The organism is Streptomyces sp. NBC_01261, from assembly GCF_036226385.1.
GTDB lineage: Bacteria > Actinomycetota > Actinomycetes > Streptomycetales > Streptomycetaceae > Streptomyces.
The window spans coordinates 10,272,269-10,385,519 of sequence record NZ_CP108463.1; the positions used below are offsets into that span (position 1 = coordinate 10,272,269).

General features: G+C 70.9%; 107 protein-coding genes and 3 pseudogenes (2 of these 110 cut by a window edge). 58 read left to right on the forward strand and 52 right to left on the reverse strand.

Features of this window, described 5'->3' with window-relative positions:
* Window positions 1-725, reverse strand: the 5' portion of a protein-coding gene (locus tag OG226_RS45550; protein ID WP_328685381.1) for an ROK family transcriptional regulator. 460 nt of this gene lie to the left of the window's left edge; only the first 725 of its 1,185 coding nucleotides appear in the window; the start codon lies at window positions 723-725; its stop codon lies beyond the left edge, outside the window.
* 141 nt (window positions 726-866) lie between these two features.
* Between OG226_RS45550 and OG226_RS45555 the strand changes: the two genes are divergently transcribed.
* Window positions 867-2,336 carry an APC family permease gene (locus tag OG226_RS45555; protein ID WP_328685382.1) on the forward strand — a complete coding sequence of 490 codons (1,470 nt, stop codon included), beginning with the start codon at window positions 867-869 and terminating at the stop codon, window positions 2,334-2,336.
* On the opposite strand, the pseudogene OG226_RS45560 reads toward OG226_RS45555, so the two are convergent.
* A pseudogene (locus tag OG226_RS45560) lies at window positions 2,333-2,872 on the reverse strand (hypothetical protein). The gene OG226_RS45555 and the pseudogene OG226_RS45560 overlap by 4 nt on opposite strands.
* Window positions 2,873-2,881: 9 nt before the next feature.
* Here OG226_RS45560 and OG226_RS45565 point away from each other — a divergent pair.
* Window positions 2,882-3,673, forward strand: a complete 792-nt coding sequence (locus OG226_RS45565; protein ID WP_328685383.1) for a phosphotransferase — start codon at window positions 2,882-2,884, stop codon at window positions 3,671-3,673.
* Between the two features lie 101 nt (window positions 3,674-3,774).
* Window positions 3,775-4,545: an ArsR/SmtB family transcription factor gene (locus tag OG226_RS45570; RefSeq protein ID WP_328685384.1), complete on the forward strand. Its 771-nt coding sequence runs from the start codon at window positions 3,775-3,777 to the stop codon at window positions 4,543-4,545.
* 64 nt (window positions 4,546-4,609) lie between these two features.
* Here OG226_RS45570 and OG226_RS45575 read toward each other — a convergent pair whose 3' ends face one another.
* Both OG226_RS45575 and OG226_RS45580 read right to left on the reverse strand, forming a co-directional pair.
* Window positions 4,610-5,050, reverse strand: a complete 441-nt coding sequence (locus OG226_RS45575) for an SPW repeat protein (protein WP_328685385.1) — start codon at window positions 5,048-5,050, stop codon at window positions 4,610-4,612.
* A 90-nt stretch (window positions 5,051-5,140) separates the two neighbouring features.
* A complete protein-coding gene (locus OG226_RS45580; RefSeq protein WP_328685386.1) occupies window positions 5,141-5,743 on the reverse strand; it encodes an RNA polymerase sigma factor in 603 nt (200 codons plus the stop codon).
* A 111-nt stretch (window positions 5,744-5,854) separates the two neighbouring features.
* Between OG226_RS45580 and OG226_RS45585 the strand changes: the two genes are divergently transcribed.
* Window positions 5,855-6,826, forward strand: a complete 972-nt coding sequence (locus OG226_RS45585) for a MerR family transcriptional regulator (RefSeq protein ID WP_329353708.1) — start codon at window positions 5,855-5,857, stop codon at window positions 6,824-6,826.
* 9 nt (window positions 6,827-6,835) lie between these two features.
* Here the strand turns inward: OG226_RS45585 and OG226_RS45590 are convergent, their stop codons facing one another.
* The gene (locus OG226_RS45590; protein WP_328685387.1) at window positions 6,836-8,209 is read right to left on the reverse strand and encodes a cryptochrome/photolyase family protein; all 1,374 of its coding nucleotides are present in this window, start codon (window positions 8,207-8,209) and stop codon (window positions 6,836-6,838) included.
* Between the two features lie 190 nt (window positions 8,210-8,399).
* On the opposite strand from OG226_RS45590, the gene OG226_RS45595 reads away from it, so the two are divergent.
* Complete coding sequence (locus OG226_RS45595) at window positions 8,400-8,588, forward strand: hypothetical protein (RefSeq protein WP_328685388.1); 189 nt, start codon at window positions 8,400-8,402, stop codon at window positions 8,586-8,588.
* Window positions 8,589-8,620: 32 nt separating this feature from the next.
* Here OG226_RS45595 and OG226_RS45600 read toward each other — a convergent pair whose 3' ends face one another.
* Window positions 8,621-9,532 (reverse strand): LysR family transcriptional regulator, encoded by a 912-nt coding sequence (locus tag OG226_RS45600; protein ID WP_329352430.1) that lies wholly within the window; start codon window positions 9,530-9,532, stop codon window positions 8,621-8,623.
* A 143-nt stretch (window positions 9,533-9,675) separates the two neighbouring features.
* Between OG226_RS45600 and OG226_RS51755 the strand changes: the two genes are divergently transcribed.
* The 6 genes from OG226_RS51755 (at window position 9,676) to OG226_RS45625 (ending at window position 15,253) form a co-directional block, all read left to right on the forward strand.
* Window positions 9,676-9,753, forward strand: coding sequence for a putative leader peptide (locus OG226_RS51755; protein ID WP_351520955.1), 78 nt, complete (start codon window positions 9,676-9,678; stop codon window positions 9,751-9,753).
* Between the two features lie 130 nt (window positions 9,754-9,883).
* A complete protein-coding gene (sfnG, locus tag OG226_RS45605) occupies window positions 9,884-11,005 on the forward strand; it encodes a dimethylsulfone monooxygenase SfnG (protein WP_327406322.1) in 1,122 nt (373 codons plus the stop codon).
* A 30-nt stretch (window positions 11,006-11,035) separates the two neighbouring features.
* Entirely contained in the window at window positions 11,036-12,259 is a 1,224-nt protein-coding gene (locus tag OG226_RS45610; protein WP_329352432.1) for an acyl-CoA dehydrogenase family protein, read from the forward strand.
* A 59-nt stretch (window positions 12,260-12,318) separates the two neighbouring features.
* The gene (ssuE, locus tag OG226_RS45615) at window positions 12,319-12,873 is read left to right on the forward strand and encodes an NADPH-dependent FMN reductase (RefSeq protein ID WP_201048719.1); all 555 of its coding nucleotides are present in this window, start codon (window positions 12,319-12,321) and stop codon (window positions 12,871-12,873) included.
* A gap of 5 nt (window positions 12,874-12,878) precedes the next feature.
* Entirely contained in the window at window positions 12,879-14,075 is a 1,197-nt protein-coding gene (locus OG226_RS45620; protein WP_328685392.1) for an SfnB family sulfur acquisition oxidoreductase, read from the forward strand.
* Window positions 14,076-14,110: 35 nt separating this feature from the next.
* Window positions 14,111-15,253 carry an LLM class flavin-dependent oxidoreductase gene (locus OG226_RS45625; RefSeq protein ID WP_328685393.1) on the forward strand — a complete coding sequence of 381 codons (1,143 nt, stop codon included), beginning with the start codon at window positions 14,111-14,113 and terminating at the stop codon, window positions 15,251-15,253.
* Between the two features lie 33 nt (window positions 15,254-15,286).
* On the opposite strand, the gene OG226_RS45630 is transcribed toward OG226_RS45625, so the two are convergent.
* From OG226_RS45630 to OG226_RS45645, 4 genes are all read right to left on the reverse strand, one after another.
* The gene (locus OG226_RS45630) at window positions 15,287-16,519 is read right to left on the reverse strand and encodes a GNAT family N-acetyltransferase (protein ID WP_328685394.1); all 1,233 of its coding nucleotides are present in this window, start codon (window positions 16,517-16,519) and stop codon (window positions 15,287-15,289) included.
* Window positions 16,520-16,649: 130 nt separating this feature from the next.
* The gene (locus tag OG226_RS45635; RefSeq protein WP_328685395.1) at window positions 16,650-17,684 is read right to left on the reverse strand and encodes an acyl-CoA dehydrogenase family protein; all 1,035 of its coding nucleotides are present in this window, start codon (window positions 17,682-17,684) and stop codon (window positions 16,650-16,652) included.
* 93 nt (window positions 17,685-17,777) lie between these two features.
* Entirely contained in the window at window positions 17,778-19,475 is a 1,698-nt protein-coding gene (locus OG226_RS45640) for a purine-cytosine permease family protein (protein ID WP_328685396.1), read from the reverse strand.
* Between the two features lie 212 nt (window positions 19,476-19,687).
* On the reverse strand, window positions 19,688-20,770 hold the full coding sequence (locus tag OG226_RS45645) for a substrate-binding domain-containing protein (RefSeq protein ID WP_328685397.1): 1,083 nt from the start codon (window positions 20,768-20,770) through the stop codon (window positions 19,688-19,690).
* A 111-nt stretch (window positions 20,771-20,881) separates the two neighbouring features.
* Between OG226_RS45645 and OG226_RS45650 the strand changes: the two genes are divergently transcribed.
* The 9 genes from OG226_RS45650 (at window position 20,882) to OG226_RS45690 (ending at window position 29,060) form a co-directional block, all read left to right on the forward strand.
* On the forward strand, window positions 20,882-21,334 hold the full coding sequence (locus OG226_RS45650) for a MarR family winged helix-turn-helix transcriptional regulator (protein WP_328685398.1): 453 nt from the start codon (window positions 20,882-20,884) through the stop codon (window positions 21,332-21,334).
* Window positions 21,335-21,424: 90 nt separating this feature from the next.
* Window positions 21,425-21,781, forward strand: a complete 357-nt coding sequence (locus OG226_RS45655; protein WP_328685399.1) for a YciI family protein — start codon at window positions 21,425-21,427, stop codon at window positions 21,779-21,781.
* Window positions 21,781-22,977 (forward strand): RNA polymerase sigma factor, encoded by a 1,197-nt coding sequence (locus OG226_RS45660; protein WP_328685400.1) that lies wholly within the window; start codon window positions 21,781-21,783, stop codon window positions 22,975-22,977. Before OG226_RS45655 ends, OG226_RS45660 begins: the two co-directional genes overlap by 1 nt.
* Window positions 22,978-23,089: 112 nt before the next feature.
* Complete coding sequence (locus tag OG226_RS45665; protein ID WP_329352435.1) at window positions 23,090-24,412, forward strand: aldehyde dehydrogenase family protein; 1,323 nt, start codon at window positions 23,090-23,092, stop codon at window positions 24,410-24,412.
* A gap of 58 nt (window positions 24,413-24,470) precedes the next feature.
* Window positions 24,471-24,845, forward strand: a complete 375-nt coding sequence (locus OG226_RS45670; RefSeq protein WP_019057149.1) for an ArsR/SmtB family transcription factor — start codon at window positions 24,471-24,473, stop codon at window positions 24,843-24,845.
* Window positions 24,842-25,474 carry an SRPBCC family protein gene (locus OG226_RS45675; RefSeq protein ID WP_328685402.1) on the forward strand — a complete coding sequence of 211 codons (633 nt, stop codon included), beginning with the start codon at window positions 24,842-24,844 and terminating at the stop codon, window positions 25,472-25,474. Before OG226_RS45670 ends, OG226_RS45675 begins: the two co-directional genes overlap by 4 nt.
* A gap of 83 nt (window positions 25,475-25,557) precedes the next feature.
* On the forward strand, window positions 25,558-26,613 hold the full coding sequence (locus OG226_RS45680; protein WP_328685403.1) for an NAD-dependent epimerase/dehydratase family protein: 1,056 nt from the start codon (window positions 25,558-25,560) through the stop codon (window positions 26,611-26,613).
* A gap of 134 nt (window positions 26,614-26,747) precedes the next feature.
* Window positions 26,748-28,112 carry an RICIN domain-containing protein gene (locus tag OG226_RS45685; RefSeq protein WP_328685404.1) on the forward strand — a complete coding sequence of 455 codons (1,365 nt, stop codon included), beginning with the start codon at window positions 26,748-26,750 and terminating at the stop codon, window positions 28,110-28,112.
* Window positions 28,113-28,154: 42 nt separating this feature from the next.
* Complete coding sequence (locus OG226_RS45690) at window positions 28,155-29,060, forward strand: aldo/keto reductase (protein WP_328685405.1); 906 nt, start codon at window positions 28,155-28,157, stop codon at window positions 29,058-29,060.
* A 13-nt stretch (window positions 29,061-29,073) separates the two neighbouring features.
* On the opposite strand, the gene OG226_RS45695 is transcribed toward OG226_RS45690, so the two are convergent.
* The 3 genes from OG226_RS45695 to OG226_RS45705 all read right to left on the reverse strand — a co-directional run bounded on the left by OG226_RS45695 (window position 29,074) and on the right by OG226_RS45705 (window position 31,546).
* A complete protein-coding gene (locus OG226_RS45695; protein ID WP_328685406.1) occupies window positions 29,074-29,532 on the reverse strand; it encodes a pyridoxamine 5'-phosphate oxidase family protein in 459 nt (152 codons plus the stop codon).
* A gap of 87 nt (window positions 29,533-29,619) precedes the next feature.
* Window positions 29,620-30,330, reverse strand: coding sequence for a dienelactone hydrolase family protein (locus OG226_RS45700; RefSeq protein WP_328685407.1), 711 nt, complete (start codon window positions 30,328-30,330; stop codon window positions 29,620-29,622).
* 118 nt (window positions 30,331-30,448) lie between these two features.
* Window positions 30,449-31,546 (reverse strand): bile acid:sodium symporter, encoded by a 1,098-nt coding sequence (locus tag OG226_RS45705; RefSeq protein WP_329352438.1) that lies wholly within the window; start codon window positions 31,544-31,546, stop codon window positions 30,449-30,451.
* 238 nt (window positions 31,547-31,784) lie between these two features.
* Between OG226_RS45705 and OG226_RS45710 the strand changes: the two genes are divergently transcribed.
* Window positions 31,785-32,156: a BlaI/MecI/CopY family transcriptional regulator gene (locus OG226_RS45710; RefSeq protein ID WP_329352440.1), complete on the forward strand. Its 372-nt coding sequence runs from the start codon at window positions 31,785-31,787 to the stop codon at window positions 32,154-32,156.
* A gap of 159 nt (window positions 32,157-32,315) precedes the next feature.
* Here OG226_RS45710 and OG226_RS45715 read toward each other — a convergent pair whose 3' ends face one another.
* Window positions 32,316-33,185: a putative RNA methyltransferase gene (locus OG226_RS45715; RefSeq protein WP_329352442.1), complete on the reverse strand. Its 870-nt coding sequence runs from the start codon at window positions 33,183-33,185 to the stop codon at window positions 32,316-32,318.
* 1,133 nt (window positions 33,186-34,318) lie between these two features.
* On the opposite strand from OG226_RS45715, the gene OG226_RS45720 reads away from it, so the two are divergent.
* Together OG226_RS45720 and OG226_RS45725 are read left to right on the forward strand one after the other, a co-directional pair.
* Window positions 34,319-34,714 carry a VOC family protein gene (locus tag OG226_RS45720; RefSeq protein WP_328685411.1) on the forward strand — a complete coding sequence of 132 codons (396 nt, stop codon included), beginning with the start codon at window positions 34,319-34,321 and terminating at the stop codon, window positions 34,712-34,714.
* 78 nt (window positions 34,715-34,792) lie between these two features.
* Entirely contained in the window at window positions 34,793-35,863 is a 1,071-nt protein-coding gene (locus tag OG226_RS45725; RefSeq protein WP_329352445.1) for an adenosine deaminase, read from the forward strand.
* On the opposite strand, the gene OG226_RS45730 is transcribed toward OG226_RS45725, so the two are convergent.
* Both OG226_RS45730 and OG226_RS45735 read right to left on the reverse strand, forming a co-directional pair.
* Window positions 35,845-36,360, reverse strand: coding sequence for a mycothiol transferase (locus tag OG226_RS45730; RefSeq protein ID WP_328685413.1), 516 nt, complete (start codon window positions 36,358-36,360; stop codon window positions 35,845-35,847). The two genes, OG226_RS45725 and OG226_RS45730, sit on opposite strands and share 19 nt — an antisense overlap.
* A gap of 27 nt (window positions 36,361-36,387) precedes the next feature.
* Window positions 36,388-37,278, reverse strand: coding sequence for a LysR substrate-binding domain-containing protein (locus OG226_RS45735; protein WP_328685414.1), 891 nt, complete (start codon window positions 37,276-37,278; stop codon window positions 36,388-36,390).
* Between the two features lie 126 nt (window positions 37,279-37,404).
* Between OG226_RS45735 and mgrA the strand changes: the two genes are divergently transcribed.
* Window positions 37,405-38,397, forward strand: a complete 993-nt coding sequence (mgrA, locus tag OG226_RS45740; RefSeq protein ID WP_328685415.1) for an L-glyceraldehyde 3-phosphate reductase — start codon at window positions 37,405-37,407, stop codon at window positions 38,395-38,397.
* A 15-nt stretch (window positions 38,398-38,412) separates the two neighbouring features.
* Here the strand turns inward: mgrA and OG226_RS45745 are convergent, their stop codons facing one another.
* Window positions 38,413-39,399 carry an oxidoreductase gene (locus tag OG226_RS45745; RefSeq protein WP_329352447.1) on the reverse strand — a complete coding sequence of 329 codons (987 nt, stop codon included), beginning with the start codon at window positions 39,397-39,399 and terminating at the stop codon, window positions 38,413-38,415.
* Between the two features lie 103 nt (window positions 39,400-39,502).
* Between OG226_RS45745 and OG226_RS45750 the strand changes: the two genes are divergently transcribed.
* The gene (locus OG226_RS45750) at window positions 39,503-40,429 is read left to right on the forward strand and encodes an AraC family transcriptional regulator (protein WP_329352448.1); all 927 of its coding nucleotides are present in this window, start codon (window positions 39,503-39,505) and stop codon (window positions 40,427-40,429) included.
* Here the strand turns inward: OG226_RS45750 and OG226_RS45755 are convergent.
* On the reverse strand, window positions 40,368-40,706 hold the full coding sequence (locus tag OG226_RS45755) for a DUF1905 domain-containing protein (RefSeq protein WP_328685418.1): 339 nt from the start codon (window positions 40,704-40,706) through the stop codon (window positions 40,368-40,370). The two genes, OG226_RS45750 and OG226_RS45755, sit on opposite strands and share 62 nt — an antisense overlap.
* 77 nt (window positions 40,707-40,783) lie before the next feature.
* Window positions 40,784-41,167: a nuclear transport factor 2 family protein gene (locus OG226_RS45760; RefSeq protein ID WP_329352450.1), complete on the reverse strand. Its 384-nt coding sequence runs from the start codon at window positions 41,165-41,167 to the stop codon at window positions 40,784-40,786.
* Window positions 41,168-41,555: 388 nt separating this feature from the next.
* Here OG226_RS45760 and OG226_RS45765 point away from each other — a divergent pair, with 388 nt between their 5' ends.
* The 5 genes from OG226_RS45765 to OG226_RS45785 all read left to right on the forward strand — a co-directional run bounded on the left by OG226_RS45765 (window position 41,556) and on the right by OG226_RS45785 (window position 47,155).
* A complete protein-coding gene (locus OG226_RS45765; protein WP_328685420.1) occupies window positions 41,556-41,966 on the forward strand; it encodes a hypothetical protein in 411 nt (136 codons plus the stop codon).
* 72 nt (window positions 41,967-42,038) lie between these two features.
* Entirely contained in the window at window positions 42,039-44,414 is a 2,376-nt protein-coding gene (locus OG226_RS45770; RefSeq protein ID WP_329352452.1) for an ABC transporter ATP-binding protein/permease, read from the forward strand.
* Window positions 44,415-44,431: 17 nt separating this feature from the next.
* The gene (locus tag OG226_RS45775; RefSeq protein WP_328686617.1) at window positions 44,432-44,977 is read left to right on the forward strand and encodes a hypothetical protein; all 546 of its coding nucleotides are present in this window, start codon (window positions 44,432-44,434) and stop codon (window positions 44,975-44,977) included.
* Window positions 44,967-45,950, forward strand: coding sequence for a serine/threonine-protein kinase (locus tag OG226_RS45780; RefSeq protein WP_329352453.1), 984 nt, complete (start codon window positions 44,967-44,969; stop codon window positions 45,948-45,950). The genes OG226_RS45775 and OG226_RS45780 overlap by 11 nt, the downstream gene beginning before the upstream one ends.
* Window positions 45,951-46,204: 254 nt before the next feature.
* Entirely contained in the window at window positions 46,205-47,155 is a 951-nt protein-coding gene (locus OG226_RS45785; protein ID WP_329352454.1) for a hypothetical protein, read from the forward strand.
* A 133-nt stretch (window positions 47,156-47,288) separates the two neighbouring features.
* Here the strand turns inward: OG226_RS45785 and OG226_RS45790 are convergent, their stop codons facing one another.
* Window positions 47,289-47,678, reverse strand: coding sequence for a hypothetical protein (locus OG226_RS45790; protein WP_328685424.1), 390 nt, complete (start codon window positions 47,676-47,678; stop codon window positions 47,289-47,291).
* Window positions 47,679-47,788: 110 nt separating this feature from the next.
* On the opposite strand from OG226_RS45790, the pseudogene OG226_RS51760 reads away from it, so the two are divergent.
* A pseudogene (locus tag OG226_RS51760) lies at window positions 47,789-47,939 on the forward strand (IS982 family transposase); the annotation flags it as partial.
* 18 nt (window positions 47,940-47,957) lie between these two features.
* Here OG226_RS51760 and OG226_RS45795 read toward each other — a convergent pair.
* Together OG226_RS45795 and OG226_RS45800 are read right to left on the reverse strand one after the other, a co-directional pair.
* A complete protein-coding gene (locus OG226_RS45795) occupies window positions 47,958-48,386 on the reverse strand; it encodes a nuclear transport factor 2 family protein (protein WP_329352456.1) in 429 nt (142 codons plus the stop codon).
* 31 nt (window positions 48,387-48,417) lie between these two features.
* On the reverse strand, window positions 48,418-49,707 hold the full coding sequence (locus OG226_RS45800) for a streptophobe family protein (protein ID WP_329352458.1): 1,290 nt from the start codon (window positions 49,705-49,707) through the stop codon (window positions 48,418-48,420).
* Window positions 49,708-49,867: 160 nt separating this feature from the next.
* Here OG226_RS45800 and OG226_RS45805 point away from each other — a divergent pair, with 160 nt between their 5' ends.
* Together OG226_RS45805 and OG226_RS45810 are read left to right on the forward strand one after the other, a co-directional pair.
* Complete coding sequence (locus tag OG226_RS45805) at window positions 49,868-51,124, forward strand: DUF6777 domain-containing protein (protein ID WP_329352459.1); 1,257 nt, start codon at window positions 49,868-49,870, stop codon at window positions 51,122-51,124.
* A gap of 83 nt (window positions 51,125-51,207) precedes the next feature.
* Window positions 51,208-51,669: an ATP-binding protein gene (locus OG226_RS45810; RefSeq protein WP_329352460.1), complete on the forward strand. Its 462-nt coding sequence runs from the start codon at window positions 51,208-51,210 to the stop codon at window positions 51,667-51,669.
* Between the two features lie 4 nt (window positions 51,670-51,673).
* On the opposite strand, the gene OG226_RS45815 is transcribed toward OG226_RS45810, so the two are convergent.
* Window positions 51,674-52,468, reverse strand: coding sequence for a class I SAM-dependent methyltransferase (locus OG226_RS45815; protein ID WP_329352461.1), 795 nt, complete (start codon window positions 52,466-52,468; stop codon window positions 51,674-51,676).
* Window positions 52,469-52,556: 88 nt separating this feature from the next.
* Between OG226_RS45815 and OG226_RS45820 the strand changes: the two genes are divergently transcribed.
* Window positions 52,557-52,949, forward strand: a complete 393-nt coding sequence (locus tag OG226_RS45820) for a helix-turn-helix domain-containing protein (RefSeq protein WP_328685430.1) — start codon at window positions 52,557-52,559, stop codon at window positions 52,947-52,949.
* 9 nt (window positions 52,950-52,958) lie between these two features.
* On the opposite strand, the gene OG226_RS45825 is transcribed toward OG226_RS45820, so the two are convergent.
* The 3 genes from OG226_RS45825 to OG226_RS45835 form a co-directional block, all read right to left on the reverse strand.
* Window positions 52,959-53,561: a ClpP family protease gene (locus OG226_RS45825; RefSeq protein WP_328685431.1), complete on the reverse strand. Its 603-nt coding sequence runs from the start codon at window positions 53,559-53,561 to the stop codon at window positions 52,959-52,961.
* Between the two features lies 1 nt (window position 53,562).
* Window positions 53,563-54,216 (reverse strand): ClpP family protease, encoded by a 654-nt coding sequence (locus OG226_RS45830; protein ID WP_328685432.1) that lies wholly within the window; start codon window positions 54,214-54,216, stop codon window positions 53,563-53,565.
* A gap of 114 nt (window positions 54,217-54,330) precedes the next feature.
* The gene (locus OG226_RS45835; RefSeq protein ID WP_329352463.1) at window positions 54,331-55,569 is read right to left on the reverse strand and encodes an epoxide hydrolase family protein; all 1,239 of its coding nucleotides are present in this window, start codon (window positions 55,567-55,569) and stop codon (window positions 54,331-54,333) included.
* Window positions 55,570-55,689: 120 nt separating this feature from the next.
* Here OG226_RS45835 and OG226_RS45840 point away from each other — a divergent pair, with 120 nt between their 5' ends.
* The 9 genes from OG226_RS45840 (at window position 55,690) to OG226_RS45880 (ending at window position 64,897) form a co-directional block, all read left to right on the forward strand.
* Window positions 55,690-56,193, forward strand: a complete 504-nt coding sequence (locus OG226_RS45840; protein ID WP_329352465.1) for a VOC family protein — start codon at window positions 55,690-55,692, stop codon at window positions 56,191-56,193.
* Window positions 56,194-56,437: 244 nt separating this feature from the next.
* Complete coding sequence (locus tag OG226_RS45845; protein ID WP_329352467.1) at window positions 56,438-56,662, forward strand: hypothetical protein; 225 nt, start codon at window positions 56,438-56,440, stop codon at window positions 56,660-56,662.
* Between the two features lie 40 nt (window positions 56,663-56,702).
* On the forward strand, window positions 56,703-56,879 hold the full coding sequence (locus OG226_RS45850) for a hypothetical protein (RefSeq protein ID WP_329352468.1): 177 nt from the start codon (window positions 56,703-56,705) through the stop codon (window positions 56,877-56,879).
* A gap of 187 nt (window positions 56,880-57,066) precedes the next feature.
* The gene (locus OG226_RS45855; RefSeq protein ID WP_328685437.1) at window positions 57,067-58,650 is read left to right on the forward strand and encodes an ABC transporter substrate-binding protein; all 1,584 of its coding nucleotides are present in this window, start codon (window positions 57,067-57,069) and stop codon (window positions 58,648-58,650) included.
* Between the two features lie 2 nt (window positions 58,651-58,652).
* Window positions 58,653-59,609, forward strand: coding sequence for an ABC transporter permease (locus tag OG226_RS45860; RefSeq protein WP_329352469.1), 957 nt, complete (start codon window positions 58,653-58,655; stop codon window positions 59,607-59,609).
* Window positions 59,606-60,493 (forward strand): ABC transporter permease, encoded by an 888-nt coding sequence (locus OG226_RS45865; RefSeq protein ID WP_328685439.1) that lies wholly within the window; start codon window positions 59,606-59,608, stop codon window positions 60,491-60,493. The genes OG226_RS45860 and OG226_RS45865 overlap by 4 nt, the downstream gene beginning before the upstream one ends.
* Window positions 60,493-62,223, forward strand: coding sequence for an ABC transporter ATP-binding protein (locus OG226_RS45870; RefSeq protein WP_328685440.1), 1,731 nt, complete (start codon window positions 60,493-60,495; stop codon window positions 62,221-62,223). The genes OG226_RS45865 and OG226_RS45870 overlap by 1 nt, the downstream gene beginning before the upstream one ends.
* A complete protein-coding gene (locus OG226_RS45875) occupies window positions 62,220-64,226 on the forward strand; it encodes a CocE/NonD family hydrolase (RefSeq protein ID WP_329352471.1) in 2,007 nt (668 codons plus the stop codon). Before OG226_RS45870 ends, OG226_RS45875 begins: the two co-directional genes overlap by 4 nt.
* Window positions 64,193-64,897, forward strand: coding sequence for a TetR/AcrR family transcriptional regulator (locus tag OG226_RS45880; RefSeq protein ID WP_328685442.1), 705 nt, complete (start codon window positions 64,193-64,195; stop codon window positions 64,895-64,897). Before OG226_RS45875 ends, OG226_RS45880 begins: the two co-directional genes overlap by 34 nt.
* Window positions 64,898-64,944: 47 nt before the next feature.
* On the opposite strand, the gene OG226_RS45885 is transcribed toward OG226_RS45880, so the two are convergent.
* The gene (locus tag OG226_RS45885; RefSeq protein WP_329353709.1) at window positions 64,945-65,265 is read right to left on the reverse strand and encodes a response regulator; all 321 of its coding nucleotides are present in this window, start codon (window positions 65,263-65,265) and stop codon (window positions 64,945-64,947) included.
* A gap of 240 nt (window positions 65,266-65,505) precedes the next feature.
* Here OG226_RS45885 and OG226_RS45890 point away from each other — a divergent pair, with 240 nt between their 5' ends.
* Window positions 65,506-65,931: an STAS domain-containing protein gene (locus OG226_RS45890; RefSeq protein WP_328685443.1), complete on the forward strand. Its 426-nt coding sequence runs from the start codon at window positions 65,506-65,508 to the stop codon at window positions 65,929-65,931.
* On the opposite strand, the gene OG226_RS45895 is transcribed toward OG226_RS45890, so the two are convergent.
* The 4 genes and pseudogenes from OG226_RS45895 to OG226_RS45910 form a co-directional block, all read right to left on the reverse strand.
* Window positions 65,880-66,755, reverse strand: coding sequence for a geranyl diphosphate 2-C-methyltransferase (locus OG226_RS45895; RefSeq protein ID WP_328685444.1), 876 nt, complete (start codon window positions 66,753-66,755; stop codon window positions 65,880-65,882). The genes OG226_RS45890 and OG226_RS45895 overlap by 52 nt on opposite strands.
* Window positions 66,756-66,804: 49 nt before the next feature.
* Window positions 66,805-67,842, reverse strand: coding sequence for a family 2 encapsulin nanocompartment cargo protein terpene cyclase (locus OG226_RS45900; protein WP_328685445.1), 1,038 nt, complete (start codon window positions 67,840-67,842; stop codon window positions 66,805-66,807).
* Window positions 67,843-67,858: 16 nt separating this feature from the next.
* Window positions 67,859-69,304: a family 2B encapsulin nanocompartment shell protein gene (locus tag OG226_RS45905; RefSeq protein WP_329352473.1), complete on the reverse strand. Its 1,446-nt coding sequence runs from the start codon at window positions 69,302-69,304 to the stop codon at window positions 67,859-67,861.
* 209 nt (window positions 69,305-69,513) lie between these two features.
* Window positions 69,514-70,523, reverse strand: a pseudogene (locus OG226_RS45910) (zinc-binding alcohol dehydrogenase family protein).
* 121 nt (window positions 70,524-70,644) lie between these two features.
* On the opposite strand from OG226_RS45910, the gene OG226_RS45915 reads away from it, so the two are divergent.
* Complete coding sequence (locus OG226_RS45915; protein WP_328685447.1) at window positions 70,645-71,439, forward strand: VOC family protein; 795 nt, start codon at window positions 70,645-70,647, stop codon at window positions 71,437-71,439.
* 92 nt (window positions 71,440-71,531) lie between these two features.
* Here the strand turns inward: OG226_RS45915 and OG226_RS45920 are convergent, their stop codons facing one another.
* Window positions 71,532-72,743, reverse strand: a complete 1,212-nt coding sequence (locus OG226_RS45920) for a low temperature requirement protein A (protein ID WP_328685448.1) — start codon at window positions 72,741-72,743, stop codon at window positions 71,532-71,534.
* A 307-nt stretch (window positions 72,744-73,050) separates the two neighbouring features.
* Between OG226_RS45920 and OG226_RS45925 the strand changes: the two genes are divergently transcribed.
* The 4 genes from OG226_RS45925 (at window position 73,051) to OG226_RS45940 (ending at window position 77,282) form a co-directional block, all read left to right on the forward strand.
* On the forward strand, window positions 73,051-73,746 hold the full coding sequence (locus OG226_RS45925; protein ID WP_329352475.1) for a ribonuclease H family protein: 696 nt from the start codon (window positions 73,051-73,053) through the stop codon (window positions 73,744-73,746).
* A gap of 121 nt (window positions 73,747-73,867) precedes the next feature.
* Window positions 73,868-75,085: an FAD-dependent monooxygenase gene (locus OG226_RS45930; RefSeq protein ID WP_329352477.1), complete on the forward strand. Its 1,218-nt coding sequence runs from the start codon at window positions 73,868-73,870 to the stop codon at window positions 75,083-75,085.
* Between the two features lie 119 nt (window positions 75,086-75,204).
* Entirely contained in the window at window positions 75,205-76,698 is a 1,494-nt protein-coding gene (locus tag OG226_RS45935; protein WP_329352478.1) for an MFS transporter, read from the forward strand.
* Window positions 76,695-77,282, forward strand: a complete 588-nt coding sequence (locus tag OG226_RS45940) for a TetR/AcrR family transcriptional regulator (RefSeq protein ID WP_329352480.1) — start codon at window positions 76,695-76,697, stop codon at window positions 77,280-77,282. Before OG226_RS45935 ends, OG226_RS45940 begins: the two co-directional genes overlap by 4 nt.
* On the opposite strand, the gene OG226_RS45945 is transcribed toward OG226_RS45940, so the two are convergent.
* A complete protein-coding gene (locus tag OG226_RS45945) occupies window positions 77,279-78,202 on the reverse strand; it encodes a squalene/phytoene synthase family protein (RefSeq protein ID WP_329352482.1) in 924 nt (307 codons plus the stop codon). The two genes, OG226_RS45940 and OG226_RS45945, sit on opposite strands and share 4 nt — an antisense overlap.
* A gap of 42 nt (window positions 78,203-78,244) precedes the next feature.
* The gene (locus OG226_RS45950; RefSeq protein WP_443066961.1) at window positions 78,245-79,978 is read right to left on the reverse strand and encodes a cholesterol oxidase substrate-binding domain-containing protein; all 1,734 of its coding nucleotides are present in this window, start codon (window positions 79,976-79,978) and stop codon (window positions 78,245-78,247) included.
* Window positions 79,979-80,114: 136 nt separating this feature from the next.
* On the opposite strand from OG226_RS45950, the gene OG226_RS45955 reads away from it, so the two are divergent.
* Complete coding sequence (locus tag OG226_RS45955; protein ID WP_329352484.1) at window positions 80,115-81,098, forward strand: aldo/keto reductase; 984 nt, start codon at window positions 80,115-80,117, stop codon at window positions 81,096-81,098.
* A gap of 59 nt (window positions 81,099-81,157) precedes the next feature.
* Window positions 81,158-81,646, forward strand: coding sequence for a DUF6328 family protein (locus OG226_RS45960; RefSeq protein WP_329352486.1), 489 nt, complete (start codon window positions 81,158-81,160; stop codon window positions 81,644-81,646).
* Here the strand turns inward: OG226_RS45960 and OG226_RS45965 are convergent.
* The 7 genes from OG226_RS45965 to OG226_RS45995 all read right to left on the reverse strand — a co-directional run bounded on the left by OG226_RS45965 (window position 81,579) and on the right by OG226_RS45995 (window position 90,100).
* Window positions 81,579-82,226 (reverse strand): DUF2238 domain-containing protein, encoded by a 648-nt coding sequence (locus OG226_RS45965; protein WP_329353711.1) that lies wholly within the window; start codon window positions 82,224-82,226, stop codon window positions 81,579-81,581. The two genes, OG226_RS45960 and OG226_RS45965, sit on opposite strands and share 68 nt — an antisense overlap.
* 111 nt (window positions 82,227-82,337) lie before the next feature.
* Window positions 82,338-83,360, reverse strand: a complete 1,023-nt coding sequence (locus OG226_RS45970) for a hypothetical protein (protein WP_328686621.1) — start codon at window positions 83,358-83,360, stop codon at window positions 82,338-82,340.
* A 115-nt stretch (window positions 83,361-83,475) separates the two neighbouring features.
* A complete protein-coding gene (locus OG226_RS45975; RefSeq protein WP_329352487.1) occupies window positions 83,476-85,122 on the reverse strand; it encodes a serine/threonine protein kinase in 1,647 nt (548 codons plus the stop codon).
* Window positions 85,123-85,473: 351 nt separating this feature from the next.
* On the reverse strand, window positions 85,474-86,433 hold the full coding sequence (locus tag OG226_RS45980; protein ID WP_329352488.1) for a pyridoxal-phosphate dependent enzyme: 960 nt from the start codon (window positions 86,431-86,433) through the stop codon (window positions 85,474-85,476).
* Window positions 86,434-86,545: 112 nt separating this feature from the next.
* Window positions 86,546-87,223: an AIM24 family protein gene (locus OG226_RS45985; protein ID WP_329352489.1), complete on the reverse strand. Its 678-nt coding sequence runs from the start codon at window positions 87,221-87,223 to the stop codon at window positions 86,546-86,548.
* 66 nt (window positions 87,224-87,289) lie between these two features.
* On the reverse strand, window positions 87,290-88,651 hold the full coding sequence (locus tag OG226_RS45990) for a CAP domain-containing protein (RefSeq protein ID WP_329352491.1): 1,362 nt from the start codon (window positions 88,649-88,651) through the stop codon (window positions 87,290-87,292).
* A 165-nt stretch (window positions 88,652-88,816) separates the two neighbouring features.
* A complete protein-coding gene (locus tag OG226_RS45995) occupies window positions 88,817-90,100 on the reverse strand; it encodes a serine hydrolase domain-containing protein (protein ID WP_329352493.1) in 1,284 nt (427 codons plus the stop codon).
* 305 nt (window positions 90,101-90,405) lie between these two features.
* Between OG226_RS45995 and OG226_RS46000 the strand changes: the two genes are divergently transcribed.
* On the forward strand, window positions 90,406-92,211 hold the full coding sequence (locus OG226_RS46000) for a M4 family metallopeptidase (RefSeq protein ID WP_329352495.1): 1,806 nt from the start codon (window positions 90,406-90,408) through the stop codon (window positions 92,209-92,211).
* A 73-nt stretch (window positions 92,212-92,284) separates the two neighbouring features.
* On the opposite strand, the gene OG226_RS46005 is transcribed toward OG226_RS46000, so the two are convergent.
* Window positions 92,285-93,028 (reverse strand): hypothetical protein, encoded by a 744-nt coding sequence (locus OG226_RS46005; protein WP_329352497.1) that lies wholly within the window; start codon window positions 93,026-93,028, stop codon window positions 92,285-92,287.
* 135 nt (window positions 93,029-93,163) lie between these two features.
* On the opposite strand from OG226_RS46005, the gene OG226_RS46010 reads away from it, so the two are divergent.
* The 4 genes from OG226_RS46010 to OG226_RS46025 all read left to right on the forward strand — a co-directional run bounded on the left by OG226_RS46010 (window position 93,164) and on the right by OG226_RS46025 (window position 99,824).
* The gene (locus OG226_RS46010) at window positions 93,164-94,336 is read left to right on the forward strand and encodes an ROK family transcriptional regulator (RefSeq protein ID WP_329352499.1); all 1,173 of its coding nucleotides are present in this window, start codon (window positions 93,164-93,166) and stop codon (window positions 94,334-94,336) included.
* Window positions 94,337-94,412: 76 nt separating this feature from the next.
* Complete coding sequence (locus OG226_RS46015) at window positions 94,413-96,212, forward strand: alpha-galactosidase D (protein ID WP_329352500.1); 1,800 nt, start codon at window positions 94,413-94,415, stop codon at window positions 96,210-96,212.
* 22 nt (window positions 96,213-96,234) lie between these two features.
* On the forward strand, window positions 96,235-98,601 hold the full coding sequence (locus OG226_RS46020) for a glycosyl hydrolase family 95 catalytic domain-containing protein (protein ID WP_329352502.1): 2,367 nt from the start codon (window positions 96,235-96,237) through the stop codon (window positions 98,599-98,601).
* Window positions 98,598-99,824 carry an SGNH/GDSL hydrolase family protein gene (locus OG226_RS46025; RefSeq protein ID WP_329352503.1) on the forward strand — a complete coding sequence of 409 codons (1,227 nt, stop codon included), beginning with the start codon at window positions 98,598-98,600 and terminating at the stop codon, window positions 99,822-99,824. The genes OG226_RS46020 and OG226_RS46025 overlap by 4 nt, the downstream gene beginning before the upstream one ends.
* 9 nt (window positions 99,825-99,833) lie before the next feature.
* On the opposite strand, the gene OG226_RS46030 is transcribed toward OG226_RS46025, so the two are convergent.
* The 5 genes from OG226_RS46030 to OG226_RS46050 form a co-directional block, all read right to left on the reverse strand.
* Window positions 99,834-102,797, reverse strand: a complete 2,964-nt coding sequence (locus OG226_RS46030) for a helix-turn-helix transcriptional regulator (protein ID WP_328685467.1) — start codon at window positions 102,795-102,797, stop codon at window positions 99,834-99,836.
* Between the two features lie 78 nt (window positions 102,798-102,875).
* A complete protein-coding gene (locus OG226_RS46035) occupies window positions 102,876-103,226 on the reverse strand; it encodes a UBP-type zinc finger domain-containing protein (protein WP_328685468.1) in 351 nt (116 codons plus the stop codon).
* A complete protein-coding gene (locus OG226_RS46040) occupies window positions 103,223-104,680 on the reverse strand; it encodes an ATP-binding protein (RefSeq protein ID WP_328685469.1) in 1,458 nt (485 codons plus the stop codon). Before OG226_RS46040 ends, OG226_RS46035 begins: the two co-directional genes overlap by 4 nt.
* Window positions 104,677-106,353, reverse strand: coding sequence for an FAD-dependent oxidoreductase (locus tag OG226_RS46045; protein ID WP_329352506.1), 1,677 nt, complete (start codon window positions 106,351-106,353; stop codon window positions 104,677-104,679). The genes OG226_RS46040 and OG226_RS46045 overlap by 4 nt, the downstream gene beginning before the upstream one ends.
* A 120-nt stretch (window positions 106,354-106,473) precedes the next feature.
* Entirely contained in the window at window positions 106,474-106,827 is a 354-nt protein-coding gene (locus tag OG226_RS46050; protein ID WP_329352507.1) for a VOC family protein, read from the reverse strand.
* A gap of 61 nt (window positions 106,828-106,888) precedes the next feature.
* Here OG226_RS46050 and OG226_RS46055 point away from each other — a divergent pair, with 61 nt between their 5' ends.
* Window positions 106,889-107,770: a universal stress protein gene (locus OG226_RS46055; protein WP_329352508.1), complete on the forward strand. Its 882-nt coding sequence runs from the start codon at window positions 106,889-106,891 to the stop codon at window positions 107,768-107,770.
* A gap of 12 nt (window positions 107,771-107,782) precedes the next feature.
* Here OG226_RS46055 and OG226_RS46060 read toward each other — a convergent pair whose 3' ends face one another.
* Window positions 107,783-108,805: a Gfo/Idh/MocA family oxidoreductase gene (locus OG226_RS46060; RefSeq protein WP_329352509.1), complete on the reverse strand. Its 1,023-nt coding sequence runs from the start codon at window positions 108,803-108,805 to the stop codon at window positions 107,783-107,785.
* A gap of 49 nt (window positions 108,806-108,854) precedes the next feature.
* On the reverse strand, window positions 108,855-109,640 hold the full coding sequence (locus OG226_RS46065; protein ID WP_328685474.1) for a TIM barrel protein: 786 nt from the start codon (window positions 109,638-109,640) through the stop codon (window positions 108,855-108,857).
* A gap of 183 nt (window positions 109,641-109,823) precedes the next feature.
* On the opposite strand from OG226_RS46065, the gene OG226_RS46070 reads away from it, so the two are divergent.
* Window positions 109,824-110,861, forward strand: coding sequence for a LacI family DNA-binding transcriptional regulator (locus tag OG226_RS46070; protein WP_329352510.1), 1,038 nt, complete (start codon window positions 109,824-109,826; stop codon window positions 110,859-110,861).
* A gap of 6 nt (window positions 110,862-110,867) precedes the next feature.
* On the opposite strand, the gene OG226_RS46075 is transcribed toward OG226_RS46070, so the two are convergent.
* The 3 genes from OG226_RS46075 to OG226_RS46085 form a co-directional block, all read right to left on the reverse strand.
* Window positions 110,868-112,103, reverse strand: a complete 1,236-nt coding sequence (locus OG226_RS46075) for a DUF4032 domain-containing protein (RefSeq protein ID WP_328685476.1) — start codon at window positions 112,101-112,103, stop codon at window positions 110,868-110,870.
* Window positions 112,104-112,112: 9 nt separating this feature from the next.
* Entirely contained in the window at window positions 112,113-112,862 is a 750-nt protein-coding gene (locus OG226_RS46080) for an MBL fold metallo-hydrolase (RefSeq protein WP_328685477.1), read from the reverse strand.
* A gap of 141 nt (window positions 112,863-113,003) precedes the next feature.
* A protein-coding gene (locus tag OG226_RS46085) for an alpha-ketoglutarate-dependent dioxygenase AlkB (protein WP_328685478.1) crosses the window boundary here: on the reverse strand, window positions 113,004-113,251 show its end. 382 nt of this gene lie beyond the right edge of the window; only the last 248 of its 630 coding nucleotides appear in the window; its start codon lies off the right edge, out of view; the stop codon is at window positions 113,004-113,006.

The following is a 113,251-nucleotide window of genomic DNA, read 5'->3' on the forward strand; positions in this document are numbered from 1 at the left end:
CCCGTGAACAGCCGCCCCTCGCTGACCACACCCATGCCGAGACCGGTGCCGATCAGGATGTACGCGAACAGCCGGCTGCCCGCGCCGACGCCGTACGTGTACTCGCCCAGCGCCGCGAGATTGGCGTCGTTGTGCACCTCCAGCGGGACGCCCAACTCCTCCCGCATCCGGTCGAACAGCCCGGCCCGGCCCCAGCCCGGCAGATGCATCGCGTACCGCACCCGGCGCCGCTGCTCGTCGTAGATTCCGGGCGTGCCCACCACGGCGTGGACGACCGCGGCCGGTTCGACCTCCGAGTTCGCGACGACCTGGTGCGCGGTGGCGACCACCAGCTCGGCCATCGCGCCGGAGCTGCGGGCCCGGTTGCGCACGTCCGCCCGGGCCACCACCTCACCGTCCAGGTTGGCGACCGCGACCCGCAGCCAGCTGCGCCCGACGTCGATCCCGAGCGCGTAGCCGGCGGACGGGTCGGGGGCGTACAGCACGGCGGTCCGGCCGCGCTCCGGGGCCTGTGTGCCGACCTCGTGGACCAGTCCCGCCTCCTCCAGGGCGGCCAGCGCACTGGAGACCGTCGGCTTCGACAGGCCTGTCTCGCGGGCGAGTTGGGCGCGGGAGGCGGCACCGGCGGTGCGCAGCCGGTCGAGCAGCAGGCGCGCGTTGGTACTGCGCAGCCGCTGACGGCTCCAAGGCTGGTCCGGTCGCTCCACGGCGTCACTGACGGGCATCGCATCATTCTCCGGTATCCGGGACAGCCTCTTGACGAGTCTAGTAAGGCTCCTTAACTTTATCGCCCAGTCACCCGCGCCGGACCACCCCGCATCCCTCTCGCCGTATTCCTCTCCCCGTGACCAGCCCCAGGAGTCCCCATGTCCGGTAGTCCGTCTCCCGGTAGCCAGCCCCCCGACAGCGGGTTCGTCCGCCGCGTCGGCCTCTTCCAGGCCACCGCCATCAACATGAGCCAGATGTGCGGCATCGGTCCGTTCGTGACGATCCCGCTGATGGTCGCCGCGTTCGGCGGTCCGCAGGCGGTGATCGGCTTCGTCGCGGGCGCGATCCTCGCGCTGGCCGACGGGCTCGTGTGGGCCGAGATGGGCGCCGCGATGCCCGGCTCCGGCGGCAGTTACGTCTATCTGCGCCAGGCCTTCCAGTACCGCACGGGCCGGCTGATGCCGTTCCTGTTCGTGTGGACGGCGATGCTCTTCATCCCGCTGATCATGTCCACCGGCGTGGTCGGCTTCGTGCAGTATCTCGGCTATCTGGCACCGGACCTGGGCAAGACGTCCGGCGACCTGATCGGCCTCGGCGTCATCGCCCTGGTGATCCTGCTCCTCTGGCGCGGCATCGAGAACATCGCCCGCATCACCGCCGTGATGTGGACGGTGATGATCGCCTCGGTGTTCCTGGTCATCGTGGCCGCCGCGAGCGACTTCAGCGCGCACCTCGCCTTCACCTACCCGGCGCACGCCTTCGACCTGGGCAGTGACCACTTCTGGCTCGGCTTCGCCGGCGGCCTCACCATCGGCATCTACGACTACCTCGGCTACAACACCACCGCCTACATGGGCGCCGAGATCAAGGACCCCGGCCGTACGCTGCCGCGCTCCATCCTCTTCTCCATCGTCGGCATCATGGCGATCTACCTGATGCTGCAGATCGGTACGCTGGGCGTCATCGACTGGCACCGGATGACGAACGTGAACGACATCGCCTCCACCTCGGTGGCCTCGGCGGTCCTGGAGGAGACCTGGGGCAAGGGTGCCGCCGACACGGTCACCGTCCTGATCCTCATCACGGCCTTCGCCTCCGTCTTCACCGGCCTCCTCGGCGGCTCCCGGGTCCCCTACGACGCGGCCCGCGAACGCGTCTTCTTCCGCCCCTACGCCAAGCTCCACCCCAAGCACCGCTTCCCGATGCTGGGACTCGCCACCATGGGCGTGATCACGGCGATCGGCTTCCTCATCGGCCGCCACACCGACCTGGCGACCCTGATCCAGTTGCTCACCACGGTGATGGTCATCGTCCAGGCGCTGGCCCAGATCCTCGCCCTCACGGTCCTGCGCAAACGCCAGCCGACCCTGCGCCGCCCGTACCGCATGTGGCTCTACCCCGTGCCGAGCATCATCGCCTTCGTCGGCTGGTGCGTGATCTACGGCTACGCGGACCGGAACTCCCCGGGCCGCCACCCCATCGAGTGGTCCCTCGCCTGGCTGGCCCTGGGCTGCGTGGCCTTCCTGATCTGGTCCCGCTTCGAGAAGGTGTGGCCCTTCGGCCCGAAGGAGATCACGGAGGAGTACCTCGTGGAAACGACCCCGGACCCGGAACCGGCAGGCGCCTAGCGGCAGTTGACCCACCCGGTCGCGGCCGGCACGTCCTCCGCGATCTCGACGACAGGGCGCCCGTCGGTCACCACCCGCACGGTGTCGACGGGCGCGCGCTGGTCCAACAACCTTGCTCTACGGCGTTGTTGGCCAGCTCCCGCTCCAACTCGCCGCAGATCTCCCGCCCGTTGAGCCGCGCGGTCGCGGTCGCGGCAGAGGCGGTCAGCAGCACCCGTACGATCCGCACGTCAGCCCCCATCGCGCGGCGGAACTGCCCGGCCAACTCGTCGAGCACACTCACCGTGTTCGTGTACACGAGCCGCCGATAGCCCAGCGCCGCGTAATTCCCCCACACGCCGGTCAAGTCGGCCTCACTGATCGCCGCCCGATGCGGATCGCCGTCCGGCGCCCGATGCACCTGCCCCATGAAGTCCCCGTCGATCACGGCATGGGCGCCCCCCGCCCGCCCGCAGCCGCGCCGACACCTCCCAGCCGACGGTCGTCTTCCCGACCCCGGCCCGTCCTCCGATGAGCGGTGCCTCCGCGTGATCCATACGCGCAGCGTGCCAAGCGATACTCGTGCGGTCGAACGACACGAGGAGGCGGGCCAGTTGGCGGAATCGGCGCTCGGCGGAGGCGCGATCAACGCCGTCGTCCGGGTCGGGGAGACCGTACGACGCACTCCGACCGCGCCGGAACGGTCGGCCTTCGTCACCGGACTGCTCGCGTTGTTCGAGCGGCGGGGGTGGACGGGGGCGCCATGCTTCCTGGGCACGGACGAGCGGGGGCGGGAGGTGTTCCGGTACATCGAGGGCCGGGCGGCCGTCAGCCCCGACGAGCGCTCCGCCGCCCGCACCGACGACAGCCTGGTGCGCGTCGCGCAGCTCGTCCGCGCCTTCCACGACCTGACGCACGGCACACCGGAGGCCGGTGACCAGGACGTCGTCTGCCACAACGACCTCGCCCCCAAGAACACCGTCTACGACAGCGCGTGGCACCCGCGGGCCTTCGTCGACTGGGACCTCGCGGCTCCCGGCGAGCGCGTCCACGACGTCGCCCACGTCTGCTGGCAGTACCTGGACCTCGGCCCGGGCATCACCGACGTGCCCGAGGCCGCCCGCCGGATCGCGCTGATCCGCGAGGCGTACGGACTCGACGAACTCGGCTGCACCGACCGGCTCCTCGACACGGTCCTGTGGTGGCAGGACCGGTGTTGGCGGGGCATCGAGGCCGGTGCCGAGCGCGGTGAGCGGGGCATGGCCGGCTTGCGGGCGGGCGGTGTCGTGGAGCAAATCCGGGGCGCGCACGACTGGGTGGCCGCGCACCGGCGCGAGCTGGGCGCGTTCCTGCGCTGAGGCGCCGTAGAGGATCGGAATGCATCGGACGAAGGTCCCACCTTGACATGCAGGTAACTGCCTGCATAACGTTGAGTGTGCGATCCGAACATGACTCAAAGATGGACGCGGTCTTCAAGGCGCTGGCCGACGAGACCCGCAGACGTCTGCTGGACCGGCTGCACGAGGACAACGGGCAGACGCTCGGTGAGTTGTGCGGGCGCATCGACATGACCCGTCAGTCGGTGACCCAGCATCTCGCCGTTCTGGAGGCCGCCAACCTGGTCAGCACGGTGCGGCGCGGGCGGGAGAAGCTGCACTACCTCAATCCGGTCCCGCTGCACGAGATCCAGGAGCGCTGGATCGACAAGTTCGAGCGCCCGCGCCTGCGCGCACTCGGGACCCTGAAGCGACGAGCCGAGGAAGCCATGACCGACAAGCCGACATTCGTCTACGTCACCTACATCGCGAGCACCCCCGAGAAGGTCTGGGACGCGCTCACCGACGCCGACCTGACGGCCGCATACTGGGGCCACAGCAACGTCTCGGACTGGCAGCCGGGCTCCCGTTGGGAACACGTGCGCACGGACGGTTCCGGCATCGCCGACGTCGTCGGCACGGTGGTGGAGAGCGAGCGCCCGACCCGGCTCGTGACCACCTGGACCTCACCGGAGAACGAGGGGCAGGAGGACACTCACTCCCGCGTCACCTACGACATCCGGCGCCACGAGGACATCGTGCGCCTGACCGTCACCCACGAGGACCTCGCCGACCAGGGCGAGCTGTCCGACGTGTCCGGCGGCTGGCCGGCCGTGCTGTCCAACCTGAAGTCGGTCCTCGAAACCGGCAGCCCCCTCCCGCAGGCGCCCTGGCTGGTACCGGGCGGCCACTGAAGGGGGCGGAGGAGCCGGTGTGCCTTCCTTCCGGGTTTCTGCGGCCGGTTTCCGGGGTCGGTCGCTACGGCTTGGGAGTGCTCCGCGCCGCCGTACCGGCGCACACCAGGCCCATCAGCACGGCCAGTCCACCGATGATGACGTTGTTGAGGATGACGCCCTTGTCGGGGTTGGTGCCGACGATCCACGGCGAGACGATCATCCAGACACCCAGGGCGCTCATCGCCCAGCTGAGGCCGTACATGCGTTCCGGCGCTCTGGTGAACCCGAGGGCCAGCAGGCCGATCGCGATGCCGACGATCAGGTTGTGCGGCACGAGCGCGGGCTGGCTCGTCGTGTAGTGGAGTATCCACGGGGACACGGCGCAGTACAGACCGAGCAGGAACACCGGTCCGTCCACGAGCGCCACATCGCGTCCACCGAGCATGCGGGCGTAGCGCGCCTGCATTTCGGAGACATCAGGGTGGCTCGCCATGTCACCTCTGGTGTGCGAGACGTTGGCCATGACTCGTCTCCTTTGACTTCGCTGGCCTGACCGCGTCTGGTGCGGTATGCGACAAAAGCCGCTTATCCCCATAGTGCTCTTATTTCGCCTTTATGTGTAGTGGTCAGCCTGTTCCTCCTCCTGGAGGCGGCGGCGCAACTGGTGGAGCCCACGTCGTGCGTGGCTCTTCACCGTGCCGAGCGGCCAGCCGGTGCGTCGGGCGATCTGGGTCTGGGTGAGGTCCTCGTAGTACGTCAGCCGCAGCACCCGCTGTTGGGGCGCGGGCAGCCGGGCCAGTTCGTGCAGGACCAGGACGCGGTCGAGAGCCGTCTCCGGCTTCCGCGTGACCGGATCGGCGAGGGCGAGCGACGAGCCCGCGGCGGCCAGGAGGTGCAGGCGGCGGGTGCGGGCGGACAGCGCGTCGGCGATCCCGCGCCTGGTGATGCCCACGATCCAGCCGCCGATCGTCCCGCGCTCGGGACGGAAACCCCGCCGCCCGCGCCACACCCCGAGGAACACCTCCTGTGTCACGTCCTCGGCTTCCTTGGCGTCGCCCAGTGAGCGCCGCGCCAGGCTGTGCACCAGTGGCGACCAGCGGTGATACGCGGCGGCGAGGCAGTCCTCGTCGCCCGCCACCAGCCCCCTGGCCAGCTCCTCGTCGGTGAGCGACTCGGCAGCCGGGCTCGGGCGGACGGTGCCGGTCTGCGGGCTCATGGCTACGACTCCTCGCGCGTCGGACGGCGACTGTCCGGTCATCGTGGGAGCAGGGGATCAGGGTCATCAACTCGCGTCGATTCTGCGTCGTATAGTCGCTGTATGAGCGAAATGCCCGCAGGCGGAGACGCCGCGTATCCGTCAGTGGCCGAAGTGCCCCTGACGACCGGCGCGTTGGCCCGTCGACTGGGTGTGGCCCCGACCACACTGCGGTCCTGGGAGCGTCGCTACGACATCGGTCCCGCGGTCCGCGCCGAGGGACGGCACCGGCGCTGGACCCCGCGGGACGTGGCACTGCTGGAGGCGATGTGCCGGCTGACCTCGTCGGGCGTACCGCCGGCCGAGGCGGCGCAGGCGGCGAAGAGGGCCGCCGGTCCGCAGGCGGAGCACATGCCCGTACGGAACCGGAGGTCACAGGCCCCCGGCGCCCTGCCCCTCGGGGACGTGCGCCAGGAATGCCGCGGCCTGGCACGCGCCGCCGTCCGGCTCGACGCACCGGCCGTCGAGCGTCAACTGGCCGATGCCGTAGGCCAGTACGGCACCGTCGTCGCCTGGCAGGAGGTGATGGCGCCGACGCTGCACGCGGTGGGGCGCAAGTGGGCGTCGTCGGGGGACCGTTACGTCGAGGTGGAGCACCTGCTGTCCTGGCACGTCTCCACCGCCTTGCGTCGACACACCCCGCTTCCCGGGCCACAGGTCGACATCTCGCCGATCGTCCTGGCCTGCGTACCCGGCGACCAGCACACCCTCCCCATCGAGGCACTCAACGCCGCACTGGGTGAACTCGGCCTCCCCACACGGATGTTCGGCGCCGCCGTACCCGCCGAGGCGCTCACCACGGCGGTACGGCGGCTGGGCCCGGCGGCCATCGTGCTGTGGGCGCAGGCGCGCTCCACCGCGAGCCCGCCGCTGGCCCGGCACCTCGCCGACATCCGGTGGGGAGTGAAGGGCGCCCGGCGGCAGCCCTCGGTGGTACTGGCCGGTCCCGGCTGGTCCGGCACTCCGGCGCGGGGCGCGCTGCGGCCGGCGACGCTCGCGGATGCCGTGGACGCCCTGGCCGGGTTGTACGAGGCACGGCCCTGACCAGGGGCCTCAGCCACCTTCCCGACCTCGCCTGAACCGCGCCAGCCCGTCCGCGAGTTCGACGATCGGATCCGGATAGTCGCCGAGCGCCGCCCGGTCAAGTGCCCTGAGTTTCCACGGCTCGTGCACCAACGGGCCGTCCAGCCCGGCGAGTTCGGGCACCCAGCGGCGGACGTACGCGCCGTCCGGGTCGTACCGCTTGGCCTGCGTGACGGGGTTGAGGACCCGGTTGGGGCGCGAGTCGGTGCCGGTGCCCGCCATCCACTGCCAGTTGAGCTGGTTGTTCGCCACATCGCCGTCGACCAGCAGGTCGAGGAAGTGCCGGGCGCCGATGCGCCAGTCGACGTAGAGCGTCTTGGTGAGGAAGCTGCCCGTCAGCAGGCGTCCCCGGTTGTGCATCCAGCCCTCGTGCCGCAGTTGGCGCATCGCCGCGTCGATCAGCGGATAGCCGGTACGGCCCTCCTGCCAGGCCGCGATGTCCTCGCGGGCCGTGCGGTCGGACCGCCAACGGTCGTGTTTCGTACGGTAGTCGGCGCCCGCGGCCGAGGGCCTGGCCGCCAGCACCTGGCGATGGAAGTCCCGCCACGCGAGCTGCCGCACGAAGGCCTCGGCGCCCGGCCCGCCCGACTGCCTTGCCCGATGGGCCAGTTCGACGGGGGAGAGGGTGCCGAAGTGGAGATGGGGCGAGAGGCGGGAGGTGGCGTCCGCGGCCAGGGCGTCGTGCAGGTTCTCGTACTCGGCGATGCCGTTGCGCAGCCACCGGCTCAGCAGCTTGCGGCCCTCGGTCTCCCCGCCGGTCGCCAGGCCCGGCGACAGCCCGACGACGCCGGTACGGGAGGGGAGTTCCTCGGAACCGACACCGTCCGGGACCCGCACGGTGCGCGGTGCGGCGAGCGGGGCGCGCAGGTGCTGTCCGGACCAGTGGCGGAAGTACGGGGTGAAGACCGCGAAGTGGTCCGAGGAGGCCGGGGTCACGGCACCCGGGGCGACGGCCGTGGTCACGGTGTCGTGGACGTGCAGCCGCCGCCCCTCCGCCTCCAGCGCCCGCCGTAGCCGCTGCTCGCGCCGCCGCGCGTAGTCGCTGACGTCGGCCGCCATGTGGACCTCGTCGGCGTCCGTCTCGGCGGCCACCTTGCACACCTCGTCGACGACGTCACCGGACCGGATCACCAGGTGGCCGCCCCGTTCCCGCAGGCCGGCGTCGAGGTCACGCAGGCAGTCGGTGAGGAACGCCAGCCGGTTGGGCGCCGCGAACCCGGCGTCCGTCACGCCCCGGTCACGGACGAACAGCGGAACCGTCCGGCGGGCCTCGGCGGCGGCGCGCAGCGCGGGATGGTCGTGCAGGCGCAGGTCGGCGGTGAACAGGGCGACCGAGACGTTCATGGTGCGTACTCCGGGAGACGGGAAAGGGGGTCGTGAGGTGCTTCCGGTCCGGCGCGCCCGGCGGATGCGGCTGTCACCCGACGGGCGTACGCGCTCCCGGCGCCGTCCCGCCGCCGAGCGAACTTGGCATGTCGGCGTCGATCGGGGGCAGGTGAACAGGCACGACGGTCCCATGGGGAACCGAGGAACGATGCTGGAGGTGTCTGGGGACATGGGCGCGAAGGTGTTGAAGCGGTTTTCGGCGGGGGCTCCGCGCGGATCATGGCCCGCCGAGGAGTTCGCGGCCCGGCGCCGCGCCGAGGGCGAGCCCGCCAGCGTCGTCATGGACCTGAAGTCCGACGCGTTCCTCGTGGTCGTTCCGATGGGCGACGAGGACTGACCGTACGACCCTGGTCCCGGGGGACCACAGCCTCAGGCGGGTGTTCCGCTCAGCTCCCGTGCCCGTCGTACGAATGCCTCGTGCAGGTCCCCGGCCGCCTGCGGTACGGAGTCCGCGCGGCGGCGGCGCAGCATCAGCAGGACGCGGGCCGTGTCGCCGGCGATCGGCCGGTAGGTGATCGCGCCGAGCCGCTCCAGCGGATCCCCGACCACGCTGAAGTCGGGCAGGACCGTCGCCCCGAGCCCCTCCGCGACCATGAGCTTGCCCATCTCGGCACCGTCGGTCGAGTACGCGAAGGCGGGACCCCGCCCACCGAGAAGCCGGTGGACATAGCGGTGCATCACATAGCCGGAACGCATACCGATCAGCGTCTCGGTGAGGAGGTCGTCCACACTGACCGTCGGCCCGGACGCCAACGGGCTGTCGGGGCGCATACACACCACCGGCAGCCCGGACAGCAGCTCGGTGGACTCGAAGTCGGCCGGCATGTCGTCGCCGTCCAGGTGATTGACCAGCCCGAGATCGAACCCGCCCTCCGACAGCGCCCGGTGGATGTCCGTCTGCTGCGCGCCGACCACCTCGACCTGCGTGAGCGGATGCGAGGCGCGGAACTCCCGTACGACGGGAAGCAGCAACGGCACGGTCGCCGCGTTGACCGTGCCCACCCGCACCATGCGGCTGATCCGGTGCTGCTCACCCGCCGCCGCCCGCAGCCGGTCCACCGCGTCCAGCACGTCGACGATCTTCGGCAGCAGTTCGCGGCCCTCCGCGCTCATCGTCGCGCCCGTGCGTTTGCGCTCCAGGAGATCGACGCCGAGTTCGCGTTCGAGATTGCGTACGGTCTCGCTCAACGCGGGCTGTGACAGGCGGAGTTCCTCGGCGGCCCGGCGCAGGGAGCCCAGCCGGGTGACGGCCGCTATGTATTCCAGCTGTTCGGTGCGCATGCCCGCAGAATGCGGCCGATTTCCCGGGCTGTTCAAGGGTTTCCCTGTCACACGTTCGTGAAATTCAATGGTCCGCGATACGAGACCGGTCGGGTTTTCCTTGACGGTCCCAGCCGACGGCTGCCACGATCGACGGCATGATGATGCGACTGGACCTCACGCGGCGACGCCATGTCGACCTCGCGCGCGTCTCCAGCGCCTCCTGTTGCACCGCGGCCTGATCCCCGTCACCTCCGTCCCGTGATCCGCCGCCCTCTCTCCATCCCCGCCTGAATTCCGTCCTTTCACACGTCGTGTCGCGTGCCCGGAATTCGGCGTGCCCGGAATCGCATTCCGCAACAGGAGTTCCGCATGCCCGCAGAGCCCGTGAAATTCGCCTACTGGGTCCCCAACGTCAGTGGGGGACTCGTCACCAGCAAGATCGAGCAACGCACCGACTGGGGCTACGAGTACAACCGCGAACTCGCCGTCCTCGCCGAGAACAACGGCTTCGAGTACGCACTCAGCCAGGTCCGCTACATGGCCAGCTACGGCGCCGAGTTCCAGCACGAGTCGACCAGCTTCAGCCTCGCCCTCCTCCTCGCCACCCAGCGTCTGAAGGTCATCGCCGCCGTCCACCCCGGCCTCTGGCACCCGGGCGTCCTCGCCAAACTCGGCGCCACCGCCGACCACTTGTCGAACGGCCGTTTCGCCGTCAACGTCGTGTCCGGCTGGTTCAAGGGCGAGTTCACCGCCCTCGGCGAGCCCTGGCTCGAGCACGATGAGCGCTACCGCCGCTCCGAGGAGTTCATCCAGGCCCTGCGCCAGATCTGGACCGAGGACCACACCGAACTCGCCGGTGACTTCTACCGGTTGCGCGACTTCTCCCTCAAGCCCAAGCCCCTCAACACCCCCGAACGACCGCACCCCGAGATCTTCCAGGGCGGCAACTCCACCGCCGCCCGCGCGATGGCCGGCCGCGTCTCCGACTGGTACTTCTCCAACGGCAAGGACTTCGACGGCGTCACCGAGCAGCTCGCCGACGTACGCCACTCGGCGGCCCAAGTCGGCCGCACCGCACCGAAGTTCGGCCTCAACGGCTTCCTCATCGCCCGGGACACCGAGGCCGAGGCCCGCGACACGCTCCGCGAGATCGTCGCCAAGGCCGACCGCGAGGCCGTCGAGGGATTCGGGGCCGCGGTGAAGCAGGCCGGGCAGTCCTCGGCCGACGGCAAGGGCATGTGGCAGGACTCCACGTTCGAGGACCTCGTGCAGTACAACGACGGCTTCCGTACGGGACTCATCGGCACCCCGGAGCAGATCGCCGAACGGATCGTCGCCTATAAGAAGTTGGGCGTCGACCTTCTCCTGCTGGGCTTCCTGCACTACCACGAGGAGGTGGAGTACTTCGGCAAGCGGGTGCTGCCGCTGGTGCGTGAACTGGAGGCCCAACTCCCCGACGGCGAGACCGAGTCCGTCTCCGTGCACGCCTGATCGCACCCCACTGCGAAAGAGGACACCCGCATGAGCACCGTCACGCCCACCGACTGGCAGACCCGCCCGGCCCCGCGGTCCGCCCAGGACTGGATCGCCCGCGCCGCCGAGGTCGCCGCCCTCCTCGACACCGACACCGACGCCGCCGCCCGCGACCGGGCCGGCGCCACCCCCTACGCCGAGGTCCAGCTCCTCAAGGACTCCGGCCTCGTCACCCTGCTCGGCCCCACGGAGCACGGCGGCGGAGGCCAGGACTGGCCCACCGCCTACCGCGTCGTCCGCGAGATCGCCCAGGCCGACGGTTCCATCGGCCAACTCCTCGGCTACCACTACCTCTGGAACTGGGCCGCCCGCCTGGTCGGCACCCGCGAACAGTGGGAGCACGTCGAGGCCGAGGCCGCCCGCAACCAGTGGTTCTTCGGCGGCGCCGTCAACCCGCGCGACAAGGACGTCACCGTCACCGAGGACGGCGACGACCTCGTCTTCACCGGCCGCAAGTCCTTCTCCACCGGCAGCAGGATCTCCGACGTCACCGTCCTCGAAGGCGTCCTGGACGGCACCGACCAGCACGTCTTCGCGATCGTGCCCTCCGACAGCGAGGGCCTGACCTTCCTCGACGACTGGGACAACATCGGCCAGCGGCTCACCGAGAGCGGCGGCGTCATCCTCGACGGCGTCCGCACCCCGTGGTCCTCGGCGGCCGGCTACGTCGACAAGGAATTCCGGCCGCGCACGTACAACACGCTCAACGTCCCGACCATCCAACTCGTCTTCGTCAACTTCTACTTGGGCATCGCCGCCGGCGCCCTGGAGACGGCCGCCACCTACACCCGCACCAAGGCCCGCTCCTGGCTGCACGGCGGCTACGAGCGCGCGGTCGACGAGCCCCACGTCATCGACACCTACGGCGACCTCACCGCGAAACTCTGGGCGGTCGAGGCCCTCGCCGACACCGTCGCCGCCGAGGGGCAGAAACTGCACGACGACCCCGACGCCGTCACCGAGAAGACACGCGGCGACTTCGAAGTACGGGTCGCGGCGGTCAAGGCACGCGCCACCGATGTCGCCCTGGAGATCGGCAACCGCGTCTTCGAGGTCACCGGCGCCCGCTCCACCGCCACCTCCGAGGGCCTCGACCGGTTCTGGCGCAACGTCCGCACGCACACCCTGCACGACCCCGTCGCCTACAAGCGGCGCGAGGTCGGCCGCTGGGTCCTTGAGGGCGAACTGCCCGAACCCACCTGGTACTCCTGACCCGCCAGCCCAGGGGCGCCCGCCGCACGCGGGCGCCCCGCCTCCCCGAAAGAGGACCCATGGCCACCGTCCTGTCCGTCTCCGGCAGCCCCTCCGTCTCCTCCCGCACGAATCGCCTGCTACGGCATCTGGACAAGCGGCTGATCGCCCAGGGCCACGAGGTGATCCCGCTCGACGTGCGCACCATCCCCGCCGAGGCCCTGCTCGGCGCGGACTTCCGCCACCCGGCGATCGTCGAGGCCACCGAACTGTTCGCCCGCGCCGACGGAGTGGTCGTAGGCACCCCCGTCTACAAGGCCTCCTACTCCGGAGTACTCAAGGCGCTGCTCGACCTGCTCCCGCAGTACGCCCTCACCGGCAAGACCGTGCTGCCGCTCGCCACGGGTGGGTCCACCGCACATGTGCTCGCCATCGACTACGCCCTGCGTCCGGTGCTGAACTCCATGGGCGCGGCCCACATAGTCCAGGGCTGGTTCACCCTCGACAAGGACATCACCGCCCACGAGGACGGCTCGCTGACCGTCGCCCCGGGCACCACCGAGGCGCTCACCCAGGTGGTGGACCAGTTCTCGGCGGCCCTCGGCCGTACCCCGCTGCTGGCCGCGGCGAGCTGACCACCATGACCGACCGTGCGACCGCCCACGTGATCGCGGACGACGCCGAGGCCCTCGCCCTCGCCGCCGCGCTCGCCGACGAGTTCCGGGCCGGGGCCTCGGCACGCGACACCGAACGCAGGCTCCCGCGCGCCGAGTTGGACCGCCTGTCCGACTCCGGACTGCTCGCGGTCACCGTGCCCGCCGACCACGGCGGCGCCGACGTCAGCGCGCAGACCCTCGCCGAGATCTTCCGCCTGCTCGGCTCGGCCGACGGCAGCCTCGCCCAGATCCCGCAGAGCCACTTCGCCTACGTCAATGTGATCCGCCGTCAGGGCACCCCGGACCAGCGGAAGTTCTTCTTCGCCGAGCTGCTGGCGGGCCGCCGCTTCGGCAACGCCCAGTCCGAGGCCGGCACCAAACACGTTCAGGACATCCGCACCCGCCTGACACGACAGTTTGACGGCTCGTACCAACTGACCGGCGTCAAGCACTACTCCACCGGGGCCCTCTTCGCCGACTGGATCCCCGTCCTCGCCCGCACCAAGGACGACAACCTCCATGTCGCGTACGTCCCGAGCGACGCCGAGGGCGTCACGGTCGTCGACGACTGGGACGGAATGGGCCAGCGTACGACGGCCAGCGGTACGGTCCGCCTGGAGGCGGTCGCCGTCCCCGCCGACCGCGTCCTGCCGCACCACCTCACCTTCGAGGGACCCCAACTCCACGGCGCCGTCGCCCAGTTGCTGCACGCGGCCATCGACGCCGGGATCGCCGGGGGAGCGCTGGCCGAGGCCGCCGAGTTCGTCCGGACGAAGAGCCGACCCTGGTTCGAGAGCGGGGTCGAGACCGCCGCCGAGGACCCGCTGCTGATCCAGCGGTTCGGTGAACTCGCCATCCAGGCAAGGGCGTCCGAGGCCCTGCTGATCCAGGCGGGCAAGGCCGTGGACGCGGCGCACGCCAACCTCGACGACGACTCGGCGGCGGAGGCCTCCATCGCGGTCGCGGCGGCCAAGGTGCACGCGGCGCAGACCGCCGTCGAGGTGGCGGGCGCCCTGTTCGAGGTGGCGGGAACCCGCTCCGCCCTCAACTCGCTCAATCTGCACCGGCATTGGCGCGACGCCCGCACCCACACCCTGCACGACCCGGCCCGCTGGAAGATCCAGCACATCGGCCGCTACGTGCTGAACGGCACCAGGCCACCCCGCCACGGCCTTCTCTGACCCACCCGCAGGACAGCCCAGACAGGAGCCCCCACGTGTCCCTCACCTTCCACTGGTTCCTCCCCACCAACGGGGACAGCCGCCATGTCGTGGGCGGCGGTCACGGCACCCCCGCCACCGCCTCCGGACGGGACCGGCCGCCGACGGTCGCCTACCTGAGCCAGATCGCCCGCGCGGCGGAGGACCTCGGCTTCGTGGGCGCCCTCACGCCCACCGGCGCCTGGTGCGAGGACGCGTGGCTCACCACCGCGATGGTCAGCCAGAACACCGAGCGCCTGAAGTTCCTGGTCGCCTTCCGCCCCGGCTTCGTCTCACCGACGCTGGCCGCGCAGATGGCGTCCACGTTCCAGCGGCAGACCGGCGGACGCCTGCTCCTCAACGTCGTCACCGGCGGCGAGAGCCACGAGCAGCGGGCCTACGGGGACTTCCTCGACAAGGACGCCCGCTACCGCCGTACCGGCGAATTCCTGGAGATCGTACGGCAGTTGTGGGACGGCAAGACCGTCGATGCGGCCGGTGAGCAGCTGCGCGTCGAGGACGCGAAGCTGGCGAGGCTGCCCGATCCGGTGCCCGAGGTGTACTTCGGGGGATCGTCGCCGATCGCGGGGGAGATCGCCGCCAAGTACGTGGACGTGTACCTCACTTGGGGCGAGCCGCCGGCCCAGGTCGCGGAGAAGATCGCCTGGATCAGGGGACTGGCGGCCAAGGAGGGGCGGACGCTCCGTTTCGGCATCCGGCTGCACGTCATCACGCGTGACACGTCCGCGGAGGCGTGGGCCGAGGCGAACCGGCTGCTCGAAGGGTTCGACTCCGAGACCGTCAAGTCCGTACAGGCCGGGCTCGCGCGGAGCGAGTCCGAGGGACAGCGGCGGATGCTCGCGCTGCACGGCGGAAGCCGGGACGGGCTGGAGATCCATCCCAACCTGTGGGCCGGGATCGGGCTCGTGCGAGGTGGCGCCGGGACGGCTCTGGTCGGCAGCCACGAGGAGGTCGCCGAGCGGATCAAGGAGTACGCGGCGCTGGGGATCGAGGAGTTCGTGCTGTCCGGGTATCCGCACCTTGAGGAGGCGTACTGGTTCGGGGAAGGGGTGCTGCCGAGGCTGGCGGCGGAGGGCGTGTGGCAGCACCCGGTCGGTGAGCAGCGGGCTTCCGCGGCACAGGTGCCGTTCGCCAGTTGATTCGGGTGGGCCGCACTGTTCGCGGGCGCGTGGTCAGAACCAGTGCAGGCAGTGCGGGGAGCGGTCGGCGCGGAAGAGGGCGTCGGCGCGGGTGGCCGCGTCCGGGCGGTGGGCCCGGATGTGTCCGGCCCGCACGAGGGTGCTCGGGGCGGTGCCGCCGAGGTAGACCGAGCCCAGGTCGCGTACGTCCAGGGACAGGTCGGGCTCCCGGCCCGTCGGCACACACTCGGCCTTGCCGTCCCGGACGGTCAGCAGATAGCGGCCGTGCTCGTCCAGGAACGGGTCGTCGACGGCGAGGACGAGTTCGCCGTCCGTGAACCAGCCGCGCGCGGTCAGCGCACGCGGTACGTCCAGCAGCCGCACCCAGAGCCAGTCCGTGTCGCCGCCCACCTCGCCGGCGCGGAAGTCCACGAGCTGCCGGCGCAGCGGGTGCTGGGGCGGGACGTGCTTGAACACGACCTGAGAGACCAGGTCGTGTTCGAGTACGAACCGGGCCAGGGCCGTGAAGACGGCGTCGTCGGTGGCGATGGTCTCGTCGACCGTCAGGGTCTTGCCCTCCCCGATCGAGTAGCTGGCGTACCCGTCCGGGACGCCGTCGGCGTTCCGGTGGACGGCCACGTAACGCGGCGCCGGCGAGATCGGGGGCTGCCCCGCGCGCAGGGCCCACCAGCGGTGCGGCCGGGACAGCGCGCCGGGCTGGGCGCGGCGGTACCGGTCGTAGACCTCTTCCAGGATCTCGCCGCACTCGGCACGACGCAGCACCTCGACGGAGCCGGTGTCCGGACCGGTCGCCGGTGCGTCGGCCGATCCGCGCGCCCGGGGAACGGCGAGGGCGCCCTTGTGGTGCGGCACCGTCAGCCGGGCCGTGTAGGTCGCCGGTCCATAGCCGAACCTGCCGTAGATCGTGGCCTCGGAGGCCAGCAGCACGGAGAGGACCTCCCCGCGGGCCCGCAGCTCGGTGAGCTGATGCCGCATCATCGCGCTGAGCACGCCCCGGCGCCGGTGCGAGGGGAGGACGCCGACGGCGGTCACCCCGGGAGCCGGGACGAGGGTCTCACCGGGCAGCGTCAGCTCGAAGGGGTACGTGGCCGCCGTACCGACGGGCCGCCCGTCCGCCGTCAGGGCGAGCAGGCAGCGGTCCATTTCGAGCGCCGACCACCAGAGCCCGCCGCCCTCGACGGGGGTTTCCGGGAAGAGCCCGAACGCCGCGTGGACCGTGTCGACGAAGACGTCATGGTCCTCGTCGGTCGTGGGACGGATCTCCATCGCTGCCGCAGCCTCCCCGATACCGGCACCACCTCCCGTGGTGTCCCGCCACAGTGCAGCGTCGCTCCGTGTCCAGGTCAACCGAATTACGGCCCGACACGACACAACTCCTGAGGACAGGCCGGCCGACCTACGTGGCGGAGTCGGCCAGTGTCTTCAGGTGGGCCCTTCTCGACTCCGCCGTCTGGCCCTGCACCAGCAGGAACAGGGCCTCCCTCGCGAGGCGTTGGGCCCTGCTCGACAACGACAGCGCTCTGCCGCCGCCGGCCACCACCGCTGCCGTGGTCGCCGTCATCAGCACCTCGTACGCCTGCGTCCTGAGCGCCAGCCGTTCCGCCACGTGCTCGTGCGCCACCGGGTGGTCGGCCAAGTCGTAGGCCTGCGTGCGCACCTTGTCGAGACGCGTGCGCAGCGGGCCGGACGTGTCGTCGTCCAGCAGGGCGAGGGCCGCCTCCGCGACGCCGAAGACCGCAGGTGACGCGTTCGTCGGTTTCGGGCGGTCGGTCCTCGCCCACTCCGCGTACGGCACGCGCAGGGCTACGGCGTCCTCCGGCAGCCACAGGCCGTCCAGTTCCAGCGACACCGTCCTGGAGGCGGTGAGCGCCGCCAGCCGCATCGGGTCGGACGGACGCAGTCCCTCCTGTTCCCGGGCCTCCGTGAACGCGAACAGTGCCTCGTCCGCGTCCGTCACCCCCGCGAGCAGCATGACGTCGTTGAGGCCCCAGCCCGTGTACCAGGGCACCGTCCCGTCGAAGCGCCAGCCGGCCCGCTCCCGCGTGACCCGTACCGGGATCCGGGGGTGGGCCCGCAGGTGCGCGTACGCCACCCCGGACATCAGCTCACCTCGCGCGAGCGGGCCCAACAGGCGCTCCCGTACGGGGAGTTCACCCTTGGCCAGGGTCATGACCGGCGTGTGGTGCTGTGTCTGCACGAACCACGTCGAGCAGCACGCCCCGGCCAGGATCTCCGCCGTCTCCCGCGCCACCGCGGCCGGCGCCGCCGAGCCGCCGTAGGCCACGGGGGCGCTCACGCCCAGCAGACCGGACCGTTTGACCGCCTCGATGTGGCTCGCCGGGACCTGATCCTGGTCGACCTGTTCGGCGTGCGGGGCGAGGAGGCCGTCCGCGAGTCGGCGGGCGCGGGTGACGAGGGAGTGCGAGGTCATGCGGGAGATTCTGCCGATCGGGCGGGGCGGCCACGCGCGACGCTCCGGCCCGTGTCGCGTGGGACACGGGCCGCAGCGCCGGGAACGCGGGGGTCAGTCCGCCGAGCGGACCGCGGGCATTACCAGGTCGACCGGGCCCGTGGCGCCGGGGGCACTCTTGCAGGAGTCGTGGCAGTCCTTCTCCAGGCTGCAGCACAGGGAGCAGATCGGGCCGGAGTGGAAGGGGCAGTTCGCCACGTCGGGGCGCTCGAAGTCCGTGGTGCAGACAGTGCAGTTGAGGATGACGGCCGAGGGGAGTCCGTCCGCGTCGAGCAGCGGCTCCGCCAGGTCGTCGAGACGGGCGATGTAGTACTTGCCCTTGGTGAGGTACGCGAACAGCGGCGAGAGGACCATTGCCAGGAACAGGGCGATGAAGGGCGAGTAGGCCTTGGCGTAGTCACCGAACGCGTCGAAGTACGCGGCGATGGAGACCGCCGACGCGATGAGCATCGAGCCGAAGCCGACCGGGTTGAAGTTGTACAGGTGGGCGCGCTTGAACTCGATGTAGGACGGGCTGAGTTTGAGCGGCTTGTTGATGACGAGGTCGGCGACGACCGCGCCGATCCAGGCGATCGCCACGTTGGAGTAGAAGCCGAGCACTGTGTTGAGGAAGCCGAAGACTCCGCCCTCCATCAGCGCCAGCGCGATGCCGACGTTGAGGAAGATGTAGACCACACGGCCCGGGTGACGGTGTGTCAGGCGGGAGAAGAAGTTCGACCAGGACAGCGAACCGGAGTACGCGTTCGTCGAGTTGATCTTCACCTGGGAGAGGATCACGAAGAACGTGGCGAGGCCCAGGGCGACCGGGGCGGCGAAGGTCTTGAAGCCGTGCACGTACTGCTGGATGGGCTCGTTGGCCTTGGCCAGGCCCACGCTGCCCGCGATGTAGAAGGCGAGGAACGCGCCGCCCATCTGCTTCGCCGCGCCGAGGACGACCCAGCCCGGGCCCGCCGAGAGCACCGCGCCCCACCACTTCTTGGCGTTCTCGGGGGTCTTGTCGGGCATGAAGCGCAGGTAGTCGACCTGCTCACCGATCTGCGCGATGAGGGACAGTGCCACACCGGCGCCCGCGCCGACGCCGAGCATGCTGATGCTGGAACCGGTGGGGGAGTTGCCCGCGAAGTGCGTGAACTGCGAGAACTTGCCGGGCTCTTGGATCGCGATGGACACGAACGGCGCGACCATCAGCACCAGCCACACCGGCTGCGTCCACACCTGCATCTTGGAGAGCGCGGTCATGCCGTAGATCACCAGCGGCAGGATGATCAGCGAGCAGATCAAGTAGCCGACGGCCAGCGGGATGTGGAGGCCCAGGTCCAGCGCCTGCGCCATGATCGAGCCCTCTAGGGCGAAGAAGATGAAGGTGAAGCTGGCGTAGATGACCGACGTGAGGGTCGAGCCGAGGTAGCCGAAGCCGGCGCCCCGGGTCAACAGGTCCATGTCGATGGAGTACTTGGCGGAGTAGTACGAGATCGGGATACCGGTGAGGAAGATCGTCACCGCCGCCGCCAGGATCGCCACCATGGCGCTGGAGAAGCCGTTCGAGATCGCGATGGAACCGCCGATGGCGAAGTCGGCGAGGTACGCGATACCGCCGAGAGCGGTGGTGGCCACCACGTACGGCGTCCAGCGGCGGAAGGACTTCGGCGCGTAGCGCAGCGAGTAGTCCTCCAGCGTGTCGTTCTTCGCCCAGTCGTTGTAGGTCCGTCCGGCAGCCGTTGCCGGCGCCTCTTTGTCGACGATCTCCGTCACGACACTTCCCTCTTCCACGGGTGTGGGTCATCTCCCGGACGGCCCGGGGGAGTTGGACGGAAGAGTCACGCCGAATTGTTTCCCGACCGTTTCACCTGCTTTAAATGGAAGGGATTTCAAAATTCTTTTGGCGACGCGCGTAGATTTAATCGATACTTCCTGTGGGAACTATTTCTGGGGCAAGGTACTCTCGGTCGGAGCAGGTGGGAAGGTCAGAGCTGGGCGACGATGTCGAAGTCGAAGACGTCCGCCCGCGCCAGGTACAGCCGTTGGCGGAGGTGATTGCCGTGCAGACGCAGTACGCCTCGCGGGCCCTCGTACGAGACGGTGCCGCCCACCGCGCACATGGCGCCCACATCGAGCGACCGCGCCTGCTCGGCCAGTGCGGAGAGCAGACGTACGCCTTCGAAACACGACTCGCCGAGGCTGCCCACGACGGGTGCGTCCATGCCGAACCGGGCCGCGTAACGCCCGCTGAAATCAAGGCTTTCGGCGGTCGCCAGGGTCTCGAAGTAACCGGCCGCCGCCCACAGCCCCTCGGTCGCCTCCGCGCCGGTGGACAGCAGGATGTTCTCGTCCATGTGCGTGCTCAGCCGCAGACACCGCTGATGCAACCCGCCTGCGGCGAACGCCCGGTTGAAGCGCGCCGCGTCGTCGCCGACCAGCAGCATCAGGACGGCGTCCGCCTCGCACCGCTCGATCCGCCGCAGCACCGGCCCGAACTCGTACGTCCCCAGCGGCACGAACACCTCGTCGCGCACCCGGCCGCCGCACTCCCGGGCGTAGCGGCGCGCGGCCCGGGCGGTCACCCTCGGCCACACGTAGTCGTTGCCCACCGTGCACCAGCGTCGTACGCCGGTCTCCTCCGCCAACAACCGCATGGCGGGCCGGAGTTGGGCCGCGTCGGTCTCACCGGTCAGGAAGACGCCCGGCGTGCGCTCGCCGCCCTCGTACTGCGCGGTGTAGACGTACGGCACCCGGCCCGCGATGCGCGGCACCAGCGCCTTGCGGACCGCCGAGGTGTGCCAGCCGACCACCGCGTCGACCGCGCGTATCGACACCAACATCTCGACCTCGGCGGCGACTTGCTCCGCCGGCGCGCCGCCGTCCACCACGATCAGCCGGACCTCGCGGCCCAACACCCCATCGGTGGCGTTGAGTTCCTCCACGGCGAGCTGTGCGGCGAGTTCGCAGGACGGGCCGAAGACGCCCGCCGGGCCTTGCAGGGGTACGACCAGTGCCACGACCAGAGTCCTGACCGGGCCGCTGATCCGCCCGGGTGGCAGGGGATGCACCAGACCACCTCCGTGAGGGCGTGCGGGCACGGAAACCGGTCCCGGCCCCGGCGCCCTCGCAGAGGCTCGTAATCTGAACCGCACAGTAGACCTACCGGAAGGACAGCGGCAATGTCGTCCGTACCGTCGCCGGGCCTCGCCCACCTGCTGAGTCACGCCGAGCGGCGACTGGGCCTGCGCATGACCGCCGTCCTGGCCGAGGAGAACTGCTCGGTCGAGCAGTGGCGCGTCCTGTCGGTCATCGCCGACGGCAAGGGCCACCCGATGACCGAGATCGCCGACCAGGTATTGATGCCGGCCCCGAGCCTCACCAAACTGGTCGACCGGATGGTCGCCGACAACCTCGTCCACCGCCGCCCCGACCACTCCGACCGCCGCCGCGTCCTGCTCCACCTCACCCCCCGCGGCCGTTCCCTCCACCAACGCGCCGCGGACCGCCTGCTCACCGACCAGACCCGGCTCCTCGACGCGATCGACGACCAGGGCGACCTCGTACGCCTGCTCGCCCGGCTCACGGCGGCGCTCGACGGAGAGCCCGCGGAGAAAAACCTGCCGGTGTCCTGAGGCGAGGTGTCGATCCGGCACCACGGTGTTCGTGTAGGAGGTGAGAGAACCCCAAGAGGGTTCGAGGATCCCTGCGCCCTGGAGGACGTCATGCCGCACTACCTGCTCAGCGTGATCACCCCGACCGACGGACAGATGCCCTCGCCCGAGGCGATGGCGGAGATCGTCCGCAAGCTGGAGATCTTCCACGACGAACTGCAGGCCGCCGGTGCCTGGGTCTTCGCCGGGGGGCTGCACGGGCCGGAGACCGCGACCGTGCTGCGCCCCAAGGACGGCGACGTGCTGATCACCGACGGGCCGTACGCCGAGGGCAAGGAGTATCTGGGCGGGCTGTGCCTGATCAAGGCGGCCGACCTGGACGCGGCGCTGGAGTGGGGGAAGCGGGCGACCTGGGCGACCACGCTGCCCGTCGAGGTGCGGCCCTTCATGAACACGGCCGAGGACTGATGCCGTTCGACACCGACATCGAGGCCGTCTTCCGTGCCGAGTACGGGCGGGCGGTCTCGGTCCTGGTGCGCTTCCTCGGTGACATCGACCTCGCCGAGGAAGCGGTCCAGGACGCCTTCACCACGGCCGTACAGAAGTGGCCGGAGGCCGGTGTGCCGCCGAGCCCGGCCGGGTGGATCATCACGACCGCCCGCAACCGCGCGATCGACCGGCTGCGCCGCGAGTCGTCGAGGGAGGCCCGCCACAGCGAGGCCGCTCTGCTGTACGCGTCCGACGCGCCCGCCGAGGAGGGACCCGTGCGCGACGACCGGCTCCGTCTGATCTTCACCTGCTGCCACCCCGCGCTCGCCACCCAGGCCCAGGTCGCGCTCACCCTGCGGCTGCTCGGCGGGCTCACCACCGCCCGGATCGCCCGCGCCTTCCTGGTGCCGGAGGCGACGATGGCCCAGCGTCTCGTCCGCGCCAAGGCCAAGATCCGCGACGCGCGGATCCCGTACCGCGTGCCCCGCGACGCCGACCTCCCCGACCGGCTCAAGGGCGTCCTCGCCGTCGTCTACCTGATCTTCAACGAGGGCTACACGGACTCGCCCGAGCTGTGCGCGGAAGCCCTGCGCCTCGGCTGTCTCCTGTCCGAGCTGATGCCGGACGAGCCCGAGGTCACCGGTCTGCTCGCGCTGATGCTGCTCATCGAGTCGCGCCGGGCCGCGCGGGAGGGCGCGGACGGTGAGCTGGTGCCGCTGCCCGAGCAGGACCGCGAGCGGTGGGACGGCGAGCTGATCGCCGACGGCCAGTCACTCGTCCGGCGGTGCCTGCGGCTCAACAACCCCGGGCCGTACCAGATCCAGGCCGCGATCAACGCCGTACACAGCGACGCACCGACCGCGGACGCGACCGACTGGGGACAGATCCTCCAGCTCTACGACCAGTTGACGGCCGTCGCCCCGAGCCCGGTCGTCGCCCTGAACCGGGCCGTCGCCGTCGCCGAGGTCGACGGTCCGCGCAAGGCCCTCGACCTCGTGGACGCGCTGGACCTCGGCGAGTACCACGTCCTGCACGCCGTGCGCGCCGATCTGCTGCGCCGGCTGGGCCGCGACACCGAGGCCGTCGAGGCGTACGAGGCGGCCATCGCCCGGACCGAGAGCGCGGCCGAGCGTGGGTACCTGGAACGCCGCCGCCGGGAACTCGTCCGCATGTGACAGCCGGTAGACGGCGGGTGACCATGGCCGCACCGGAATTTTTCCCGGCGCATCAATGGTTGCTATATACACCTGACCGTCCAGAACCCCCACGCACCAGCAGCGAGGCATCGTGAACCAGTCCAGCCCCGAGCAGCCCGCCGATATCGTCGCCCGGCTGCGCGCCACCTTCCGCACCGGCCGCACCAAGCCCGTCGAGTGGCGTACCGCCCAGCTGCGCCGCCTGCGCGACCTGCTCACCGAGCACGGCGACGACCTCGCCGCCGCCCTCCACGCCGACCTCGGCAAGAGCGCCGCCGAGGCCCAGCGCACCGAGATCGGTTTCACGGTCCGCGAGATCGACCACACTCTCGACCACCTTGAGGAGTGGCTGCGCCCCGAGTCCGCTCCCGTACCGGCCCACCTCGGCACGGACGCGACCGCCTGGACGCAGTACGACCCGCTCGGCGTCGTCCTGGTGATCGCCCCCTGGAACTATCCGGTGCAGCTCCTGCTGACCCCGGTCGTCGGCGCGCTCGCCTCCGGTGACGCGGTGGTCCTCAAGCCCAGCGAGATGGCCCCGGCCACCTCCGCCGCCGTCGCCCGGCTGATTCCCGCCTACCTCGACACCGACGCGGTCGCCGTCGTGGAAGGCGGCATCCCGGAGACCACGGCCCTGCTCGCCGAGCACTTCGACCACATCTTCTACACCGGCAACGGCGCCGTCGGCCGCATCGTCCTGCGCGCCGCCGCCGAGCACTTGACCCCGGTCGCCCTCGAACTCGGCGGCAAATCCCCGGCGTTCGTCGACCGCGACGCCGATCTCGCCGTCGTCGCCGACCGGTTGGCGCGCGGCAAGTTCCTCAACGCCGGCCAGACCTGCGTCGCCCCCGACTACGTCCTGACCGACCCGGAGACCGCCGCCGCGCTCGAACCCCTGCTGGTGAGCGCGGTCGAGAAGGTCTACGGCGCCGACCCGCAGACCTCCGGCGAGTACGGCCGGATCGTCAACGAGCGCCACTTCGACCGGCTCGCCGGACTGCTCGACTCCGGCCGTGTGGTGGTCGGTGGACGCAGCGACCGCGGTGACAAGTACATCGCACCGACCGTCCTCGCCGACGTGGACCCGGAGGCGCCGGTCATGGCCGAGGAGATCTTCGGCCCGATCCTGCCGATCGTCACCGTCCCCGACCTCGACGCGGCGATCGCGTTCATCACCGACCGCGACAAGCCCCTCGCCCTGTACGTCTTCACGGACTCCGACGACACCCGCGCCCGGATCGCCGCCGAGACCTCCTCGGGCGCCGTCGGCTACGGTCTCCCGCTCGCCCACCTCACCGTCTCCGACCTGCCCTTCGGCGGTGTCGGCGAGAGCGGCATGGGCAACTACCACGGCCGCTACTCCATCGAGACGTTCAGCCACCGCAAGGCCCTGCTGGAGAAGCCGCTCGTCTGACCGGCCCGCTCATCTATCACTGGTCGCTTATATAAGCGACCGGTGATATTTTTGCCGCATGCACGCCTTTGATGTGCTCGGAGACCCCGTGCGCCGTCGCATCCTGGAGCTGCTCGCCGAGGGCGAGCAGCCCGCCGGCACGGTCAGTGACGCCGTCCGGCGGGAGTTCGGGATAACGCAGCCCGCGGTCTCCCAGCATCTGAAGGTGCTGCGGGAGAACGGTTTCGCGACGGTACGGCCGGACGGCACCCGGCGCCTCTACGCGGTCAACTCCGAGCCGCTGCGGGACATCGACGCCTGGCTCGACCGGTTCCGCCGCTACTGGACGCCTCACCTGGACGCCCTGGCAACCGAGTTGGCCCGGGGCAAGCGTGAACGCCGGCTCCGCGAGGCCGACGACGACAGCCCCGACGAGTCGAGGAGCACCCCATGATCGACGTCACCCACCAGATCAACTCCGTGAGCCGCACGGTCGGCCGACGCGACTTCAAGGCCGGCGAGGCCCGCGTGATCACCATCGGCCAGTCCTACGACTCGCCGGTCGAGGACGTCTGGGACGCCTGCACCAACCCCGAGCGCATCCCCCGCTGGTTCCTGCCGGTCACCGGCGAACTGCGGCTGGGCGGGAAGTACCAGTTGCAGGGCAACGCGGGCGGCACCGTCGAGCGCTGCGACCCGCCCAACAGCTTCTTCGCGACCTGGGAGTTCGGCGGCGAAGTCAGCTGGATCGAGCTGCGGTTGACGCCCGAGGGTGACGGAACACGCTTCGAGTTGGAGCACATCGCCCACGTCGACGACACGAAGTGGGCCGAGTTCGGGCCCGGCGCGGTGGGCGTCGGCTGGGACTCGATCCTGCTGGGGCTCGACGGCAACCTGTCGGGCACGGCACCCGTGAAGCCCGAGGACGCCATGGCCTGGCTGGCGTCCGAGGAGGGCCGCCGTTTCGTCACGGCGAGCAGTGAGGCGTGGTTCGCGGCGAACGTGGCGAGCGGCGAGGAAGAGTCGGCGGCCCGCGAGGCGGCCGACCGGACCACGGCCGCCTATACCGGGACCGGGAGTTGAGCGTCGTAGCGACCGAAGCGCTGACCCGGGACCGATCACCGTTGTAGCGTGCGCGCTGGATGCCACGGTGATCGGAGCCAGGGATGAGTGTCGGCGGCGAGACGGTGTTGGTGACCGGCGGGAGCGGATTCGTCGGCAGCCATCTGGTCCGGCAGTTGCTGGAGCGCGGCTACCGGGTGCACACCACCGTGCGGTCCCTCGGCAACGAGGCGAAGGTCGCGCCGCTGCGGGCCATGGGGGAGCGATTCCCGGGCGCGCTGGAGCTGTTCGAGGCCGATCTGCTGGCGGCGGGTTCCTTCGACGCGGCGATGGACGGCTGCCGGGTCGTGTTCCACGTGGCCTCGCCGTTCCTGATGCCGGAGAAGATCAAGGACGGCCGGAAGGACGTCGTCGAACCGGCGCTCACCGGCACCCGGAACGTCCTCGCCGGCATCGAACGCACGCCCACCGTCGGGAAGTTGGTGTTCACCTCCACGGTCGGCGCGATCTTCGGCGACTACGTCGACGTACTGGCGATGAAGGACGAGACCCTCTCCGAGGACTACTTCAACACCACCAGCACGGTCGAGAACAACCCCTACCACTACGCCAAGACGGTCGCCGAACGCGCCGCCTGGGACGCGCAACAGGCGCAGAACCGCTGGCGCATGGTCGCGGTCAACCCCGGCCTGATCCTTGGCCCTTCACTCACCCCGGCCTCCGACTCCGGGAGCCTGTTCCTCCTCGACGAGCTGTTCAAGGGCTACTTCTTCTACGGGGCACCCGACTTCAGCTTCACCGTCGCCGACGTGCGGGACGTCGCGGGCGCGCACATCGCGGCGGCGGAGAACCCCGACGCGCACGGCCGTTACATCGTCGCGGCCGCCCGGATGGCGTCCTTCCTCGACATGTCACGCGCCCTGCGGCAACACCTCCCGCGCGACTACCGGCTGCCCCGACACGGCCTGCCGCACTGGCCGGTGCGGGTCCTGGGCCCGGCGTTCGGGCTCACCCAGGACTACATCCGCAAGCACCTCGGGATCAGGTTCACGGTCGACAACCGGCGCGGAGTGAGGGAACTGGGCATCGACTACCGGCCGTTGGGGGAGACCCTCCTCGATCACCACCTGGCCTGGCGGGAGTTGAGGAAGGCGGACTGAGCGGCACTCGCCCTTCCTCGTTCACTCCTCGGACCGTTCAAGGCTCTTGACCGGTTCAGACCACAGGCGCTTGGGTGTGGCCGATCACCTTTTCGGTGTCATGAGCCTGACCACACTCGAACCGAAGGGCACCCATGCGAACCCCCCACGCCCTGCTCGCCGTCGCCGCCGCGCTGTCGGCGGCGATCGTCGCTCCACCGGCCGGAGCCGCCGACGCGGTCCCCGCTCCGGGCACCTACTACGTCCAGAGCGCCACGACCGGGCTCAACACGGCCGACAAGGGGGGAGCGGTGGAGCAGCACAACCCCAAGGGCAACGAGGACCACCAGCAGTGGAGCCTCCGGACGAGCGGATCGTCGTACGTCCTGGAGAGCACCGACACGGCCGGCAGCTGTCTGGGCCGCTCGGGCGGCCAGGCGAGGACCGTCGCCTGCACGAGCGCCGACGCGGCCTGGCAGATCACCCCGACCGGCGGCGACCAGTACACGCTCAAAGTCCCCGGCGCGGAAAGCTACTTGACCGTCGGCGCCAAGCCCTCCGGCGCCAACTACCCGGCCCAGCTGGCCATCGGCTCCTCGGGCGGCCTCGCCTCCTGGTACCTCACGCCGATCACCTCGCCCACCAACCCGATGCCCGCCCAGGACCAACGCACCCTGGACCAGGTCACGTTCCTCACCGCGCACAACGCCTACGCCAACGGGGTCGACGGCGGTTTCGCCCCGCCGTTCGTGAACTTCTTCCCGAACCAGTCCCGCGGCATCAACCAGCAACTCTCCGACGGCGTAAGGGGGTTCATGCTGGACATCCACCAGACCTCCGACGGCGCGATCCTCTGCCACGACAGCTGCACCCTGGTCAGCAGCCCGGTCGCCCTGAACGTCGACCTCCAGCGCATGGTCGACTTCCTCAAGGCGCACCCCGACCAGTTCGTCACCGTCTTCCTGGAGGACTACGTCGACCCGGGTGTGCTGCGCAGCGAACTCGCCCGCGTCAACGGCCTGTACGACGTGCTGTACCGCCCCGACCAGACCGGCGTACGGCAGAACGGCTGGCCGAAGATGGCCGACCTGATCGCCGCCAACCACCGGCTGCTGATCTTCACCGACCACAGCCGCGCCTCCGACGAGTCCGCGGGACTGACCCGGGACAGCTTCGGTGTGATGTACCAGCGCGACTGGACCGTCGAGAACTACTGGTCCATGGGCTCCGGCGCGAGCTCCTCCGACTGGTCCTGCTACAGCCGCTGGTACGGCAGCGACCTCAACGTCCCGCTGACGCAGACGTATTCGGGGTTCCGCCCGCTGTTCGTCATGAACCACTTCCGTGATGCCACCATCGCCGGGACGGCGCAGACCGACAACACCAAGGTCCTCGACCGGGCCCAGCGGTTCTGCCAGCCGGCCGCCCGGAAGAAGCCCAACTTCCTTGCGGTGGACCGCTATGACCTCGGCAACCCGGCCTCCGCGGTCAACTCCCTGAACGGCTACACGTATCCGTGAAGTGCGGTCGGCCCTTCGGCGGGCGTGTGCGAAACTCCGCTGATGACCTCTGAGAAGATCACCGCGGCCGCCGCGGGCGCCTGGCAACTCGGCGACCTGCCCGTCAACCGCATCGGCTTCGGCGCGATGCGGCTGACGGGCAGCGCAGCCTTCAACCTCGGGACCCCGAGCGACCGCGACCGGTCGATCGCCGTGCTGCGCAGGGCGATCGAACTGGGTGTGAACCACATCGACACGGCCGCCTTCTACTTCTCGTCCCTGCGGTCCGCGAACGAACTCATCAACTCCGCGCTCGCGCCCTACGCGGACGACCTGGTGATCGCCACGAAGGTCGGTCCCTTCCGCAACTACTCCGGGGAGTGGGGTACTTCGGCCCGTCCCGACGATCTGCGCGGCCATGTCGAGGAGAACCTGCGGCAGTTGGGGCGCGACCACCTGGACGTGGTGTACCTGCGCCGGATGCGTCAGGACTCGATCGCCGAGCACTTCGGCGCCCTCGCCGAACTCCGCGACGAGGGACTGGTCCGGCACCTCGCGATCTCCGACGTCGAGCCGCGGCACCTGGCCGAGGCGCAGGCGATCGCGCCGGTGGTGAGTGTGCAGAACCGGTTCGGGCTCGACTCGTCCAGTCCCGACACCGACGAGATGCTGCGGATCTGCGGGGAACAGGGCATCGCCTTCGTCCCGTTCTTCGCCATCGCGGGCGGGGCCGGGGCGCAGGGCGCCACCACCGCCCACGACGACGAGGTGCTGGCCATCGCGGACGCCCATGACGTCAGCCCCGCCCAGATCCGCCTCGCCTGGTCCCTCGCGCAGGGGCCGCACGTCCTCGCCATCCCGGGCACGGGCAACCCCGACCACCTCACCGAGAACGTGGCCACGGGCGCGATCCGGCTCACGGAGGACGAACTGGCCCGGCTCAACGAGCTGCACCGCAAGGCCGGTTGAGCGGGGGCAGGGCTCACGCCACCCAGGTTCCGTCCCGCATCAGATGGCGCTGGGACAGCTCGCGTTGCTCGTGCCACGCCTGGACGGCGAGCGGCCGGACCCGGAAGAAGGAGTAGGGCGCGCGGTCCTCGCGGGGATCCCAGCCGTACTTCGCGTGGAAGGACTCGGCCGCGGCGGCCGGGACGTCCTGCGCGGTGAAGGCCGTCGCCTCGCCGTCGATGAGGACGACGTCCCGGGTGTCCGCGAAGGCGAGCCGGGTTCGCCGCCCGTCGGTGAGATTGCGGCCCGTGGGGTTCGTGGCCCGGGTGGACAGCCACACGGCCTGCCCGTCCCAGACGAACCACAGTGGCACCAGACACGGCCGCCCGTCGGCGTCCGCCGAGGCCACCCAGATGTCCGACTCCCGCTCCAGCCTGGCCAGTACGTCACGCCTGCGCTCTTCGGGGCCGCGGGGCGGCACGGTGATCGTCATGCCCGGGACGCTACCGGCGCTGCCCGCGCGACACCTCGGGCCAGGGTCGTAGGACCTTGGCCCGAGGGTGTCGGGGATGTCGGGGCGTCAGCCCAGCTGCTCGTGCAGGAACGGGACCGTGCTCGCCCAGGCGCGGGTGGCGGAGTCGGCGTCGTAGACCGGCCGGCCGTCGTTGAAGAAGGCGTGGTTCGCCGGGTAGAGGCGCAGGTCCGGGGTGATGCCGGACTGCTCCTGGATGTGTTTGCTCAGGGCTTCGAGGCCCGCCACCGGGATGCTCTCGTCCAACTCGCCGTAGTGGCCCTGGATGTGTGCCTTCAGGCCGGAGAAGTCGGGGAGTTCGCCCTGGATCACGCCGTAGAACGGCACCGCGGCGCTCACGCGCGGGTCGGCCGCGGCGAGGTACAGGACGAAGCCGCCGCCCATGCAGAAGCCGACCGCGCCGACCGTGTCCGAGGTGACCTCGGGCAGGGACAGCAGGTGGTCGACCGCGCCGGAGAGCAGTTCGACACCGCGGGCGACCGGGAGGGCCAACATCATGCGGAGGGCCTCGTCGCTCTCGTGCGCCACGTTCCCGCCGTAGAGGTCGGGGGCGAACGCGACGAAGCCCTCCTGGGCGAGCCGGTCGGCCACGTCGGCGATGTGGTCGGTCAGGCCCCACCACTCCTGGATGACGATGACGCCCGGTCCGCTCCCGGACGGCGGCAGCGCGAGATAGCCGTGGGCGGTGCCCCCGGCACTGGGGAAGGTGACGTTCTGGTGGGCGGGGGCGCCGGTCGACTTCGGCAGCTCGGAGGACATGGGGCTCAACTCCTGTACGGCGGTGCTCGGTTGGGGGTGGAGCCGTCGGGGCGGGACCCGACGTGATCTCCAGCCTGCCACGGCAGGGTTCGGCGGGCGCCCCGGCCCCTCGATCCGGCTATCGCGCGGGGGCCGGCGCGGGGTTCGTTTCCCGTCCTATGCGGACCACCCGTCCGGCGGCCACCTTCTGCAGCAGCCCGTACGCCAGCACCGGCAGCAGAATGTGCGGGCGGTCGGGCAGGGTCGTCGTGATCAGCACCGCGCTCGCGCTGCTGTTGTTCATCCCGCAGGCCAGCGTCACCGAGGCACCGGCCCGGGCGTCGAGGCGCAGGGCCCGTGCGGCCACCCGGCCCAGCGTGAAGGACAGCCCGCACACCGTCGCGGCGACACCGAGCGCGGCCAGCAGGAGCACCGGGCGCGGATGGCGCAGGAAGGGGCCGAGCACTCCGCTGGCATTGACGTACGTCAGCAGCAGCGAACCGGGGAGCGCTGCGGGCACGGCCACGCCGATGAGTCCGTCCCGTGCGCGTCGGGGCAGGGCGAGCCGGCACAGGATGCCCGCCGCGCACGGCAGGACGACCGAGGTGAGGGCGAAGGCGTCCCCGGCCGAGTGGGCGGCGACGGCGAGTCTGCCCGCGTAGTCGCCTTGGAGCAGCGGGCACAGGACGGCCAGGGTGAGTGGGACGGTGAGCGGGCTGACCAGGGTGGAGGCGAGCACCAGACCGACGGCCGTGGGCTGGTCGCCGTCCCCCTTCGCGGTCCACACCGTCGCCCCGGCGGCCACCGGCATGGCGACGACGAGGATCATCGCGGCGATCATCCCGCTGCCGCCGTCGTGGTCCGGCGACAGCCGCAGCGCGAGGGCCACCCCGGGGACGATCAGCAGCGGTACCAGGATGTGCAGCGCGAGGCCCGCGAGCAGGGCGGCGGGGCGCCGTAGCAGCAGCCGCAGTTCACGCAGCGGCACCTGCAGACCGGCGCCGAACAGAACGAGGGCGAGGAGAAACTGGGGTGTGCGCAGGGGTAGTTCAGCGATGCCCGTCGCGTGTGGGTGCCGGAGCCACAGGCCGGGGCCCGGCAGCACCGCTGCCGCGAGGTACGTCACGGCGACGGCTCGGCCCAGGTGACGGCGGAGCAGGGCGAGGAGGCGGGGTACGCAGGGAATCCTCGCGGGGATCCCGGACGAGTCGGGGATCCCGGATGAGTGGGGACGCATCGTGGCGCTCTTCCGTCGTAGGGCCTGGGCGGAGACGGGGCGCCGGTATCGCGTGGAAGCTCGTCGACACGTGCGAGGGGATGAGTGAGCGAAGCCCTGCGGTCATCGTCGACGGTCCTTCCATAATGGGCGGGCGGAAGCGGACACACGGGTGCGGTGACGAGACGGCACCCGAGTGACTACAATTCTGTAGACGGTCTACTGAACTGTAGACGAAGACGGGGTGAGGATCGTTCCCATGGCCGACGAAAAGGACGAACGCCGACCGGCGGGTGAGCTGGAGGCCACCGTCATGGCCGCCCTCTGGGCCGCCGGCGCCCCGCAGACCCCCGGCGAGGTACAGCTGAGCCTCGACACGGGCCTGGCCCGCACCACGGTGACGACGATCCTGACCCGGCTGCACGACAAGGGCGTCGTGGAGCGGCACCGGCAGGGGCGGGGGTACGCGTACTTTCCGGTGCAGGACGCGCAGGGGCTCACCGCCCGCCGTATGCATACCGAGCTCGACAGGGACGGCGACCGGGAGACGGTGCTGGCCCGGTTCGTGGCTCAGCTCAGTCCTGATGACGAGCGGGTGCTGCGGGACCTTCTGGAGTCCGGGGAGGTGTGAAGGCCGGCGTGGAGTGAAGCCTGGTGAGTCGTGGGAGCGGGTGAGCAGCGGAATCGGGGGCGGTTTCTTGTCGCGCGTACTCGCCACTCGCCGTGAGTTCGCGTGCTGCCTCGACGAGGGCATCTGAGGCGATCCATGTCTCCCCAGGGAGCAACAGGTTCATGTGCCTGCCTGTGGGCGCCGAGGCCGGTAGGCCGTGGCCAGCACGGCGACCGTGACGTGGTCGGGCAAGCGGCCGGTATCGGCTAGGTCTGCACGGCTCAAGTGGCGTGCGCTAGGTGTCATCCCGACCAGATCGAGGGTCTCCTGCCTGGTCAACTGTGCGGTGTACTCGATCTGTTCGGTGACGGTGGCCTCGAAGTGGGGATCCATCGCCCGGTGCAGGCGTTGTTCCTTGGCCGGGTCGATCGTGACCATCGCCGACACCCGGCCGCGCAGCTCGGCCAGGTGTCGCCCGGTGGGTCGGACCACGATCAACCGGCCGGTCGGGCGCAGTACGCGGTGGAACTCGACCGGGTTGCGCGGGGCGAACACGTCCAACACGACCTCGGCCATTCCGTCGGCCAGCGGGAGGGGACGGAAGACGTCCCAGGCCACCGCGGCGGCCCGTTCATGGGCGCGCGCCGCCGAGCGCAATGCGCGCACCGACGTGTCCAGCCCCAGACCGCGGGCGCCGGGCAACTGATCGAGTACGCCGGCCAGGTAGTAGCCCGTGCCGCACCCGACGTCCACAACCGTGGCCCGCTCGGGCGCGGAGTCGGCCGCCAGCCGGGCAACCGCTTTACGGATGGGCGCGTACGTGTCGGTCGATAGGAACCGTTCCCGGGCCTGGACCATGGCCGCGTCGTCGCCGCTGGTGGCACGGGCACCCGTCAACAGGCCGGCGTAGCCGTGGCGGGCGATGTCGAAGGAATGGCCCGCCGGACAGCGCAGCGCGCCGCGGTCGCGGTGCAGGCCGGGCGTGCGGCACGTCGGGCAGCGCAGCAGGTCGAGGGACAGGTCGAGGGCAGGGGGAAGCGACATGGGCACGAGGCACTCCAGGCAAGGGTGAAGGGAAGGGGCCGTGCCTGTACGCGCGCTCGGAACGTCACTGCCTCAAGCAGGAACGGGCAGCGCCGGAAAGGTGGTTCACGCGGCAGGCACACCAAGGAGGGCGACGCCGTTCGGCCTCGCCCTCAACGCCTTCCGGTTACAGGAAGCAGTGCGGAGTGCTCGTGAATGCCACGCCCTGAGTCTACGAGCATCGGCGAAGCCGCTCGGGTCGCCGATGTCGGGAACCACGGCCGAGGCAACCACCCCCGGTCGGCATCCGCCACGCCCCACAGCCCCCGCGCATCCGCCGCACGCCCCTGCCGGGCGACCGTGCCCACCCGCGCAGGCCCCGTGCATCCGTCTCACGCCCGTGTCGGCGGACCGTGTCCATCCGGTGTCCGCTGCTCTCCGCGGACCCCGCGCATCCGCCGCACGCTCCTGCCGGGCGACCGTGCCCACCCGCTGCCCTCCGCAGGCCCCCCGTGCATCCGTCTCACGCCCGTGTCGGCGGACCGAGTCCATCCGGTGTCCGCTGCCCTCCGCGGGCCCCGCGCATCCACCCCACGCCCCTGCCGGGTGACCGTGCCCACCCGCTGCCCGCTGCCCTCCGCAGGCCCCGTGCATCCGTCTCACGCCCGTGTCGGCGGACCGTGTCCATCCGGTGTCCGCTGCCCTCCGCGGGCCCCGCGCATCCACCCCACGCCCCTGCCGGGTGACCGTGCCCACCCGCTGCCCGCTGCCCTCCGCAGGCCCCGTGCATCCGTCTCACGCCCGTGTCGGCGGACCGAGTCCATCCGGTGTCCACCGCCCTCCGCAGGCCCCGCGCATCCACCCCACGCCCGTGCCGGGTGGACCGTGCCGGGCGGACCGCGTTCCCGGTGCCCACCGCCCTACGTCGGCCCCGCGCATCCGCCCCGCGTTCCCGCCGAGCCCTCCAAACCCACGCGGCATCCCGCCGACACCCCGCTGACCTGTCCATTCGCTCAGGTGTCCTTGCCTCCCCGACACCCCGAAGGCCTCGCCGCCCCACCCCCTCCTCACCCCCCTCCGAATCCGACTGGCGCGAGTGAAGTTTTACGTATAACCTCACGCGTCAATCCCACCGACCGGAACCCGCACGGAGACCCCCGATGAGCCGTATCGCCCTGGTTGCCCTCGTCGTCGACGACTACGACGAGGCGATCCGCTTCTACACCGAAGCCCTCGGCTTCCGTCTCGTCGAGGACGCTGCCCGCCCCGACGGCTCCCGCTGGGTCGTCGTGACGCCGCCCGGGGTGGACGGCTCCGGGACCGGCCTGCTGCTCGCCCGTGCCAAGGGTGAGGAGCAAGGGGCCCGGGTCGGGGACCAGACCGGCGGTCGTGTCGGGTTCTTTCTCCACACGGACGACTTCGCCCGCGATCACGCCCGCATGCTCGCCGCGGGCGTGACCTTCCTGGAGGAGCCGCGCCACGAGCCGTACGGTTCCGTCGCCGTCTTCCAGGATCTGTACGGCAACCGCTGGGACCTGCTCCAGCCGGCCGCCTGAAACCCCGCACCCCGCATCCCCGCACCCCCTGCATCGCCCCACCCCGCTCACCGAACGACGACCGAGGAACCACCGCACATGTCATCTACGCGCATAGACGTCGACACCCTCCGCCGACTCCCCAAGGCCGTGCTGCACGACCACCTCGACGGGGGTCTGCGCCCCGCCACCGTGGTCGAGCTGGCGGAATCGGTCGGGCACACGCTGCCCACCACCGACCCGGACGAGTTGGCCGCCTGGTACTTCGACGCCGCCAACTCCGGTGATCTGGTGCGCTACATCGCCACCTTCGAGCACACCCTCGCCGTGATGCAGAACCGCGAGGGCCTGCTGCGTACCGCCGAGGAGTACGTCCTCGACCTGGCCGCCGACGGTGTCGTCTACGGAGAGGTGCGTTACGCCCCCGAGCTGAACACCAACGGCGGGCTAGCGCTCAGCGAGGTCGTCGAGACCGTTCAGGAGGGGCTCGCGGCTGGTATGGCCAAGGCCGCGGCGGCGGGTACGCCGGTACAGGTGCGGACGTTGCTGTGCGGGATGCGGATGTTCGACCGGGTCGGCGAGGCCGCCGACCTCGCGGTGGCCTTCCGGGAGGCAGGTGTCGTCGGCTTCGACATCGCCGGTGCCGAGGACGGCTTCCCGCCCGCCGACCACCTCGCCGCCTTCGAGCACCTGCGCCGCGAGAGCGTGCCGTTCACGATCCACGCCGGTGAGGCACACGGTCTGCCCAGCATCCACCAGGCCCTCCAGGTCTGCGGCGCCCAGCGCATCGGCCACGGCGTCCGCATCACCGAGGACATCGTCGACGGCAAGCTCGGCCACCTGGCCGGCTGGGTGCGGGACCGTCGTATCGCCCTGGAGATGTGCCCGACCTCCAACCTCCAAACGGGCGCGGCCAGTTCGATCGCCGAGCACCCCATCACCGCCCTGAAGGACCTCGGCTTCCGCGTCACCCTCAACACCGACAACCGACTGGTGTCCGGTACGACGATGACGCGCGAGATGTCCCTGCTGGTCGAGGAAGCGGACTGGAGCGTCGAGGACCTGCGCACGGTCACGGTGAACGCCCTGAAGAGCGCGTTCATCCCGTACGACGAGCGCAAGGCCCTCATCGAGGACGTCGTCCTGCCGGGTTACGCCTCGGCGCTCTGAAGCAGCCCGCGCACATACGCGGCCTGTCCGACGTGCTCCAGATCGTCGGACAGGACGCTGACCAGCCGTACGCCCAGGGTGACCGGCGGGTCCCAGCGTTCGTCCACGATCCGGTCGTAGTCCTCCGCCGTCAGTCCGCGCAGATACGCGAGCGTCTGGTCGTGCACGGCGTCGTAGTACCCGGTCAGCTGCCCGGCGGACTCGACGCGCACCTTGCCGACCTTCGCGGCGGTGTGGCCGTACCCGGTGTCCTTGGCCGGCAGGTCGAGGCCGAAGCGCTTCTCCCAGCCCTGGGTGAGCCACACCTGGTCGAGGCCGGCGGCATCGGCGACATGGTCGTCCTGGACCCGGGTGAGATGCCAGACCAGCCAGGCGATCGAGTTGGCGTCGGGGGCGAGGCGGGCGTGCAGTTGGTCAGGGGCGAGGCCGTCGAGGGCGGCATGGACTTCTTCCTGGACGCGGCCGTACGCGTCGATGAGGATGTCGTTGGCATGCATACGACCACCATCGCGCATCCCCGTTCCTCATGCGGCCGGAGTGTCGGTTTCCAGGAGGGTCATCAGGGCCCGGGCCGCCGGACTGGTGGCCTGCGGGGGCGGGAGCAGGGCCACCGTCTCGTAGACCTCCTCTCCGGGTCCCTTCAGAAGGAGCGCGGTGAGGGCCTCGCGCTTGTGGCGGAAATGCTGGGGGACCACCGCGATGCCGAGGTTCTCGTCGATCAGGTCGAGGAGGCTGTGCACGTCGTTGACCTCCAGCGCGACCGTCCGCCGTACGCCCGCCGCCGCGAAGACGGCGTCCGTGGTGCGGCGCGAGGCCCAGTCCGGGTGGAAGTCGACGAAGACCTCGCCCGCGAGGTCGTCCGGAGTCACCGCCGCACCCGTCTCCGCGAGCCGGTGGCTGGGATGGCACAGCACGGTCATCGGCTCGCTGGTCAGCGATACGGAGCGGAGCTGGTCGGTGTCCGCCTGGGTCCGGTACGCGAACGCCAGGTCGAGGCGCCCGGCCGCGACCTCCTCCGCCAGCGCGCCCGAGCCCGCCTGCCGTAGCCGGATCTCGACATCGGGGTGCCTGCGCCGGAACGCGGCGAGCAGCCCCGCCACATGCACCCCGGCGATGCACTGCTCGGTGCCCAGCGACAGCGTGCCGCGCAGCACGCCCTGCACCGCCGCGACCGCCTCGTGCGCCGAGCGGACCTGCGCCAGAATGCGTTCCGCCTCGCCGAGCAGCGCCCGGCCGGCCTCCGTGAGCGTGACCCGGCGGGTGGTGCGGACGAACAGCGGGGTCTGCAACTCCCGTTCCAGGGCGCGGATCGATGCCGACAGGCCCGACTGGGACACCATCAGCCGCTCGGCCGCGCGGGTGAAGTGGTGGTCCTCGGCGACGGCGATGAAATGCTGGAGATGACGCAGTTCCATGATTGAGAAGCGTAACCGCTGAATTCCATCGGATTCTTCTGTTGGACCACTGCCCGCAGGTCACGGCAGAGTGGGCGGTGGTTCCCTGGAACCGGTATCCCGTGTGCCAACCCCTCTGGAGTCGCGTTGTACACCGCACACCCCGACCGCTACGCGGACCTGCCCTACCGGCGCACCGGCCGCAGCGGTCTGAAGCTGCCCGCGATCTCGCTCGGCCTGTGGCACAACTTCGGGCCCGACCGCCCGGTCGACACCCAGCGCGCCATCCTGCGCCGCGCCTTCGATCTCGGCGTCACCCACTTCGACCTGGCGAACAACTACGGCCCGCCGCCCGGCGCCGCCGAGTCCGCCCTCGGCGAGGCGCTGAAGGCGGACTTCGGGTCGTACCGCGACGAGCTGGTGATCTCCACCAAGGCCGGCTATCTGATGTGGCCCGGCCCCTACGGCGAGTGGGGTTCGCGCAAGTACGTGCTGTCCTCGCTGGACCAGAGCCTCAGCCGCATGGGCCTGGACTACGTCGACATCTTCTACTCGCACCGCCCCGACCCGGAGACTCCCCTGGAGGAGACGATGGGCGCCCTGCACTCGGCGGTCCAGTCGGGCAAGGCGCTCTACGTCGGCATCTCCAACTACTCGGCGGAGCAGACCCGGGAGGCCGCGCGCATCCTCGGCGAGCTGGGCACCCCGCTCCTCATCCACCAGCCGCGCTACTCGATGCTCGACCGCCGCCCCGAGGACGAGGGCCTGCTCGACGCCCTCGACGAACTCCAGGTCGGGTCGATCGTCTTCTCACCGCTGGAGCAGGGGCTGCTCAGCGCCCGCTACCTCGACGGCATCCCGGAGGGTTCCCGGGCGGCGAGCGACAGCCCGTTCCTGAACTCCGACGCGGTCACCGAGGACCTGGTGGGACAGCTCCGCGCCCTCGACGACATCGCCAAGGGGCGCGGTCAGACCCTCGCCCAGCTGGCCCTCGCCTGGGTGCTGCGCGGCGGCCGGGTGACCTCCGCGCTGGTCGGTGCGAGCAGCCCGCAGCAGATCGAGGACAGCGTCGCGGCCACCCGAAACCTGGACTTCGACGCCGACGAGCTGGCCCGCATCGACGCGATCGTCAGGCCGTAGGGCACACCATGGCCGTCAGGCCGTGAGTCGCTCGCTGATCTCCCAGAGACGGGCCGCCGCCTCCGGGTCCACGGCGCGGGACAGCACCCCAGGGGTGGTGTCCCCGCCGGCCCAGGCGGCCTCGTCCTCGGGGGCGAGCAGCGGGCTGATGTCGACGTTCTCGCAGTAGACCCCGCCGAGGCCGTGGAGCTGCGGGCTGGTCGCGCACCAGACGCTGGTGGCCGCGCCCTGCTGCACGGTCTTCATCTGGCGCTCGGGGTCACGGATCGGCTCGCCCTCGCCGTCGAGCGCGCCCGCGGCCTGGAGCATCGCCGGGTCGATGTGCTTGACCAGGCCGGTGTCGACGATCAGGCCCGGGTGCACGGCGAACGCGCGGATGCCCTCGGCCTGTCCGCGCCGGTCCACCTCCACGGCGAACAGCGCGTTGGCCGTCTTGGACTGGCCGTAGGCGAGGAACGGCTCGTACTTCCGGTGCTCGAACTGCGGGTCGTCGAAGTCGACGCCGGAGAAGCGGATGCCCCGCGACGACAGCACCACGACCCGCGCGCCGTTCGCCGTGACCAGCGCGGGCCACAGCCTGGTGGTCAGCTGGAAGTGCCCGAGATGGTTGGCGGCGAACTGCGCCTCGTACCCGCGTGCGTCCCGCGCCAGTGGGGTCGCCATGATCCCGGCGTTGTTCACCAAAAGGTGCAGCGGACGCCCGGAGGCCAGGAACTTCTCCGCGAACGCGTCGATCGACGCCGGGTCCAGCAGGTCCATGTGCTCGACCTCGGTTCCGGGGAGGACCGCGAGCGCCGTCCTGGCCCGCTCCACGTCCCGCGCGGGTACGACGATCCGCGCGCCGGCGCCGTGCAGTACCCGGGCCGTCTCCAGGCCGATGCCGGAGTAGCCGCCCGTGACGATCGCGACCTTGCCGGTCAGGTCGACGCCCTTGATCACCTCCTCGGCGGTGGACGCGGCGCCGAAGCCGGAATTCAGGGGCTGCTGTGCGGTGCTGGTCATGTCTGCGCTCTCCTCGTCAGCTGAGCTGTTGAGACCACCGTAGGGCGGTAGATCCGTACGATGAATACTTGAGAATCCGCATAACTTGCGTGATAGTTCGAACATGACCGTGGATCCCCTGTCCGACGCCCTCGCCGTCGCCGATGCCCGCAGTGTGTTCTCCGGTGGTTTCACGGCCGGCGGCGACTGGGCCATCGAGCTGCGCGGACGCGACCGGCTGAAGGTGAACGCCGTGGTGCAGGGCGGCTGTCTGCTGGTCCGGGACGGCGGCGAACCGCTGCGGCTCGCCGAGGGGGACGTCGTGATCTCCGACGGCGGCCAGCCGTACACGCTGTGCAGCCGGCCCGGCGTCGAGCCGACCGATTCCGCGGACGTCGTCATGGACCCGGCGACCCGGATGGGCCGGCTCGGGCAGGGCGACGCGGTGGACATCGCCTGCGTGTCCGGGCACATCGACCTGAGCCGTGATCGCGGCGACCTGCTGCGGCGGGCGCTGCCGGAGCTGGTCCACGTGCGGGCCGACTCGCCCGAGGCGGGTGTACTGCGGTGGCTCATCGGGCAGTTGGCGGCCGAGATGCGCACGCGCCGGGCCGGGGTCGAGTTCGTCTCGGCGCAGCTCGCACAGCTGATGTTCGTGCAGGTGCTGCGGGTCTGTCTGACCGACTCGGACGGGCTGCCGCCCGGCTGGCTGCGCGCCCTCGCCGACGAACGGCTGGCCCCCGCGCTGCGCCTGATGCACGGCGACCCGGCCCACCCCTGGCAGTTGGAGGAGCTGGCCCGGGCCGCCGCGATGTCCCGCACCACGTTCGCCGTGCGGTTCAAGGAGGCGGCCGGGGTGCCGCCCCTGACCTACCTGCTCAACTGGCGGATGAACCTTGCCGCCCGGGCCCTCCGGCAGGACACCGCCCCGGTCGGCGCGCTCGCCCGTTCCGTCGGCTACACCTCCGAGAGCGCCTTCAGCAATGCCTTCAAGCGGGCGGTCGGGGTGGCGCCGCGGCGCTACCGCGAAGAGGCCCTGGCCAGGAGCTGAGCCGCTCTTCGAGTCGTACGGTGACCTGGTCGCCCTCGCCTTTGTCGATGGCCTTTCGAAGATCGGCTTTCACGGGGAGTTTGTGGGTGCCGTCCCCGAGAGCCATGAACGAACTGCGGAAAGGGTGTCCGTCGATGGTGCCGCGGACCTTGACCAGACCGCGGGTGCCGAAGAATGCGACGGACTCGGGCCAGACGAGATAGGTCCAGCCGCCGTCGTTCGGGCTTTTGATCAATTCGGCGGTGAATTCCTCGTTCAACGGGATGCCGGTGCTCATGGTGCGTCCTCCGCTCGGGGTGGCCTGCCGTGGAAGAGGCCGCCCCGAGCGGGGAAAATCATCGCGGACGCCGGCCCTCAGGCCCCGGCGGGCACCCGGTCGAGGAAACCGAGCACGGAGCGGATGCGACCCTCCGCGTCGAGCGTGATCACGTCGAATCCGGCGACGGGCGCCGATCCGTCGGCTTCGCTCACCAACTCCCAAGCGAAGCGCGCCGTGTCGTGATGTCCGTCGACGGCGCCCAGGGGGCGGAAGGCGAACCCCGGGAACTGCTCGTGCGCGCCGGCGATCAGCCCCGCGATCTCCGTGTGTCCGGCGACTGTCGCCAGCGGGTCGGTGTACGTACCCTCGACGGACCAGGCGGCGGCGACCGCCTTCGCCAGCGCCTCCGGATCGCCCGCGTTCCAGGCCTCGAAGTAGCGGGCGACGGCACTCTTGTATCGGTCGGTGTTCGCGGACATGGTGAATCAGCCTCCAGCGAGGTCGTTCGTACTGGTCAGGGACCGGATCCGCTGCCTGGCGACCCGGTGGCACCACCCTGCCGGGGCGCGCGGGATGCGTCGATTACCTCTCGGGTAATGACGGCGGGAGAACCCCGCACAACGGGCTACGAAGCTTTTCAGCCAAACAGGGCTGTGAATATGCCAAGAGAGTGGCTAAAAAGTCGTGGTGACAGTGTTTCAGGAGTGAACATACTCGTCTGCTAGGGCATAACTTCCCGAATGCCAGGGCATAGCTTCACGAGGCAAATCCGCCATCGTGCGCACCAACTGAGCCACCCGAGCCGCCATCAGAGCCGCATGGAAAGCGAGGCCCGACCGGCAATCGACACGCGACGGGGGAGTGATCGTGCACGACGAATTCCTGTGCCATGTCACCGCGTACGGTACCTGCGGCGGAAAGCGCGTGGGGGTGCCGCTGGGAACCTACCGCGCGCCGACCCTGGCTCTCGCCCTGTGGTGGTTACGGGACCGCGCAGTGTGGATGGCCGACCGGCTCGACCCGCAACCGGAGAACCCGCGCTTCCCCCGGGGTGCCCTGGTACCGGTCTCCGACACGGCCCCCGACGTGCCCCGCGCGTTACGCACCTGGTCGCGTGACGTCGGCCAACAGGAGCAGGTCGCCTACGAGTTGGCGGCCGGGCGGCTGGTGCAGATCGCCATCAGCGACGAGACCACCGAGTACGAGCTGCTCGCCGAATCGGTCGACGCCCTCCGGATGCAGCGGACCGTTCCGGCACTGGTCGTCCCCGTCGCCTGACACGTGTCGACCACCGCACACCCCTGACCGCTGGCCGGGCGCACAGGTGAACGAATCGGTAGAATTCGGGGCATGTCAGAGCGGCCGAACGCGCCGACCGCGCCCGAACTCCTCCTGGAGACGGAATCGGGCTCCACGGTCATGACCCCGGGCCGCGACTACCACGTCGGCCGCGACCCGCTCAGCGACATCGTCATCGACGACGCGCGGGTCTCCTGGCACCACGCGGTCCTACGTCCCGACGCCGGCCACTGGACCCTGGAGGACGAGCACAGCACGAACGGCACCTACGCCGACGGCCGCCGAGTCCAGGAATGGGGCGTCGGCCCCGGCAGCGTGATCCGCTTCGGCAACCCGGCCGACGGCCCCCGCGTCGTCCTGGCCGACCGTCCCGCCCCGGCACCGGAACGCCCCTCGGCCGTGTCCATGCCTGCCTTCACCGGCACGTTCCGGCAACCGACCACCGTACGACCGCTGCCCAGCCTCCCCCAATCTCGACTGCGCCCGATCGGGGGGACCCCCATCGTCCGCATCGGCCGGGCCGACGACAACGACCTCGTCGTCGACGACCTGATCGTCTCCCGCCGCCACGCCGAACTACGGGCCATGCCCGACGGGACGTACGAGATCGCCGACCTCGGCAGCCACAACGGCACCTACCTCAACGGCCAGCCCGTCGCCCGCGCACCGATCGGACCGGGTGACATCGTCGGCATCGGACACTCCGCGTTCTGTCTCGTCGGCGACCAGCTGCAGGAGTACGTCGACACCGGCGAGGTCTCCCTCGACGTACAGGACCTCACCGTGGCTGTCGACCACGGCCGCAAGGTCCTTCTCGACCAGGTGTCGTTCCCGGTGGGCGAGAAATGCCTGCTCGCCGTCGTCGGACCCAGCGGCGCCGGCAAGTCCACCCTGCTCAACGCGCTCACCGGCCAGCGCCCCGCCGACCGCGGCACCGTCCTCTACGACGGCCGCGACCTCTACCGCGACTACGCCGAACTGCGCCAGCGCATCGGCCTCGTCCCGCAGGACGACATCCTGCACGCCCAACTGACCGTGCGCAGCGCCCTGTCCTACGCCGCCGAACTCCGCTTCCCCCAGGACACCGCCAAGGCCGAACGGCAGGCCAGGGTCGACGAGGTCATCCGCGAACTCGGTCTCGAACAGCGCGCCGCGCAACCCGTGCACAGCCTCTCCGGCGGCCAGCGCAAGAGGGTCAGCGTGGCCCTGGAGCTGCTGACCAAGCCCTCGCTGCTCTTCCTCGACGAACCGACCTCCGGACTCGACCCGGGCATGGACCGCTCGGTGATGCACATGCTGCGCGGTCTCGCCGACGACGGCCGTACCGTCATCGTCGTCACCCACAGCGTCCTCAGCCTCGACGTGTGCGACCGGCTCCTGGTGCTCGCGCCCGGCGGCAAGGTCGCCTACTACGGGCCGCCCGACGACGCGCTCGCCTTCTTCGGCTTCGAGCACTGGCCGGAGGCCTTCGAGGCATTCGAACGGGACCAGGACCGGGACTGGGCGGGGGAGTTCAGGGAATCGCCCTTCCAACGTCGGTACATCGCCAACTCCACCGTGCAGCCCCACCTGGTCGGCTCCGCACCGGTCGCCGTGGCCCCGCCGCCCCGCCCTCGCAGTCGTAGCGCTCAACTCGGCACGCTGGTACGGCGCTACACCGCCGCCCTCGCCGCCGACCGGACCTTCCTCGTCATCATGATCGCGCTGCCGTTCGTCATGGGCGCGATGGCCCGGGCGCTCGCCGGGAGCGAACTGACCCGGGAGACGGCGATGAACGCGCTGCTTATCCTGTGCGTCGGCGGCGTGCTCACCGGCGCGGCCAACGCCGTGCGCGAACTCGTCAAGGAACGCGCGATCTACCGGCGCGAGAGAGCAGTCGGCCTCTCCAGATCGGCGTATCTGCTCTCCAAGGTCGTCGTCCTGGGCGCGATCACCGTGGCGCAGGCCGTGGTGCTGACCCTCGTCGGACTGTTCGGCGTCGACCTCAACGCGCCGAGGGGCAAAGGGGTGTTGATGCCACCCCTGATCGAAATCACCGTGGCCGTCGCCCTGTTGGCGTTCACCGCGATGATGCTCGGCCTGCTGGTCTCCGCGACGGTGCGCAAGGAGGAGGTGACGATGCCGTTGCTGGTGCTGCTCGCCATCGTCCAAGTGGTGTTCTGCGGAGCCCTGTTGAAGCTGCACGGCGTACCCGGCCTCGAACAGCTCTCGTGGCTCGTTCCCTCCCGGTGGGCGCTCGGCGGGATGGCCGGCACCATCGGGCTGGCCCGGATCGTGCCGGGCGAGCTGACCGGCGACCCGATGTTCCGGCACTCGGCCGGGGTGTGGCTGCTCAACATGGGCATGCTGGTCGTGCTGTCGCTGCTCTTCGGAATCCTGGTCTCCCGGCTGCTGCGGCGGCACGAGCCCGCCGTGATGCGGAAGTAGGGGCCGCCGCGATGTCGATCCCGCCCCCCGGCTTCCGGCCCACGCATGTCGTCCCCGAGCACGGGATGCCCGCCTGGGAGGCCCCGGACCCCGCCCGCCCGACCGTGCCGCTCGACGCGCTGCTCCCGGTCCAGCTGCTGGAGCGACGCGGCGACTGGGCCCACGCGCTGTGCTCCAACGGATGGTCCGCCTGGGTCGACGGCCGCCACCTGATCTCCGTCTCCCAGGACCCACCGGCGGCCGGCGGCCCGCTCACCCGCACCGCCGACCCACGCCCGCTGCTCGCCCGCGCCGAACAGGCCCTCGCCCGCTACCGCAGCGCGGTGGAGGACCTCGCGGGCGGCGGCCTGGACGGCGCGTCCTTCCAGGCACGCACCAAGGGACTGCGGATCGGCGTGGTCGTCGACGGCGAGTCCGTCTGGCTCTACGACGCCGACCACGAACGCTGGGTCCACGGCGACGGCACCCGCCTCAGCACCTACGCCTCGGCCGACGGACCCCGCGCCGAACCGGTCGACCCCGGCCACGCCCCCACACAGGTCGTGAGCCCCGATGGCCCGTGACGCGAGCCTCTTCTCCGGCCGCCCCTCCGAACTGATCGGGCAGCAGATCGCCGGCTACCGCGTCGAGGACGAGATCGGCCGCGGCGGCATGGCCGTCGTCTACCGCGCCCACGACCTCCGCCTCGACCGCACGGTCGCCCTCAAGCTCCTCGCCCCCGAACTCGCCCGCAACGACACCTTCCGCAAACGCTTCACCCACGAGTCCCGGGTCGCCGCCGCGATCGACCACCCGCACATCGTCCCCGTCTTCGAGGCGGGCGAGACGGACGGCGTCCTGTACATCGCCATGCGCTACGTCGCCGGCAGCGACCTGCGTCATCTCCTGGACCGGGAAGGCCCGTTGACGCTACCGACGGCCACGCGCATCGCCACACAGGTCGCGTCCGCGCTGGACGCGGCCCACGAACACGGACTCGTCCACCGGGACGTGAAACCCGGCAACATCCTCGTGGCCCGCGGCACGGACAGCGACCACCCGGAGCACGTGTACCTGACCGACTTCGGCCTGACGAAGAAGTCCCTGTCCCTGACCGGGTTCACGACGGTGGGGCAGTTCGTGGGCACGCTCGACTACGTGGCTCCTGAGCAGATCTCCGGGCGGCCGGTCGACGGCCGGTGCGACGTGTACGGGCTGGCGTGCGTCGTCTACGAGACCCTGGCGGGGCGACCGCCGTTTCGGCGGGACGACGACATGGCCTTGCTGTGGGCGCACCAGTACGACATGCCTCCGGCGGTCAGCGAGGCTCGGGGCGATCTGCCGGGTCACGTCGACGGGGTCTTCGCTAAGGCGTTGGCGAAGAGTCCGGATGATCGGTACGAGTCCTGCCTGGCGTTCGTGACGGAGTTGCGCGGGGGTGAGCCCGGGCATGCGCCGACGGAGGTGGACCGGCGGGTGGCGGTGGCTCGGGGGCGGGATGAGGGACCGCCTGCGCCGCCTCGGTGGGCGGAACCGGTGTTCAGGCGGCGTGCCTGAGGCGCGGCGCCTGCGGGTGGGCTGTGGTCGACGGAACCGGGTCGCTCCCTTCGGGTCACGCCCTCTCGTTCGAAAACCGGTGGATTCTCCGCTGGGGGCGAGGCACTATCCACGGGGAACTGGGGCGAGGGGGAGCTTGTTTGGACGTGTTCGTGTGTGCCGGGTGCGGTACGGAGCTGACGGCGCCGGTGTCCCGGGTCGCCCTCCCCGTCCACACCCACTACGGGGGATGGGAGGAGCTTCACCCTCCGCTGATGGAGCCTGCGACGTACGCCGTCGAACCCCAGCCCGTCGGACCGCCGTGGCGGTTGTGGAAAGAGGTCGGAGCGGAAGAGGCTGCTCGGCAGGGCGTGTTCGCGCCGGTGTATTCCGTCTCCTTCGGCGCGCGGAACAAGATCGTCATCGCCCCCGGCGACTCCCGGTCCATGACCCTGATCCTCGACAAGTGCGAAGGGTACTGCCGGGGTGTGGACGGCCGGGCCGGTCCCAACCTGGCGTGCGAGGGGTGCGAGCGGGCCGTGGCCACCCGCCTGGACGACTGCGGAAGCTGGCAGACGGTGTGGCTTGAGCCCGACGCTGTCGTACGCCGCCCCTCGGGGCTCCCGGCCGGTGCGCCTCCGGACTGGGTTGATCTGGGACGCGTTGAACATCGCGTCCCACCCGTCGAACTCGACGGGTCGTGGAACCGTCGTTGGGAGGCGGCGATCGGAGTCGCCCTGGCCCATCTCGTGGCGGTCACCGACGACCGGCCGGTGAACCTCCCCGAGGGTCCCGTGGCCGAGTTGTTGGGCCACGCTGTCGGTCGGTACCTCCCCGCCGGGCCCGATGCCCGGACCGTGGGACTGGCCGGCCCGGGCATTCGGTTGCCCCGGCCTCGTCCTGACATCCTCCTCGTCCCACGCCACCCCCTCACCGGGGCGTCCTGGCATCAGCCAGGCCATGAGGGGGCTGTGGTGCCGCTGGACAGTGGGGTCTGGGCATACCTCGCCCATCCCGGCGAGACCTCGCCGACACCCGCGACCGGAGGCCTCCCGGAGGGCGTCCTTCGCGACGACTACCCCCTGCCGTTGCGCCCCTGGCGCCCGCTGACGCCTCACCATCAGGCCTTCGAGGCCACCCTGGTCCGGCTGCCGGCCGTACGTGACCTCCGGCTGCGTCGAAATCGCGACGCGTACAGCCAGGCTGCCGGCGAAGAGTCTTCCTGATGTCCGTGACGGAGTTGGGGGAGAGGTCGCGCCGTTTCCCGCGCCCCTGGGTGACCAATTCCAAGGGATGTCTGCGGAGCGTGTGGGGTGGGCGGCGGCCGAAGACACCGCGAGACGGTCAGGCGGCGGGCGTTCAGGCGTCAGGGTCGACTTCGGGGTGCGTGAACCGCACGGGCTTGTCCAGCGACCGGGCGTAGGCGATTTCGGCTCGGGTGCTGTCTCCGATGTAGCCGCCGACTACGAGCACCTCGTCAGCGAGCCGGATCTTCGCCCGGTGCAGATCGTCGAGCCGAACCTTCAGCGCCTCGGCCTCGACAGGATCGGACCACAGTTCGTGCGGCGACTTCATGTCACAGCCCGGTTTGACGACGATCTTTCCGGCTTTGGTCTCCCGCAGATCGGCCTCGTTCATCTCGGTCATGAAGCGGGTGGAGCCGCAGATCACGACGATACGCGGGAGGCTCAACAGCTTCTTCGCGTCGGCGAGCTTCTCCTCGGGGGTGAGCAGTCGCGGGTACGACACTGGTTCCTCCTGGTGGTGTGGTCCAAGGGATGCCTGCCGAGACGAGAACGAGGATGCCGAACTGGTCACCCTCCCTACGATCTGGCAGGTTGGGCCGACTACGGCCGTGCAAGCCGCCGCGACAGGTCGTCGAATCGATCAACGAGACCTACACGGGGCCGGCTTGACCTAGGACGGCGCCGAGGGCGCACACCCGGAGGTGTCATGGCCCGCGTCATGCAACGCATCCTCGCGCTGACACTGATCGCCTACGATCGCTGACCCCCTGGAATAGATCATCTAGAGGGGCGCCGAAGTGCCCGGTGTCAGGCCGTTCAGCGGCACCCGCCGCGCCTCCACCCTCCGCCGTGCGATTCGCCAACCCGCCCCCACCCGGACCACCGTGTCCACATACGTCACTGATCCGCACGAGCCGTCCGCTTTGATGCCCAGGCCCTTCGACCGTGCCCGGATCCGACCGTCCGCCAACTCCTCGATCACCACGTTGGTGACGTGATGGGCGACGGGGTTCGCGGCGCCCAACGCGAGGGCCGCGTCCGTGAGTTGAGTGAGGCCGGTGAGTGTGCCCTGGCCGAAGTCCGTGAGGTCGTACTCGACGTCCGGGGTGAACACCTCGGTCAAGCGGTCGAGTTCGCCCTCGTCGACCAGGTGGCCGTGCAGCGCGATCAACTCCGTGATGGCCAGGCGGTCTTCGAGTGTCAGCGCCATGTCTGTCCTTCCCTCGGCTCGGCGCACACTCTCATGCCTGGCGTTGCGGCCGCGCGGGGATTTCCACCGCGCCCCGTCGGTGGACCGGCCTTGCCAGAAGTGCGCCCAAGAAGCCCGCCACCAACCCCCACGCCGCCGCCAGTCCCACCGCCGACCACACCTCGGGTTTCAGGAACAGGTCTCCGGACAGGCCGCCGCCCACGTCGCCGATGCCGAGGAGGGAGAGGCCGTAGTGGGCCGAGATTCGTCCGACCAGGCAGATCATGAGGACCGCGAGGGCGAAGGCGACGGCCAGGTGGACGGCGTGCTGCCAGGCGCGTACGTGGGCCGGGGAGCGGGCGGCCATCAGGAAGGCGGCGGAGAGGAGCAGGACCGCGGTCACGGCCAGGAGCCACCACACGCCGTTGTCGTGGGCGGCCAGCGAGTGCAGGTTGAGGGTGGAGACGTCCGGGGTGCGCAGGACCTTGCTCAGGAGGCGGGGGACGGGGAGGCCGAAGGGGCCGTCGACCCGGCCGTTCCAGGTGGCGCCCAGGCCGATCGTGAGGGCCAGCCAGACCAGGTTCGGCATGCCCAGGAGGATGAGCGCGCAGGTCTGGGCGGCGTTGCCGCGTGTCGCCGCTACGGCCAGGGCCAGGACGACGCCCAGCGCTACGTAGGCGAGGAGCAGCGCCACCACCGCGAACGCTGCCGGGCGCACCGACGCGTGGAAGCGGAGGAGACGGGCGGGGAGGGGTGCGCCGGGGGAGACCAGGAGGGACAGGACCAGTACTCCTGCCAGCCACAGCAGTCCGAACAGCACCGTCTGCGGTACGTCCGCCTCGAAGCCCACCTCGGGGGACGCGCCCAGCAGGTCGCCGATGTCGCCGAGGGTTCCGGTACCCAGGGAGATCGAGAACTTCTGGCGCGCGCCCAGAGCCAGTCCGATCAGGGCGAGCAGCCACAGGACGGCGATACGGGCGGCCCAGCCGGCCAGTTCCGCCCCCGAGGCGACCGCTCGGTGCCGGAGGGGTCGTAGGAAGCCTGCCGCGGTCAGCAGGGCGCCGGTCAGGGTTACCGAGAGGGGGATGACCGTCAGGCCTGCCTTGGTGTCGGCCAGGGAACCGGCGTTGCCCGTGAGTTTCACGGTGCCGCCCACCGCCGTCACCACGGTGGCCGTGACGACCCGGGGGAACGCGCCGTCCGGGAGGTCCGTCGCGCCCGCCGCCCACAGGCCCAGCGCGGAGACCAGGCCCATGCCGAGCACTCCTGCCAGCATCGTGGCAAGCGCCTGGAGCCAGCCGTGTTGGGCTACTGCCTGGTCAGAGGGGGTTCGGGTGGTCACGTTGTCACGCTAAGCAGCGGCCGGGGAGCGCGCCCGCCGGGAGGGCCGTCCGCGTCGGCTTGCGGGCGGACCGGGACCCGAGCACACAATGGGTCATTGTGGAAAAAGCGGACTAAATCATAACGAGTGCCGCTGTCGACCGCGTCGGGAAGAAGAGCTCGTGAGCGTCGAACCTCCGTCTTCAGGCCGCCCCACCGGACCGCCCTCCGGCCCGCTGTCGGGACCCTCCCAACCGCCTTCCGGCCCGCCCTCGCAGCCCTCGGGCGGCGGCGGTGCGGGAGCGCCGGAGCCGCACCGGCCCTGGTGGAAGTCGGTGCCGCGGGTCGCGATCCTCACGGCCGTCGTGGTGGCCGCCGTGGTGCTGGGGCTCGTCTTCACCCGGTCCGACGGCGGTTCGAGCAACACCGCGAGCAAGGGCGAGGTGTTTCTCCAGGCCGCGGCCAAGACCGGGCCCGACCCGTTCACCGAGTCCAGCGCCACCGAGAACTCCGCCCCGCCCGTCACCGCGTCCCCCAGCGCCTCGGAACCGGTGAACGCTGTGCGCGGCGTCGACGGCGGCGCCCCCGGTCTCTACGGCGGCACCCAGAACGTCTCCAGCTGTGACGTCGAGAAGCAGATCAAGGCGCTCCAGGCAGCCCCGGCGAAGAACGAGGCGTTCGCGTCCGTCGTCGGCGTCCAGCCCGCCGCAGTCCCCGCCTACCTGCGCTCGCTCACCCCCGTACAGCTGCGCATGGACACCCGTGTCACCAACCACGGCTACCGCGACGGCGCCGCCACCAGCTATCAGGCCGTCCTCCAGGCCGGCACCGCCGTCCTCGTCGACAACCACGGCGTGCCCCGCGTCCGCTGCGCCTGCGGCAACCCCCTGTCGCCGCCGGTCGCCCAGCAGACCACCCCGAAGCGCACCGGCGACACCTGGTCCTCGTACCGGCCGCAGAACGTCGTCGTGGTCACCCCCGCACCCCAGATCATCAACATCTTCGTGATCTACGACCCCGACAACCACCACTGGTTCGGCCGTCACCACGGCGACACGGGCAAGCACGACCACAAGACCCCGCCGCCGGTGAACCCGGCCAGCCCTTCGGTCACCGTGTCCCCGCCGACCTCGCCGTCCTCCAACTCCCCGTCGCCGTGCGCCTCCACGGCCCCCGGCACGCCGGGAACGCCCGGCACGTCCACCAGCCCGTGCCCGCCGACGTCGAGCGCACCGTCCTCGCCGTCCTCGCCGTCCTCCTCGTCCCCGAGTTCGGAGTCCCCGTCCTCCGAGCCGCCGTCCACGGAGTCGTCGTCAGCCTCTTCCGCCTCCTCGGCCTCGTCCTCCCCACCCGAATCGCCGGCTTCCGACACGACCACGACCTCGTCGTCGAGCTTCAGCGCGCCGGTTTCGGCGGGGTCGATTTCACCGTCACTCTGATCGGGGGGACTGCCGGGCGTGGGGCTGGGTACGAGCACTGGTACGACAGCGACCGGCAGTGCCGCCTTCCGAGAGAGACACGCATGATCGACCACCGGGACGGGGTAGTGATACCGACTCGTTTCGACGTGCCCGTGGAACCGCTGAGGCGGGCGGCGCACTACACCGGAGAACCGGGCTGCATCTCCGCGGCCCGGCACTTCACCCACCAGTTCCTCGAACAGCTCAGAACCGAGTGGTGCGCCACGATCGACGACCAGTCCGACGGTGAACTGCTGCTGCTGGTGAGCGAGTTGGTCACCAACGCGGATCGCCACAGCAACGGGCCGTACATCCTGGAGCTGGAGGGAACGGACTCCTCGGTGACGGTGTCCGTCTGCGACAGCAGCGTCGCCCTGCCCCGGCTCTTCGCCCGGGACCCCGAGCGCATCGGCCGGCACGGCCTGGAGATAGTCCACGCCCTGGCCGCGCAGGTGAGCGTCGAACGGGTCCCGGTCGGCAAGCGGGTGCGCGCCGTGGTGTACCTGGGCGGCGAGGACCGCTAGGCCCTCATGCCCCGGTCCCGCACGCCCCGGTCCGGGTGGCCGTGATCAGCTCGTGGAAGTACCGCTTGGTGACCCGGCCGCCGTGCCGCGTCTCCAGCAGCTCCCGGAGACAGGCCAGCAGGCCCTGGCGCGAGGGCTCGTCCATCGCGAGATGGCCCGAGTACGTGAGCACGACGTCGAGGTACTCGTCGGTCGTGTACGTGATCTCCTGCGCGCCCCGCCACACCGTGACGTCCTCGAAGTACGCGGAGCCCTCGAACTCCCGTGTGTCTGTTGCCGTTTCGACCTCGGTGGGCATCCGCAGGCCGGGCGGAGTGGCCGGGTCCCAGCGTTCGTAGCAGCGCTGCATCCGGTCGAAGAAGTCCTGCGTGCCGCCCGCCACATGGTGCGTGGTGACGACCGCGAGGTGCCCGCCGGGACGCAGCGCGGACGCCGTCCTCGCGAGGAACCTCCCGGGATCGAACCAGTGGTACGCCGTCGCGGTCACCGCCAGGTCGAACGGCTCGTCCGGCACCTCCCACAGCTCGAAGTCCGCGACCTGTACGTCCACCCGCGGGAACGCGCCCAGATTGCGCCGGGCCAGCGCCGCGAGCGACGGACCCAGCTCCACGGCGGTCAGCCGGCAGCCGAACTCGGCGAGCGGGACGGTGAGTTGGCCGGTGCCGGGGGCGATCTCCAGGACCCGCCTGGCCGGACCGAGGTCCGCGGTGCGGGCCAGTTCGTCGACCAGGGGGCGCGGATACCGGGGGCGGGCCCGGTCGTAGCGCTCGGCCGCCCCGTCGAATGTGTCGCGCAGCACCGTTCCGGCACCCTTTCGTATCGGCGATTCCCCCCAGGGCAGAATGCTGATCCCTTGCCCTCACGTCCAAGGCTTTTAGTCTGAGGGGGTGAGCAACCAAGCGCCGAACCAAGCCCGCGTGATTCCGCTGCGCCCGCACGAGCCGGCCCCTCACCTGCCGGAGCCACAGGTTCCCGCGCCCAAGGAACCCCTGTGGCGCGACCTGGTCGGTGACGTCCTACGACGCGAACGCCTCGCGCAGGAACGCACGTTGAAGGACGTGGCCGACGCCGCCCGGATCTCCATGCCGTATCTCTCGGAGGTGGAGCGGGGCCGCAAGGAGGCCTCCTCGGAGGTCCTCGCGGCCGCCGCCCACGCCCTCGGTCTCGACCTCGGCGACCTGCTGTCGCTGGCCGGGGACGAGCTGGGCCGGCACCGCAACAGGCGTCAGGGCAGGGTCACTTCGCCGTACAACGGGCAGCTCAGTCTGGTCGCCGCCTGACGGCGCCGCTCAGGACGGGCCGAGGCGTCGGCTGACCACCTCGTCGGCCAGGCCGTACGCCACGGCCTCCTGCGCGGTGAACACCTTGTCCCGGTCCATGTCGGCGCGCAGCGTGGCGATGTCGTGGTGGGTGTGCCGGGACAGCACCTCCTCCACCTGGGAGCGGATCCGCACCATCTCCTTCGCCTGCAGGGCGAGATCCGAGACCATGCCACGCTGCCCGCCGCTCGCCGGCTGACCGAGCAGCACCCGCGCGTGCTCCAGCACGAACCGCCGTCCGGGGTCCCCGCCGGCCAGCAGCACGGCCGCCGTCGACGCGGCCTGACCGACGCAGAACGTCGAGATCGGGGCCTGCACGTACGTCATCGTGTCGTAGATCGCCATCAGTGAAGTGAACGATCCGCCGGGCGAGTTGATGTAGATCGCGAGCTCCCGCTCCGGGGCCGACGACTCCAGATGGAGGAGTTGCGCGATGACGACGTTGGCGACGCCGTCGTCGATGTCGGTGCCGAGGAAGATGATCCGCTCGGACAGCAGCCGGCTGAACACGTCGTACGAACGCTCGCCGTTCGGGGTCCGTTCGACGACGTTCGGAATCGTGTACGTCCCCATGTCAGAGCCCCATCCGTCGCTTGGAGGCGGCGGGGCGCACGTCGTCCAGCGAGGCGACGACCCGGTCCACCATGCCGTACTCCTTGGCCTGTTCGGCCGTGAACCAGCGGTCGCGGTCGCCGTCGCGGGAGATGGTCTCCTCGCTCTGGCCGGTGTGCTGGGCGGTCAGCCGTTCGATGGTCCTCTTCGTGAAGTCCAGGTTCTCCGCCTGGATCTCGATGTCGGCGGTGGTGCCGCCGATGCCCGCGGACGGCTGGTGCATCATGACCCGCGCGTGGGGGAGGGCGTAGCGCTTGCCGTGGGTGCCGACGCTGAGCAGGAACTGGCCCATGCTCGCCGCGAAGCCCATCGTCAGCGTGGCGACGTCGTTCGGGATCAGCTGCATCGTGTCGTAGATGGCGAGGCCCGCCGTCACCGAGCCGCCCGGGCTGTTGATGTACAGGCTGATGTCCGTGCGCGGGTCCTCCGCGGACAGGAGCAGCAACTGGGCGCAGACCCGGTTCGCGGAGACCTCGTCGACCTGCGTGCCGAGGAACACGATGCGCTGCCCGAGGAGTTGGGCGGCGAGATGGTCGTCGAAGCGGGAGGACGGGGTGTCGCCCTCCTCGGCGCGGGGCATGAGGCCCGGCGCGAAACCGGCCGTGAGTGGAGACATGGGCACTCCTTGTCGAGGGTGTCGCGAGTGTCGTGACCTGTCTCCACTGTCGGCCGACGACGCCCCCGCCTGGGGGTTTCTAGGCCCTCAGCAGATTCGCCGTGAGCAGAGGGGTCAGCCGGAGCCCTCCTCGCGCAGCTGCCGGAAGAAGGCCCGTACGTCCGCTGCCAGCAGGTCCGGTTCCTCCATCGCGGCGAAGTGGCCGCCCCGGTCGAGCCTGGTCCAGCGGACGATGTTCTCGGTGCGCTCGGCCTTGTGCCGGAGCGGGATCTGGATCTCGGCCGGGAAGACGGCGAGCGCGGTGGGGGTGGTCGAGGGGAGGGCGGGCGCGGCGGCCCGGGCGCCGGTGGCGTGGGCCCGCTCGTAGTAGATGCGGGCGGCCGAACCGGCGGTCCCCGTCAGCCAGTACAGCATCACGTTGGTGAGCAGCCGGTCCCGGTCGACGGCCTCCTCGGGCAGCTCCTCCGAGTCGGTCCACTCCCTGAACTTCTCGACGATCCAGGCGAGTTGGCCGACCGGCGAGTCCGTGAGGCCGTAGGCCAGGGTCTGCGGGCGGGTGGCGTGGAGGACGGCGTATCCGGTGCCCTCGCGCGACCAGGCGGTCCAGCGGCGCCAGGATTCCTGGGTGTCCGCCCGCTCCTCGGGGCTGAGCGCGGCCAGTTCTTCAGCGGTGGGTTCGGTGAGGGCCTGCGCGCCCGGCAGCAGGTTGAGGTGGACGCCGATGACCCGGTCGGGGTGGGCGCGGCCCAGCTCGCGGGAGATCGCCGAGCCCCAGTCGCCGCCCTGTGCGCCGAACCGTTCGTAGCCGAGCCGGTGCATCAACTCGGCCCAGGCGTCGGCGATCCGGCCCGCCTCCCAGCCGGTGTCGGCCGGCGGCCCGGACAGCCCGAAGCCGGGGATGCCGGGTACGACGACGTGGAAGGCGTCGGCGGGGTCGCCGCCGTGGGCTGCCGGATCGGTCAACAGGCCCACGATGTCCACGAATTCGACGATCGAGCCCGGCCAGCCGTGGGTGAGGATCAGCGGGGTGGCGTCCGGTTCCGGGGAGCGGATGTGCGCGAAGTGGACCTTCGACCCGTCGATGGTGGTCGTGAACTGCGGCCACGCGTTCAGCTCCGCCTCGGCCGCACGCCAGTCGTACGTGTGCCGCCAGTACCGGACCAGCTCCCGCAGGTAGCCGGCCGGTACGCCGTACGCCCAGCCGGTGCCGGGCAGCTCGTCGGGCCAGCGGGTGCGGTCGAGACGGGCGTGCAGGTCGTCGAGGTCGGCCTGCGGGATGCCGATGCGGAACGGGTCGATGCGGGACGGGTCGGTAGGGGACGGCTGGACGCTGTCTGCCTGCGAGGACGTCATGGGATCCGAGACTAGTTCCGGGCGGGGGATCGGCCCCCGGATTGTCCTGCCGTCGGACCGATGAGTTTCGCGGCTCGACCCGGTCGATACAGATGACCGTGTTCGATGCACCTGGAGCCCATGGAGGAGCTCATGACCACCGACGCACGCACCGACGGATTCACCACGTGTCTCTGGTTCGACGGCCAGGCCGAGGAAGCCGCCCACCACTACGTGTCGATCTTCAAGAACTCCAGCATCGGGCGCGTCAGCCACTACGGCGAGGGCGCCCCGCTGCCGGCGGGCACCGTGCTCACCGTGGAGTTCACGGCCTTCGGCCAGAAGTTCGTCGGCCTGAACGGCGGCCCGCAGTTCAAGTTCACCGAGGCGGTGTCCTTCCAGATCCCGTGTGAGAACCAGGAGGACATCGACTACTACTGGACCAAGCTCACCGACGGCGGCGAGCCCGGCCCCTGCGGCTGGCTCAAGGACAAGTTCGGCGTGTCCTGGCAGGTCGTCCCCAGCCGGCTCATCGAGATGATCACCGACCCGGACCCGGCGAAGGTCGCCCGCGCGACGGAGTCCTTCATGGCGATGAGCAAGTTCGACCTCGCGGCACTGGAGAAGGCCTTCGCGGGGGAGTGACGCCGGGGTCGGCGGGCGGACCGGCCGCCTTTCGGTCACGTGGAGAACGCCTGCGCCCAGCGCCGCCACCTCGGCGGCGCTCAGCGCCCTGCCACGGCTCCGGAAGCCATCGACCGCGCCCTTCAGGTGCGGGTCGGCGTCGATGCGAGGATCCCGCTCCAGTCACCGGGTCGTCCGTCCGACCGGACCCACCCGGCGAGGGACAGGCGGACGCACCCGCCAACGGGTCCTCGGCGAGGGCGACATGACCAGCCGCCCCAGCCAGCACGACCGCACCACCGACGCGGCCCTCAGCCAAGCAGGAGGCCCAACCGACCAGTTGGGCCGCACGATCATGCCCGTCGCATCGGACGCAGCCGTGCCCGGCGTTTCGTCGAAGCGGTGGGCGCGGGCGGTGAAGCGCAGCGGGTCCGACGACTCCTGCCGTACGGAGCCGACGTCCAGGCGCTACGGCCAGGGATCGGCTTGAGCACCTGAGGCCCCTGCCAGGACCTCCCGTCCTCTGGATCTTGCCCTCGGATCTCCCCGGCGTCACCCTGGCCGTCGTCGGCGGGTTCTCGGGCGGCGACCATGGCCTCGGTCACGTCATCGTGGCCTCCGGCGGCAACGCCCGCACATCCCTCGCCTTCGCGGCGACGGCCCTGCCGCCCTGGGCCCGGGACCACCGCCTCAGCGATACCGCCTGAGCGACCGCCCCCGGAGCCACCGCACGGCCCGTTCCCGCGACCCCCGCACACCCCCTCCGCGTAACCAGTGCGTTTCGGACGTTAATTTCCGCGCCCAAAGGGTTGGCGGGAAACCATCCCCTCGTTATCGTTCACCAACTTCACTCAATCGTTCGGCTGAACGAATAGCGACAAGGACGGTCGGTACATGTCCGACATCCACCACCCGGGCCGCCGGTCGGTGCTCGCCGCGGGCGTCGCCTCGGCCGCCGCGCTCGGCGGGTCCTGGCTGCTGACGGGCTGTTCCGGGGCGGAGGCCGCTCCCGTCCTGCCGGCCGCCGCCGCGAAGGGCGCCCCCGACCGCGGCGGCACCCTGCGCATCGCCCGACCGCCCGCCTCCGACGCCGAGACCCTCGACCCGGCCGGCTCGCTGTCCGCGTACGAGTACCTGGGCGCCCTCTATAACCGGCTCGTCCGCGTCGCCGCGAACGGTGAGCTGGCCCCCGACCTCGCCGAGTCCTGGGAGACCGACGCCAAGGCCCGCACCTGGACCTTTCGGCTCCGCAAGGGTGTCGCCTTCCACAACGGCCGCGCCTTCACCTCCGCCGACGCCGCCTACACGCTGCGCCACATCCTCGACAAGGCGACGGCGTCACCGCAGGCCGCGGTCCTCGCCCCGCTCATCGACCCCGCGAAGCTGGGCACGCCCGACGCCCACACCCTCGTCGTCCCGCTGAAGAGCCCGAACGCCGAGTTCCCGAGCCTGCTGACGCACTACAACTGCTACGTCATCCCCGACGGCAGCGCGAAGTCCATCGGCCGCACCGGCATCGGCACCGGCCCTTTCAAGCTGGAGTCGTTCGCACCGGCGGGCCCCGGCCGCGTCATCGCCTACAAGGACCACTTCGCGGGCCGCCCCGTCCTCGACGCGATCGCCTTCTACTCGGTCGCCGACATGTCGGCCCGCTCAAATGCCCTACTGGCAGGCCAAGTTGACCTGCTCTCGCAGACCAACCTCGACTTCGCGACCGCCCGTGTGGTCGCCGCCTCGGACCGCGCGACCATCGCCCGCGTGAAGGACGCCCAGTGGTACGTCCTCCCGATGCTCACCACCGAGAAGCCCTTCACCGACGTCCGCGTCCGCCAGGCGATGAAGCTCGCCTACGACCCCGAGCACGTGGTCAAGGTCGCCCTCCAGGGCGCGGGCACCCCCGGCTGGGACAACCCGGTGCCGCCGAGCGACCCCGCGTACATCTCCGCGCATCCGAAGCACGACCCGGAGAAGGCGAAGTACCTCCTGAGACAGGCGGGCCACGAGGGTCTGGCGATGGACCTCTACACCTCCTCCTACGACCCGCTGTTCACGCCGATGGCGCTCGCCTACCAGGACTCGGCCAAGCGCGCCGGTATCCGGATCAAGGTCAAGACGGCCTCCGCGGACTCGTACTACACGCAGATCTGGATGAAGAAGCCGCTGATGGCCACCTACTGGTTCACGGGCCGGCCCGTCGACCAACTCTTCACGCAGATCTTCCGCAGCGGCTCCTCCTACAACGAGACCGCCTGGTCCGACAAACAGTTCGACGCGGTGCTCGACAGGGCCCGCGCCGAGATCGACGACACCAAGCGGCGCGAACTCTACGGCGAGGCGCAGACGTTGGTGATCGAGAGAGGCGGGGCGATGACCCCGATGTTCGCCGACCGGCTCGTCGGCATCTCCCGCAAGGTGCGCGGATACGCCGAGCACGGCTTCGAGTTCGACTACCTCAACATCGGCCTGAAGGGAGCCTGACCATGCTCTCCTTCATAACCCGCCGTATCGCGGCGGCCGTCGGCACCCTCTTCCTCTCCTCCATCCTCGTCTTCCTCGCCGTCCAGGCGCTGCCCGGCGACGTCGCCACCCAGATCCTCGGCAAGGACGCGACCCCCGACGCGGTGGCGGCCCTGCGCGAGAAGCTGAAGCTCGACCGGCCGGCCTGGGAGCGGTACTGGGACTGGGTCTGGGGCGCCCTGCACGGCGACTTCGGCACCTCTCTCGTCTCCGGCAAGGCCGTCGGCGGCGAAGTGTCCATGTATCTCGGCAACTCCGCGCTGATCGCCGTCGTCACGGTCCTCTTCGCGGTCACCGGCTCGATCGTCCTCGGCATCCTCGCGGGCCTCTACCGCGACCGCTGGCCCGACCACGTCATCTCCACCGTCAGCCTCGTCGGCATGAGCGTCCCCGAGTTCGTCGTGGCCACGGTCCTCGTCCTGTGCTTCTCGGTCGCCCTCCCGTGGTTCCCCGCGGTCGTCCTCTACGGCCCCGACGCCACCGTCTCCCAACTCCTTCCCGCCGTATGGCTTCCCGCCCTCGCGCTCGCCGTGGTGATGGCCGCGTACATCGTCCGCATGGCCCGCACCTCGGTCATCGACGTGATGGCCACCGAGTACGTCACCACCGCCCGCCTCAAGGGCCTCTCCACCTGGCGGGTCGTCACCCGACACGCCCTGCCCAGCGCCCTGTTGCCCACCCTGCACGTCATCGCGCTCAACGTCGCGTGGCTGGTCGGCGGGGTCGCGGTGGTCGAGAACGTCTTCAACTACCCGGGCATCGGCAAGCTGATGCTGTCCTCGGTGCAGAACCGCGACCTGCCCACCATCCAGGCCATCGCCCTCATCAGCGCGGTCGTCTACGTCGTCTGCAACCTCGCGGCCGACCTCGCCACCATGGCCCTCAACCCCAGGCTCCGCACCCGAGGGAGGACTCGATGACCACGCTCGACACCGCCGCGCCGACCACCGTACGAGGCGCCCGCACCGTCCGCGCCTGGCGCACCGTGAGCAGTTCCCGCACGGCACTCGTCGGCCTCGCGATCGTCGCCGTGCACGTCCTGATCGCGCTGCTCGCCCCCCTCCTCACCTCCTACGACCCGATCGCCAACGACGCCGACCACGCTCTCCTCGGGTCGAGTTGGAGCCACTGGGCCGGCACCGACCAGTACGGCCGGGACGTCCTCGCCCGCGTCCTCTACGGCGGCCGGTATGCCCTCGGCATCTCCGTCACCGCGACCCTGATCACCGTCGCCCTCGGCACGGTCATCGGCTGCGCGGCGGCCCTGCGCGGCGGCTGGTTCGACGACGTACTGGGCCGGATCCTGGACGCGATCCTGTCCATCCCCTCCGTCCTGGCACTCCTCGTCATCGTCACCGCCCTGGGTACCGGCCCGGCGGTCATCGTCCTCGCCGTCGCGATCACCTACGTCCCGCAGGTCGTCCGTGTCGTGCGCGGCGCCGCCCTCGCGGTCGTCCCCGCCGACTACGTGACCGCGGCCCGCGCCCGCGGCGAGAGCACCTGGTCGATCCTGCGCCGGGAGATCCTCCCGAACATCACCGACGTGGTGTGCGTGGAGTTCGCGATGCGGGCCTCCTGGGTCGTACTGCTGATCTCCTCGCTGTCCTTCCTCGGCTTCGGCGCCGACCCGCCCACCCCCGACTGGGGTCTGATGGTCGCCGAGAACCGCACCGCCATCACCGTCGTCCCGATGGCCAGCATCGCCCCCATCATCGCCCTGGCCACCCTCGTGGTCGGGCTCAACCTCGCGGCCGACGGCCTGTCCAAGGCGTGGGGCGTCGACCGGATCAGGGAGGGCTCCTGATGGCCTCGATCGTGTCCGTCAACTCCCTCTCCGTGGCCTACCGTTCGGGCGGCGAGGACGTGCCCGTCGTGCACGAGGTGTCCCTGGACGTCGCCGAGGGGCGGACTCACGCCCTCGTCGGCGAGTCCGGCAGCGGCAAGTCGACCATCGCCGCGACCCTCCTCGGACACCTGCGGCACGGCTCCCGGATCACCGGGGGCTCGGTCCAGGTGTCCGGCGCCGACGTATTCGCTCTGCCCGCACGGGAGTTGCGACAGCTGCGCGGCGGAACGGTCGCCATGGTCGGCCAGAACGCCGGCCACGCCCTCACCCCCTCCATGCGCATCGGTCGGCAGATCGCCGAGGCGGGCGGTGACGTCCCCGTCGTCGACCTCCTCGAACAGGTCCGGCTGCCGAACCCCGCCGAACTCGCCCGCCGCTACCCGCACGAACTCTCCGGCGGCCAGCAGCAGCGCGTCGCCATCGCCATGGCCATCGCGGCCCGCCCCAAGGTCCTGGTCCTCGACGAGCCGACGACCGGCCTCGACGTCGTCACCCAGCGCAGCGTCCTCGACCTGATCGCCGCCCTGCGCGACGAACTCGGCCTCGCCGCGGTCCTGGTGAGCCACGACCTCGGCGTCGTCGCCCACATGGCCGACGAGGTGACCGTCCTGCGGTCCGGGCGAGTGGTGGAGTCGGCACCCACGCGACAGTTGTTCTCACAGCCCCAAGACCCGTACACACGACGCCTGTTGGCGAGCGTGCCGCGCCTCGACGACGCCGGGCTCGCCGTCGTCGGCGAGGCGGGGGAGCGGGAGGTCAGGCCCCGGGCCGAAGTCCCCGCCGACGCCCCCGTGGCCGTCTCCGCACAGGACATCACCATCGACTACGGCAGCACTCGCGCAGTCCACGGTGTGTCCTTCGACGTCCGGCGCGGTGAAGTCCTCGCCCTCGTGGGCGAGTCGGGCAGCGGCAAGTCCACCCTCGCGTGGAGTCTGGCCGGGCTGCGCACCCCGTCCGGTGGCACGATGAAACACGCCGACGGCGACCTGGCCCGCCCCGCGCAGCAACGACCGCTGTCCCTGCGCCGCAGGGTGCAACTCGTCTTCCAGAACGCCGACACCTCCCTCAACCCCCGCCGTTCCGTGGGCGACGCGGTCCGCCACCCCCTGCGCTTCTTCGGTACGGTGACCGACCGCACGGAGGCGACCGAGCGGGCCCGCCGACTCATCTCCGACGTACGTCTCGACCCGGCCCTCGCCGACCGCCTGCCCGCGCAGCTCTCCGGCGGCCAGCGTCAACGCATAGGCATCGCAAGGGCGTTGGCGGGCGAACCGGACGTCCTGATCGCCGACGAGATCACCACGGCCTTGGACGTATCCGTCCAGGCCGATGTGCTCCGGCTCCTCGACGACCTGCGGCGCGAACGCGACCTGGCGTGCCTGTTCATCAGCCACGACCTCGCCGTCGTACGGGGCATCGCGGACCGGGTCGTCGTACTGCGCCACGGAGTCGTCGTCGAGGAAGGCCCGACGGAGACCGTCTTCGCCGACCCCCAGCACCCCTACACCCGCCAACTCATGGCCGCCGCCCTCGAACCCGACCCCGACGCGCGGCCCTACGTCGACGACACCGCCGACTGGGCCGACGCGGTCGACGGGGACGACATCTGGACCGAGAACGGCGACGACGGCCACCGCGTCCGGCGCTGGCGTCCCCTCAACGCCCCTGTGGCGGAAGGAGCTTTGTGAAGTACCGCGAGCAGTTCGAGCGCCGGGTCGTCCGCGAGGACGTCTGGATCCCCACCCGGGACGGAAGGACCCGGCTGCACGCCCGCGTCTGGCGGCCCGATGACGCCGAGTCGGACCCCGTGCCCGCGCTGCTCGAATACCTCCCGTACCGCAAGAGCGACTGGACCGCACCGCGCGACGCCCAGCGCCACCCCTGGTACGCAGGACACGGTTACGCCTCCGTCCGCGTCGACATCCGGGGCCACGGCGACAGCGAGGGCCTGCCCGGCGACGAGTACGACGCGCAGGAACTCGCGGACGGCGTCGACGTCGTCAACTGGCTTGCCGAGCAAGCCTGGTGCACCGGCAAGGTCGGCATGTTCGGCATCTCGTGGGGCGGTTTCAACGCTCTCCAGATCGCCGCTCTCGCGCCCGAACCGCTCAAGGCGATCGTCACCGTCTGCTCGACCGACGACCGGTACGACAACGACGTCCACTACACGGGCGGCGCCGTCCTCGGCATCGACATGCTCGCCTGGGCGGGCACGATGCTCGCCTTCGCGTCCCGCCCGCCGGACCCGGCCGGCGTCGGCACGGACCGCTGGGTGCCGATGTGGCGCGAGCGTCTCGACGCCCTCGAACCCTTCCTGCACACCTGGCTCGCACACCAACAGCGCGACGACTACTGGAAGCACGGCAGCGTCTGCGAGGACTACACCGCCATCGACGCGGCCGTCCTCGCGGTCGGCGGCTGGAACGACCCGTACCGGGACGCCGTGTTGCGACTCGTCGAGCACCTGCCCGAGGACCGCGTCCGGGGCATCGTCGGCCCCTGGTCGCACCAGTACCCCGACCGGGGACTGCCGCCCGGCCCCGCGATCGGCTTCCTCCAGGAGACCCTGCGCTGGTGGGACCAGCACCTCAAGGGCATCGACACGGGAGCGATGGCGGAGCCGCTGCTGCGGGCCTGGATCACCGACCCGATCCCACCGACCACGTCGTACGACGTGCTGCCCGGCCGTTGGGTGGGTGACGCCAAGTGGCCGAGCCAGAAGGTCAGTTGGGACTCACGTCCGCTCGGTGCGAGCGCGGACCCCGTCCTCGTGCGCTCACCGCAGCACACCGGTCTCGACGCCGGACGCTTCTTCCCCTTCGGCAACGCGAGCGACCTGCCGCCGGACCAGCGGGAGGAGGACGGCCGTTCGGCGTGCTTCGACTCCGAACCGCTCACCGAACGCGTCGAGATCCTCGGCCGCCCGCGCGTCCGGCTCCGCCTCGACAGCGGCACCCCGCGCGCCCACGTCATCGCCCGGCTGTGCGACGTGGCACCGGACGGCTCGTCCACGCTCGTCACCCGGGGCGTGCTCAACCTGCTGAGCAGGCACGGCCGTGACCGGGCCGTCGAGTGGACACCGGGGACGTACGAGGACGTCGAGTTCGAGCTGACCGGCATCGGCTACGCCATCCCGCCCGGCCACCGCGTCCGGCTCGCCGTCTCCGACACCTACTGGCCGTGGGTCTGGCCGCACGGCGAGCGCGGCGAGTTGCGCGTCGTCCCGGCCGAGAGCGCCGTACAACTGCCCCTGCGGGAAGGCGGAGAGGAGCCGCCGATCCGCTTCGAGGAGCCCGAACAGGCGACGCCGCTCGACGTGACCTACGACCGGCCCGCCGAACCCACCCCCGAGCGACTCGTCACGCACGACGTCGCCAAGGGCGAGTGGACGCTGGAGGTCGACCCCAACTACGGGGGATCTCGGACGTATCCGGACGGGCTGCGGTACGAGGAGAGCGCGCGGGAGACGTACCGCATCCGCGGCGACGACCCGCTCTCCGCGCACGCCGTGTCGGAGTGGCGGATCCGGTTGCGACGCGGGGACGACTACGACGCTGAGATCATGGCGCGGACGGAGCTGCGCGCCACGGCCGCGGACTTCGTCATGGACAGTCGCGTCGAAGCAAGGGCGAACGGAGAGACAGTGGCCGAGCGAGCATGGCACCGCACCACCCCGAGGACGTCGGGATGACGGCCGCCAAGCAGCCCCAGCCGGCCACCAAGTCCCCGCGTCGTGCCGTCGCCGCCGCCGACCGGACCCGGCAGCCCACCGAGGTGCGCCGCCGGCTCATCGTCGAGGCGGCCGTCCCGTTGATAGCGGAACGCGGTTACGCCGCCGTCGGCGTCCGGGACGTGGCGGCGGCGGCCGGGGTCTCCGTCGGCACCGTCACGTACCACTTCGGCAGTGTGCAGGAGATCCTCTCCGAGGCGATGGTCCTCCATATCGAGCGCTACTACGCCGAGTTGAACGAGGCGGCCGAGCAGGCGACGAGCGGGGCCGAGGCGCTGCGGCTGCTCGTCGACGCGCTGTTCACCGAGGACACCGACCGGCACTGGCGCATGTGGTTCGACTACTGGAACGCGGGCGAGCAGGGCACGGACGCGGCCTTCAGCGGTGGCCAGGCCCACCGCTACGAGACCTGGCACCAGCAGATCCGCGCACTGGCCCAACGGGGCGTCACCGACGGCGAGTTCGACGCCGACGACCTCGACGGCTTCACGGTCCGCTTCGCCGCCCTCGCCGACGGCCTCGCCCTGCAACGGCTGCGCCAGGCACCCCCGTTGAGCACCCAGGACGCCCGCCGCCACCTCAACCGCCTCATCGAGACGGAGCTGGGGACCGGGCGCCGATCACCCGAGTGAGATCCCGGGCTCTCCGCATACGCCGGCGGCGGGAGGAAGACGCCCGGCTACTCGGGACTCTCCAGGAACTCCAGCAGGTCGGTCAGCGGGAGCGGCACGGCGAGATGGGCGTCGAAGCCGGCCGCCCGGGACAGCGAGCGGTCGGTGCCCTGGCTGAAGCCGGAGACCGCGATCAGACGGGGGCGGGTGCCGTGCGGGCGGGCGCGTACCGTGCGGGACACCGTGTAGCCGTCGGTGTCGGGCAGGCCCAGGTCGCACAGGACCACGTCGAAGACGTCGGAGGCGGTCGCGGTGAGCGCGTCCGCCTCCGACGTCCTCGATCTCGGCCCTTTCCGGCGCGGGTGCCCATGGCCCAGGTGACGGTGAATCCCTCGCGTTCCGGATCACCTGGCCCAACTGCTGCCCGCTCGTTGTGTCGCCGATGAGCGGGCGTTGATGCCCCGACCATGTGGCGAAGGTGGAACAGTTGGTACCCACGGTTCAAGGGGGAGCTGCTCGGGGGTAGTTCCGGCGCGGGCTCGTGCGGTGCGGGGATGTCGAAGCCGGCGCACGGACCCGCGCCGGATCGCGCGCCGACGCGCGAAAGGCATGAATGAGGACGGAGCACCTTGCGCGAGAACGGCCCGGAGCTAGTACCCGCCCCGGCCTGGCCCGCACCCGGCGAACACGCCCTGCTGGGTGCCCCGGACGGCCTGCTGGTCGTCGACCTGCACGGCGATGTCGACCTCGCGACCGCCACCCCGCTGCGCGAGTGGCTGGACTCGGTGGTGGCGCTGAGCGCGCCCGCCTACGTCGTCGATCTGCGCCGCACCACGTTCATCGACTCCACCGGCCTCAACCTGGTGCTGTGTTTCCGCCGCCGGGTGCTGGAGCGCGAAGCGGGGTTCGCCGTGGTCTGCGCCGCGCGCACCGTGCGCTGGACCTGCTCGACCCGGTGCCCGGCCTCCCGGAGACGGCCTCCCGGATCGCCGGGCGCTGAGCCTCAGACCCGGTCGGCCGCGATCAGCAGATACTGGAAACTGCCGTTGCGGTAGGCGTCGAGGAACGTGTCCTCGATCCCCGTCACCAGGTGGTCGGCCCGCTTGCGCAGCGCCCAGTAGGGGATGGTGTCCTCGGTGAGGTCCTGGACGTGGACGGGCACCAGCCGGTTGCGGGCCATCGCCCGGAAGTACTCCGACCTGGGGTGGATGTCGCAGATGTAGTGGGCGTTGATGAGGGACACCTCGCGCGAGGCCCGGCCGTACGTGTCGTTGTAGCAGCCGGTGATCACCACATAGCGTCCGCCGCGGCGCAGCAGCCGGGCGTGCTCGGCGAACAGGAGGTCCAACTCCACATACATCGTGGACTCGTTGTTCCAGGACGCGGCGAACTCCCCTGTCGGGAAGCCGGTGTCGAGCATGTTGCGGTGGTGATAGCGCACCTGGCCGTCGATACCCCGCTTGCGGGCCTGCGTGTTGGCGAACTCGGCCTGCTTGGCGGAGATCGTGACCCCGTCGGCCCGGCAGCCGTACCGCAGATGCGCCACTACGCTGCCGCCACCGCGCCCGCAGCCCGCGTCGAACACCCGGTCGTCCGGGGTGAGTTGGCCGAGGTGGGAGGCGAGGAGTTCGGCCTGCGTGTGCTCCAGGCGGTGCAGTTCGGCGGTGAGCCGCTCCCGGCGCCGGACGGGATCGGGCTCGTCGAGCACGGACTCGTCGGCCCCGCCGATTCCGTAGTGGTGGTGGTACAGGTCGTCGAGCTGTCCGAGGTCGAGGTTGACCGGGTTCTCTTCGGCGTTCCAGTAGTCCGCGACCCGGCTTTGGTACGTGGACTGGGTCGGCACCGGTGCTGCTGTGGTGCCGGCGTCGGCGGTGGTCAACGGTGACTCCTAGCGTCGTGCGTCCGACAGAGCATCAGGGTCCGGACGGTTACCAGTAGTTGGGCAGGTGGTAGCGGTGGCTGTTGGTCGCGTGCCACTCGTGGTTGCCGGCCACCCAGGCGGCCAGGCCCTGGATGTAGCGCTCGACGAGGGGGGAGGCGGCGGACAGCGTCGTGGACTCCTCCTCGAAGGCGTCCATGATCCCGTTGTGGATGTCGACGGACTTCAGATAGGCAGCCTTCAGCCCGCGCCGGTCGTTGGCGGCGACGACCTGCGGCAGGTTGAGGTGGCCGGGGTCGGAGAGTTCCTTGGTGAAGGAGTAGAGGTCGTTGACGATCGTGGTGGCGTTGCAGGCAAGGGCCGTGACCCGCTGGATCTCGGGCCGGGCGTACACCTGCTCGGGCAGTTCGTAGCCGTCGATCGCGTCGACGATCGACAGACAGGGGCGGAAGTTGTTGAACTGCCGCATCACCAGGTACTCCCAGACGCGCGGCTTGTACCGGATCTCCGCCCATGCCGCCTCGGCGAGGTACCCGAGGTGGAGCCGGGCGATGTCGTGCACGAACCGGTCGGTCTGGCTGGGGGTGGCGAGGAGGGCGTAGTCCTTGAGCGCGAAGTGGTACGAGCGCAGCGGGCCGTCCGCCTGTACGCCGTGCCGCCACTCCTCCTCGTATGCGGGGGTGGAGTGGAAGGGGTCGAGCGCCGACTGCCCGAAGATCAGGCGTCCGCCCAGGCCGCGGTGCGCGCCGCCCTTGTCCCCGTCCTCCTCGCAATAGCAGTCGTCGACGATGTTCTCGGCGAGCAACAACTTGCCCGCGACGGTGAGCCGTTCGAGGTCGAGCGCGCCGGGGTGCTGGAGCACCACGGCCCGGCCGAACTGGAACCCGGCGAAGTCCCCGTCCCACGCGGCCGGGAACAGATCCAGCTCGCGGGCCCAGGCCTCCAGCCTGCGGTCGATCTCCGCGGCCTTCTCGGGGTCGGCGGGTGCCGCGGGCTGGTACTTGAGACCGGGGATAGCCCCGCTGGGCCGGGCTCGTACGGTGCTCGCCAGGTTCGGGGGACCGGGCAGCGAAAGGGACGTGGTCATGGCGTGCTCCAGGCCGTCATTCGGCGGTCCGGCCGATCTGGACGTTCTCCAGGATTCCCGCCGCGTCGGGGACCAGGATGGCCATCGAGTAGTACGCGGTGACGAGGTAGCGGATGATCGCGGCCGAGTCGATGCCCATGAAGCGCACGTTCAGACCGGGCTGGAACTCCTCGGGGATGCCTGTCTGGAAGAGGCCGACGACACCCTGGTCGGCCTCGCCGGTGCGCAGCGCGATGATGCTGCTGGTGTGCTGCGGGGTGATCGGGATCTTGCCGCACGGGAAGAACGGGACACCGCGCCAGGCGGGGATCTCGTGCCCCTCGACGTTCACCGTGCCGGGCACCAGACCGCGCTTGTTGCACTGCCGGAAGAAGGCCGCGATCGCCTTCGGGTGGGCGAGGAAGAGCCGTGTCCTGCGCCGCATGGCGAGCAGTTCGTCCAGGTCGTCCGGGGTCGGTGGGCCGGTGAAGGTGCTGATGCGCTGGGTGTAGTCGATGCTGTGCAGCAGCCCGAACTCCCGGTTGTTGACCAGCTCCCACTCCTGCCGCTCGCGGATCTCCTCGATGGTGAGCCGCAGTTGCTGCTGGGTCTGGTCCATCGGGTCGTTGTAGAGGTCGGCGACCCGGGTGTGCACCCGGAGCACGGTCTGGGTGAGCGACAACTCGTACTCGCGCGGGGCGAGTTCGTAGTCGACGAAGCCGCCGGGGAGCGTCTGCTCGCCCACATGGCCGGCCTGCACCGGGACGTCGGCCTCGCCCTTGCGGTTCATCGGCAGCCGCTGCCGCTCGGCGTACGCCTCCAGATGCGCGGCCAACGACGGTACGCGGTCGGTGAGTTCGGCCACGACGTCCCACGGCAGTACGAGCAGGACGCCCGCGGTCTCCGCCCGCACGGAACTCAGCCACAGGGGGTCGGACTGCCCTATGGCCTCGTCCCCCATCTGGTCGCCGTCGGTGACGACGCCGAGGATCTCCTCCTCGTCGTACTTGCCGGCGGTGTAGCGGGTGAAGCGCCCGTGCGCGACCAAGTAGGCCTCGGTGACGGGCTGTCCGGCCTCGAAGAGGATCTGCCCGGCCCGCACCTCCCGGACCCGGAACCGGCCCGCGACCTCCTTCAGGACCTCCGTGTCGGAGTACCCGCGCAGCACGGGCAGTTCGGTGAGCGTCTCGGGGACGACCCTGATGTCGTCGGCGCCGTTCTGCTCGAACCGCACCCGGCCGCGGCCGACGCTGAGCTGGAGCCGCCGGTTGACCCGGTAGGCACCGCCCCGCACGTCCACCCAGGGCAGCATCTTCAGCAGCCATCGCGAGGTGATGGCCTGCATCTGCGGTTCGGACTTGGTGGTCGTGGCGAGCTGACGTGCCGCCAGGGTGCTGAGGCTGGTGGGTGGTTGACCGTTGTCGGGGGTCGCGGGGCCGGGTTCGTCGGTGGCGGGTCCGTGGGCGCTTTCCGGAGTGGACACATTCCCTCCCGGGAGGTGAACAGGGGTGAGCGCGTCGTCGGTGTACAAGCCAAACAGTCCTGCCCAGGACCGGTAACCGCGCGCAGGGGGCGGCTTCACGCCCTGCGGGGTGTAAACCGCCGATCGAGGCAAGGAGGGGAAGAGATCCTTCCCGTGCCCCGGCGCACGGGTGCCGGAACGCCTCGGCCGCGCGAACCTCCGTGCGCCGCCTACCCGTTGAGGTCGTTCACCAGCACCGCGGCCCCGTCGAAGCGGCCCGCCTTCAGGTCCGCCAGCGCGTCCGCGGCCCGTGAGAGCGGAAAGGTGTGCGTGGTCGCGCGCACGTCGTGCCGGGCGGCCAGAGCGAGGAACTCCCTTGCGTCCACACGGGTGTTGGAGGTGACGCTGCGCAACTCCTTCTCGTAGAACAGCTCGTGCTCGTAGTCCAGGGGCGGTGTGTCGCTGAGGTGGATGCCCGCGACCGCGAGAACACCGCCCCGGTCGAGCGCCCGCAGCGCCACCGGCACGAGATCGCCGACCGGCGCGAACAGGATCGCGCTGTCGAGCGGCTCCGGCGGAGTCTCGTACGCGTCGCGCGCCGAAGCCGCCCCCAGCTCCAGCGCGAGCCGCCGCGCCGCCGGGCCCCGGGTCAGCACATGCACGGTGGCCCCCTCGGCGAGCGCCACCTGGGCGCACAGATGGGCGCTGCCCCCGAAGCCGTAGAGACCGAGCCGTCCGCCCGGGGGGAGGGCGGCCCGGCGCAGCGCGCGGTAGCCGATGATCCCGGCGCACAGCAGCGGTGCCAGGGCCACGTCGTCGAGACCGGCGGGGAGTCGGTGGGCGAACGCGGCCGGTACGGTCGTGTACTCCGCGTAGCCGCCGTCGGCGTCCCAGCCCGTGTACTCGGAGCGCGGGCACAGATTCTCGGCGCCGCGCAGGCAGTACGCGCAGGTGCCGTCGGTACGGCGCAGCCACGCGACGCCCACCCGGTCACCGACCGCGAACCCGCTCACCCCGGTCCCGACCCCGGCCACCTCCCCGACGACCTCGTGCCCCGGAGTCACCCCGGGCGGCGCACCGGCAGGTCCCCCTCGGTGACATGCAGATCGGTCCGGCACACCCCGCACGCGCGCACGTGAACGAGCAGTTCGTCATCCCCAGGTACCGGCACCGGCTTCTCCACGAGCTGGAGAGAGCCTCCCTCGACGGGCCCCGGCTCGGTCACGGCCCACGCGCGCATCGTCGTCGTATCCGCCATCCGTCCAGTGTGGAACGGACCGCGGCGTTCGGCGCGCGTCCTGCCCTCCGGGTGACTAGCGTGAGAATTCGGACAACCCGACCTACCGGAGAGGGCCGCGATCATGGCCGTACAACCTGAGGGAACCCCCTGTTGGGCCGACGCGATGTTCAGCGACGTGGAGGGGGCCAAGCGCTTCTACGGCGAGGTCCTCGGCTGGACCTTCGGCGACGCGTCGTCGGAGTACGGGAACTACACCCAGGCCTTCGTCGACGACAAGGCGGTCGCGGCCGTCGTACCGCCGATGCCCGGCGCGGAGGGCCAGTCGCAGTGGTGCCTGTACCTCGCGTCACCGGACGCGGCGGCCACCGCGGCGAAGATCCGGGAGAACGGCGGCCAGGTGCTGATGGAGCCGATGAAGGTCGGCGACTTCGGCACGATGTGCCTGGCCAGTGAGCCCAGCGGCGCCGTCTTCGGCGTCTGGCAGGGCGGCGTCCACGAGGGCTTCGAGGCCACGGGCGCGCCCGGCGCCTACGCCTGGGCCGAGATCTTCACCCGCGAACCCGCAAAGGCGGACGCGTTCTTCGCGGCGGTCTTCCCGTACGCGCAGAAGCAGATGGACGGCGGTGAGATGGACTACCGGATGTACAACATCGGCGACGACACGGTGCTGGGCCGGATGGCCATGGGCGACGAGTTCCCGCCCGAGGTGCCGTCGTACGTCAACGTGTACTTCGCCGTCCCCGACTGCGACGAGGCCGTCGCCAAGGCGACCGAACTCGGCGGCGTCGTGCGCTTCGGCCCCATGGACAGTCCCTTCGGGCGGTTCGCGGCGCTGAGCGATCCGCAGGGCGCCGCGTTCACGGTGATCGACGAGAGCACGACCAAGGGCGAGTTCCCGACGAGCACGGACGTCTAGCCGAGGCCGCGCGTCAGCTCCCGTCGGCCGCCCACCAGGCGGGAGCGCAGGCCACGGCCGCGTCGACCATGGCCAGTGCTTTCTCACAGGTGTCACCTGGCCGGTTCCTCGTAGTTGGCCACTCGGTTGGCCACGGCGACTCCCCAGGGGATGCCGAAGAGCACGACGAGCGCCAGGCCGAGGACGAGGGGAGCCGGGCGCAGAGCGCCGACGCCCACGCAGAGGAGGGCCATGGCGACACAGGTGCGGGCCAGGGGCCGGTAGAGCCCGAGGTTCTCGCTCCACGCGCGCGTGGATGCCGCGAGCGCCATCGTCGCGCAGAGCACGACGGCCGCGCCCCCGCAGAGCACCCAGGCCGTGGCCGCGGGGGTCCGGCCGTCGTGGGCGTGCTCGACGAGGCCGACCATCGCGGCGCCCATGGCGGCCACCGCGGCCGTGATCGGCAGGTGGACCACCATCCATCGCAGGGCGCACGCGCGCGTGGGCCGCGGCAGCCGGTGTCCGGCGAAGTCGAAGTAGGTCCACCACGCGCCGAACCCGACGACGACGGCGACGAGTCCGACGGCGAGGGTGAGCGCGTTGGTCGGTTCGTGGGCCAGTCCGTCGACCACTCCGGTCACGTTCTCGCCCAGCACGATGATGATGAACAGCCCGAACCGTTCCGTGAGCGCGTCGGTCACGCTGAGCGCGACCACCTGTTCCGGGATGGCCCTCCCGATGATGACCACGAACCCGACCAGGTAGACGACGGCCAGCGCACCCCACGTCAGCACGCGGGCGTCCGCGGGCAGGCTGGCGCTCGCGCCCAGCACGACCGCGCAGGCCGCCGTCCCTGTCACGTACAGCAGGCTGGGACGCCGGAATTCGGGAGTGTCACTGCGCGAGGCGAGCAGCCACAGCAACGCCAGCACCGCGAACAGCACCCCCGCGTCCACGGCGAAGGCGACACCGCGTTCGTCGCCCGCGCCGGGGATGAACGCGCCCAGCGGGACGAGCACGAGGATCTGCAGCAGGAACATGCTCCGGCCGCGGGCGTCCTCGTGCCCGTGCAGTTCGTGGTGCAGGCTGCCGTTGAGCCAGGCGATCCACACCAGCGCGAACACCGCGGCGAACAGGCCCAGTCCGTGCCAGTCGAGTTCCCCGGACAGATGGTGGGCGGCCTGCGCGACCAGTACGACCACGACCAGGTCGTAGAAGAGTTCCAGCGGCCCGACCACGCGCTCGCGCGGCTGCTCGCCATGCGGGCGCGGGGGTTGCCACAAGTAGCGGCGCACCCGGGCGAATTGCTCCTGTCGCGAGGTCATGCGCGCAGCGTAGAGGGCTGGCGGACGAGATCTTCGGATACCGTCCACAGCCGGTTCGCGTTGTTTCGGTCCGGGGCGTACGGCGCGACGCGGGCCACGGCACCGGCCCGCTCGGTGAGGCGGCCGCAAGTAACGAGGTCGCTGTGCTGATCGACGCCGAACCGCCATGCGCGGCCCTCGGGCGTGCGCCCTGCCAGGCCGGCCCGAACGCGGCGATCGTCACCCAGGTCGCCACGGCCCGGCCCTGCCCTGTCTGCCGAGCGGGACCTCGCCCGGGGCGACGCGGAGCCCGTCGCGCGGTCATGGCATGATCGGGCGCATGCGTGAACGTGTGGTGGCCGCGTGCGACGGGGCTTCGAAAGGGAATCCCGGGCCGGCCGCCTGGGCCTGGGTCGTCTCGGACGACAAGGAGAGCCCGGCCCGCTGGGAGGCGGGGCCGCTCGGCAAGGCCACCAACAACGTCGCCGAACTCACCGCGCTGGAGCGGCTGTTGACGGCGACCGCACCGGACGTACCGCTGGAGATCCGCATGGACTCGCAGTACGCCATGAAGGCGGTCACCACCTGGCTGCCCGGCTGGAAGCGCAACGGCTGGAAGACCTCCGGCGGAAAGCCCGTCGCCAACCAGGAGTTGGTCGTCCGTATCGACGAACTCCTCGGCGACCGCTCGGTCGAGTTCCGTTACGTCCCCGCCCACCAGGTCGACGGCGACCCGCTGAACGACTTCGCCGACCGCGCGGCCAGCCAGGCGGCCATCGTCCAGGAGCCCGCGGGCAGCGACCTCGGCTCCCCGGAACCGCCCCCCTCACCCGACACCCCGAAGAAGCCCGCCCGCGCGGGCGGCGCCAAGTCGGCCCGGAAGAGCACGAGTTCGGCCTCCCGCACCATCAAGGCCAAGTTCCCCGGCCGCTGCCTGTGCGGTCGCGCCTACGCGGCAGGCGAGCCCATCAGCAAGAACCCCAAGGGCTGGGGCCACCCGGAGTGCGCCACGGCCGAGGCGTAAGCCCCTCGCCTGCCCGACGCGTCCCGTCGGCCTTCGAGTCCCGAGGCCGATGGGGCTTCTTCGCGCCCTCGGGCTGCTACTCTGCGGTTCCACTTGACCACATTGAGTAATCTCCAGGGGTGTGCGCGTGAAGGTCGCCTGTGTCGGAGGCGGGCCCGCCGGTCTGTATCTCTCGATCCTGCTGAAGCGTCAGGACCCGTCCCACGACATCACCGTCTACGAGCGCAACGCCGAGGGCTCGACCTACGGCTGGGGCGTGACGTACTGGCGCAGTCTGCTCGACCAACTCCGGGAGTACGACCCGGAGTCCGCGCAGGCCGTCGACGAGCACTCGGTGCGCTGGAGCGACGGCGTCGCCCGCATCCGGGACCTGACGACCACGCAACCCGGGGACGAGGGCCACGGCATCGGCCGCCACCGGCTCCTCAAGATCCTCGCCGAACGGGCCCGGTCCCTGGGCGTGCGGCTGGAGTTCGAGTGCGAGGTCACGGCTGACGACCTGCCCGACGCCGATCTGATCGTGGCCGCCGACGGCGTCAACAGCGCGCTGCGCACCCGCCACGCCGACCACTTCGGCGCCGAACTCAAGCCCGGCCGCAACCAGTACATCTGGCTCGGTGCCAGCAAGGTCTTCGGCTCCTTCACCTTCGCCTTCGTGGAGACCGACCACGGCTGGATCTGGTGCTACGGCTACGCGTTCGGCCCCGAGGGCAGCACCTGCGTCATCGAGTGCGCACCCGAGACCTGGACCGGCCTCGGCCTCGACACCGCCGCGGAGGCCGACGGACTCGCTCTGCTGGAGAAGCTGTTCGCCGACCTCCTCGACGGCCACTCCCTGATCGGCCGCGCCTCCGCCGACGGCAGCGCCCAGTGGCTCAACTTCCGCACGCTGACCAACCGCACCTGGCACCGCGACAACCTCGTCCTGCTCGGCGACGCCGCCCACACCACCCACTACTCCATCGGCGCCGGCACCACCCTCGCCCTGGAGGACGCCATCGCCCTCGCGGACGCCCTGCGCGACCACACAGACCTGCCGCAGGCACTCGCCGCGTACGAACAGCGCCGTAGATCCGCCCTGTTGTCCATCCAGAGCGCGGCCCGCTACAGCGCCCAGTGGTACGAGAACCTCCAGCGCTACATCCACCTGCCCCCGCACCGCATGTTCGCCCTGCTCGGCCAGCGCCACTCGCCCCTGCTGCCGTACGTCCCGCCGCAGGTCTACTACGGCATCGACAAGGCGGCGGGACGACTGGAGGCGCTGCGCCGGTTCAAGCGCTGGCTCGGGCCCAAGGTCGCGCGGACGGTGCACGCGCGGGCGCTCGCGTCCCGCAAGTAGGGCACCCTCCGGGAGCGGTTCCGCTTCCCTGAGCTGCCTGGGAAGGTTGGGTGAATGACTATTCACCAGTTAGGGTGAATAGTCATTCACCTTCTTTTTTCATGCCAGCTGGAGTGCCCATGGGCCAGCCCGTCCCGATACCCGAGCCGTCCGGCGACCTCGCCGGGCGGATCCCCTTGCGGGACCGGCTCACCGTTCCGGTGCTGGCGTTCGGCGGGATCCTGATGGCGGTCATGCAGACCGTGGTCGTCCCGCTGCTGCCGTCCCTGCCCCGGCTGACCCACTCCTCGGCGGGCGCCGTCTCCTGGATGGTCACCGCGACCCTGCTCTCCGGCGCGGTCCTCACCCCCGTGCTCGGCCGGGCCGGTGACATGTACGGCAAGCGGCGGGTCCTGACCGGCGCCCTGAGCCTGATGACCGTCGGCTCGGTCATGTGCGCCCTGTCCTCCGACATCCGCGTCCTGATCTTCGCCCGTGCCCTGCAAGGCGCTGCCGCAGCCGTCGTACCCCTGTCGATCAGCATCCTGCGCGACGAACTGCCCCCGGCGCGCCGGGGCAGCGCGGTGGCGTTGATGAGCTCCACGGTCGGTATCGGCGCCGCGCTCGGACTGCCGCTCGCGGCGCTGATCGTGCAGTACGCCAACTGGCACGTCATGTTCTGGGCGACCAGCGCGCTCGGCGCGATCGGCGTGTGGGGGATCTGGTGGGCGGTGCCCGAGTCACCCGTCCGTTCGCCGGGCCGCTTCGACGTGCTCGGCGCGCTCGGGCTGGCCGTAGGACTGGTGTGTCTGCTGCTCGGGGTGTCGCAGGGCGGTCAGTGGGGGTGGGGCAGTGCGCGGATCCTGGGGCTGTTCCTCGCCACGGTCGTCGTGTTGGGGTTGTGGTGGTGGCAGCAGCTCCGGGTCCAACAGCCTTTGGTGGACCTGCGGTTGGTGTCCCGGCCCCGGGTGGGCCTGTCCCATGTGGCGGCCCTGCTGACCGGCTTCGCGTTCTACGCCAACTCCCTCGTCACCGCCCAACTGGTGCAGGCGCCCAAGGCGACCGGGTACGGACTCGGACTGTCCATCGTGCAGACCGGGTTGTGCCTGCTGCCCGGCGGCATCACCATGCTGTTGCTGTCGCCCGTCTCGGCCCGGATCTCGGCGGCCCGGGGCCCGCGCATCACGCTCGCCCTCGGCGCCGCGATCATCGCCCTCGGCTATGTGGTGCGCATCGCCGACAGCCGTGACCTGTGGACGATCATCCTCGGCGCGACGATTGTGGCCACCGGCACCACCTTCGCCTACTCGGCGCTGCCCACCCTCATCCTGCGCGCCGTCCCGGCCGGCCAGACCGCGTCCGCGAACGGCGTCAACGTCCTGATGCGCACCATCGGCCAGGCCGTCTCCAGCGCCGTGGTCGCCGCCGTGCTGGTGCACCACACCAGCCTGGTCGGCGGTCTCTCGCTGCCCACGTTGCACGGATACCTGATGGCGTTCGGCATCGCGGGCGTGATCGCCCTGGTCGCGAGCGCGGCGGCCCTGACCATCCCGGGCGACCCCGCTCCCGACGAGACGCGGCGCGCCGGGGACCGTACGGAGGGCGCGCGGGACGAGGCGCTGGAGGGAGCATGAGTGCCGTGAGCACCACTCCACCCACCGCGTCCCCGCCCGGCCGCCGGGACGCCGAGGCGACCAGGACGGCCATCCTCAAAGCCGCCCGCCATCTCCTCGCGCGCAACGCGCACGCCGACATCACCCTCAAGGCCGTCGCCGAACGCGCAGGTGTCAGCGCGCCGTTGATCCTCAAGTACTTCGGCAACAAGGACGCCCTCTTCGCCCGCGTCATGTCCTTCGAGACCGACGCGCAGGACCTCCTCGACGCCCCGCTCGACGGCCTCGGCCGCCACATGGTCCGGCACGTCCTGGTCAGCCAGCGCGAGCGGGGCGCCGACCCGCTGCTGCGGATCGCGTTCGCACCCCTGCACGGCGACCACGGCGACGTCCTGCGCGTCAACTTCCGCGCCCACGTGGTCGACCGCCTCGCCGCACGGCTCCCCGGCCCCGATGCCGCCCTGCGCGCCGAACTCGCCGTCGCGACCCTGCTCGGCCTCGGCGTCATGTACGGCATCGCGCGCGGCACCGAGCTGCGAGCGACCGCCGTCGACACCATCGTGGACCGCTACGGACCCACCGTGCAGGCCCAGTTGACGCCCTAGGCGTAGCGGCGCGCCTCGCGGTACTGGCGGGCCAGGACCCGCAGTGTGGCCAACGCCGCCGGACCCGTGTCGTGCAGCAGAACCCGACCCCCTTCGCGTCGCGCCGCGCCGAGCCGCAGCTCCTGGACGCCGATCAACGCGTCGAGGAACGGCCGGTGTTCCGCCGCGACAAGCGCGGGAAGCGTACGGCAGCCGGCGAGCGTGGTCTCCGCGAGGTCGGCCTGCGCCCGGACCACCCGGTCCAACGCCGGTACGCACGCCGGTGACTTGCTGCGCAGATCCTCGAACTTCAGCCCGTGCCGGGCGAGTTCGTCCCGCGGGATACCGATGCGGTCGTTCTCGGTGTCCTCGCGGAGGTCGGCGAGGAAGTCGCTGCGCTGCCAGCCCTCGATCAGGTCCCGGCACCCCTTGACGTACGGCTCGTACGCGTCGGAGTCGGCCGGCGCGAGCAGGGACGCGGTCAGCATCAGGGCGGGCAGCGAGTAACTGTCCACGTACGCCTGGAAGTCGGCCTCCGTCTCGAAGCCGGTCCAACTCGCCTCCACGGGAGCGCCGTCGAGGAAGGCACGCACCCGGGCCGCCATGTGCGGGTGACGGCGCGTGGTGTCCCAGAGCGCCAACAGGGTGTCCTGGACGGGCGGTTCACTGCTCTCCAGGGCCGCCGTGGTCTCGGCGTCCCAGGAGGCGAGGGCCGCCGTACGCGCGTCCACGTCACCGGTGTCGATGAGTTCGTCGGTCGCGTGCATATAGGCCACCGCGGCGACGACCGGCGGATGCAGCTCCGCCGGCAGCAACAGCCGTACCGCCACGTACTCGTGCAGTGCGAACTCGCGCACGATCCCGCGCTGGGTGTCGTAGGCGCGCCGCGGTCGCGGATCGGTGATGCCCGCCTTCGTCAAGGCGGTCGACCAACTGCTCACAGCTCTCCCCAGCTCAAGGACCCGGAGACAGCCTAGTCAGTCCTACCCGAACAGCCGGTCCAGGAAGGCGTTCCCGAACACCCCGTGCGGGTCCAGCCGGTCGAAGGTCCCCGCCGCCTGCCCCCACACCGACTCCCCGAACGAGCCCGGGATCGCCGTGCCCAGCACCTCCGCGTCGCTCCACGCGGCCTGCTCGGTGTAGGCCCAGCCCTTCGACCACTCGACCCGGGTCAGGGCGTCTGTCCCGTCGTACGAGCGCAGCAGGAACTGCTCCAACTCCCGCAGGAACTCCTCCGCGTACGGCGTGCCGGGCAGGGTCAGGACGTCCAGCCAGACCGCCGTGTCCCACTCCGGGTGCACGGTGCTCGGGCGCAGTGCGGACAGCAACGGGGTTCGGGCGCCGGTGAGTTCGGTGTCGGCGGGGTGGTCGAGGCCGGTCACCCGGATCTCGACGGTGCCGTTGACGGGGAAGCGGCCGAGCGCGGCGTACGCGGTGAGCCGTTCCTGGTAGAAGTCGGTGAACTCGTGTACCACGCGCTGCACTTGGGCCCGGGTGGTCAGCACCGCGTAGCCGCCTGCGGTCTCCCGCAGGGTCGTCGGCTTGATGTAGAGCAGCGTGTTCTTCGACGGCCCCCAGATGTCCGCCGCCAGCGTCGTCGTCAACCCCAGTGCGGCCACGCCGAGTTGGGCGTTGCCGAGCACCGGCGCCAGATACCACGCGGCATCGGAGAGGATCCGCCCGACGAGATCCGCGACCAGGGTCGGCACGTTGTCGGAGAACGGATAGTTGTACGGCGACGAGACGTGCCGCGAGGTCAGCGGCCGGGTCGGTGCGACGCTCCACACCTTCAGCCAGGGGAACTCGGTGAACGCGAACCAGATCGCCTCGGCCCGCCCCGACGCGTCCAGGAAGCTCGCGAAGGTCCGCCCGCCCGACCCGGGCGCCCCGAAGAGTTCGGTGGCCGGGATGTCCGTACGGCTCACGCAGCGGAGGTTGGTGTTCGCGCCGACCCGCAGCACGACCTCGGTGACCAGTGAACGCCCCAGATGCGTGAGGAGCGCCGCGCAGTCCGCCTCGTCGCGGGTGTAGGTCCGTAACACGTACTCACCGGCGTCCGTGTCCCACACCACCGCCGTCAGTGACAGCACCAGATTGCTGAGCGACCCGAAGGTGTGCCCGGCGGTCCGCTTCTCGCCCTTCGCCGGTACGGCCGTGCCGTGCGCGTCGATGGCCAGGGCGCCGCCGAGCGTCAGGTCGCCGGGCGCGGGCGAGGCGGTGAGACCGAGGCCGTGGCCCTCCAGGTAGGTGAGCAGCGCATCCAGGGTGACGCCCGTACCGGCCCGAACGGCCGAGGCGGAGTCCAGGGCCAGACCCGTGAGGTGTGGACCGGTGTCGACCAGCAGCACCGGCGCGTCGGACGTCGTACCGGACTCGATCGTGAGCGGTGACCAGCCGTGCGAGGAGCCGCGGGCGCGGACCCGCCGGCCGTGCTGCCAGGCCCAGTTGACGACCGACACCACCTGCTCGGCGTCGGTCGGCGCGCACGCCCACAGTCCGTCGGCGGTGATCTCGCCGACCCAGTTCCGGTACGCCGAGCGGTAGAGGTCGACCTCGGCCGGGAAGTCGGGCAGCTCGGCCGCCGCGACGGCCGGATCGGCCGTCAGGAGTACGGGTACGGCGGCCAGGGCCGCGGCCGAGAGCAGGAAGCCGCGACGGGTCCAGGGAGCGGAACCGCCGTTCCCCGGCTGGAGGTTGTTCGCCACATGATCGGTCACGCGCACACGCTAGGTGCGCGTTGACACGAGTAGGCATCCCGTTGGAGGGGTTCACTCGTGCGAGTGAAGGATTCACAGGTCGTGGCCCGGCGGAGCCCGATCCGCGCATGTCAGTGGCGGATGACACACTGACTGCATGGACGAACGTGTAATCGGCAGGTCGAATCAGCAGCTGTCCGTCGTCGGTCTCGGCACCTGGCAGCTGGGTGCCGACTGGGGAGACGTCGACGACAAGGAAGCCCTCGCCGTGCTGGAGTCGGCGGCGGAGTCGGGGGTGACCTTCTTCGACACGGCCGACGTGTACGGCGACGGGCGCAGCGAGCAGACCATCGCCACCTTCCTGAGCGGCCGGCCCGATCTGCATGTCCTGGTCGCGACGAAGATGGGCCGCCGCGTCGACCAGATCCCGGAGAACTACGTTCTCGACAACTTCCGCGCGTGGAACGACCGTTCGCGCCGCAACCTCGGCGTCGACCGCATCGACCTGGTGCAGCTGCACTGCCCGCCCACGGCGGTCTACTCCTCGGACGAGGTGTTCGACGCCCTCGACACCCTGGTCGCCGAGGAGCGCATCGCCCGGTACGGCGTCAGCGTGGAGACCTGCGAGGAAGCCCTCACCGCGATCGCCCGGCCGAACGTGACCAGCGTGCAGATCATCCTCAACGCGTTCCGCATGAAGCCCCTGCTCCAGGTGCTCCCGGCCGCCCAGGAGGCGGGCGTCGGCATCATCGCGCGCGTGCCGCTCGCGTCGGGCCTGCTGTCCGGCAAGTACACCAAGGACACGGTCTTCCCGGAGAACGACCACCGCACCTACAACCGGCACGGCGAGGCCTTCGACCAGGGCGAGACCTTCTCCGGCGTCGACTACACGACCGGTGTCGAGGCCGCCGCCGAGTTCTCCGCGCTCGCCCCGGTGGGGTACACCCCGGCCCAGCTGGCCCTGCGCTGGATCATCGACCAGCCCGGTGTCACCTCGGTGATCCCCGGCGCCCGCTCACCCGAACAGGCCCGCGCCAACGCGGCGGCAGCCAAGCTGCCCGCCCTGTCCCAGGACACGCTCACCGCGATCCGGGACCTGTACGACCGCCGGATCAAGGACCAGGTGGGGAACCGCTGGTAGACCCCCGCTCCTGAGCGGTCCTCCGTTTGAACGGGCGGCGGTCCGGTTACACGGACCGCATGACCCAGGAGGAAGATCGACGAATGGGGCGCGACGAGTCCGAGGACGAGCGGGCGGACCGGATGTGGGGCGAACTCATCCAGGAGGTCCGGGTCGCGCAGACCGGCGTGCAGATCCTGTTCGGGTTCCTGCTCACCGTCGTCTTCACCCCGAAGTACGAGCAGCTGGAGCACGCGAACCAGATCCTCTACCTGGTGACCGTCGTCCTCGGGGCCACCGCCACCGGTGCCCTGATCGGCCCGGTGTCCCTGCACCGCCTGGTCTCCGGCCGGAGCGTGAAACCCCAGGCGGTGCGCTGGGCGTCCCGGCTCACCTTCGTCGGACTCGTGCTGCTGCTCGCCACGATGACCGCCGCGCTGCTGCTGGTCCTCCGGGTGGCCACCCACGACGCGTACGTGCCCTGGCTGGTCGCGGGGGTCGTCACCTGGTACCTGCTGTGCTGGTTCGTACTGCCGCTGTGGGCGCGGCACCGTTATACGACCCGATGACCCCGAGCCGCGTCATCTGCCGGTCGTGGACCCGGCTGAGCACCAGCACCGAGACCGTGGCCCCGATCAGCGCGCAGAACATGTCCCATTGCGTGTCCCACACATCCCCCTGAGTGGCCAGGAACGCGTCCGCGCCGTGCCCGCCGATCACGGCCGCCGCCCACTCGAACAGCTCGAAGAGCGCGCTGAAGGCGAGGCACGCGCACACGGTGAGCGGCGCCAGCCAGCGGCTGCCGCGCAGGGGCGAGGTCCGGGTGAGCAACTCCCGTACCAGGACCGCCGGTACGAACCCCTGCATGAGGTGGCCGAGACGGTCGTAGGGATTGCGGCTGAGGCCGAAGGTGTCACGGACCCAGTCGCCCGCCGGCACCTCCGCGTACGTGTAGTGGCCGCCGACCGCGAGGACCAGCGCGTGCGCGGCGAGCAGACAGCACAGCAGGCCGGTCAGGGGGAATCGGCGCCAGGTCAGGACGATCACCGGGAGTCCGACGAGGACCCACACGGTCTCCAGGAACCACGTCGTGCGATCGTGCGGATGCCAGGCGGAGACGGCCATGCCGACGACCACCAGCGCGACCATGGCGGCGGGCAGACGCCGCCGCGGTGCGGAAGCGGGAACGGACACGATGGGGCTCCCTCGTCGTGGGGAGCCCCATCGTGTCCGAAGGCCGAAGTCACTGCATGAGTACGGCTACTCAGCCGGAGTGGTGGTCTTGCGCAGCGCGTTCAGGCAGCTGTCGATGGCCTGCTGGAGCTCCTCCAGACGCTGGACCATGTCGTCCTCGTAGAAGTCCTGGGCATCGTCGAAGGTCAGCTCCTCGAACGCCTTCGTGGCCTTCTGCAGGCTGCTGTAGAACTTGGTCCGCTTCTCCTGGACGCGCAGTTCGGGGTCGGCCTCCACCGCCTCGACGACCAGGTTCTTCATCGTGTCGTAGGCCTCGGTCGCCCACCCGCCGGTGTCCTCGCCGTCCTCCAGCTCGTCGAGGAGCGACAGGTGGCGCTCGGCCTCCTGGCGCAGGTCGACGGGCGCGTCGACGGTCTGGCCGGCGGGGGTCTTGATCTGGCCCGACTCGGCGATCTGGCGGACGTATCCGATCCGGTCCGCCGAGCGGCTCTCCGTCGCGACGGCCTTCTTCAGGTCGTCGGTGCGTACGACGTCCCGGGCCAGCTCGGACTGGAGCTCCGGGTCCTCGCGGACGCGGTCCAGCAGCGCCTGCCGGGCCGCCCGCGCGGTGGACGGGTCGGCGAGGATCGCGGCGCGCAGCGCGGTCGGGTTCTCCGCGACCTCCAGCGCCTTGGTGGGGCGGATGCCCTCGGCCTCGGCGGCCTCGGAGATGGCGGTGCCGCGCTCGGAGGTGGCGCTGGAACGGGAGACGTAGTAGTTCAACCACACGTCGGAGTCCGGGAGTTCGACCTCCTGGCCGGGGGCCAGCTCCTCGAAGTGCGGGACGAGACCGTCGTCCGCGGCCCGGTCCCAGGCCTTGTAGTAGCGCATGACACGCTCGGGGGAGCAGTCGGCGAGTTCGGCGAACTCCTTCGCGGACACCTTCGGCGTCTCGTCCGCGCTCTGCCCGCCGGGCCGGACGCTGCGTGCCACCTTGAGGCCGAACGCCCAGCCGCCGGTGCGGACGTAGGCTCCGAACTCGTGTGCGTCCCGGGCGACGAGGCCGGCGTCGTCGAGGGCGGTGAAGGACGTCTCGGCCTGGTCGATCACTACGGTCAAGGCGGACTCTCCTGGGCTTGTGATGAGACTTGGTGCGAACAGGCAGCCTATATCCACCCATTGCCGCTGGTATGAGCGCCCGGCTCACGCGTCGCCGTCGGTGCCGTCAGTTCGAGTCCCGCCGGAAGGTCTTGAAGAAGGTCTGCAACGCCTGGCGATTGGCCGCGTCGTTCCACTCGTCGGCGGGCGTCGTCCACCGTAGCGAGAAACTGCGCCCGCCGCCGATCAGGAAGCCGCGCCCGAGGGTGCGCACCCGGTCGTCGCCTGTTCCGGAGAACCACTCCAGGTCGGCCGCCTTGTCGCCCTGGAACGTAGTGGCCTGGATGTCGCCGATCTGCTGGAATCCCTCGGTCTGCTTCAGCCCCGGCAGGACGTCGTCACGCCAGATGGCGACCGGGTCCGGGCCCGCCTGTGTGCTGTATGTCACGGCCAGCGTGCGCGGGTCGCCGGTCGCGCCGAAGGTGACCCGGTAGGCGCCGGACGCCTGCTGGGTCTCCAGCACCTTCCAGCCCTTCGGCAGCGCGACGGAGAAGCCCTGCGGCGCCTTGAACACGCGGAAGCCGGCCGGCAGCGCCGAGACGGTGGGGGAGGGGGACGCGGTGGGGGAGGGCGAGGCGGACGCGGAAGCGGACCGGGAGGCGGGGGACGTGGGCGACGGCGTGGCGGACGGGGAGTAGGCGTGACCGTCGACGTTCTCGCCCGGGGTGCTGACCGGGGCGGACGCGGACGGCAGGGGCGAGGGCTCGGTCGTGGCCGAGGTCTGGGTGCCGGGCAGTTGGTGGGTGGCGGCGAGGACGGCGACCGTGACGGTGCCGACGGCCAGGGCGGTCCCGGCGGCCAAGCCCCGGCCACTCCAGGTGGTCCCCGCCCCGCACACCGCGTCGTAGGCCCTCCGCAGGCGGGGCAGCGGAACCGGGTCGCGGTCGGCGTACGGGTCGTCGTTGAGGATGCGGGTCAGGGCCTCGCGGACCATCGGGCGGGTCATCCGCTCCCGGGAGTTCTTGCGCAGCAGCCCCTGCACGACCTGCGCCAGCGGCCCGGCGCGCGACGGGCCGCGCATCGGGAGCCGGTCGACGCCCTTCATGGTCGCCTCGGGGCGGCCCCGGTCGCGGAACGGCGGGTGTCCCTCGACCAGCGTGTAGAGGATCGCGCCCAGCGCCCACAAGTCGGCGGCGGGACCGATGCGTTCGTCCCGTGCCTGTTCCGGCGACGCGTACGACGGCGCGGTGATCCGCGGGGCGAGGGTGGCGCCCGCGAGTCCGAAGCCGGTGAGGACGACCCCGCCCTGGTCCCGCACGAACACCTGGCCCGGGCTGAGTTCGCCGTGGGTGATGCCCTCGCTGTGCGCCGCCTCCAGGATGTCGAGCAGTTCGAGGCCGATGCGGGTGGCCCGTACGTAATGGAACGTGCCCTGCTGGGCGAGGAGTTGGCCGAGCGGGGTGCCGTCGATCCAGTCGGTGACGGTCCACAGGGTGCCGGCCTCCTCGACGGCGTCGACGACCGGGGCGACCCGGGTGGGGCAGAGCAGCACCATGACGTCGGTGGTGCGCCGGATGCCGGCGGTGATCCGGCCCGCGCTCTCCGCGTCCGGGGCGAAGGGGAGGGTCACCTCCGTGAGGAGGCAGGGCTGTTCGGCGATCGTGTCCTCGCCGTACCAGGAGACCCGGTTGGTCTCGCGGTGGGCGACCTCCATGGGCCGGTATCTCCCGGCGACCAACTCGTGTACGGAGACGTTCGTCTCGACCATGGCCATCCCTCGCTGAACCCCTGGCTCTCACCTTTCCCAGAAGTACGGCGGGTGTGATGGGCTGCGTTCAATGGAAGCCCAATTCCCCGGTGTTTCTTGCCTTTTATTCAACGGCGGCGATCAGGTGTGCGAGAAAACCGAGTCGCGGGGAGGTCCCAGGTCGGCGCTCGTGTCCCGGGGCGGGTGAATTCGCCCCGGGGGCTTCCGTGGCGGAATACCGGCGCCCTACCTGGTGGTAACCGGCGGTAAACGCGGACGTGAAGACCACGAATACGCTGGTGTTTGTCGACAACGTAGTCAAGGGATCTGTCCACGAGCCTGTCAACGATCCCGTGGACGAAGGGAGTTGACGCGAAGTCAGTGCAACCCGAAGCCCTCCGACCAGGCCGCGATCTCCCCGACCGTCGCGTTGCCCCCGCAGACCACGAGGCCGAGCCGGGCGCCGTCGCCGACCCTCTCCAGCACCTGCCGGGCGGCGGGCAGCAGACAGCCGGCGGCGGGCTCGGTCCACACCTTGGCGTGTTCGGCGAGGTCGAGACAGCCCTGCACGGCCTCCCGGTCGGGGACGGTCAGCACCTCGGTGACGAGGGCCGACACATGGTCGTACGTCAGCCGCGACACGGCCGGAGCGCTGAGCGTCGTCACGATCGACGAGGGCGTGACGGGCACCGGGCCGCCTGCCGCGAGCGCCGCGGACATGGCCTCGGCGCCCTCGGTCTCCACGCCCCACAGCCGGATTCCGGGGCGCCGGGCGTGCAGGGCGGCGGCGATGCCGGCGATCAGGCCACCGCCGCCGATGCTGACCAGGACGTCGGTGAGTTCACCGGCGTCCTGCGCGAACTCCAGCCCGACCGTGCCCTGTCCGGCGATCACCACCGGGTCGTCGAACGGGTGGACCAGGGTCAGCCCCTCGTCCCGCAACCGGTTCACCAGCTCGAACGCGCTCGGCATGTCGTCGGTCAGCCGCAGCGACGCGCCCGCCGCCTTCACCAGCGCGACGGACCGCGCCGGCGCCGAACGCGGCATGACCACCGTCGCCTTCACATCGAGCGCCGCCGCCATGACCGCGAGCGCGATCCCGTGATTGCCGCCGCTGACCGCGACCACTCCGGCCGCCAACTCGCCCTCGCTCAGCGACAGCAGCTTCGCCGTCGCACCCCGCGCCTTGAAGGAACCCGTGCGCTGCAACAACTCCAGCTTCGTCGTGACCGGGACACCGAGCAGCTCGGAGAGCCCGAAGCTCTCCACGGTCGGGGTGCGTACGACGTGTCCGGCGATCCGCTCGGCGGCGGCTTCGATCTCCGAGATGCCGATCAAGGCAGTCATCCTTCCGGCACGGGGACAGGTGACCCGCGCCGGTTCGACCCTTCCTCGGAAGGGACGCGCAGGTCAACACGTTTCGGAGTTCGCGGCGCGGCGGCAACGCCCCTCAGTGCTGCTGCGCCTTCTGCGGAGTCTCCTCGCTCGGTCGTACGACGACGAACCCCTCGCCCTGGAGCATGAGTTGGACGGCCTCGCCGGAGCCGCCGCGCAGCATCGACCCGATGGACTGCGAACGGTGCAGCGAGGTCTGGAGGTGGGCCGACCAGCCGACCACCGCGTCCGTGTCGACGAACACCGGGTACTGCGGCGAGACCGGTATGACCAGCGGGTTGCCCTCGCAGACCAGGCCCAGCTTGCCCTGCCCGGTGAAGACGCTGTTGAAGAGACCGCCGCCCGCGATGCCGGAGCCCTTCACCGTCTTGATCGCGTACGACAGCGAGGCGTCGAAACACAGCACGTTGCGCCCGTTCACGGTGAACTCGTCACCGGGGTCGATCTCGACCACGAAACAGTTCTGCGCCTCGTGCGCGAACCACGCCTCGCCCTGGCCGCGCACCGCCATCAACGGCAGCCCCTCACCGGTGACCGCGCGCTTGAGCATGCCGCCCACGCCCTGGCCCTTGCGCTCGAACTGGAGGTTGCCGCGGTAGGCGATCATCGCCCCCTGGCGGGCGAGCATCTCGCCGTTGACCGCGTACCTGATGCACTTGGCATTCTCGACGGTCATGCCCGGCGCGGTGGCCGGCTGCACCATGTGCTCACTGGAAAACAGATCACCCTTCATGCGGGCATCCTGTCCCGGAGGAGCGCATTCCGACAAGATCGCGGACGGCACGAGCGTCCCGCGCGGTCAGGCACCGAAGAGCTGCGTCCAGTACGTCCCCTTCTGTCCGCCGCCCGCGAAGCCGATGCCGATGTGGGTGAAGTCCGGCTTGAGGATGTTGGCGCGATGACCGGGGCTGTTCATCCACCCCTCCACGACCTCGGCGGCCGATCGCTGACCGCAGGCGATGTTCTCCCCGATCGTGCGTCTGCGTGAACCCGCGGCGGCGGCCCGGTCCCAGGGCTGCGAGCCGTCGGGGGAGGTGTGCGCGTAGAAGGCGCGGGCCACCATGTCGGTGCTGTGCGCCTGCGCGGCGGCGGCGAGCAGTGGGTCCACGGCGAGTGCGCGCAGCCCGGCCCTGGCGCGTTCCGCGTTGGTCAGCTCGACGACCTCCGCCGCCGTGCGGGCCAGGTTGCCTGCGGTGAGCGGTGTGGCCCACAGCGCCGTCCAGTAGACGTCACCGGAGCGGGGGTCGACGGCCTGGGCGATGCCCGCGTGCGTGAGGTCCCGCTCCACCAGCGTCCGGCGGGCCTTCTCGGTGCGCAGGCAGTAGTCGACGAACTCGGCGGGGGTGCGCGGCCCGGAGACCAGGTGCTCGCCGATGGTGAGGTAGGCGTAACCGGCCTGGGTGACGCGCTGGTACACGGAGGTGCCGTCGCGGCTCTCGGTGCTGAGGTGTCCGGCGGCGGCCATGTCGGAGGCGTGCGCCTGTGCGGCTGAGGTGAGTCGGGGTTCGAGGGCGACGGGCGGTGAACCTGCGTTGGCGCGGGCCGAGTTGGCCAGGGCGAGGAAGCCGGTGGGGTCGGTTGCCGTGGAGGTCGAGGTGAAGTGAGGGCCGGTTGACGGTGCCGACCGAGGTGTGGGTATGGACGCCGATCGCACAGCAGCAGGAGCAGCGGTTGGAGTCGCGTCCTCGACGATGTCCACGCCGAAGTCCCGCGCGATCCCCGCGAGTCCGTCGGCGTACCCCTGCCCCAGCGCGCGCAGCTTCCAACCGGTGCCGCGCCGGTACAGCTCGGCCAGGAGCAGGACCGTCTCCCGCTGGGGGCGTGGCGGGGTGAAGCGGGTGAGGGGTTGGCCGCCGGAGTTGGTCACGTGGAGGGTCGGTGCGGGGAGGCGCCCCAGGGAGGTGCCCGGATCGGCGGGACTGATGACGACGGTGACCCGCGCGGCGCCGGCGCGCAGGCGGGCCGGGTCGATGGTCAGGGTGTCGTCCCGCAACCGCGCACCGGGCGCCGTCGGTTGGTTGTAGAACACGAAGTCCGCGTCGCCGCCGACCTTGCCGCTCTCGTCGGTGATCAGTGCCGAGACGTCGAAGGGACCGGGCACCCACAGAGTGAGGGCACCGCCCGGCAGGGGCAGATTGCCGCCCGGCACCAGCTCGTTCATGGCACCGCCCTCGCTGCTCGTGCCCGGTGGGGGACTTCCCCGAGGGCCTTCCCCGGTGGGGGACTTCGTCCTCCACTCAACGTCCCGCCAGGGCGCGAGGGTTCCCACGTGAGGAGGTGGGGGCCGGAGGGCGATGCAGCCCGTCCCCCCGCCCCCACCGCGCCCTCAGTCCCGTGCGACCCCCGGCGCGATGTCCTCGTAGGCCACGTTCCGTTCGGTGACGTAGGAGCCGCGGCCCGTGAGCGGTGAGGTCTGGATCGCCCTCGTCCGCTTGCCGCAGAACGCCGACTCCAGGGTGCGCGCCATGGTGTTCAGGACCGTGCCGTTGTTGGAGGTGTTGGCCAGCGCGGTGAGGCTGCGGCGGCCGTCCTTCGAGGTGAAGGAGTAGGTGTAGAAACCCTGGACCGCGCCTGTGTGGCCGTACACCGAGACACCGCAGGACAGATCGCGGCGCCGCAGCCCGAGGCCGTACCGGGTCGTGCTGTTGACCGGGGTCCAGCGTTCCATCTGCGCGAGCTGGGCGGCGGAGGTGAGCCTGCCGCCGAGCAGCGCGGAGAAGAAGGTGTTCAGGTCGTGCGTGGTGGAGATGACCGCGCCGGCGCTCTGCGCCCAGGAGACGGTCTGGTCGGTGGCGTCGACGAGCTGTGCGCCCGTGCGGTCCGGGGTGAGATAGCCGTGGGCGTACCGGCCCGGGATCTTCGTGGCCGGGTGGACGTAGAAGGTGCCGCGCAGCTTGAGTGGCTTGATGATGCGGTCGCGGTACTCGGTCCCCACGGAGTGGCCCGTCAGCTTCTCGATGAGCATCCCGGCGACGACGAAGTTGGTGTTGGAGTACGAGTAGGCGGCGCCCGGCGCGTTGGTGCGCGCGTGGTTCAGGGACAGCTGGACCAACTGGCGGTAGGTGAAGACCTTGTCGCGTACGGCCTCGAAGCCGGAGACCGAGCTGGCGAACAGGGAGTTCGTGTAGTCGTACAGACCGCTGCGGTGGCTCAGGACGTGGCGCACGGTGATCCGCTGGTCGGGCAGCAGCCCGGGCAGGTAGCGGTCGACCGAGGCGTCCAGGTTCAGCTTGTGGGCGTCGGCCAGTTGGAGCAGGACGACGGCCGAGAACGACTTGGTGATGCTGCCGATGCGGAAGCGGTCGGCGTTCCCGATGGCCCGGCGTGTCGTGCGGTCGTCGATGCCCGCGGCGGCCGTGTGGACGGTGCCGTGGTCGTCGATGCGGGCGATCGCCCCGGGCGCGCCCTGCGCCGTGAGCGTGCGCAGTACGGCACGGAGGCCTGCCATGTCGGGGGCGGGAAGTCCCGCCGCGTCGGGGGCCGGAAGCGGTGCTGTGCTGCTGGTTCGCGTGGTGTCCGACTCGTGGGTCGCGGCATGCGCCGGTACCGCCGCGAGCGTCAGCAGCGCCGCCGCTGACGCCGTGGCCCTGCGCACCGTTCTTGAGACCATCCGGTTCTCTCCCGTTTTTCTCGGTATGCGAGATCGATCACAGTGGCGCGAGGCAACCTTCTCGCGTCCCGTCACATCTCCACAGCTGACGCACAGTTGGTCATTCGCTGATCACTGAGCGATACGGATTTACCAAGTATTGCCATGAAACGTTCGAAAACCGTTCATTTCGGCTTTACATGTACATGGTGGATACGTGAGGGTTTCGGTTCGGGGCCCGACCAGCCCCGTGGGTGCGTTCAACAGCGCCCTGTCTCAAGGCGGTTGGTGATCCCGGCCGCCTTCGTACGGAGGAGCCCTCATTCATGCGTGGACCCCACATACGCGGCCTGGCGGTCGCCGTCGCGGTGACGACGGCCGCCACGGGGCTGGCCGGCACGGCCTTCGCGGGACCGGCCACGGGGACGGACGGTGCGACGGCCTCGCCTGAATCCGGCACCAGTGCCACGTCCGTCGTCACGGCCGCGCGGGCCGCCGCGTTCGCGCACGCGTCGGCGACCGGTGTCACGCGGGGCGACGAACTCCGGGCCCAGGACGTGATGATCGACCCCGAGGGCGCACGCCACGTGCGCTTCATACGCACGCACCAGGGCATGCCGGTCCTCGGCGGCGACCTCGTCGTCCATCTGTCCCACCGGCTGGCCTACACCGGCGTCACCCGCGCGGCCGAGCAGAGCGTCCGGCCCGCGACCACGCGGGCCAGGCTGACGGCCGGTCAGGCCGAGGCGAAGGCCGCCGCCATCGGAAAGGGTGACGCGGGCACCGCTCAGCTCGTGGTGGACGCCCGGGACGGGGGAGCCGCCCTCGCCTACCGGATTCCCGTCAGCGACAGCAGCACCGCCGAGGCCACCGGCACCCGGACCGTCGTCATCGACGCCGTCACCGGCAAGGTCCGCAGCAACACCCCCGACAGCGACGAGTTCCTCTCGCCCAAACTGCTCGACACCCTGCGCGAACGCGGCGAGACCATGGACCCCGCCACCGGCACGGTCGTACAGTCGAAGTCCCTCACGGGAGCCGCCGCCGTGGCGCGCGCGGTCCACTACCCGGTCACCGCGTCGGGCACCGGAACCTCCCTCTTCGTCGGCAAGGTGCCGCTCACCACCACCCGTACGGCGCGCACCAGTTACCTCCTCAAGGACCCGACGCGCTGGGGCACCGAGACCCGCGACGCCAAGGGGAAGGAGCTGGAGAGCTTCGCGCAGGGCAAGAAGTTCACCAGCACCACCGACAAGTGGGGCAACGGCGCCGTCTCGCACCGCGACACCGCGGCCGTCGACGCCCAGTACGGCATCACCAAGACCCTGGACTTCTACAAGAAGACCTTCGGCCGCAAGGGCATAGCGAACAACGGCAAGGCCGCCCGCGGCATGGTCCACTTCGGCGACAAGGTGGCCAACGCGTTCTGGGACTCGACCTGCGGCTGCATGCTCTACGGCGACGGCGACGGGGACATGTTCAAGAAGCCGCTCGTCGTCCTCGACGTCACCGGCCACGAACTCACCCACGGCGTCGTGGACGCCACCGCCAAGCTGGAGCCGACCCGCGTCGACGCGGACGGCAACCAGTACGGCGAGGCGGGCTCCCTGAACGAGTCCCTCGCGGACATCTTCGGCTCCAACGTCGAGTTCAGCGCCAACAACGCCAAGAACCCGCCGAACTACCTGATCGGCGAGAAGCTCGGCCTCGCCCAGAAGTTCCTGCGCCGCCTCGACCACCCCTCCCTGGACAAGCTGGAGGGCACGATCGACTACTGGTCGCCGCAGACGTACGACGCCGAGGTGCACGCCGGTTCCGGAGTCTCCTCGCACGCGTACTACCTCCTCGCGGAGGGCAGCGGCCGCAAGACGATCGGCGGCTTCGCCTACGACTCGCCCACCTACGACGGCTCGACCGTCACCGGCATCGGGCGCACCAAGGCCACGGCGATCTTCTACCGCGCGCTCACCCGCTACATGGTGTCCACCACCGACTTCCACGACGCGCGCCTCGCGACGCTGAAGGCCGCGGCGGACCTCTACGGCGCGAACAGCACGGCGTACAGGACCGTCGACCAGGCCTGGGCCGCCGTGAACGTCACGGTCGCCAACACCCCGGCCGCCAGGCACTGACGACCGTCCGGGTGCCCTGCCACGAGCGGGGCGCCCGGAGGTCCGGCCTCGGCCCCGCTGCTTGTCGACCTCCTCAGATCCACTGCTTCTCGACCTCTTCGGACACCGTGAACACGGCCTCGCAGGAAGGGCAAGCGGCCTTCCCGAAGACATACCTCAACGCCGTCGCGACCTCCGTCTGCCCGGACGCGAGCGCCTCGCCGTGCAGCCGCGCCCCGATGCCGTCGAGCCCGTCGGGCGTCGCCGGTATGAGCTCGGTCCGCCCCTCCGTGGCCTTCTTGCCGGCGCCGGACACATAGTCGCCGGCCGAGGTGAAGACGCCGTACGAGCCGAACGCGACGAACAGGCCCTCCTCGCACTCGGGGCACTCCAGGTCGTACTCCTCGGCGTTGATCCTCTCCAGCGCCTCGGCCCACACCCCGTCGTCGCCCTCGAAGGCGAGCACGGCCATCTGCAGATAGACGAAGGTGTGTGCGTCCTGCCCCGGATCGGCGCGCAACACCCGTGCCACCTCCAGCAGTTGGCCTATCTCGTGCGTGTACCGCTCGCGGCACTCCTCGTCCGGGTCCGTGGTGATCAGCCCGGCCATGGTGACCGCCTGGATCGCCCCGCCCGGCGCCCGGCCCAGTGCGATGTCGGTGAGCACGGGCAGTGCCGCCCAGCTCGCGTCGTACACCGAGCCCTGGTGGCACAGCGAGCCCCACAACTCCTGCCACACGGCGTCGTCCTCGGTGCCACCGAGGCGCGCGAACAGGCCCGGGATGTCCTCGGCGCTGCCGTAGGCGTGGGTCAGCTCGGACCAATCGATCGTCGTCATACGGCGATTGTGCCGCCCGGCACTGACAACGAGGCCTCAGGAGGCATCAGCTCCGCTCAGACGACTCACAACTTCGCTTCGACGAATCCTGCTTCTTTTATTGACGACGGAAATGAAGGGACCTAGGTTCCCGCCATGCGCTCGATCCCCCGCACCGAGTCGTTCCCGGCACACACGCCGGCCGTCTCACAGGTCTTCACGACCGTGCTCTCGCACGGCCCCCTCACCCGTCTTGAGGTGGCCCGCCGGGCGGGGCTGTCGGCGGCCGCCGTGACCAAGGCGGTCCGGCCGCTGATGGAGGCCGGGTACCTGGCGGAGGGCGCCGACCAGGACGCGCCCCCGGCGCTCGGGCGGCCCGCGAACCTCGTACGGGTCGACGGCGGGCGGGCGTTGTTCATCGGGGTCAAGGTGACCGGCGACGAGATCATCGCCGTCCTCGCCGACCTGTGCTGCCGCATCCGGGTCGCCCGCCATGTGCCGCTGACCGACCACGACCCAAAGGCGGTGCTCTCGTCGATCGCCGACCTGGCCCAGGAACTCCGCATCGAGGCGGACGACTTGGGTATCAGGGTGCTCGGCCTCGGGCTCGCGGTCTCCGGCGATGTGGACCGCGCCGAAGGGGTCGTCCGCTACTCGCCGTTCCTGGACTGGCGTGACGTACGCCTGGCCGAACTGGCCTCCATGACAACGGGGTTGCCGGTCACCGTCGACAACGACGTACGGGCGCTGACCGTCGCCGAGCAGTGGTTCGGCGCCGGCGCGGGCCTCACGGACTTCGCCGTGGTGACCGTCGGCGCGGGCATCGGCTGCGGACTGGTCGTGCACGGCCGGGTCGTCGCGGGTGCCCACGGGGTGGCCGGTGAGATCGGGCACGTGGTCGTCGATCCCGCCGGGCCCCTGTGCCACTGCGGCAACCGCGGCTGCGTCGAGGCGATCGCCGGAGACGCCGCGATCGTCGCCCGCGTCCGCGAGGTCACCGGCGTCCAAGTCACAGACACCGCCGAGGCGTTGGCCCTCGCCCACCGGGGCGACGCCGGAGCGCGCGAGGTGTACGCGCGGGCCGGTGAGGCGATCGGCCGGGGCATCGCGACCGTGGTCAACCTGTTCGGCCCCGAACGCGTGATCATCTCCGGCGAGGGCCTGGCCGCCTACGACCTGTTCGCCGAGCAGATCCGAGACTCCTTCACCGCCGCCGCCTTCGGCTCCGCCGCCCGGTGCGACGTGCACACCCGTCCTCTGCCCTTCGACGAATGGGCGCGCGGGGCCGCCGCGACCGCGATCCAGTCCTTCATCCGATCGGACACCTAGCCGCACGATCACACCCCCACCCCCAACCCGCGCACTCCCCGCCCCACACACTCCTACCCGCACGAGGAGCCCGACGATGTACTCCCTCACGCCTGTCCGCGCCCTGAGAGCCATGGTGGTCCTGGCCCTCACCGCCGGCTTCGCCACCCACTTCCCCGCCGCGCACGCGTCCACCCCCGCAGCGGACCCGGCCTCGACCGTCGCGGCCAAGCCCTTCATGGGCTGGTCGAGTTGGAGCATGCAGTCGTCCAAGTACCCCGGCCTCAACCCGGACGGCGACTACAGCTACCTGACCGAGGCGAACGTCACCAAGCAGACCGACGCGCTGGCGAGCAAGTTGAAGAAGTACGGGTACAACTACGTCAACATCGACGCCGGTTGGTGGCGCGACAACGCCTGGGCGCCCGAGTACGACGAGTACGGCCGCCAGAAGGCCGACCCGAAACGTTTCCCCAGCGGGATGAAGGCCGTCGCCGACCGCATCCACTCCAAGGGCCTCAAAGCCGGCATCTACCTGCCGGCGGGCCTGGAGAAGGAGGCCTACAACAGCGGCAAGACGCCGATCTGGAACGCCGACGGCTGCACCACCGCCGACATCGTCTACAGCGACCTGCGCACCACCAACGGCTGGGACAGCTCGTACAAACTCGACTTCTCCCGGCCCTGCACCCAGAAGTACATCGATTCGCAGGCCCAGTTGATCGCCGGCTGGGGCTACGACTTCCTCAAGCTCGACGGCGTCGGCCCGGGGTCCGGAAAGAGCGGCGACCAGTACGACAACGTTGCCGACGTGGCCGCCTGGAACAAGGCCATCACCGCCGTCGGACGCCCCGTCCACCTGGAGCTTTCCTGGTCCCTCGACTACGGGCACGCCGCCGACTGGAAGAAGTACTCCAACGGCTGGCGCATCGACACCGACGTCGAGTGCTACTGCAACACCCTTGTCAGCTGGGAGAACTCGGTCGACGACCGCTGGGACGACGCCCCCGCGTGGACCGGCCAGGCAGGCCCCGGCGGCTGGAACGACCTCGACTCCCTCGATGTCGGCAGCGGCGCGATGGACGGCCTGACCAAGGCGGAGCGCCAGAGCTACGCGACCCTCTGGGCCGTGGCCAAGTCCCCGCTCTTCACCGGTGACGACCTCACCCGCCTCGACGACTACGGCCTCTCGCTCCTCACCAACAGCGAGGTCATCGGCGTGGACCAGAGCGACGCGCCGCCCGCGCGCCCGGTCACCCCGTCCGACCCCCAGCAGGTGTGGGCCGCGAAGAACCCCAACGGCACCTACACCGTCGCCCTGTTCAACCTCGCCGACGCCCCCGCCGCCGTCTCCGCGAACTGGACGACCCTCGGCTTCACCGGCAAGGCCGCCGTCCGTGACCTCTGGAACCACGAGGACCTCGGCACCTACACCAACAAGGTGACCGAGGCCCTGCCCGCCCACGGCTCCCGCCTCTTCACCGTCACCCCGCACGGCAGCGCCGTCACCACCACCGCCTACGAGGCCGAGGCAACCACCAACACCCTCAGCGGCAACGCCGACATCGCCGACTGCTCGGCCTGCTCCGGCGGCCACAAGGTCGGCAACCTCTACGTCGGTGGCAAGCTCACCATCAACAACGTCGTCGTCGCCAAGGCCGGCACCTACCAGGTGAAGATCGCCTACGTCAGCGGTGACTCCCGCCCGGCGAGCATCTCCTCGAACGGCAACGGCGCCACCAGCCACAAGTTCCCGTCCACCGGCGACTGGGGGACCGTCGGGACGGTCAGCGTGCCGGTGACCCTGAAGGCGGGCGCCAACACGATCACCTTCGACAGCGGTTCGGGCTACGCGCCGGACATCGACCGGATCGACGTGCCCACCTCCTCCTCCTGAGCCGACCTTTTCGGAGACCGCCATGTCCAGTGCACTGCCCGACCTGCCCAGGCGCAATCTGCTCGCCCTCGCCGCGGCCACCGGCGCCCTCGCCGGCCTGCCCGCCTTCACGGCCTCGGCCGCACCCCAGCGACCGACCAACGCCCAGACCAGCAGCGGTACTTCACGCCACACCCTGTGGTGGCAGGCCCCGGCCGACGACAACTCGATGATCGAGCAGGGCCTCCCGATCGGCAACGGCCGCCTCGGCGCCCTCGCGAGCAACGACCCCGGCCACGAGGTCCTCCTCGTCACCGACGCCACCCTGTGGACCGGCGGCCTCAACGACACGCTCGACTCGGACGGCCAATTCCCCTACGGCCGCGCCGACTTCGGCTCCCTCACGCTGCTCGCCCGGCTCACCGTCGACATACCCGACCACGACCTGGGCGCGGTCTCCGGCTACCGCCGCACCCTCGACCTCGAACAGGGCGTGGCGAGCGCCTCGTACGTCCGCTCCGGAGTGACGTACCAGCGGCGGCTCTTCGCCAGCCGCCCCGACGACGTGATCGTCCTGCACCTCACCCAGAGCGGCGGCGGACGCTACACCGGCACCGTCGAGTTGGCGGGCACGCACGGCGAACCGGCCGGTGACGCCCGCTCGTTCGGCGCCACCCTCGCCAACGGCCTGCGCTACGGCGCCGCCGTCACCGCGTACGGCACCGGCGGCAGCGTCACGGTGACCGGCTCGCGCGTCGCCTTCTCCGGCTGCAAGGACGTCACCGTCGTACTGAGCGGCGGCACCAACTACGCGCCCAACGCGGCGGCCCACTACCGCGATCCGTCCCTCGACCCGCAGAAGCTGGCCCGCACCAAGGTGAGTGCGGCTGCCAAGCACTCGGCGGACACCCTGCTGCGCACTCATGTCGCCGACCACGGCGCGTTGTTCGGGCAGTTGGACATCTCGCTCGGCACCTCGACCGCCGACCAGCGTGCGCTGGACACCTGGGAGCGCATCCAGGCCCGCGCCCGGGACGGCGAGCCGGACCCGGAACTCGAAGCCGCCTACCTCCAGTTCGGCCGGTATCTGATGATCGCCGGCTCCCGGGGGAGTCTGCCGATGGGCCTCCAGGGGAACTGGCTCGACGGCAACGACCCCGACTGGATGGGGGATTACCACACCGACATCAACATCCAGATGAACTACTGGATGGCGGACCGCGCCGGACTGTCCCAGTGCTTCGACGCGTTCACCGACTACTGCGTCGCCCAGCTCCCCGACTGGACGGACGTCACGCGCAGGCTCTTCAACGACTCCCGCAACCGCTACCGCAACTCCAGCGGCAAGAACGCCGGTTGGACCGTCGCGATCTCCACCAACCCGTACGGCGGCGGGGGTTGGTGGTGGCACCCGGCCGGTAACGCGTGGCTGAGCAACACCCTCTGGGAGCACTACGAGTTCACGGGCTCGCGCGCCCACCTCGCGAAGATCTACCCGCTGCTCAAGGGGGCCGTCGAGTTCTGGGAGGCGCGGCTGCTCACCACCACCCTGCCCGGCAGCTCGAAGGAGGTGCTCATCGCCGACAGCGACTGGTCGCCCGAACAGGGACCGCTGGACGCGAAGGGCATCACCTACGCCCAGGAACTCGTGTGGGCGCTGTTCGGCAACTACTGTGTCGCGGCGGCCGAGTTGAAGAAGGACACCGGCTACGCGGGCACGATCGCCGGACTCCGCAAGAAGCTGTACCTCCCGGTGGTGAGCCCCAAGACGGGCTGGTTGGAGGAGTGGATGTCCCCGGACAACCTGGGGGAGACCACACACCGGCACCTGTCGCCGCTCATCGGACTCTTCCCCGGCGACCGCATCCGCCCCGACGGCTCCACCCCGAAGGACATCGTGGACGGCGCCACCGCGCTGCTCACGGCCCGGGGCATGGACAGCTTCGGCTGGGCCAACGCCTGGCGCAGCCTGTGCTGGTCCCGGCTCAAGAACGCCGAGAAGGCCTACCAGTTGGTCGTGAACAACCTTCGGCCGTCCACCAACGGGAGCAACGGCACCGCCTCCAACCTCTTCGACATCTACCAGGTCGAGGTGGGCCGCGGCATCTTCCAGATCGAGGCCAACTTCGGCACCCCCGCCGCGATCATCGAGATGCTGCTCTACTCCCGCCCGGGCCACCTGGAACTCCTCCCCGCCCTCCCCGACGCCTGGGCCGCGTCCGGCTCCGTCACGGGGGTCGGCGCCCGCGGCGGCTTCGTCGTCGACCTCCACTGGCGCAACGGGAAACCGACCGAGGTGAAGATCCGCAGCATCAACGGCCGGACCACGACGGTGGCCTTCGGCGACACCACACGGACGGTGCGTCTGACACCGGGCGCGTCCGTCACGCTGCGGGACTTCGCCCGGTGACGGCCCGACGGGCACGACTGCGCCGTACGGCCGCACTTCTCCTGCTCGTCGCCGCCTTCCAGTCCGGACCCGCACACGCACAACCCCAGGCGCCGGCACAGGCGAAGGCATTGAAGAACCCGACATCCGTCATCACGTGGGGAGCGAGCGCCGACCACCTGGGCGACGGAGTCGCCGACCGCGGCTACCGGCTGATCGTGCACACCAGCGTGGCCGGCAGCGATCTGCGGATCCGGCTCTCCAACGCCTTCGGCGACCGGCCGCTGACCTTCGACGACGTCTACGCCGGTGTGCAGCGGACGGGCGCCGCGCTCGTCCCCGGCTCCAACCGGCGGCTCACCTTCGACGGCGCGAAGTCGGTCACGATCCCGCCGGGCGCGGTCGCCTACAGCGACCCGCTCTCCGGCAGGATGCCCGCCGCGACCAACCTGGTGGTCAGCATCCACTCCCCGGACGCGGCGGGCCCGGCGACCGGCCACGGCATGGCCATGCAGACGTCGTACGTCAGCCAGGGCGACCACACCGGCGAGGAAGGCGCCGCCGCCTGGACGGGCACCACCGGATCCTGGTACTACCTCGACGCCGTCTCCGTACGGCCGAGCGCGGGCATCGGTGCCGTGGTCACGCTCGGCGACTCCATCACGGACGGCTGGGCGTCCACGTCGGACCTCAACCGGCGCTGGCCGGACTACCTGGCCCGGCGGCTCGCCCGCGCCGACACGGCCGTCAAGGGCGTGGCCAACGAAGGGATCTCGGGCAACAAGGTCCTCGCCGACGGCGCCGGGCAGAGCGCCCGCAACCGGCTGCGGCGCGATGTGCTGTCGCAGCCCGGAGTCCGCACCGTGTTCCTCTTCGAGGGCGTCAACGACATCAAGGCCCACTCCGGCGTCACCGCCCAGGACATGATCGCCGGCTACCGCGAGATCATCGACCGGGCGCACGCGGCCGGGAAGTGTGTCGTCGGCGCCACGGTCGGCCCGTTCAAGGGCTGGTCCGAATGGGACCCGGCGGCCGAGGCAGTCCGTCAGGAGGTCAACCAATTCATCAGGAGCGGCGGGGAGTTCGACGCGGTCACCGACTTCGACCACATCCTCCGCAGCCCCTACGACCAGGAGAGGATGCTCCCCTTCCTGGACAGCGGTGACCATCTCCACCCCAACGACAAGGGGATGGCGGCCATGGCCGACGCCGTCGACCTCAAGAGTCTCGACTGCGCGAAGTGAACGCCGGAGTCAGCCGGACGCCGTCGCCTCCGGGGTGATCAGCCCCTGGCGATAGGCGATCGCCACCGCCTCCGTACGGCTCGCGGCGCCCAGCTTCGCGAGGATGTTGGAGACGTGGACGCTCGCCGTCTTGCCGGTGATGAACAGCTCCTCGCCGATCTGGCGGTTGCTGCGCCCGAGGGCGAGCAGCCGCAGCACGTCCCGCTCGCGGGCCGTCAGCGGCGAGGGGCGGTCCCCGGTGTCCGGTGCCGGGTCGCCGAGGCGGCCACGGCGGATCAGCGTGTCCAGCCGCGCGAGCAGGGGCGCGGCACCGAGCCGGGCGGCGGCCTCCCGTGCCGCACGGGCGTGGGCGCCCGCCTCCGCACGGCGGTCGGCCGCCAACAGGGCCTCCGCGAACCGGAATTGGCAGCGCGCCCGTTCGTAGACGTCGCCGTAGCCGAACGCGGACACCGCCTTCTCCCAGGCCGCCGCGTCCGGTCCCGCGGCCGTCCGTGTCCACTCGGCCTCGGCGCGGGCCAGCCACGCCTGTCCTTCCGGACCCTGCGGTCGGGCCTCGCCACCCGCGTCGGCCACGGACCGGGCCAGCTCGACGAGTTCCGTCGCGGTGTCCGTCCAGCGACGCACCCCCGCCTCGTCCCCGGTCAGGCGGAGCGCGGTGGCCCTGTCGGCGACCGCGGCCAGGGCGAGGGCGGCGAGCCGGACCGTGAGATCGGGACGCCGACCGGAGTCGTCGGTGAGGGCCGTGACCGCGGCACGCATCCGCTCCACGGCCGCCCCCGGGTCGCCCTCGAAGGCAGCCGCGTCGGTGAGCACGATGCCCGCCACCATGGCGGCCATCCAGTCGAACGGCCCCTCCAGCAGGACACGGGCCCGCTCCACCGCCCCCAAGTCGCCGCGCGCCAGCGCCACATGCAGCGCGGGCCCCATGGTGAAACCGCCCGCGTGCGGCAGCACGTCCGCGTCGCTCGCGGCCACCTTCACGCACTCGTCCCAGCGGCCCAGCGTGTACAGCACCAGGAGCTGGAGATAGCGCATCTCCAGCGGATACGGCGACGAGAGCAGTCCGGCGCGACGGGCCCGGTCCAGCCCCTCGGCGAGCCAGGGCAGCGACTCCTCCAGGTCACCGGACTCGAAACTGCCGATCGCGAGATGGAACAGGGCGCGCATCTCCACGGGGGAGTTCCCGGCCTGCCGGGCCAGTTCGCGTGCCTGCGCGAGCCGCTCCCGGCCCTCCCGGGTGCGCCGGCCGCCCTTTTCGAGCGTGGCCAGCGAGATCAGCAAGTCGGCCCGGGCGTCGGTCAGTTGGAGATCCTCGGCGGTGCGCAGGGCCTGGCGGGCGATCCGCAGCGCGATCTCGTTCTCGCCGACCTGACGGGCCGCCAGCACATGCGTGGCCGCGGCCCACACCCAGGTCCGGGAGGGCGGTTCGGCGGGGATCATCGCCAGAGCCTCGCTGCTGTACGCGAACGCGGCCGTGAGACTGTCGACGCCCATGAGATTGCCGGCCAGCGTGTAGCGGACCCGGGCGGCCAGCTCGGAGTCCGTGTCCTGGCCGATCCCGGCGAGCGCGGACCGGGTGAGGGAGACCGCGCGGTGCGCGTCCCCGGCGTGGGCGGCCGCCGCCGACGCACGCAGGGTGAGGGTCACACTGCCGATGCCCTCGCCCGAGGGCCGCGCCGCGGGGTCGACCGACGACCACAGATCGAGGACGGTTTCGAGATGCCGCAGCTCCTCGGCGGGTGCGCCGACGCGCTGGGCGTGGTCGGCGGCCTCCAGGGAGGCGGCCAGGGCCTCGGCCAGGTCGTGGCTCTCGCGATAGTGGTGGGCGCGCTCCGCCGCGCTCTCGGCCCCGTGACCGCGTGAGGCGAGGAGGCGGGCGAACGCGCCGTGCTGCCGGGAGCGCTCTCCGGGGAGAAGGTCGGCGTACACCGCCTCGCGGGCCAGGGCGTGCCGGAAGGAGTACGTGTCGGCGTGCCCGGGGACCAGGAGCTGTCGCTCGACGGCCTCGCGGAGCGCCGACTCCAGCTCGTCCTCCGGGAGTTGGACCGCGTCCCGCAGCAGGTCGTACTCGACGCGGCGCCCGGCGACGGCGGCGATGCGCAACACCTGCTGGGCGGTGTCGGAGAGTTGCTCGAAACGGATCAGCAGGACGTCGGCCAGACCGCTCGGCACCCCGCCCGCCTCCATGTCGCTCGCCGCGAGCAACTCCTCGGCGTAGAAGGCGTTTCCCTCGGCGCGCTGGACGATCCGGCGGACCGTGCCGTCCGGTACCGGCCCCGTGCGCAGCGCGCGCACCAGCCGGGCGACCTCCGCGTCCCCCATGGGCCGCAGCTCCAGGCGCTCCACGGCGGGCAGCCGCACCAGCTCGGCCAGCAGGGGCCGTAGGGGATGGCGGCGGTGGAGGTCGTCCGCGCGGTACGACGCGAACACCGCGAGGCGGTGGGTGGGCGCGCCGCCCGCCGGGCGCTGGAGGATGCCGCGGCTGAGCAGGAAGCGGAGCAGGTCGCGGGAGGACTGGTCGGCCCAGTGCAGGTCCTCCAGGACCAGGAGCAGGGGAGCGATGTCGGAGAGGTCGGCGAGGAGTCCGGCGATGCCCTCGAAGAGCCGCAGCCGGCCGCCCGCGTCCCGCGCCGCGTCCGAACCGGCGCCCAGGAGGCGGTCGACCGCCGGATGCGCGGCCAGCGCGGCGGCGAAGCGTTCGTCGTCCGCGAGGACCCCGAGGATCTCGGTGAAGGGGAGATACGGCAGACCGACGTCACCGAGGTCGACGCAGTGCCCGGTGAGGACCGTCATCCCGGCAGTCGCGGCCCGCCCGGCGATCTCGTCCAGGACCCGGGTCTTGCCGACGCCCGCGTCCCCGGCGATCAGCACCGCCCCGGCCGTACCCGCGCGGGCGCGCTCCAGCACACCGGCGAGGCGGGCGAGTTCCTCGTCCCGGCCGATGAGCGGCGCTGCTGCCACGGATGACGTCACGCCCCCATCCTGGCACGCGCCACTGACAACGCACCTGGCCACCGGGCGGGAGAAGGTCCCCGCCCGGCGGGCCCGGGTTCAGCGCAGGGTCTCGGCCCAGTTCGCCGGAACGCGTCCCGCGGGACCCGGCACCGGCTGGTCCTTCGGGTGGCTCACCGGGGCGGTGAGTTCGGGACCGGAGTCGTACAGCTCGGAGGTGGTGAAGTTCCAGAACCAGTCCTCGCCGGGCTCGTAGCTCTGGATGAACGGGTGTCCCGTGGACTGGTGGTGGGCCGTGGCGTGCTTGGCGGGGGAGTCGTCGCAACAGCCGACGTGACCGCACTGCGCGCACCGCCGGAGGTGGAACCACCAGCCGTCGGCCGCGTCGCACTCCACACAACCCGCCCCGCTGGGCGGGACGTTCGGCTCGATTCCTGCGATGTCGCTCATGCGGACTCCTCGGGCGTCTCGTTGTCGACGGCGGTGAGTGGCAGCAGGACCTGGAAGCGGGTGTCGCCCGGCACCGACTCCACCTGGAGGGTGCCGTGGTGCTTGTTGACGACGATCCGCCAGGAGATGTCCAGACCGAGCCCCGTACCCTCGCCGACCGGCTTGGTGGTGAAGAACGGATCGAAGATACGGCCACGGATCTCCTGCGGCACACCGGGGCCGGTGTCCCGGAACTCCACCATCAACTGGTCGTGCTCCAGGGCCGTCCGCACCGTCAGCGTGCCGGTCCCGTCCGAACTCTCCATCGCGGAGACCGCGTTGTCGATCAGGTTCGTCCACACCTGGTTCAACTCGGCCGGATACGCGGGGATCTTGGGGAGCGTGCGGTCGTACTCCTTGACGACCTTGACGCGATCGCCGAACTTGCCCGCGAGCATCAGCAGGGTGCTGTCGAGGAGTTCATGGACGTCAACCACCTGATAGGGAGCGCGGTCCAGCTGTGAGTACTGCTTGGCGGCGCCCACCAGGTTCGAGACCCGGGTTGTGGAGTCCTCGATCTCCGTCATCAACAGCTCTGTCTCGACGGTGTAGTTGAGCCAGCCGATCGCGCTCGGCAGGATCTCCGCGTCCACGGCCGCCGCGACCTGGTCCAGCCACTCGATGTCGAGACCGGCCTGCACGAACGTCGGCGCGATCTGCCACGACTCCGTGATGTCGTGGTCGTCGAGCCAGTCGGTGAGGGCGTCCTCGCGGTCCGAGGCCTCCAGAGGGCTCAACGAGGGCGCCTTGGCGACGCGTTCGGCCGTGCGCTCCTGGATGTCGATCAGGTTGGCGAGCGCCTCGCGCGGATACCGGCCCGCGGAGATGAGCCGCAGCTTGTGCCGCATCTTCGCCACCCGCTCGCGCAGCGCCGAGGTGGCGCGGACGGCGGCGGCGGCCGGGTTGTTCAGCTCATGCGTCAGGCCGGCCGACAACGAGCCCAGCGCCAGCAGCCGTTCACGCTGGCTGATCGCCAACTGGGTGCTCTTCGAACCGAAGAAGAGGCCCTCCAGCAGGTGCACCGCCATCGGGAACCACTCGCTCATGATGGCCGCGAACGTCTCGGCGGGCAGCACGAAGAACCGCGTCTGCTCCGTCACCCGCATCGAGTTGAGGTACACCTGCTGCACCCGGTCCCCGATGTAGGCCTGCATCGCGCCCGTGTACACGCCGCGTTGGGAGGTCCGGCTGACCTCCACGTCGTCGCCGCCGACCCGCCGCGACAGCACGACGGTGCCCTCGATCATGACGTAGAAGCAGGTCGCGGGGTCGCCCTCGGTGTAGACGGGCCCGGCCTCGAACTGCTCCACCTGCCCGTCGCAGCACAATCGGCCGAGCTGCTCCGGTGTCAGCTTCTCGAACAGGAACAGCGTGCCGATCTCCTGCGGGCTGCACGGCAGCACCTGCCCGCTCATGACTGCTCCAGGTAGCGGTGGACGAGCATCACGGCCATGGCTCCCTCTCCGACGGCGGACGCGACGCGTTTCGCGGACTCGGCGCGCGCGTCGCCCGCCACGAACACGCCGGGAATATTGGTCTCCAGGTGGTACGGCGCCCGGTCCAACTCCCAGCTCGCGGGCGGCTTCCCGTCCGCGCTGAGGTCCGGCCCGGACAGGATGAACCCGCGCTCGTCCCGCAGCACCGACCCGTCCAGCCAGTCGGTCAGCGGAGCCGCGCCGATGAACACGAACATCCACTGCGCGTCTACGAGTTCGGTCGTTCCGCTCTCCGTGTCGCGCAGGGTGAGCTGCTCCAGATGGTCGGAACCGTGCGCGGCGTCGACCACCGTGCCGGTGCGCACGGAGATGTTCTCCGCCTCGTTGATCTGCTGGATCAGGTAGTACGACATCGACGCGGCCAGCGAGGGCCCGCGCACCAGCAGCGTCACGGACTTGGCGCCCCGGGCCAGGTACATCGCCGCCTGGCCCGCCGAGTTGGCGCCGCCGACGATGTACACGTCGTGCCCCTGGCAGGAGGTCGCCTCGGTCAGCGCCGAGCCGTAGTAGACCCCGCAGCCCGTCAGATCGGGCATGCCGGGCGCTTCCAACTGCCGGTACGACACTCCGGTTGCGAGGATCACGCTGTGCGCGGCGACCGCCGAGCCGTCCGCGAACCGTACGACGCGTGCGGAGCCGCTGACCTCAAGTCCCGTGACCTCGCGGGCGGTCAGGATCTCGGCGCCGAACTTCCCGGCCTGCCGCCGTGCCCTGTCGGTGAGTTGGGCCCCGGACACCCCGTCGGGGAACCCGAGGTAGTTCTCGATGCGCGAACTCTGCCCGGCCTGCCCGCCGGTCGCCGACCGCTCGACGAGAACCGTCCGCAGCCCCTCCGAAGCCCCGTACACGGCCGCGCCGAGCCCGGCAGGGCCGCCGCCGATGACGACGAGGTCGTAGAAGTCCGCCGTCGGTGTGGTCGCGAGCCCGACCTCGGCGGCCAGTTCGGTCGCCTCCGGCTCGACCAGCACCTTTCCCTCGGCGGTGATGACGAGCGGCAGCCGCTGCCCGTCCTGCCCGGCGGCCGACAGGAGCCGCAGGCCCTCCGGGGTGTCGGCCGAGTACCAGCGGTACGGCACCTGGTTGCGGGCCAGGAACTCCCGCACGTCCGAGGAGCGCGCCGACCAGCGGTGTCCGACGACCTTCGTGGCGGGCACGGGCCGGTAGTCGCTGTTCCGCCAGGCCTCCAGGAGGTCGTCCAGGACCGGGTAGAGCTTCTCCTCCGGCGGGTCCCAGGGCTTGAGCAGATAGTGGTCGAGGTCGACGACGTTGATCGCGTCGATCGCCGCGTCCGTGTCCGCGTACGCGGTCAGCAGCACCCGGCGCGCGCCCGGATAGACATCAAGAGCCTGCTCCAGGAACTCGATGCCGTTCATCTGCGGCATGCGGTAGTCCGCCAGGATCACGGCCACGAGATCCCCGCGCAGCTTCAGCTCGCGCAACGCGTCCAGCGCGGACTCGCCGGACTCCGCACGCACGATCCGGTACGACTCGCCGTAGCGCCGCCGCAGGTCACGGGCGACGGCACGGGAGACTCCCGGATCGTCGTCAACGGTCATGATGACGGTCCGCGCGGCTTCGGCGGCCTGTGCCATACGTCTCCCACCCCGAGTGGTCGGCTTCACGGCACGGCGGCGCCGTTGTCACCGCGCCGGCTCCCCACCATCGTATGGTCGATCGCCGTGTCGCGCTCCGCTACACCCGAGACGGGGGCCTCAGGGGCGCCGGGAGCGCAACACGCAGAACTCATTTCCCTCCGGATCCGCCAGCACCACCCACGACTGCTCGCCCTGCCCGACGTCCGCGGTCCGCGCGCCCAGCGCCAGCAGCCGGGTCACCTCGGTCTCCTGGTCGTCCGGGCGGAAGTCCAGATGCAGCCGGTTCTTCACCGTCCTCCCCTCCGGCACCGGCACGAAGAGCAGCCCGGGCAGCCGTTCCGGCTCCGGCCGGATCTCGAACTCGTCCGGCGCCTCGCCCACCACCACCCACCCGAGCGCTTCGGCCCACCAGCGTCCCAGCGCGACGGGGTCGGCCGCGTCCACCACCACCTGCTCCCACTCCAAGGTCATGCGGGCACCGTAGTGAAGACTGGGCCCGACGCACGTGACCGCACCACCGGGAGGCCACCGCATGACACGACCGATCACCGCAGGCGTCGACGGATCGGCGGAGAGCCTCGCCGCACTCGCCTGGGCGGGCCGGGAGGCCGTACGGCGGGGGCTGGCGCTGCGGGTGGTGCAGGTCTGGCGGTTCGAGGAGCACCACGCCATCGACGCGGGGGACCGGGAGACCCAGGACGGCTGGGTGCGGGACGCGGCGGCCGGGGCCACTCGGGAGGTCGCCGAACGCCACCCCGGGCTGGACATCACCACCGACGTCCTGGAGGGCGAGCCCGTCGACGCGCTGACCGCCGCCGCTGCCGACGCCGAACTCCTGGTCCTCGGCTCACGCGGCCACGGGCCCGTCGTCGGCTTCCTGCTCGGTTCCGTCGGCCAGCAGGTGATCGCCGACTCCGTACGGCCCGTCGTGCTCGTGCGCGCCGGTGACGAAGCCGCCAGGGAGGCCGCCGGGCGCGAGATCGTCGTGGGCCAGCACGGGGACCCCGAGGACAGCGCCGCCGCGCTGGGCTTCGCCTTCGAGACGGCTGCGGCGCGGGGAGCGGCGGTCCGTGCCGTACGGGCGTGGACCCTGCCGCCGGTGTTCGCCTACAGCCCCGGATCCATGCGACTGCTCGACGAGGCCGGTGGCCTGGAGCCGTACGAGAAGAAGGGCCTCGCCGAGGCACTGGAGCCGTGGCGCAAGCGCTTCCCCGACGTGCCCGTGGTCGAGCACGTGGAGATCGGCAGCGCGGGGCAGGTGCTGCTTTCGCTCGCGGGGCGCGCCCAATTGATGGTTGTCGGGCGGCGCTCCCACCGTACGGCGGTGGGCGCGCGGATCGGCTCGGTCGCGCACGGGGTGCTGCACCACGCGGAGTGCCCGGTGGCCGTGGTGCCGTCGCCGGAGGCCTCTTGAGGCTGAGGCGGTTCAGGCCTGGATGTCCTCGATGGGTACAGGGACGCCCTTCTCCACCGAACTGATGGCCGCCAGCGCGATCTGCAGCGCGGCGCGGGCGTCCTCGCCGGTGGCCGAAGGGGTGCGGGCGGTGCGGATCGTCTCGGCGAAGTCGGCGAGCTCGGCTGCGTACGCGTCGTGGAACAGGTCCTGGTCGTAGGTGACGGTCTCGGCCGCCATGCCCTCCGCGCCGTAGGACGTCAGATGGGTGCGCCGGATGTCGCCCATCGTCAGCATGCCCGCCGAGCCGAAGACCTCGCCGCGTACGTCGTAGCCGTACACCGCCTGGAAGTTGGCCTCGGCGGTGGCGAGGGCGCCGTTGTCGAAGCGGATGGTGACGACGGCCGTGTCGAGCAGGCCGCGGTCCTTGAAGTCGGGGCGGACCAAGGCGTCGGCCATGGCGAAGACCTCGACCGGCTCGGACCCCGGGTTGAGGAAGCGCAGGGTGTCGAAGTCGTGGATGAGGGTTTCGAGGAAGATCGTCCACGGCGGGATCGGCGCCGGGTCGGCCAGCTTCGGGTCGCGGGTGAGCGAGCGCAGCAGCTGCGGGGTGCCGATCGCGCCCGCCGCCACCTTGTCGTGCGCGGCCCGGAACCCGGTGTCGTAGCGCCGGTTGAAGCCGATCTGGAGTGGTACGCCCGCCTCGGCGGCGGCCGCGATGGCGCGATCGGCGTCCGCGAGGGTGGTCGCCATCGGCTTCTCGCAGTAGACGGCCTTGCCCGCGCGGGCCGCTGCCTCGACGAGATCGGCGTGGGTGCGCGCCGGGGTCGCGATGACCACCGCGTCGACGTCGGGATCCGCGAGCAGGTCGCCGATCTCGGTGTACGCCGTGGGGCAGTCCAGCCGGTCGGCCAGGCGCCGCGCGGCGCCCGGGGCCGGGTCGGCCACGGCGGCGAGACGGACGCCGGGCAGCCGGCGGGCGAGGGTCTCGGCATGGAAGGATCCCATGCGGCCCGCGCCCACCAGGCCGATGGCGAGGGGCAGTTGGGTGGTCATGGGGTTCTCCCTGGTGCCGTGTGAATGTGTTGTCCGAAGCCGGGGCGGGTCAGACCGTGAAGGCGGTGCGGAAGCGGTCCAGGGCGCGCTCGCTCTCGCTCTCCGAGGCCCAGGCCTCCATCGCGACCGTGCCGTCGTAGCCGATGTCGGCGAGGGCGCGGGCGATCGCCGGGTAGTTGATCTCGCCGGTGCCGGGCTCCTGGCGGCCGGGTACGTCCGCCACCTGGATCTCGCCGATCAGGTCCGACTGGTGGGCCTTGCGGACGAGTTCGATGAGGTTCCCCTCGCCGATCTGCGCGTGGTAGAGGTCCAGGTTCATGCGCAGGCCCGGCCGGTCCACCGCCTTGACCAGGGCCAGGGTGTCGGCGGCCGTGGCGAACGGTACGCCCGGGTGGTCGACCGCGGCGTTCAGGTTCTCCAGCGTGAAGGTGACCCCGGCGCTCTCGCCCAGCTCGGCGAGGCGGGTCAGGGTGCGGTGGGCGGCGATCCACATCGCGCCCGTGGGTTCGCCGGTCACCGGAACCACCGGCAGGCCCTCGGAGTCGAGGCCGGTGCCGTGCAGGTTCAGTCGGGGGCAGCCCAGTTGATCGGCGGCCTTCACCGACTCCTCGGCGGTGCGCAGGAGTTCGGCGGCGCCCGCCTCGTCGGTGAGGCTGCCCCGGATGTAACCCGTCATCGACGAGAACTCGGCCGGGGTCCGCGTGAGCGCGTCCAGGTCGTGCCGGGTCCAGTCCCAGATCTCGACCTGGAAACCGGCCTCGTGGACGCGCCGCGCCCGCTCGTGGATCGGGAGGTCCCGGAAGACCATCTCGGCACAGACCGCCAACGTGTACATGACTGCTCGCCCTCTTCTAGAACGTTCTAGATGGCAGTAGTACGCCACTACCGGATTCCGGTGTCAAGACTTCGCCGGGCATGTTTCTAGAACGTTGCAGTACCTTCGGAGCAGCGACGTCGCACACCTTTCGGAGCGGCTACGATCCCGAAACGCAACGACACCTCGACCGGAAGGACCACCGTGCCGACGACCCCCGCGGTCCCCGACGGAAAGCGGCCCACGCTGGCGCATGTCGCGGCCCGGGCGGGCGTCTCCGTCGCGCTGGTCTCCATCGTGATGCGCGGGGCCTACGGCGCGAGCGCGACCACCCGTGAGCGGGTGCTCAAGGCCGCCGAGGAGATCGGCTACCGGCCCGACACCCGGGCCCGGGTGCTGCGCAGCAACCGCTCACGCCTCCTCGGCGTGCAGTTCGGGCTCCGCCACCCCTTCCACACCGACCTGGTGGAGGGCATCTACGCCGCCGCCGAGCCCGCCGGCTACCAGGTGGCCCTGAGCGCGGTAGCACCCACGCGCGGTGAGCGGCAGGCCGTGGAGGCGCTGCTCGCCGATCGCTGCGAGGCGCTCGTCCTGCTCGGCCCCGAGGTCCCGGCCGCCCGCCTGGCGCACCTCGCGACGCAGGTTCCGGTGGTCTCGGTGGCACGGCGGCTGCGGCCCGCGCCACCGGCCGTGGACGTCGTCCGCACCGCCGACGACGAGGGCGCCCGCCAGGCCGTGGACCACCTGGTCGCGCTCGGCCACCGCGCGGTCGCCCACATCGACGGCGGCCGGGCGCCCGGCGCCGCGGACCGCCGCCGCGGCTACCGCACCGCGATGCACCGCCACGGCCTCGACGACCACGTCCGCGTGTTGCCCGGCGGGCTCACCGAGGACGACGGCGCACGAGCGGCCCGCACCCTGCTCGCCGAGGCCCGCACCGCCCGGCCGAGCGCGGTCCTCGCCTTCAACGACCGGTGCGCCACGGGTGTCCTCGACACGTTCCTGCGGGCCGGTGTGTCCGTCCCCGGGGAGATCTCCGTGGTCGGCTTCGACGACACCAGCCTGTCCCGGCTCGCCCACATCGACCTTACTACCGTGGCCCAGGACATCCCGCGCCTCGCGGAACTCGCCGTCGGCCGCGTCATCGCCCGCCTGGACGGGGAGGCCATGGCGGAGGGAGAGCGCGTGGTTCCGCCGCGCCTAGTAGTCCGCGGCACCACGGCCCCGCCTGCGAAGGGCTGACCCGGGTCACTCCGGGGTGGTCGGCGCCAGCGTCTCGCGCACCTTCGGCAGGATGTTCTTGAGGTAGTCCTCGACCGCGATGTCCAGACCGATGTCGTGCTGGGCGTGCTCGGACATGTACCAGCGGTGTTCGAGCAGCTCGTGATAGATCTCGGCCGGGTCCATCGAGCCGCGCAGTTCCAGCGGTACGGCCCGCACGGTCGGCCGGAACACGTCCCGCACCCACCGGTGCGCGAGCACCTCGGGCCGGGCGGCGAGCGGGTCGCCCGGGGCGTAGTCGTCCTGGGTGGCCATCCAGGACTCCAGGTCGTTGAGCAGCCGCCGCGCCTGGTTCTCCTCGGCGTCCAGGCCGGTCAGGCGCAGCAGTTGACGCTGGTGGTGCCCGGCGTCGACGACCTTCGGCACGAAGGTGACCGTGTCGCCGTTGGAGGAGTGCTCGATCTGCATCTCGGCGACGTCGAAGCCGAGTTCGTTCAGGCGCCGGATCCGGCGTTCGATGAAGTGGTACTTGCCCGCCGGGTACACCGAGACGCGGGTCAGCTCCTCCCACAGGCTCTGGTAGCGGGCGCAGATCTCCATGCCGAACTCGATCGGGTCGACGGACGGGTGCAGCGCCCCGGACGCCTCCAGGTCGAGCAGCTCCCCGCTGATGTTCACGCGGGCGAGGTCGAGGTCGTAGTCCCGCTGGCCGTTGCTCAGCGCCGGGTGCAGATCGCCGGTCTCCGCGTCCACCAGATACGCGGCGTACGCGCCCGCGTCCCGCCGGAACAGCGTGTTCGACAGCGAGCAGTCGCCCCACGCGAACCCGGCCAGGTGGAGCCGCACCAGCAGCACGGCGAGCGCGTCCATCAGCCGGTGCATGGTGGCCGGCCGCAGCGTGGTCTCGAACATCGAGCGGTACGGCATCGAGCCGCCCAGGTGCCGGGTGATCAGCACCGGCTCCAGCGCCTCGCCCTCGGCGTCGACGCGCCCGGTGACCACGGCGAGGGGGTCGACCGCGGGGATGCCGAGCCGGTCCAGGTCGCGCAGCAGCTCGTACTCGCGCAGCGCGGGCCGTTCGGCCAGCTCCTTGACGGCTATGACCTCGCTGCCGGCGCGGGCGTAGCGCACGACGTGGCGGGAGATGCCGCGCGGCAGTGGCACCAGGTACTCGTCCGGCCACTCCTCCAGGGGGACGTCCCAGGGCAGTTCCAGCAGGAGGACCGGATGCTCCGGGTTCGTCGCGTTGATCTGCAGTGCCATGGGATGACCTTAGATCGCGTGTTCGCGGGCGCGCCGCGCCGCCTCACGGACCGGACCGGTGTGTACGGAGCCGTGGCCGGGCAACAGGGTCTCGGCGTCCAGCGCTTCGAGGATGTCCAGCGAGGCCACGGCACGCTCGCGCTCGTGATGGAACATGTCGGGCAGCAGCTGCGGTCCCTTGATCCGGGAGGTCGGGTGGCCGCTCACCAGGGCGTCCCCGGAGATCACGATCCCGCTGTCCCGGAGATGGAAGACGCAGTGCCCGCTGGTGTGGCCGGGGGTGTGCACGGGGACGGGCCGACCGGGCAGGTCGAGCGGGCCGCCCGCGCCCGGGAACGCCTCGGCCGAGGCGACGGGATGCTGCTCGGTGCCTCCGGCGCGGATCGTGTGCACCATCCAGGGCAGGACACCCGGACGCCAGACGTTCTTCAGCACGTCTCCGACGGTCACCTGCTGCAGGAACTCCCGGCGGGCGTGCGGTACTTCGGCCTCGTGCAGCAGGACAGGCGTGCCGTAGGCGCTGTGCAGGTACTCCGCCGAACCGAGGTGGTCGTTGTGGGCGTGGGTGATCAGCACCGCCGTGACGGCCTTCGGTGAACTCCCCACCTGCTCAAGGGAGTCGAGCACCAGGGGGCGGTCCCCGGGGTACCCGGTGTCCACCAGGGTGACCGCGTCGCCGTCCGTGAGGATCACCCAGTTGGTGTTGCTGCCGTGCACCAGATAGGTGCCGTCCGCGACTTGGCGTACATCTGCCCGCATGATCGTCCCTCGTGAGGTGGTGCCCCGTACGGGGACAGCCAACCAGACGCGGACGACCTCGGCTCGCGCGGGGGAAGCCGCCTCCGACGCCGTCCGTCGGGGGCGGCCCCCGCGCGCATCCGAAGCGGCCGCCTCTCCGCCTCAGTGCACGCCGTGCGGGCGGAACTGCACGCTGATGCGCGGTCCCGCGGCGCGAGTGGTCTTGGGGACGCAGTGCTCCCAGGTCCGCTGACAGGAGCCGCCCATCACGATCAGGTCGCCGTGCCCGAGCGGGCGCCGCACCGACTCGCCGCCGCGCACGGGTCGTAGCAGCAGGTCGCGGGGCGCGCCCACGGAGAGGATCGCCACCATCGTGTCCTCGCGGGCACCCCGCCCGATCCGGTCCCCGT

Bases quoted from the DNA above. Each gene is read 5' to 3' on its own strand.
- OG226_RS45555 (WP_328685382.1), top strand. From the start codon at position 867: ATGTCCGGTAGTCCGTCTCCCGGTAGCCAGCCCCCCGACAGCGGGTTC.
- OG226_RS45570 (WP_328685384.1), top strand. From the start codon at position 3,775: ATGGACGCGGTCTTCAAGGCGCTGGCCGACGAGACCCGCAGACGTCTG.
- OG226_RS45575 (WP_328685385.1), bottom strand. From the start codon at position 5,050: ATGGCCAACGTCTCGCACACCAGAGGTGACATGGCGAGCCACCCTGAT.
- OG226_RS45580 (WP_328685386.1), bottom strand. From the start codon at position 5,743: ATGAGCCCGCAGACCGGCACCGTCCGCCCGAGCCCGGCTGCCGAGTCG.
- OG226_RS45585 (WP_329353708.1), top strand. From the start codon at position 5,855: ATGCCCGCAGGCGGAGACGCCGCGTATCCGTCAGTGGCCGAAGTGCCC.
- OG226_RS45590 (WP_328685387.1), bottom strand. From the start codon at position 8,209: ATGAACGTCTCGGTCGCCCTGTTCACCGCCGACCTGCGCCTGCACGAC.
- OG226_RS45595 (WP_328685388.1), top strand. From the start codon at position 8,400: ATGCTGGAGGTGTCTGGGGACATGGGCGCGAAGGTGTTGAAGCGGTTT.
- OG226_RS45600 (WP_329352430.1), bottom strand. From the start codon at position 9,532: ATGCGCACCGAACAGCTGGAATACATAGCGGCCGTCACCCGGCTGGGC.
- OG226_RS51755 (WP_351520955.1), top strand. From the start codon at position 9,676: ATGCGACTGGACCTCACGCGGCGACGCCATGTCGACCTCGCGCGCGTC.
- sfnG (WP_327406322.1), top strand. From the start codon at position 9,884: ATGCCCGCAGAGCCCGTGAAATTCGCCTACTGGGTCCCCAACGTCAGT.
- OG226_RS45610 (WP_329352432.1), top strand. From the start codon at position 11,036: ATGAGCACCGTCACGCCCACCGACTGGCAGACCCGCCCGGCCCCGCGG.
- ssuE (WP_201048719.1), top strand. From the start codon at position 12,319: ATGGCCACCGTCCTGTCCGTCTCCGGCAGCCCCTCCGTCTCCTCCCGC.
- OG226_RS45620 (WP_328685392.1), top strand. From the start codon at position 12,879: ATGACCGACCGTGCGACCGCCCACGTGATCGCGGACGACGCCGAGGCC.
- OG226_RS45630 (WP_328685394.1), bottom strand. From the start codon at position 16,519: ATGGAGATCCGTCCCACGACCGACGAGGACCATGACGTCTTCGTCGAC.
- OG226_RS45635 (WP_328685395.1), bottom strand. From the start codon at position 17,684: ATGACCTCGCACTCCCTCGTCACCCGCGCCCGCCGACTCGCGGACGGC.
- OG226_RS45650 (WP_328685398.1), top strand. From the start codon at position 20,882: ATGTCGTCCGTACCGTCGCCGGGCCTCGCCCACCTGCTGAGTCACGCC.
- OG226_RS45655 (WP_328685399.1), top strand. From the start codon at position 21,425: ATGCCGCACTACCTGCTCAGCGTGATCACCCCGACCGACGGACAGATG.
- OG226_RS45660 (WP_328685400.1), top strand. From the start codon at position 21,781: ATGCCGTTCGACACCGACATCGAGGCCGTCTTCCGTGCCGAGTACGGG.
- OG226_RS45670 (WP_019057149.1), top strand. From the start codon at position 24,471: ATGCACGCCTTTGATGTGCTCGGAGACCCCGTGCGCCGTCGCATCCTG.
- OG226_RS45675 (WP_328685402.1), top strand. From the start codon at position 24,842: ATGATCGACGTCACCCACCAGATCAACTCCGTGAGCCGCACGGTCGGC.
- OG226_RS45680 (WP_328685403.1), top strand. From the start codon at position 25,558: ATGAGTGTCGGCGGCGAGACGGTGTTGGTGACCGGCGGGAGCGGATTC.
- OG226_RS45685 (WP_328685404.1), top strand. From the start codon at position 26,748: ATGCGAACCCCCCACGCCCTGCTCGCCGTCGCCGCCGCGCTGTCGGCG.
- OG226_RS45690 (WP_328685405.1), top strand. From the start codon at position 28,155: ATGACCTCTGAGAAGATCACCGCGGCCGCCGCGGGCGCCTGGCAACTC.
- OG226_RS45695 (WP_328685406.1), bottom strand. From the start codon at position 29,532: ATGACGATCACCGTGCCGCCCCGCGGCCCCGAAGAGCGCAGGCGTGAC.
- OG226_RS45700 (WP_328685407.1), bottom strand. From the start codon at position 30,330: ATGTCCTCCGAGCTGCCGAAGTCGACCGGCGCCCCCGCCCACCAGAAC.
- OG226_RS45705 (WP_329352438.1), bottom strand. From the start codon at position 31,546: ATGCGTCCCCACTCATCCGGGATCCCCGACTCGTCCGGGATCCCCGCG.
- OG226_RS45710 (WP_329352440.1), top strand. From the start codon at position 31,785: ATGGCCGACGAAAAGGACGAACGCCGACCGGCGGGTGAGCTGGAGGCC.
- OG226_RS45720 (WP_328685411.1), top strand. From the start codon at position 34,319: ATGAGCCGTATCGCCCTGGTTGCCCTCGTCGTCGACGACTACGACGAG.
- OG226_RS45725 (WP_329352445.1), top strand. From the start codon at position 34,793: ATGTCATCTACGCGCATAGACGTCGACACCCTCCGCCGACTCCCCAAG.
- OG226_RS45730 (WP_328685413.1), bottom strand. From the start codon at position 36,360: ATGCATGCCAACGACATCCTCATCGACGCGTACGGCCGCGTCCAGGAA.
- OG226_RS45735 (WP_328685414.1), bottom strand. From the start codon at position 37,278: ATGGAACTGCGTCATCTCCAGCATTTCATCGCCGTCGCCGAGGACCAC.
- OG226_RS45745 (WP_329352447.1), bottom strand. From the start codon at position 39,399: ATGACCAGCACCGCACAGCAGCCCCTGAATTCCGGCTTCGGCGCCGCG.
- OG226_RS45750 (WP_329352448.1), top strand. From the start codon at position 39,503: ATGACCGTGGATCCCCTGTCCGACGCCCTCGCCGTCGCCGATGCCCGC.
- OG226_RS45755 (WP_328685418.1), bottom strand. From the start codon at position 40,706: ATGAGCACCGGCATCCCGTTGAACGAGGAATTCACCGCCGAATTGATC.
- OG226_RS45760 (WP_329352450.1), bottom strand. From the start codon at position 41,167: ATGTCCGCGAACACCGACCGATACAAGAGTGCCGTCGCCCGCTACTTC.
- OG226_RS45770 (WP_329352452.1), top strand. From the start codon at position 42,039: ATGTCAGAGCGGCCGAACGCGCCGACCGCGCCCGAACTCCTCCTGGAG.
- OG226_RS45780 (WP_329352453.1), top strand. From the start codon at position 44,967: ATGGCCCGTGACGCGAGCCTCTTCTCCGGCCGCCCCTCCGAACTGATC.
- OG226_RS45785 (WP_329352454.1), top strand. From the start codon at position 46,205: ATGGAGCCTGCGACGTACGCCGTCGAACCCCAGCCCGTCGGACCGCCG.
- OG226_RS45795 (WP_329352456.1), bottom strand. From the start codon at position 48,386: ATGGCGCTGACACTCGAAGACCGCCTGGCCATCACGGAGTTGATCGCG.
- OG226_RS45810 (WP_329352460.1), top strand. From the start codon at position 51,208: ATGATCGACCACCGGGACGGGGTAGTGATACCGACTCGTTTCGACGTG.
- OG226_RS45825 (WP_328685431.1), bottom strand. From the start codon at position 53,561: ATGGGGACGTACACGATTCCGAACGTCGTCGAACGGACCCCGAACGGC.
- OG226_RS45830 (WP_328685432.1), bottom strand. From the start codon at position 54,216: ATGTCTCCACTCACGGCCGGTTTCGCGCCGGGCCTCATGCCCCGCGCC.
- OG226_RS45835 (WP_329352463.1), bottom strand. From the start codon at position 55,569: ATGACGTCCTCGCAGGCAGACAGCGTCCAGCCGTCCCCTACCGACCCG.
- OG226_RS45840 (WP_329352465.1), top strand. From the start codon at position 55,690: ATGGAGGAGCTCATGACCACCGACGCACGCACCGACGGATTCACCACG.
- OG226_RS45845 (WP_329352467.1), top strand. From the start codon at position 56,438: ATGACCAGCCGCCCCAGCCAGCACGACCGCACCACCGACGCGGCCCTC.
- OG226_RS45855 (WP_328685437.1), top strand. From the start codon at position 57,067: ATGTCCGACATCCACCACCCGGGCCGCCGGTCGGTGCTCGCCGCGGGC.
- OG226_RS45860 (WP_329352469.1), top strand. From the start codon at position 58,653: ATGCTCTCCTTCATAACCCGCCGTATCGCGGCGGCCGTCGGCACCCTC.
- OG226_RS45865 (WP_328685439.1), top strand. From the start codon at position 59,606: ATGACCACGCTCGACACCGCCGCGCCGACCACCGTACGAGGCGCCCGC.
- OG226_RS45870 (WP_328685440.1), top strand. From the start codon at position 60,493: ATGGCCTCGATCGTGTCCGTCAACTCCCTCTCCGTGGCCTACCGTTCG.
- OG226_RS45880 (WP_328685442.1), top strand. From the start codon at position 64,193: ATGGCACCGCACCACCCCGAGGACGTCGGGATGACGGCCGCCAAGCAG.
- OG226_RS45900 (WP_328685445.1), bottom strand. From the start codon at position 67,842: ATGACCACGTCCCTTTCGCTGCCCGGTCCCCCGAACCTGGCGAGCACC.
- OG226_RS45915 (WP_328685447.1), top strand. From the start codon at position 70,645: ATGGCCGTACAACCTGAGGGAACCCCCTGTTGGGCCGACGCGATGTTC.
- OG226_RS45920 (WP_328685448.1), bottom strand. From the start codon at position 72,743: ATGACCTCGCGACAGGAGCAATTCGCCCGGGTGCGCCGCTACTTGTGG.
- OG226_RS45925 (WP_329352475.1), top strand. From the start codon at position 73,051: ATGATCGGGCGCATGCGTGAACGTGTGGTGGCCGCGTGCGACGGGGCT.
- OG226_RS45935 (WP_329352478.1), top strand. From the start codon at position 75,205: ATGGGCCAGCCCGTCCCGATACCCGAGCCGTCCGGCGACCTCGCCGGG.
- OG226_RS45940 (WP_329352480.1), top strand. From the start codon at position 76,695: ATGAGTGCCGTGAGCACCACTCCACCCACCGCGTCCCCGCCCGGCCGC.
- OG226_RS45955 (WP_329352484.1), top strand. From the start codon at position 80,115: ATGGACGAACGTGTAATCGGCAGGTCGAATCAGCAGCTGTCCGTCGTC.
- OG226_RS45960 (WP_329352486.1), top strand. From the start codon at position 81,158: ATGACCCAGGAGGAAGATCGACGAATGGGGCGCGACGAGTCCGAGGAC.
- OG226_RS45965 (WP_329353711.1), bottom strand. From the start codon at position 82,226: ATGGTCGCGCTGGTGGTCGTCGGCATGGCCGTCTCCGCCTGGCATCCG.
- OG226_RS45975 (WP_329352487.1), bottom strand. From the start codon at position 85,122: ATGGCCATGGTCGAGACGAACGTCTCCGTACACGAGTTGGTCGCCGGG.
- OG226_RS45985 (WP_329352489.1), bottom strand. From the start codon at position 87,223: ATGAAGGGTGATCTGTTTTCCAGTGAGCACATGGTGCAGCCGGCCACC.
- OG226_RS45990 (WP_329352491.1), bottom strand. From the start codon at position 88,651: ATGAACGAGCTGGTGCCGGGCGGCAATCTGCCCCTGCCGGGCGGTGCC.
- OG226_RS45995 (WP_329352493.1), bottom strand. From the start codon at position 90,100: ATGGTCTCAAGAACGGTGCGCAGGGCCACGGCGTCAGCGGCGGCGCTG.
- OG226_RS46000 (WP_329352495.1), top strand. From the start codon at position 90,406: ATGCGTGGACCCCACATACGCGGCCTGGCGGTCGCCGTCGCGGTGACG.
- OG226_RS46005 (WP_329352497.1), bottom strand. From the start codon at position 93,028: ATGACGACGATCGATTGGTCCGAGCTGACCCACGCCTACGGCAGCGCC.
- OG226_RS46010 (WP_329352499.1), top strand. From the start codon at position 93,164: ATGCGCTCGATCCCCCGCACCGAGTCGTTCCCGGCACACACGCCGGCC.
- OG226_RS46015 (WP_329352500.1), top strand. From the start codon at position 94,413: ATGTACTCCCTCACGCCTGTCCGCGCCCTGAGAGCCATGGTGGTCCTG.
- OG226_RS46020 (WP_329352502.1), top strand. From the start codon at position 96,235: ATGTCCAGTGCACTGCCCGACCTGCCCAGGCGCAATCTGCTCGCCCTC.
- OG226_RS46035 (WP_328685468.1), bottom strand. From the start codon at position 103,226: ATGAGCGACATCGCAGGAATCGAGCCGAACGTCCCGCCCAGCGGGGCG.
- OG226_RS46040 (WP_328685469.1), bottom strand. From the start codon at position 104,680: ATGAGCGGGCAGGTGCTGCCGTGCAGCCCGCAGGAGATCGGCACGCTG.
- OG226_RS46045 (WP_329352506.1), bottom strand. From the start codon at position 106,353: ATGGCACAGGCCGCCGAAGCCGCGCGGACCGTCATCATGACCGTTGAC.
- OG226_RS46050 (WP_329352507.1), bottom strand. From the start codon at position 106,827: ATGACCTTGGAGTGGGAGCAGGTGGTGGTGGACGCGGCCGACCCCGTC.
- OG226_RS46055 (WP_329352508.1), top strand. From the start codon at position 106,889: ATGACACGACCGATCACCGCAGGCGTCGACGGATCGGCGGAGAGCCTC.
- OG226_RS46060 (WP_329352509.1), bottom strand. From the start codon at position 108,805: ATGACCACCCAACTGCCCCTCGCCATCGGCCTGGTGGGCGCGGGCCGC.
- OG226_RS46065 (WP_328685474.1), bottom strand. From the start codon at position 109,640: ATGTACACGTTGGCGGTCTGTGCCGAGATGGTCTTCCGGGACCTCCCG.
- OG226_RS46075 (WP_328685476.1), bottom strand. From the start codon at position 112,103: ATGGCACTGCAGATCAACGCGACGAACCCGGAGCATCCGGTCCTCCTG.
- OG226_RS46080 (WP_328685477.1), bottom strand. From the start codon at position 112,862: ATGCGGGCAGATGTACGCCAAGTCGCGGACGGCACCTATCTGGTGCAC.